Below are 114687 nucleotides of genomic sequence, written 5' to 3'. Positions count from 1 at the left end.
CCGGCTCCGCGCCGACCGAGACGTACGCGGCGACGGTGCCGCCCGGCGGGACCAGCGCGGCGGCGTGCCCGGCCAGGGCCGCGGCCGCGGCGGCGCGCTCCGGACCGCCGAGCGCCCGCCGTTCGGCGAGCAGGCGTGACCTCAACGCCGCCTTGTCGTTGGACAACCGATCCGCAGTCACCGTTCGATTCCTCTCAGCTCTGTCCCGCGCAGTGACACGAGCCTGACATGCCCGAGGCCGCCGCATGCCCACCCCGCTCCTGCTCCAGGCCCTGGCCGCGCTCGGCGCGGCCGCCCCGGCCGCCGCCGGCGTCCTCGCGCTGCGCCGCCGCCGGGACCGGGTCGAACAGGGCGGCCGGGAGGCGGAACTTCTGGCGAAGATCGCGGAACTGGCGGAGGAACGGGACGAACTGGTGCGCACCGCCTCCTGCGACCCGCTGACCGGCGTGTGGAACTACCGCCACCTCCAGCTCACCCTGGACCGCGAGATCGAACGCGCCCGCCGGGCCGAGGCCACCGCGATCGACCCCCGCCCGCTGGCCGTGCTGCTGCTGGAGGTCGACGGCTTCGACGCGGTGGTCGCCGAGCACGGCCGGACCCGCGCCAACGCGATGCTCCGCGACCTCGCCCAGCGCCTGGCGATGGAGATCCGCGGCTGCGACACCCTGGGACGTTACGGCGGCGAGGAGTTCCTCGCCCTGCTGCCGGACACCGGCCCGGAGGGCGCCGCGCAGGTCGCCGAGCGGCTCTGCTGGTCGGTGCGCCGCCACCGGCTGACGGACCGCCACCCCGGCGAGAGCGCCGCCCCGGACGCCCGCAGCGGCCTCACCGCCGCCGTCGGCCTGGCCGTGCTGCCCCGCGACGGCGCGCACGCCGCGCTGCTGCTGCGGGCCGCCGACCGCGCCCTGGCCGCCGCCCGCGCCGCGGGCGGCGACTGCTGGCGCTCCACCGAGCAGCTCACGAACGAACCGGCCGGTCCGAACGCTTCGTCGACGCCCGGTATGGTGTCTTCCGGCCCCGGCGGGACAACCCTCACCCCGCATGCGACCACCGTCGGCCCGGGCCCGACAGGTGACAGGCCCCAATAATCGTTTCACCCCGCTCTCAGCGGAGCGAAACGCCAGCCTCAGTAAGGTCGACGCATGACGAACACGCACGCCCGCCAGCCGGTCACCAAGGCCGTCGTCCCGGCCGCCGGCCTCGGCACCAGGTTCCTCCCCGCCACCAAGGCCACGCCCAAGGAGATGCTCCCGGTCGTCGACAAGCCGGCCATCCAGTACGTCGTCGAGGAGGCCGCCGCCGCGGGCCTGTCCGACATACTGATGGTCACCGGTCGCAACAAGCGTGCTCTGGAAGACCACTTCGACCGCGCCTACGAGCTGGAGGAGCTGCTCAGCCGCAAGGGCGACCAGGAGCGGCTGCGCCGGGTGCAGGAGTCCGTGCAGCTCGCCAGCATGCACTACGTCCGCCAGGGCGACCCCAAGGGCCTCGGCCACGCCGTCTCGGTCGCCGAACAGCACGTCGCCGGGCAGCCGTTCGCCGTCCTGCTGGGCGACGACCTGATTGACCCGCGCGACCCGCTGCTGGCCCGGATGATCGAGGTCCAGCAGGAACTCGGCGGCTCCGTCGTCGCGTTGATGGAGGTCGACCCCGCGCAGATCCACCTGTACGGCTGCGCCGCCGTCAAGGCCAACGGCTTCGGCGAGGACGTCTTCCAGGTGACCGACCTGGTGGAGAAGCCCGACACCGCCGACGCCCCGTCCAACTACGCCGTCATCGGCCGCTACGTCCTCGACCCGGCGGTCTTCGACGTGCTGCGCGAGACCCCGCCCGGCCGCGGCGGCGAGATCCAGCTGACCGACGCGCTGCGCGAGCTGGCCACCCGCGACGAGACCAGCGGCGGCCCGGTGCACGGCGTGCTGTTCAAGGGCCGCCGCTACGACACCGGCGACCGCGCCGACTACCTGCGGGCGATCGTCCGGCTGGCCGCCGAGCGCGACGACCTCGGCCCCGAGTTCCGCACCTGGCTGCGGCAGTTCGTGGCCACCGAGATGCAGGGCTGACCCACCACGAAGGAGCGTGAGGCGATGACCGGGAAGCACGACCCCTGCTGCGAGGGAGCCGACTCCCCGGCCTCGCCGCGCTCGTGGAGCGTCGACGAGCACCTCGCCGACGTCCTCGCCGCGGTCGCCCCGCTGCCCCCCATCGAGCTGCAACTGCTGGACGCCCAGGGCTGCCGGCTCGCCGAGGACGTGCGGGCCGCCGACGACCTGCCGCCCTTCGACAACAGCTCGATGGACGGCTACGCGCTGCGCACCGCCGACACCGTGCGCGCCACCGGGCAGTACCCGTCGGTGCTCGCCGTGGTCGGCGACATCGCGGCCGGCGCCGCCGACCTGCCCAAGGTCGGCCCCGGCCAGGCCGCCCGGATCATGACCGGCGCCCCCGTCCCGCCCGGCGCCGAGGCCGTCGCCCCGGTCGAGTGGACCGACGGCGGCACCGGCACCGGGCTGGCCGCCGACGCGATGGGCGCGCCCGTCGCCGACGAGGAGGTCCGGGTGCTGCGCCCGGTCGCCGAGGGCGCGCACATCCGCCGCCGGGGCAGCGACGTCACCGCGGGCGACACCGTGCTGGAGGCCGGCACCGTGCTCGGCCCCACCCGGCTCGGCCTGCTCGCCGCGATCGGCCGCGGCACCGTCAAGGTCGCCCCCCGCCCCCGGGTCGTGGTGCTCTCCACCGGCAGCGAACTCGTCCAGCCCGGCGAGGCCACCGGACCGGGCCGGATCCACGACTCCAACTCCTTCACCCTGACCGCCGCCGCGATCGCCGCCGGCGCCGTCGCCTACCGGGTCGGCGGTGTCCCCGACGAGGCCGCCACGCTGCGCGCCGTGCTGGAGGACCAGCTCGGCCGGGCCGACCTGATCGTCACCAGCGGCGGCGTCTCGGTCGGCGCGTACGACGTGGTCAAGGAGGTGTTCGCGGACTACGGCGGCGTCGACTTCCGCAGGCTGCGGATGCAGCCCGGCAAGCCGCAGGGCTTCGGCCGGATCGGCGCGGGCGCCGGGGTGCCGCTGCTCGCCCTGCCCGGCAACCCGGTCAGCGCGTACATCTCCTTCGAGCTGTTCGTCCGCCCGGTGATCCGCACCATGCTCGGCGCCCCCGACGTGCACCGCCCCGTGGTGCGCGCCGCGACCACCGCCGCGCTGCGCTCCCCGGCCGGGCGGCGGCAGTTCCTACGCGGCCGGCACCACCCGGCGGACGGCACCGTCAGCCCGGTCGGCGGCGAGGGATCGCACCTGGTCGGGGCGCTGGCGAAGGCCGACTGCCTGATCGCCGTGCCCGAGGACACGACCGCGCTGCCCGCCGGGAGCGCCGTCGATGTGGTCCTTCTCACGGACTGACCGGGGCGGGGTTGTACGGTAGCGCGAGATTCGCACCGTGCCACTGGAGCCACTCGTGACCGACACACCCCCCGGCGACCGCCTCACCCACGTCGACCGCACCGGCGCCGCCCGGATGGTCGACGTCTCCGAGAAGGCCGCCACCACCCGCGTCGCGGTGGCGGCCGGCCGGGTCCGGATCGCCCCCAGGGTGGTGGAACTGCTGCGCGGCGAGGGCGTCCCCAAGGGCGACGCCCTCGCGGTGGCCCGGATCGCCGGGATCATGGGCGCCAAGAAGACGCCCGAACTGATCCCGCTCTGCCACCCGATCGCGCTCACCGGCACCACCGTCGACCTGGCCGTCACCGACACCGCCGTCGAGATCACCGCCACCGTCCGCACCGCCGACCGCACCGGCGTCGAGATGGAGGCCCTCACCGCCGTCGCCACCGCCGCGCTCACCGTCATCGACATGGTCAAGGCGGTCGACAAGGCCGCCGCCATCGAGGACGTCCGGGTGCTCAGCAAGACCGGCGGCAAGAGCGGCGACTGGTTCAGGGGGGAGGAGCAGTGAGGGCGCTCGCCGTCACCGTCTCCAACCGGGCCTCGGCCGGCGTGTACGAGGACCGGGGCGGCCCGCTGCTGGTCGCCGGACTGCGCGCGATGGGCTTCGAGACCGACGGCCCGCAGGTCGTCCCGGACGGCGAACCGGTCGAGGCGGCGCTGCGCGCGGCCGTCGCCGCCGGGTACGACGTGGTGCTCACCACCGGCGGCACCGGCATCTCCCCGCAGGACCTCACGCCCGAGATGACCGCCCGGGTGATCGACCGGCAGATCCCCGGCATCTCCGAGGCGATCCGCGCCCACGGCCGGGCCGCCGTCCCCACCGCCGCTCTCTCCCGCGGCCTGGCCGGCCTGGCCGGACGCACCCTGGTGGTCAACCTGCCCGGCTCCACCGGCGGCGTCCGCGACGGCCTGGCCGTGCTCGCCCCGCTGCTGCCGCACGCCGTCGACCAGTTGGCCGGCGGCGACCACCCGCGGCCCGCGGGCGGTGCGCACTGAACGCGCCCTGGCCGGTCGAACTGGCCGAGGGGGACCTCGTGCTGCGGCCCATCCGCCGCCGCGACCAGGCCGAGTGGCAGGAGGTCAGCCGCCGCAACCGGGACTGGCTGCGCCGCTGGGAGGCCACCGTCCCGCCCGCCCCGCCCGGCCGCGCCCCGCTGCCCCGCCCCACCTACCGGCAGATGGTCCGCTACCTGCGGGCCGAGGCCGCGGCCGGCCGGATGCTGCCCTTCGTGGTGCTCCACCGGGGGCGCCTGGTCGGCCAGTTGACGGTCGGCGGGATCACCTGGGGCTCGATGTGCTCCGCCAACGTCGGCTACTGGGTGGACGAGGCGGTGGCCGGTCGCGGCATCATGCCCACCGCCGTCGCGCTCGCCGTCGACCACTGCTTCCGCGACCTGGGCCTGCACCGGGTCGAGGTGTGCATCCGCCCGGAGAACCGGCCCAGCCGCCGGGTGGTGGAGAAACTCGGCTTCCGCGCGGAGGGAATGCGCCCCCGCTACCTGCACATCGACGGCGACTGGCGCGACCACCTGGTGTACGCGCTCACCGCCGACGAGGCCACCGACGGGCTGCTGCGGCGCTGGCAGGAACTCAGGAACCGGCCGCCGCAAGAGAATTGAATGTGTGTTCGAATGTAGATATCGATATGGCATCGGGGTCGTGTCGACCCGTCACAAATACCGGCAAAATAGTCTGAGAATCAGCTTGATCACACGACACGCCGCGCCAAATTGCTGCAGTGCCTTCGCCCGCGCCCGTACCGTGTGAAACGTGAGCAGTAGCGGCCTTATCTACGCGGTCATCGTAGGGGCCTGGGCTGCCTATCTGGTGCCGATGTGGCTCCGCAGGCAGGACGAGCTCAACGAGTCGCGTCCGACGGAACGCTTCAGTACCGCGATCCGCCTGCTGGCCGGTCGATCGGCCATGGAGCGGCGCGCGGCCCGAGCCCTCGGCGACCAGACCGCCGACCAGCAGCACCCCGCCGGGGAGGACCCGGACGGGGCCCTCGCCGACCCCGCGCCCGCCGTGGCGCCCGACCCCGCCGACGTGCCCACCCGGGCCGCCGCCGCCGAGCCGGCCGCCGAACCGGCCGTTCAGGCCGCCGCCGAGCCGGTGGCCGGGCCCGCGGCCGCCGCCGAGGGCCGGGGCGAGCGTGAACGCGAGCGGGAGTGGGAGCGTGAACGCGAGCGGGAGCTCGGCGACCGGCGCTCCGCCGAGCGGCGGGCCCGGCTGCTCGCCCGGCGGCGGCGGATGGTCACCATGCTCTTCCTGGCCTTCGCGCTGGGCGCCGTGGTCGCCGCCGTGACCGGCTTCGCCTTCCTCTGGGTGCCCGCCGTCCCCGGCGTCCTGCTCACCCTCTACATCGGCCACCTGCGCCGCCTGGAACGGCAGCGCTACGAGGTCAAGTTCGACCGGACCCGGGCCGCGCAGGCCGCCGAGCGGCTGCGCGAGCGCGAACGCGAGCGGGCCGCCCGACCGGCCGCCGAGCCGGCCGCGACCCGCCCGGCGCCCGCCCCCGAGCCGACCGTCGCCACGGACCCGAGCACCACCCGGGCCACCGTGCTGGCCGAGGCCACCGAGCACGAGGAGTGGGCCGACGGCGTCCGCTCCCGGGCCGCCGCCGGGCCGGACTCCTGGGAGCCCGTCCCCGTCCCCCTCCCCACCTACGTCACCGCCCCCGTGGCCCCCCGCACCACCCGCGGGCTCGACCTCTCGGCCCCCAACACCTGGGACTCCGGCCGCCCCGCCACCCCGCTGTTCGACCAGTACGGCGCCGAGCCGGCCCAGCCCCCCGCCGCCGCGGACTGGTCGACCCGCCCCCGCGCCGCCAACGAGTAACCGCCCCGCCCCGCCCCGCCCCGGCCGCAACCCCCCCACCTGCGCCGGGGCGTTCGCGTTCCCCGGCGCCCCCGCCGCCGGACCGCTCCGACCATGGTCACGGGCACCTCCGCGGAGGTGATAGAGTTCTTTCTTGTTGGGGCTGTGGCGCAGTCCGGTAGCGCACCTCGTTCGCATCGAGGGGGTCAGGGGTTCGAATCCCCTCAGCTCCACCCGACAAAGGCCCTCCCGGGTAATCCGGGAGGGCCTTTGAGTATGTCCGGGGCCGGTTCGGCGGCATGGCGGTGCGTCAGTGCCGCGGGAAAAGCGGCGGCGGCCGGGGCGGGCGGGTGCGGCAGGTTCCGGAGGAGAGGGCCTAGTCCTCGATCCGGGAGCCGGACAGCAGCAGTCCGTCGGGGCCGCAGACCTCGATGCGCAGGCCGAACTCCGAGCGCAGGGCGGCGGCCTGCTCCGTGGTGGCCAGCAGGTAGTGGTCGTCGTCGTAGCGCTGCGGGCTCACCAGGCGGTGGAAGACCCGGGGGTCGTCGCCGCCCGGGGCCAGGTCCTGGATGCCCGTCTCGATGGCGCCCAGGTCGAGGTAGTCGTCCGACTCCTGCTGGATGTCCCAGCACTTCGCCACCCCGTTGACCTTGAAGTGCAGGTCCCGCCCCTCCTCGGGCTCGCCGACCAGGTCCACCTCGGTGACGGTGACCGCCCCGCCGGACAGCCGCTGGGCCTCCCGGAAGATGGCGCGGTAGCCGTACTCCGCGAAGTCGACGTCCTCGCTGTGCGCCTGGACGACCGCCTCGCAGAGGATCGTCACCGAGATCAGGCCCTGGGCCAGCCGCTTCGGCGGCAGCTCCGGCCAGTCGGCGGCGCAGTCGATCGCCCGGTCCGCCGACTCCCTGGTGGTGAGACCGAACTGGTGCAGCCGCTCGGCCAGGCGCTGGCAGGTGTTCATCCCCGTGTGCTTCCGCATGCCGACGATCCTGACAGACCGTCATGACACCCGGGGCCCGCAGGGGCGCGGGCTCAGGGCTTGAAGGCGGTCAGGTGCAGGACGGTGGTGCCGCCGTCCTGGGTACTGACGACGGTGCCGGCCGGGGCGGGGCCGAAGGTGTGGACCTGGTGGGAGAGGCCCGGGGGGAAAGCCCAGTCGACGTGGTCGCGGCGGCGCAGGACGGCGGTGTCGTGCAGGGCGGTGTCGGGGCCGGCGGGGGCCGCGGTGGCGTGCAGGGCGGTGAGGTAGGCGGCGGCGGTCGCGGCGGGGACGGCGAAGCGGAGGAAGAGGACGTCGGGGCCGCTCTCCGAGTTGTCGTCGCTGTAGTAGCGGACCCCGGTGGCGTCCGGGGGCAGGGTGACGCCGTAGTAGCGCAGCAGGGTGGGCAGGTTGCGCGGGCCGCCGAGGTTGGCGCAGTCGTACTGCCGGTAGGCGCGGGCGTCGTGCGGGTGCAGCGGCCAGCAGCCGCCCCAGGCGCGGCGCGCGCCGAGCAGGCCGCCGCCGAGGACGAGCAACACCACCAGCACCCAGGTCAGCGGCCTGCGGTGCCAGGCGCGGACAGCGGACATCCCTACCCCCCGGTGTTCCGTCCGCCGCTTCGTCCGTCGTCGTCGGGCCCGGGCGGGCGGCAGTTCCCCGGGATCATAGTCGGCGCCGGTGCCGGGGCGGGGGACGGCTGCCGGGCCCGCAGCAGCAGCCGCAGCCGGGGCGCCAGCAGCGGCCGCAGCAGCCGGGCCACCGGCCGGGTGGACAGCAGCAGGGCCAGCGCGCAGGCGGCGGCAGTCAGCACGGCCTGCCCGGCCGCCGAGCCGAGGAACGCCGTCCGGTAGCCGCCCGCCCGGACCAGCGCCAGCTGGGCGAACGGGTGCAGCAGGAACGCCGCCGTCCCGGTCGCGCCCAGCCCGTCGTACCAGCGGGCCCGGACCGGCACCAGGGCCAGGAAGCAGGCGCCCAGCACCGCGCCCGCCAGGTTGACCGCCGCCGACAGCACCAGCCAGCGCGGCAGCCCCGCGTGCAGCCCCGCCGCGCCCGCGCTCCGGTAGAACCAGGCCGCGTCCAGCCGCGGCACCAGCCAGTACGCGAGCAGCGCCGCCGCCCCGAACACCGGCGCCGCCGCCGCCCGCAGCCACCGGTGGCCGCGCAGCGCCAGCACCCGGCGGCGGTCCAGGACCAGCCCCGCGACGAAGAACGGCAGCAGCTGCAGCGTCCGCCCGATCGACAGCTGCGGCGTCAGCGGCAGCGCCCCCGCCAGCAGCGAGACGGCGACCGCGGTGGCCAGCGGCGCCCGCAGCCGGTGCCAGAGCGGGGCGCTCAGCCGCCACAGGAACAGCGACAGCAGGAACCAGGTCACCCAGACCGGGGTGATCAGGTCCGGCGCGAACGGGGCCCCGGCCAGCCGGGCCGAGTACCAGCCCAGCAGGGTGGTCCACAGCAGGTACGGGGCCAGCACGCCGCCCAGCAGCCGGTCGAGCTGCTCCGGGCGGGCCGCGAACGAGCGCGAGAACCAGCCGGAGAGGAACACGAACACCGGCATGTGGAAGGCGTACACCAGCAGGTAGGCGGCGTGCAGCATCCGGTGGCCGGGCATCCGCGCCAGCGGCTCCCAGAAGTGCCCGCACACCACCAGCACCGTCGCCAGCAGCCTCGCGCGGTCGAAGAACGGGTCGCGGGCGGTGGCGGGGCCCGCGGCGGCCGCGGGGGCGGGGCGGGCGGCCCGGGAGTCGGTGAGCACGGGTCTCTCTCCCCCCCGGTCGGAGCGCTGGCGGACCGCACGACTCTACGGGACCGGGCCGCGGCGGCCGGCGGGCCCCGGTCAGCGGCGGAGGTAGGCGAGGACGGCCAGCACGCGGCGGTTGGAGTCGGGGGTGTGGTCGATCCGGAGCTTGGCGAAGATCGCGGCCGTGTGCTTGGCGACCGCGCTCTCGCCGATGTGCAGCTCGGCCATGATCGCGGCGTTGGAGCGGCCCCCGGCCATCAGGCGCAGCACGTCGAGTTCGCGCGCGCTGAGGTCGGCGGTGGTGCCGCGGGCGGTGGAGCGGGCCATCAGGCGGGCGATCACCTGCGGGTCCATCACGGTGCCGCCCGCGGCCACGGTGCGGACCGCGTCGACGAACTGGGCGGTGCGGGTGACCCGGTCCTTGAGCAGGTAGCCGACCGCGCCGCGCCCGTCGGCGAGCAGCTCCTGGGCGTACAGCTGCTCCACGTACTGGGAGAGCACCAGCACCGGCAGCCCCGGCCGCTCCCGGCGGACGGTCAGTGCGGCCTGCAGGCCCTCGTCGGTGTAAGTGGGCGGCAGCCGGATGTCGACCACGGCCACGTCCGGCGCCGACTCCCGAAGGGCGCGCAGGAGTCCGGGGCCGTTGTCGACCGCGGCGGCGACCTCGAAGCCGTGGTCGGTCAGGGTGCGGGCGAGGCCGTCGCGGAGGAGGAAGAGGTCTTCGGCGAGGACGACGCGCACGGGATCTCCAGGGTCGCGGTGGTCGGGCCGCCCGGCGGGCTGTCCAGGGCGAGGGTGCCGTCGAGGGCGGCCAGCCGGCGGCGGACGCCGGTGAGCCCGCTGCCGCGGTCGGGGTCGGCGCCACCGCGGCCGTCGTCGCGCACGACCGCCCGCAACCGGCCGTCGGCGCAGCGGAGTTCGACGTCCACCCGGCGGCCGCCGGAGTGCTTGCCCGCGTTGGCGAGCAGCTCGGCGACGGCGAAGTAGGCGGCGCCCTCGACCGGGGCGGGCAGCCGGCCGGGCAGGTCGGCGGTGACCTCGACGTCCAGGAAGGAGTCCAGGGCGAGCGAGCGGACGGCGTCGGCCAGGCCGCGGTCGGCGAGCACCGGCGGCAGGACGCCGTGCACCAGGTCGCGCAGCTCCTGCAGGGCCCGTTCGGAGGTGGCCCGGACCTCGCCGAGCAGGCGGCGGGCGGTGGCCGGGTCGGCGTCGAGCAGCTGCTCGGCGCGGTCCAGGGTCAGCCCGAGCGCGACCAGGCGGGCCTGCGCGCCGTCGTGCAGGTCCCGTTCGATCCGGCGCAGTTCGGCCGCCTGGACGTCGAGGACCTCGGCCCGGCTGTCGGTCAGCTGGTCGATCCGCCGCTCCAGCCGGGCCTGCGCCGGGCCGTCCAGCAGCCGGGTCGTCCAGGCCGCGTACCGGGCCAGCACGGGCGGGGCGAGCCACAGGCCGGCGGCGGCGAAGCCCAGGCCGAGCAGGGCCGCGGCGAGCGCGCCGACGGCCGAGTCGACCGGGACGAAGGCGTACCAGTTGCCCGGGCCGAGCAGCTGCCACAGGAACGGCTGCACCAGCGCACCGGCCAGGCCGTAGCCGACCAGGGCGGGCGGGACGGCCACCAGCAGGCAGCTGCTCCACGGGGCCAGCCAGGACCAGGCCAGTTCGCGGCGGAAGCCGGGCGCGCCGAGCAGCGCCACCACGCCCGCGGGCAGCGGTTCGGGGGCGGCGGGCGCGCGGCCCGTCCAGCGGGCGAGCAGCGCGCGCTCGCGGTCGGCGCCGCGGCGCAGCAGCCGGGCGGCGGGCGGCAGCAGCGGCAGGCCGAGGCCGACCGGCAGCAGGGTCAGCGCGCCGCCCGCGGCCAGGCCGCGCAGGGACGTCACCAGGGCGCGCCACGAGGCCAGGTGGCAGCGGCCGAGGGCGAGCAGGGCGGCCCGGACCCGGACGGACTGCGGTCGCATCGTCATATCAGCGCGATGCTATCCGGGTGCCCCGCGCGCTCCGCGGGCCCGGCCCGACGGGCCGTCAGCACCCAGGGCAGCGCCACCAGGACGCAGGCCGCGCCGAACAGCAGCACCGGGCCGGTCGCCCCCGACTCCTGGTCCAGGAACAGCAGCAGGCCCAGGTTCACCAGCGCGTGGAAGGCACCCGCGACCGGCAGCCGCCACCGGCCCACCCGCTCCCAGGCGAAGCCCAGCAGCACCGACATCGCCACCGTCGCCGCCAGGAACCCCGCCGCGTACGCGGGGGACCGGGTGAACACCCCGACGTGCCAGCACCCCCAGGCCAGGCCGACCGCCACCGACGAGGCCCACGGCCCGAACCGCTCCCGCAGCAGCGGCTGCAGCAGGCACCGCCAACCGACCTCCTCCCCGCAGGCGCCCAGCAGTTGGGCCGCCGCGACCACCCCGAACGGCGCGGCCAGCGACCCCGGGTCGCGCACCGCCACCGGCACGCCGCACAGCGCCGCCCCGGCCACCGCGACCGCCGTGACCGCCACCGCGGACAGCAGCACCGCGAGCCCGGCCGGGCCCGCCCCGCGCCCGCCGTGCCCGGCCAGCAGCCGCCGCACCTGCCCCGGCCGCCACGCGGCGACCACCACCACCCCCAACGCGGGCCCGAACTGCGTCAGTTGCAGCACCTCCTCGGGCAGCCCCGTCGAGGGCTGCACCGCCCCCAGCGCCCCCGCCGCCACGAACGCCACCACCAGGAACAGCCCGCCCGGCCCGACCCACTTCCCGCGCACCGCACTCCACCCCTCGCTCGGAATCCCCTCCCCCCGACGATCCCGCGCGCGCCGCCCCGATCCACTGCACCCACCTGCCCGACGGGGGTGCAGCTACCTGCACCCCCGGGAGTCCTGACGGCCGCTCAGTCGTCCTCGAAGGGCTCCTCGCTGAACCGGAACCAAGCCCGGGGCGGGTCGATGTGCAGCAGGAACTCGGCGACCGGGCCGTCGGGGGAGTGCAGGGCGTAGTCCCGTTCGACGGCGGCGTAGGCGCGGTCGAACTCCCCCCACTCCTCCTCCCGGACCAGGCGGAGCGTCTCGGCGAACCGCGGCGCGGCCTCCGCCCAGCCCGGGCCCGGGGCGAACTCGCCCCGCAGCTAGGGAAAGTCCGCCTCGTCGATCCGGATCTCGCCGACCGGCTCGGTGCCGCGCAGCAGGCGCCAGGTCTCTTCGGTGAACAGGGTCATCCGGTCAGTCTCCCGCAGGGGTCGGACACCGGCCGGTGTCAGGCGGGCGCGCCGGTACTTCACTCGTACGAGTGGATTCGGGAATCCGGGCGGCCCAGCGGGGTACCGGTGACCGCGGGCCCGTGGGCTCGTTAGGCAGCGTGCCGATCTTCGTCGACGACACACCAATCCAGACGCACACCTAGGGGCGGGACCCAGTGGCTCAGCCGTTCGAACTGCCGGACTTCTACGTGCCGTACCCGGCCCGGATCAACCCGCACTACGAGGGGGCGCGGGTCCACACCAAGGAGTGGGCGCGGGGCTTCGGCATGCTGGAGGGGTCGGGCGTCTGGGAGGAGCACGACCTCGACTCGCACGACTACGCGTTGCTCTGCTCCTACACCCACCCCGACTGCGGCAGCGAGGCGTTGAACCTCGTCACGGACTGGTACACCTGGGTGTTCTTCTTCGACGACCACTTCCTGGAGATCTTCAAGCGGACCCTCGACCGCGAGGGCGGCAAGGCGTACCTGGACCGGCTGCCCGCGTTCATGCCGATGGACCTCGCGGACGGCTACCCGGAGGCCACCAACCCGGTCGAGGCCGGCCTGGCCGACCTGTGGCAGCGCACCGTCCCGCACATGTCGCCGCACTGGCGGGCCCGGTTCGCCGAGTCGACCAGGAACCTGCTGAACGAGTCGCTCTGGGAGCTGTCGAACATCAACGAGGGCCGGGTCTCCAACCCGGTCGAGTACATCGAGATGCGCCGCAAGGTCGGCGGCGCGCCCTGGTCCGCCGGGCTGATCGAGTACGCGGCGGACGCCGAGGTGCCCGAGCCGGTGGCGCACTCCCGGCCGCTGCGGGTCCTGCGGGACGCCTTCTCGGACGGCGTGCACCTGCGCAACGACCTGTTCTCGTACGAGCGCGAGATCGGCGAGGAGGGCGAACTGTCCAACGGCGTCCTGGTGCTGGAGACCTTCCTCGGCTGCTCCACCCAGCAGGCCGCGGACGCCGTCAACGACCTGCTCACCTCCCGGCTCCAGCAGTTCGAGAACACCGCGCTCACCGAACTGGGCCCGCTGTGCGCCGAGCACGCGCTGAGCCCGGCCGAGGTCGCCCGGGTGGTGGCCTACGTCAAGGGGATGCAGGACTGGCAGTCCGGCGGCCACGAGTGGCACCTGCGCTCCAGCCGCTACATGAACGGCGGCGGCGCGGCCGCGCCCGCCCGCGGCCCCCGGGGCCTGGGCACCTCCGCCGCCAACCTCCGGCTCGCGGCGGGCGTCCGCGGCCTGCGCAGCTTCACCCACACCCCGCACCGCCGGACCGGCCCGGTGCCGCTGCCCGACTTCCCGATGCCCTACCCCCTCACGCTCAACCCGCACCTGGACGGCTCCCGCGAGTACGCGGTCCGCTGGGCCCGCGAGTTCGGCCTGCTCGACCCGGAGCCCGGCGTCCCCGGCTCCGACGTCTGGGACGAACGCAAGCTCCGCGACTACGACTTCGCGCTGTGCGCCGCGGGCATCGACCCCGACGCCACCCCCGCCGAGCTCGACCTCTCCTCCGCCTGGCTGACCTGGGGCACCTACGCCGACGACTACTACCCCGCTGTCTTCGGCCGCCCCCGCGACCTGCTCGGCGCGAAGGCCGCCAACGAGCGGCTGCACGCGCTGATGACGCTCGACGGCAGCCTCCCGTTCGCGCCGCGCAACGCCCTGGAGTCCGGCCTCGCCGACCTCTGGCAGCGCACCGCCGCGCCGTTCGAGCAGGGCGCCCGGGCCGAGTTCCGCAAGGCGGTGGGGGACATGCTCGACAGCTGGCTCTGGGAGCTCGCCAACACCGCCCAGAACCGCATCCCCGACCCGGTCGACTACATCGAGATGCGCCGCGCCACCTTCGGCTCCGACCTGACGATGGGCCTGGCCCGGCTCGGCCGCGGCGGGGTGATCCCCGAGGAGGTCTGCGCGAGCGGCACCCTGCGGGCGATCGAGAACTCCGCCGCGGACTACGGCTGCCTGGTCAACGACCTGCACTCGTACCGCAAGGAGGTCGAGTACGAGGGCGAGTTCCACAACCTGGTCCGGGTGGTGGAGAACTTCTTCTCCTGCGAGCCCTCCGTCGCCGTCGACATCGTGGCCGACCTGACGGCCTCCCGGCTCGACCAGTTCGCGCACGTGGTCAAGAACGAACTCCCGCTGCTCAAGCAGGACTTCGCCCTCGAAGGCGAGGCCGAGCAGGCCCTCGACGGGTACGTCCGGGAGCTGGAGGACTGGATGGCCGCCGTCCTCAACTGGCACCAGCGGTGCGACCGCTACACCGACGAGGTGCTGCGCCGGCACTTCGCCCCGAAGACGGCTGTCCCGGCGGAGCTGGGCACCTCGGCGATGCGGATCCTGCAGGCGATCGGCCGCTGAGGCGCGCGGGGCACGGCGCGCGGAGCGCGGAGCGCGGGGCACGGAAGCAGGGGCGCGGTTCCCCGCGCCCCTGCTCGTGCACCCGGCCCGTGCCGCTACTGCCAGTTGCCGTTCTGCTGCGGCTGCACCGGCGGCGCCTGGTGCGGGACCGGGGCCGGGCGGTGCGGGTGGTGGTGGCCGCGCGGGTGCCGGGTGAGGGTGTAGCCGAGGACGCCGGCGAGGGCGGCCAGCACCCCGCCCGCAACGGTCCACCACCAGCGGGTGTTCCAGCCGGAGAAGAGGTCCGAGTACCAGTGGGACTCTTCCGCGGCGGGCGCGGCCGCGTACGTCGCGCTCGCGCTCGGCGCCGGGGTGGCCGCCGCGGCGGCGGCCGTCGCGCCGGCGTTCACCGGCGGCACCAGCGGGGCCTTCAGCGAGCCGCCCTCGGGCTGGGCGTCGTCCGCGCCGCCCTTGGCGGCGACGTGCACGTGGACGGTGGCGGCCAGGCCGAGGTCGGTCTGCGGGATGTCCGTGGTGGACAGCCGGACGTAGTACGTGCCGGGCAGCGGGTCGCCGGACCACGGCTCGGCCCAGGAGCGGATCTGCCGCAGCGTGCAGCTCAGCTGCAGGGTGGCGGCGCTCTGCTCGCCGGCGCCCTCCTGCGGGCCCGCGGTGCAGGACTGCCGGCGGCGCAGGCCGTCGAACAGCTCCAGCGACCAGGTCTGCGGGCCGTGCCGGTCCGCGGCGTCCGGCAGGGTGACCTTGACCTGGACGGTCGGGGTCTGGCCCTCGGCGGCCGGGAACGCCCAGTACAGGTAGTCGCCGGTGGAGACCGGGACGTCCGCGTCCTGGCCGGCGGCCAGCGTGGTCGCGGTCAGGAAGCTGGTGCCGACCGAGTTGAGCACCGGCTTGGCGGTGCCGGACGCCGAGGCGGACGGCGAGGCCGAGGCGGACGGGGACGCGGCCGAGGCCGTCGCCGGGGCCAGCAGCAGCAGGCCGGTGAACGCGGCGGCCGAGGCCGCGGCGGTGAGGAGCTTGCGCATGGTCAGTTCTCCCGCCAGACGGCGATCCGCCAGCGTGCCAGCCAGCCGAAGATCAGACCGGCGAGCAGGCCGGCCAGGGTCAGGACGCCGAGCAGGATCCAGCCGCGGCCCAGGCCCATCGCGGGGCCGTCCGGGGCCGGGGAGGCCGCGGCGACGTCCACCGTCAGCTCCAGCGGCAGGCCCGGGTCGGCCTGCACGCCCGCCTGCGCGGCGAACGAGTTGCTGACCACCAGGCAGACCGTCCGGACGTCCGCGGCGGAGCCGGCGCCCTTCGACGGGGAGGCCGAGGCGGAGGACGAGTCGTCCTCGGCGGCGGACCAGCGCACGCCGGTCGAGGCGACGTCGGTGCGGCCCGAACCGGCGTCGCTGCCGCGCACCAGCTCCTGGCCGCCGCTGTCGGTGGCCTGCAGCAGCACCCCGTAGTCCCGGGCGACCGCCCGGTCCGGGGTGACGCTGACCGAGGCGCGCAGCTCCTCGCCCGCCTTCACCGGCACCCGGTACACCCGGTGCTCGGAGAACTTCTCCCGGTCGGTGTACACGCCGGGCGTCAGGATCGGGGCGTCCGCGCACTTCTCGGAGCCGGCCACCTTGGCGGGCGCGATGGTGTGGGTGTCCTGGGCGCGGTTGACCAGCTGCTTGACGCGCTTGGTCAGCTGCTCCTGGGTGCGGACGTCGGTGAAGGTGCCGCCGGTGGCGTTGGCGATGCAGATCAGCTGCTGGCGGGTCTTGTCGTCGTGCGCCAGGCCCAGCGTGTCGACCACCAGGTGGATGCCCTGGCTGGCCAGTTCGCGCGCCACGTCGCACGGGTCGGGCGGGGCGCAGGTGTCCTCGCCGTCGGTGATCAGCACGATCCGGCGGGTGGTCGGCCCGGTGCCCAGGTCCTGGGCGGCGGCGCGCAGCGCGATGCCGATCGGGGTCCAGCCGGTGGGGCGGACGGTGGCGACGGCCGTCTTGGCCTCCACCTTGTTCGTCCTCCCGACCGGGTAGAGCTGCTGGGTGTCCTTGCAGCCCTCCTTCTGGTCGTTGCCCGGGTAGGTCGCGCCCAGGGTGCGGATGCCGAACTCGGTCTCGTCCGGCAGCGCGTCGATGACCTCCTTGATCGACTGCTGGGCGACCTCCATCCGGCTCTTGCCCTGGATGTCCATGGTGCGCATCGACCCGGATCCGTCCAGGACCAGGTCGACCTTGGGCGCCTCGGTCGCGGCGGGCGGTGCCCCGGGCTCGTCGGCGTACGCGGGGAAGCTGCCCAGCGAGGTGCCCACGACTATCGTCAGGGCCCCGAGCAGGGCGGCCGCGCGGGCCGTCCGTCGTGGTGTGGTGGTGGTGATCACCCGCCGCATCCTAGGGACCGTCAGTTCGAATCACCCAACGCGGGTGGTGGGCGGCCGCCTACCCTGAACGGACGGACGGAGCAGGCGAGGAGAGCGCATGACGGTGCGTCTGGCCGGGGTGGGGAAGCGCTACGGGCGCGGCGGGCCGTGGATCCTGCAGGGTGTCGACCTGGTGCTGGAGCCGGGCGGGATCGTCCGGGTCGAGGGGGCCAACGGCAGTGGGAAGTCGACCCTGTTGAAGGTCCTGGCGGGCATCGAGCGGGCCGAGCGGGGCACGGTGCACGCCCCCGGCAGCCGGGCCTACGTGCCCGAACGCTTCCCGCCCGCGCTGCCGTTCGACGCCCGCGACTACCTGTGCCACCTCGCCCGGGTCCGCGGCCTGAGCGCCGACCGGGGGCGGCGGCGCGCCGACCACTGGCTGGAGCGCTTCGGCATCACCGGGTACGCGGGCACCCCGATCGGCCGACTCTCCAAGGGCACCTGCCAGAAGGTCGCGGTCGCCCAGGCCCTGCTCGCCGAGGCGGGCCTGCTGCTGCTGGACGAGGCGTGGACCGGCCTCGACCGGGCCGCCCGCGGCGAACTCGACGCCGCCGCCACCGAACGGGCCGCCGCCGGCGGGCTGGTGGTGTTCGTCGACCACGACCCGGCCCGGCTGGCCGGCCTCACCACCGCCGGGCATCTCGTCAGCAACGGCGCCCTGCACACGATCCCGCCCGTCCGGGCCGACGAGGACGGCCCCCGCGCGGTGGTGGTGGTCCGCGCCGAGCGCCTCCCCGAACACCTCCCCGGGAACCCCGGGCGCAAGCCGCTCGCGGACGGCACCGTCCGCCTCGACGTGGCCGCCGCCCACTCCGACACGCTGCTGCGCCGACTGCTCAACTCGACGCCGCCGGTGCACGTCCACAGCGTGGCCGGGCCCGAGCACCCCGAAGGAGTCCGGCCGTGACGCTGCGCGTGCTGACCCGCTACCACCTGGAACTGCTGGTGCGCTCGCAGCGCTGGCTGGCCCCGGGCCTGGCGTACCTGGTGGTGCTGGGCCTCGGCCTGTCGGGCGGGGACGACGCCTCCTCGGCGGCCGCCTTCTCGGCCGGGCTGCTGGTGCCGGTGACCGGCTGGCTGGTGCGCGGCGCGGTGGGCGCCGAACCGGCCCAGTCGCGGGCCTGCCTGGTGGCGGCGGCGGGCTGGGCCCGGGTGCACCTGTCGGCGCTGCTCGCGGCGGCCCTCGCGGGCCTGGCGCTGGGGGCGCTCGGGCTGCTGGCGGTGCTGGTGCTGGGCAGCGGGGTGTCGGGCCCGGCGGTGGCCGGGGGCGGGCTGGCGACGCTGGTGTGCGCGCTGTCGGGCGCGGCGGTGGGCGCGGTGTGCAACCGGCCGGTGGTGGCGGGGGCGTACGCGGTGCCGCTGGGGCTGGGCGGGGTGGTGGCGGTGCTGCTGGTGCCCGGGTCCCCGGCGAACGCGGTGGTGCGGGCGCTGGTGCTGGGCGCCCGGCAGCAGGGGCCGGGCCTGCCGTGGTGGACGCTGCCGGCCGCGGCGGCGCTGGCGGCCGGGTGCTGCTGGGCGGCGGTGGCCGCCGCGGTGCGGCGCGGCGACTGAGCGGCCCCGCGCCGGGCGGCCGGAAACGGACACACCGGGTCGGATCGGGTCGAACGCGGCAGCCGGTGGCTAGGGTGCTGGGGGACGTGCCCAACGCCTGTCGGAAGGAAGCCCGCCGTGAGCAACCTGTTCGCGATCGCCTACCCGGATGTCCCCACCGCGCAGAAGGTCCGTGACGAGCTGGTCGGCCTGCAGAAGCAGAAGCTGATCGACCTCGAGGACGTCGTGGTGGTCGAGCGCCGCGAGGACGGGAAGATCAAGCTGCACCAGGCCATGTCCAACACCGGCATGGGCGCGGCCTCCGGCGCCCTGTGGGGCGGCGTGATCGGCCTGCTGTTCTTCATGCCGTTCCTGGGCGCCGCGATCGGCGGCGCGACCGGCGCGGCGGTCGGCGCCTCCACCGACACCGGCGTGGACGACAACTTCATGCGCCAGGTCGGCGAGAAGCTGGAGCCCGGCAAGGCCGCGGTGTTCGCCCTGGTCCGCTCGGCGACGCAGGACAAGGTGATCCCGGCGGTCGCCCAGTTCGGTGGCGAGCTGATCCAGACCTCGCTCAGCCACGACGAGGAGGAGCACCTCCGGGAGATCGCCAAGGCGGCGTACCCGGCCTCGACGCTCTGACGCATCCACGGACTCCCTCCGGCGGGGTGCCGGGCGCGCGACGCCCGGCACCCCGCCGTCCGTGCCCCTTCGAGCTGGCGAGGACGGCTGGTGGTGGCGACTGACTCCGCGGCCCGGGCGGCCCGGGTGCCCCGCGCGCGGCGGGCCGGGACGGGGCGCTGGACCGAACTGGTGCTGGTGCTGGCCGCGGTGGGCCTCGCGGTGTTCGGCTACGTCGAGGTCGGCGTCAACCTCGACGGCAAGGCCCCGCCGGACGCCGCCCAGTACGGCGCCGCGCTCGGCGTGCTCGCCCTGCTGGCGCACGGCGCGGTGCGCTGGCGCGCCCGGTGGGCCGACCCGCTGCTGCTGCCGATCGCGGTGCTGCTCAACGGCATCGGACTGGTCGTCATCTACCGGCTCGACCGCAACCCCGGCAGCGCCGCCGCCCCCACCCAACTGCTCTGGTCCACCCTCGGGGTGGGCCTGTTCACCGCGGTGCTGCTCCTGCTGCGCGACCACCGCCGGCTCCAGCGCTACGCCTACGTCGGCGCGTTCGTCGCCCTCGTCCTGCTGGTGCTGCCGGTGTTCTTCCCACCGGTGTACGGCTCGCGGATCTGGATCACGCTGGGCCCGCTCTCCTTCCAGCCCGGCGAGTTCGCCAAGGTCCTGCTGGCGGTCTTCTTCGCCGCCTACCTGGCCGCCCACCGGGACGCGCTGGCCCTCACCGGCCGCAAGGTGCTCTGGTTCCGGCTGCCGCTGGGCCGGGTGCTCGGCCCGGTGCTGCTGATCTGGGCCGCGTTCGTCGGCGTGCTGGTGCTGGAGACCGACCTCGGCACCTCGCTGCTGTTCTTCGGCCTGTTCGTGGTGATGCTGTACGTGGCCACCGCCCGCACCGGCTGGATCGTGATCGGCCTGCTGCTGTCCGCGCTGGCCGCGGTCGGCGTCGGCTGGCTCTCCCCGCACGTGCACAGCCGGGTCACCGAGTGGCTGCACCCGCTGGCCTCGATCGAGGCCGGGCAGGGCGCCAACCAGATCGCCCAGTCGCTGTTCGCCTTCGCCTGGGGCGGCCAGCTCGGCACCGGCCTGGGCCTGGGCCACTCCGCGCTGATCGGCTTCGCCACCAAGTCCGACTTCATCCTGGCCACCGTCGGCGAGGAACTCGGCCTGACCGGCCTGTTCGCGGTCCTCCTGCTGTACGCCCTGCTGGTGGCCCGCGGCTTCAAGGCCGGCATCGCGCTGCGCGACCCGTTCGGGCGGCTGCTCGCCATCGGCCTGGCCGCGCTGGTGGCGATCCAGGTGTTCGTGGTCGCGGGCGGCGTCCTCGACCTGATCCCGCTGACCGGCATGACGCTGCCGTTCATCGCCCAGGGCGGCTCGTCCGTGGTCACCAACTGGATCATCGTGGCGCTGCTGGTGCGGATGAGCGACCTCGCCCGGCGCCCCGTCCCCGAGGAGGACGCGTGAGGCCCACCCGGCCCGAGGGCACCAACGGCGGGCCGGACGGGCTCCCCGGCATCTCCACCACCGGGCGCCGGGCCGGCACCTTCTGCGTGCTGCTGATCGTCGCCCTGGCCGTCCAGGCCACCCGGGTCCAGGTCTTCCAGAAGCACGACCTCGACCACAACAGCGCCAACCAGCGCGCCACCATCCAGCGCTACGCCCAGCCCCGCGGCAACCTGCTGGTCGCCGGACAGCCCGTCACCGGCTCCGCCCCCACCGGCGGCCGCTACGCCTACAAGCGCACCTACACCGACGGCGCGCTGTACGCCCCCGTCACCGGCTACTCCTCCCAGACCTACGGCAACACCCAGCTCGAAGGCATCCACGACGACCTGCTCTCCGGCACCGACCCCAGGCTGGCCGGCTGGGCGGTCTGGGACGCGGTCACCCGGCAGCAGCAGCCCGGCGGCGACGTGGCCACCACCATCGACCCGGCCGCCCAGCGCGCCGCCATGCAGGGCCTCGGCAACCAGAAGGGCGCCGTCGCCGCGATCGAACCCGCCACCGGCCGGATCCTCGCCCTCGCCTCCACCCCCGGCTACGACCCCGGCACCTTCGCCGGCACCTCCGCCGCCGACCAGAACGCCTGGAAGAAGCTCCAGGACGACCCCGACCAGCCGATGCTCAACCGGGCGCTGCGCCAGATCTACCCGCCCGGCTCCACCTTCAAGGTGGTCACCGCCGCCGCCGCCCTCGCGAACGGCGTGGTCACCGACATCGAGGCGCCCACCGACGCCCCCTACCCGTACGTCATGCCCGGCACCACCACCCCGCTCAACAACGACACCGGCGCCTGCGACCGGGCCGGGCTCTCGCTCGACGAGGCGATGACGCTCTCCTGCAACAGCGTGATGGGCTACCTCGGCGTGCAGACCGGCCTCGACCGGATGACCGCGATGGCGAAGAACTTCGGCTTCAACGACGCCCGGCTCGACACCCCGGTGCGCGCCGCCCGCTCCAACTTCGACACCGAGATGAACAAGTCCCAGCTGGCCCTCTCCTCGATCGGCCAGTACGACACCGCCGCCACCCCGCTGGCGATGGCCATGGTCGCCGCCGGGGCCGCCGCCGACGGCCAGGTGATGTATCCACAGCTTGTGGACAAGCTGACCAAGGCCGACGGCAGCCAGGTCCAGCTGATGCACCCGAGCCTCTACCACCAGGCGTTCGGGGCCGCGGTCGCCCAGCAGCTGCGGCAGTTGATGGTCGACGTGGTCGAGAACGGCACCGGCCGCAACGCCCGGATCCCCGGCGCCGAGGTCGGCGGCAAGACCGGCACCGCCCAGCACGGCGTCGACAACTCCGGCACCCCCTACGCCTGGTTCATCGCCTGGGCCCGCCCGGCCGGCTCCACCGCCGTCCCGCCGGTCGCCGTCGCCGTGGTCGTCGCCGACAGCCAGGCCGACGACGTCACCGGCGGCGGGCTCGCCGCGCCCATCGCCAGGTCCGTCATGCAGACCGTACTCAACCGGTAGCCGGGTCCAATCGGTGGAAAACCACCCTTTGGTACTGTCACCGGGCTGATTCCCCACCAGAAGGACACCGATGAGCACCACCCGCCTGCTGCGGCGCAAGTCCGTGGACACCCTGATCGCCGAAGCGGGCGGCACCGGAGCCGGGCACCTGCGCCGCTCCATCGGACTCTGGCAGCTCTCCGCGATCGGCATCGGCGCCACCGTCGGCACCGGCATCTTCTTCGTCCTCACCACCTCGGTGCCCGAGGCCGGCCCCGCCGTCGTGCTCTCCTTCGTGATCGCCGCCGTCACGGCCGGCCTCACCGCGCTCTGCTACGCCGAACTCGCCTCCGCCATCCCGGTCGCGGGCTCCTCCTACTCGTACGCCTACGCCACCATGGGCGAACTCGTCGCGTTCGGCGTCGGCGTCTGCCTGCTGATGGAGTACGGCGTCTCCGCCTCCGCGATCGCCGTCACCTGGGGCCAGTACCTCAACCAGTTCTCCAACCTGGCCTTCGGCCTGCACCTCCCGGCCGCGCTCACCGCCCCGCCCGGCGCGGGCGGCGTCTTCAACCTCCCCGCGGTCGTCCTGGTGCTGCTGGTCACCGTCCTGCTGATCCGCGGCGTCGGCGAGTCCGCGAAGGTCAACGCCGCCATGGTGGCGATCAAGCTGGTCATCCTGGTGCTGTTCGTCGCGGTCGGCCTGACCGGCTTCAGCGCGGGCAACTTCACCCCGTTCGCGCCCAACGGCTGGGACGGCGTCCAGACCGCCGCCTCCACCATCTTCTTCTCCTTCATCGGCCTCGACGCCGTCTCCACCGCGGGCGAGGAGGTCCGCGACCCGCGGCGCACCCTCCCGCTGGCCATCCTGATCTCGCTGGTCGTCGTCACCACGCTCTACCTCGCCGTCGCCGTCACCGCGATCGGCGCCCAGCCCTGGCAGCGGTTCGACGGCCAGGAAGCAGGGCTCGCGCAGATCCTGCAGGACGTCACCGGGCACAGCTGGCCCGCCCTGGTCTTCGCGGCCGGCGCGATCGTCTCGATCTTCTCGATCACCCTGGTGGTGATCTACGGCCAGACCCGGATCCTCTACGCGATGGGCCGCGACGGCCTGCTGCCGTCCCCCTTCACCCGGGTCTCCGCCCGCACCGGCACCCCCGTCTGGAACACCCTGGCGGTCGGCGCCGCGGTCGCCGTGCTCGCCGCGGTCTTCCCGCTCAAGCTGCTGGCCGACATGACCTCGATGGGCACCCTGGTCGCCTTCACCGCGGTCTCCCTCGGCATCATCGTGCTCCGCCGCACCCGCCCCGACCTGCCGCGCGGCTTCAAGGTCCCGCTCTACCCCGTCACCCCGCTGCTCAGCGCCGCGTTCTGCGTCTACCTCATCACCAAGCTGCACGCCGACACCTTCCTGGCCTTCGCGGTCGTCCTCGCCCTCGCCGCGGTGCTCTACTTCACCTACAGCGCCAAGCACTCCCGCCTCGCCGGCCGGGACGGCTCCGAACACCCCGAACCGCCCGAGAACCGGTCATGACCGGTCCGGCGGCGCCCCGCCGGACCCCGGCCCGCCTATCGTGTCCGCAGCACGTTCGAACACGGGAGTGAGCTTGGGCGCCACCGGACGCCGTCGATTCCTCGGACTGGCCGCGGGCGCCGCGGCCGGCCTCACCGCCTGCGGCCCGAGCCGCCCCGCCGGGCCCGCCCCGGCCCCCGGCAGCGGCACCGCCCCGCCGACCCCGGCCCCGAGCCCGTCCGCCACCGCCGCCGAGAACGCCCGCCCGGGCGACGCGGACTGGCGGATCGGCAACGCCGGCCCGGCCGGGACGATCGAGGGCTGGGCGGACCGGGTCAGCGCCCTGCCCGGCGAACAGGTCGGCCTGCACGTCTCCACCACCGCCCCCGGCTTCACCGTCACCGCCTACCGGATGGGCTGGTACGGCGGCGCGCGGGCCCGCAGGGTCTGGACGTCCGGGCCGCTGCCGGGCGGCAAGCAGGCACCGTTCACCGTCGACAGGACCACCCGCGCGGTCAGCACCGCCTGGCCCCGCACCACCACCGTCGACACCACCGGCTGGCCCGAGGGCTGCTACCTGCTGCGCCTGGACGCCGACGGCGGCGCCGGACAGCAGTACGTCCCGCTGACGGTGCGCTCGCGCACCACCGCCGGGACGACCGTCGTGGTCAACGCCGTCGCCACCTGGCAGGCGTACAACGAGTGGGGCGGCTACAACCTGTACAACGGCCCCACCGGCGGCCTGCCCACCCGCTCGCTGCAGGTCACCTTCGACCGGCCCTACCGGTACGACGACGGGGCCGGGCTGTTCCTGGTCTACGAGGCCCCGCTGATCGCGCTCGCCGAGCGGCTCGGCATCCCGCTCTCCTACACCACCGGCATCGACCTGGCCGCCGACCCCGAACTGCTGCACGGCGCCAGGGCGGTGCTCTCGCTCGGCCACGACGAGTACTGGTCCCCGGAACAGCGCGCCCACGTCACCGCCGCCCGCGACGCCGGCACCCACCTGGCCTTCCTCGGCGCCAACTGCTGCTACCGGCGCGTCCGTTACGAACCCTCGCCGACCGGGCCGGACCGCACCGTGGTCTGCTGGAAGGGCGCCTGGAAGGACGACCCGGGCTACAGGGCGGGCCACCCGGCCACCACCGACTTCCGTTCCCCGCCCGGCGCCGACCCCGAGTCCTCGCTGCTCGGCGTGATCTACGACGGCTACCCGGTCGACGCCCCGTACGTGGTCACCGACCCCGGCCACTGGCTGCTGGCGGGCACCGGGGCGAAGAGCGGCGACAGCTTCCCGCACCTGGTCGGCGTCGAGTACGACCGGGTCGACCCGTCCTTCCCGACCCCGGCCGGCATCGAGACGATCGCGCACTCCCCGGTGGTCTGCGAGGGCCGGCACTCCTACGCGGACACCGCGCTCTACCGGGCGGGCAGCGGGGCGCTGGTCTTCGCCACCGGCACCATGCGCTGGGTGGAGTCCCTGGACGCGACCGGCCCGGCGGGCGGCAGCGCCGTCCACGGCATCGACGGCCGGGCCGGGGACTTCACCCGCAAGGTCACCGAGAACCTGCTGCGCAGGTTCGCCGGCACCGACCACTAGCCCGGGACGCGGAACGGCCGACCGCCGGCCGGGCCGGAACGCGGAGCAGGGGCCCCGGGGAGGGGCCCCTGCTCTTCGTCGCGGCGCTGCCTACTTGTTGCCGACCCGCAGCACCTTGGAGACCGCCGGCCCGGCCGCGGTGGCGCCGTGGCCGCCGCCCTGGACCTCGGCGGCGACCGCCAGGTTGCCGGAGTAGGCGGTGAACCAGGAGTTCGCGTCGGTGCTGTTGTCGACCTCGGCGGTGCCGGTCTTCGCGCCGGAGCCGGCCGGCAGCGCGGGCTTGACGGCGGCGGCGGTGCCGGAGCGGACGGTCTGCACCATCAGCGACTGCAGGCTGCCGAGCACCTCGGGGGAGAGGTTGCGGGCCGCCTTCTTCTGCTCCATGCCGGGCACCAGGATCGGCTGCCGGAACACCCCGGACTGCACGGTCGCGGCGACCGAGGCCATGCCGAGCGGGTTGGTGCGCACCTTGCCCTGGCCGATGAACTCGCTGGCCGCGCCCGCCATGTTGCCCTCGGTCGGGATGTCGGTGTCGAAGTTCGACAGGCCGGTCTGCCAGACCAGGCCGAGCCCGAAGACGTCCTTGGCGATGGTGGGCAGGCTGCCCGGCTTGAGGACGTCCTTGCCCTTCTCGATGAAGGAGGTGTTGCAGGAGTTCACGAACGCGTCGGTGAGCGTGTAGTCGGGGTGCGCGCCGGGCTCGTCGTTGGAGATGGACTTGCCGGTGACCATGGTGGTCTCCGGGCAGGGCATCGGCGAGGTGGGCGTCAGGCCGGCCTCCAGCAGGGCTGCCGAGGTGATCACCTTCATGGTGGAGCCGGGCGCGGTCGCGCCGGAGAAGGCCCGGTTCTGGCCGGTCGAGGGCGAGAAGGCGTAGGCCAGGATGTTGCCGCTGCTGGGCTCGACGGCCACCAGCGAGGAGGGCTTGCCGGTGGCGGCGACCTCCTGCTCGGCGGCGGCCTGCAGGTCGGCGTCGATGGTGAGCTTGAGGTTGGGGACGGGCTTGGGTTCCTTGATGGTGAACAGCTTCTCGTCCGCGCCCTTGCCGCCGGAGGCGTTCGCGGCGGAGATCACCACCCCGCTGCCCGCGTCCGCCGGGTCGCCGCCCTGCGGGGCCGCGCCCTTGAGCTTGCCGAGCAGGCCGGCGAGCGAGGCGTAGGCGGCCAGCGGCCTGCCCTTGCGGTCGGTGACGGTGGAGGGCGCGGCGTACAGCGGCTTGATCGAGATGGTCTCGTCGGCGTCCAGCTTGGGGTGGATGACGCTGGGGGCCCAGTGCACGGCGGCGGTGCCGTCGCTCATCTTGACCACGCCGAGCACGCCGTCGTAGTTCCAGGGGGTGCCGGTCTCGGCGAACTCCAGGGACGCCTTGAAGCTCTCCAGCACGCCGGTGGGCGCGGGGCTCCCGGTGGCGGAGGCCGACGCGGAGGCCGAGGACGAGGCCGGGGCGCTCGCCGACTTGGACGCGGCCGGGCTGGGCGCGGTGGTGGGGCCGCCGACGGTGAGGTGCACGGCGCTGGGCTTGACGTTCGACTGGAAGGCCTGCAGCGCGGCCTGGGCCTTGTCCGGGTCGTCGGTGAGCTTGGCGGCGGCGAACAGGTCGCCCTTGCCCCAGGCGTCCAGGAAGGCCTTGGCACCGGAGGCGGCGAGCTCCTGGCTGGGGGGCTCGGCGACCACCGTGCGCGGCTTCTTCGCCGCGGCCCCGCCCGAGCCGTCGCCGGAGACCAGGGCGTAGGCCCCGTACCCGCCGCCGACGAGCACCGCGGCTGCGATCACCGAGACGCCGATCTTCGCGCCCTTGTTCACGTCGTGTCCCCAGGGTGTGTCGTGGCCGTCGGAGTTCAGCGGCCACGACACCATAGGCAGACCTCTTCCGTGCACTCACGACACGCCGGTGGTTTGTGACAGTTCCGGTACACGTGTGCAGGTGTCGTGGCCGTCCGGCCGGGCCGGTCAGATCCAGGTGTCGAGCCACATCCGGGCCCGCCAGTCGTCCATCGGGATCGTCTGCCCGGTGTAGATCGGGTAGAAGTACAGGAAGTTCCACATGACGGCGACCACCAGCAGCCCGGCGCCGGTGCCCCCGGCGAGCCTGCGGTCGGGCGAGGCGTCGGCCCGGCCCAGCATCGCGCCGATCATCATGGTCACCGCGAGCACCAGGAACGGGACGAAGCACACCGCGTAGAACAGGAAGATCGTCCGGGCCTGGTAGTTGAACCAGGGCAGGTAGCCGGCGGCCAGCGCGCACAGGATCGCCCCGGCCCGCCAGTCGCGGCGCATCACCCAGCGGTACAGGCAGTACACCAGCGCGACGATGCCCGCCCACCACAGCAGCGGGGTGCCGATGGCGAGCACCTCGCGGGCGCACTCGGCGGTGGTGCAGCCGGACTGGCCGTTCTTCGGGGACTCGTAGAAGAAGGAGACCGGGCGGCCGAGCAGCAGCCAGCTCCACGGGTTGGACTGGTAGGTGTGCGGGCTGGTCAGGTTGACGTTGAAGTGCCAGATCTCGTGGTGGTAGTGCCACAGGCTGCGGGCCCAGTCCGGCATCCAGGTCCAGGAGCCGCCGGGGTGCTGGGCCGCCCAGTCGCGCAGGTAGCCGCCCTTGCCGGGCTCGGGGGAGGAGAGGATCCAACTGGTCCAGCCCGCCAGGTAGGTGGCGCCCGCGACCAGGCCGATGCTCAGGCCGGACCAGCAGAAGTCCCAGAGCTGGCGGACGACCAGCGGCAGGCTGCCGGGGACGCGGCGGACCGCGGCCAGCCGGCGGGCCGAGGAGTCCCAGAACGCGGCGAGCAGCACCAGGGCGAGGATCGCCGGGGCGCCGCTCCACTTGGTGCCCGTCATCAGGCCCAGGCAGACGCCCGCGGCCAGCCGGTAGGGGCGCCAGCCCAGGTGCCACCAGTCGGCGGGCAGGCCCTGCTCGATCCGCTCGGCGATCCGGGCCCGGGTCCGGTCCCGGTCGACCAGCAGCAGGCCGAACGCGGCCAGGAACCAGAACATCACCAGCAGGTCGAGGATGGCGGTGCGGCTGAGCACGAAGTGCAGGCCGTCCACCGACAGCAGCAGGCCCGCCACGCAGCCCAGCAGGGTGGAGCGGAACATCCGGCGGCCGATCCGGGCCAGCATCAGCACCGAGAGGGTGCCGAGCACCGCCACCATGAACCGCCAGCCCAGCGGGGACATCCCGTAGAGCTGCTCGCCCAGGGCGATGATCCACTTGCCGACCGGCGGGTGGACCACGAACGCGGCCTGGTGCTGCAGCGGGACGGCCGGGTTGGGCGCGGTGATCAGGCCGTTGGCGTCGTCGGGCCAGCTGCTCTCGTAGCCGAGGTGCCAGAGCGCGTACGCGTCCTTGGCGTAGTACGTCTCGTCGAAGATCAGCGCGTGCGGGCTGCCGAGGTTGGTGAAGCGCAGCACCCCGGCGAACAGCGCGACGGCGAGCGGGCCGAGCCAGCCGGCCCACCGGCACAGCCAGGACCACAGCGGGTCGGGCAGCCGGACGCCGATCCGGGCGAGCAGCGGCGAGGGCTCGACCACCGCCGGGGTGACCCCCGGCCCGTCCGGCATCCGCGGCACCAACTGCTCGGCCGCGGACGCCCGCCGGGGCGCCCGGTAGCCGGCGCCGGCCAGCGCGCGGGCCCAACGGGAGGTCGGTCCGGGCTCCGCGCGCGGCGCCGGAACGGCGGCCGGGTCGGCCGGTTCCAGCACGGTCACGCCGCCCCGCTCGGGGTGGTCCATACCACTCTCCATGTCGCCGTTCACGGGCCACATCGTAGGGGCAATGGCTGAAGTCACAAGGGGTCCCCGACCCTCGCTTCCCACCCGCGCCCCGTTCACCAGCCACGAGCCGCCCGCCGGTAGGGGAGGATGGTGCCGTGACTGGTGTTCTCGTACTGGCAGGTACCCCCATCGGCGACGTCGAGGACGCGCCGCCCCGACTGCGCGCCGAACTGACCGGCGCGGACGTCATCGCGGCCGAGGACACCCGGCGGCTGCGCCGGCTGACCCAGGCGCTGGGCGTCGCCCCGGCGGGCCGGGTGGTCTCGTACTTCGAGGGCAACGAGGTGGCCCGCACCCCCGAGCTGGTGGCCGCGCTGCAGGGCGGCGCCCGGGTGCTGCTGGTCACCGACGCCGGGATGCCCTCGGTCTCCGACCCCGGCTACCGGCTGGTGGACGCCGCCGTCGCCGCCGGGATCAAGGTGACCGCGGTGCCCGGCCCGTCCGCGGTGCTGACCGCGCTGGCGCTCTCCGCGCTGCCGGTGGACCGGTTCACCTTCGAGGGCTTCCTGCCGCGCAAGGCCGGCGACCGCTCCCGGCAGCTCGCCCAGGTCGCCGCCGAGCCGCGCACCATGGTGTTCTTCGAGGCCCCGCACCGGATCGCCGAGACGCTGGAGGCGATGGCCGCCGCGTTCGGCGCCGACCGCCCGGCCGCGGTCTGCCGGGAGCTGACCAAGACCTACGAGGAGGTCAAGCGCGGCCCGCTCGGCGAGCTGGCCGCCTGGGCCGCGGACGGCGTCCGGGGCGAGATCACCGTGGTGGTGGCCGGCGCCCCGCCGGCCGCGCCGGAGGAGGTCGGCCCGGCCGAGTTGGCCCGCCGGGTGGCCGTCCGGGAGGAGGCCGGGGAGCGCCGCAAGGAGGCGATCGCGGCGGTCGCGACCGAGCTGGGCCTGCGCAAGTCGGTGGTGTTCGACGCCGTGGTGGCCGCCAAGCACGCCCCCTGACCGGCCGTTCCGCCCCGCCCCGCCGCGCTTCCGGTCAGTTTGTATGGCAATGGCCGGAATCGCGCGTACGTTGGAATGAGCACCCCAGCGGAGGGCCAATTCGGGACCAAGACTTGGCAAGCCGGGTATCGGACGGAGCCTCCCGGGCATTCCCTGGGATGGAACAACCCGCACCCGGCCGGAAGGACCGGGCGACGGGCTCCGAGCGAAGCGAGGTGGCGCATGAGCGACACGATCGACAGCCCCCGGAACGGCGGAGCACCCAGCGGCCTCGGCACGACCAGCCGTCCCGCCCCCGTGCAGACGGTCCACGAGGCGTACTCCTTCGCCTGCCTCAACTGCGGCTACGGCTGGGAGCAGGCGTACGACATCGAGCACCACACGGCCCGGGACGGCCACACCGTCGTCGAGTACACGGCCAACGGCGTCCGGGTCCCCTCCCCGCTGCGCGAGCTGGTCTGCCCCGGCTGCGGCGGCGAACGGGTCCGGATCATGCGGGCCGGGCGGGTGGCCGGCGTGGCCGCCGTCATGGAGAAGGGCTCCGGCTACGCCCCCACCGCCGAACCCGAGGGCCCGCCGGAACCGCCCGGACTGCGGGCCCGGCGCCGCCACTGGCCGTTCGGCTCCCGCCGCACCGGCTGACCCCGCCCAGCCCCGCCCCGCCCGGGGCGGGGCCGCGCCCGACTAGGATCCCGGGCTATGGCGGCCATGGCAGAGCACCCGGGCGGCGGCGCGTACTACGTCACCACCCCGATCTACTACGTCAACGACCGGCCCCACCTGGGCCACGCGTACACCACCGTCGCGGGCGACGTGCTGACCCGCTGGCACCGCCAGCGCGGCGAGGACGTCTGGTACCTCACCGGCGCCGACGAGCACGGCCAGAAGATCCTGCGCACCGCCGAGGCCCACGGCACCACCCCGCAGGAGTGGTGCGACCGGCTGGTCGAGGAAGCCTGGAAGCCGCTCTGGGAGCACCTGCGGATCGCCAACGACGACTTCGTCCGCACCACCCAGACCCGGCACACCGACCGGGTCCAGGAGTTCGTCCAGGACCTGTACGACAAGGGCGAGATCTACCGGGGCAGCTACAGCGGCCCCTACTGCGTCGGCTGCGAGGAGTACAAGCTCCCCGGCGAACTGCTGCCCGGCGCCACCGAGGGCGAGAGGCTCTGCCCGGTCCACCGGCGCCCCGTCGAGTGGCTGGAGGAGGAGAACTACTTCTTCCGGCTCTCCGCCTACGGACCGAAGCTGCTGGAGTTCTACGCCGCCCACCCGGACTTCATCCAGCCCGCCGCCGCCCGCAACGAGGTGCTCCGCTTCGTCGAGCAGGACCTCAAGGACCTGTCGATCTCCCGCTCCACCTTCGACTGGGGCGTCCCGCTGCCCTGGGACGACCAGCACGTCCTGTACGTGTGGGTGGACGCCCTGCAGAACTACATCACCGCCGCCGGGTACGGCGCCGACCCCGAGCGCTTCGCCCGGCTCTGGCCCGCCTCCGTGCACCTGGTCGGCAAGGACATCCTGCGCTTCCACGCCGTCATCTGGCCCGCCATGCTGATGGCCGCCGGACTGCCGCTGCCCCGCCGGATCGTCGCCAACGGCTGGCTGATGGTCGGCGGCGAGAAGATGAGCAAGTCCAACCTCACCGGCATCGCCCCCACCGACCTCACCTCGCACTTCGGCGTCGACGCCTACCGCTACTACTTCCTGCGGGCCGTCCCGTTCGGCACCGACGGGTCGTTCTCCTGGGAGGACTTCACCGCCCGCTACACCTCCGAACTCGCCAACGACTTCGGCAACCTGGCCTCACGGGTCACCGCGATGATCGGCAGGTACCACGGCGGGGTGCTGCCCGCGGCCGCCGCCCGCGGCCGGGCCGAACAGGCCGTCGCGGACGCGCTGGCGAAGGCCGTCGAGGAGGCCGACCGGAGGATCGGCGAGGAACTCGACTTCGCGGGCGGCATCGCCGCGATCTTCGAGTTCATCAGGACCGTCAACGGCTACCTCACCGAGCAGGAGCCCTGGAAGCTCGCCAAGTCCCCCGCGGACGCGGACCGGCTCGCCACCGTCCTGTACACCGCCGCCGACGCGCTGCGGGCCACCGCCGTCCTGCTCAACCCCGTGATGCCGACCGCCGCGTCCGCGCTCTGGGACTCCCTCGGCGCCGGACCGGCCCTCGGCCCGCTCGCCGACCAGCGCCTCGCCGACCCCGCACGCCTGCCCGTCGGCGTCACCGTCACCAAGGGCGACCCCCTGTTCCCCCGACTCGAAGAGAAGACCACCTCCTGATGGCCGCGAAGAAGAACGACGACCGCTCCACCCCGCCGCCGCTCCCCGAGCCGCTGGCCGTCCCGGTCGCCGACTCGCACACCCACCTCGACATGCAGTCCGGCACCCCCGCCGAGGGCCTGGCCCGGGCCGCCTCGGTCGGCGTCACCACCGTCGTCCAGGTCGGCTGCGACGTCCCCGGCTCGCAGTGGGCCGCCTCGCTCGCCGAACAGTACGAACAGGTGCACGCCGCCGTCGCCCTGCACCCCAACGAAGCCCCCCGGATCTTCCTCGGCGACCCCGACGGCTGGTCCGGGCAGCGGCGGGGGCCCGGCGGGCAGGCCGCCCTCGACGCGGCCCTCGCCGAGATCGACCGCCTCGCCGCCCTCCCGCACGTCCTCGCCGTCGGCGAGACCGGACTCGACTACTTCCGCACCGGCCCCGAGGGCGCCGACCTGCAGAAGGAGTCCTTCCGCCGGCACATCGAGATCGCCAAGCGGCACGGCAAGGCCCTCGTCATCCACGACCGCGACGCCCACCAGGACGTCATCGACCTGCTCCTCGAAGAGGGCGCCCCCGAACGCACCGTCTTCCACTGCTACTCCGGCGACGCCGCCATGGCCAAGACCTGCGCCGAACACGGCTGGTACCTCTCCTTCGCCGGCCCCGTCACCTACAAGGCCAACCACCCCCTGCGCGAAGCCCTCACCGCCACCCCCCTCGACCGCGTCCTGATCGAGACCGACGCCCCCTTCCTCACCCCCCACCCCTACCGCGGCCGCCCCAACGCCCCCTACCTGATCCCGGTCACCCTGCGCGCGATGGCCGCCCATCTCGCCCTGGAGGAGGACGAGTTGGCGACGGCGATCGCGGCCAACACGGCCCGGGCCTTCGGCTACTGAGAGCGCTCGGACCGCCACCACGGCGGCGTGTGGGGCACGTGGACGAACGCGCCTCCGCAGGGACGGACCAGCGAAGACACCGGTGGCACCGCGTTCCCGTTCAGCCGGCGGGTCGGGCGCGGCGAGGACGACGCCCCCGTCGTGCACGGGTCCCGGCTCGACCGGGAGCAGGGCGTCCACCCGCCGGTCGCCGTGCACGAGGGGTCGCCGCGCACCGAGCTGCCGTTCCCCGTCGAGATCGACCTCAAGCGGCTCGTCGAGCGCCGACCCTTATCCTTGGCGGGTGAGCACCACCGAACCCACCTCCGACGGCCACCTGCTGGGAGCCGCCGACATCCGTGCGCTGGCCGAGGCGTTCGGCGTGAAGCCGACCAAGCAGCGCGGGCAGAACTTCGTCATCGACGGGAACACCGTGCGGCGGATCGTCCGGGCGGCGGAGGTGACGGGGCAGGACGCGGTGGTCGAGGTCGGGCCGGGGCTCGGGTCGCTGACGCTGGCGCTGCTGGAGGTGGCGCGGCACGTCACGGCGGTGGAGATCGACCCGGTGCTGGCGCGGCACCTGCCGGACACCGTGAAGGGCCGGATGCCCGCCAAGGCCGACGGCTTCGACCTGGTGCTCAGCGACGCGATGGACGTCACCGAGCTGCCCGGCCCCGCGCCGACCGCGCTGGTGGCCAACCTGCCGTACAACGTCGCCGTGCCGGTGCTGCTGCACATGCTGGAGACCTTCCCCAGCATCGAGCGCACCCTGGTGATGGTGCAGAGCGAGGTCGCCGACCGGCTCGCCGCCAAGCCCGGCAACAAGGTGTACGGCGTGCCCTCGGTGAAGGCCAACTGGTACGCGGACGTCAAGCGCGCCGGGGCGATCGGGCGGAACGTGTTCTGGCCCGCGCCGAACGTCGACTCCGGACTGGTCTCGCTGATCCGCCGCGACCCGCCCGCCACCACCGCCACCCGCCGCGAGGTGTTCGCCGTCGTCGACGCCGCCTTCGCCCAGCGCCGCAAGACCCTGCGGGCCGCGCTGGCGGGCTGGGCCGGGTCGCCCGCCGCCGCCGAGGAGGCGCTGCGCGGGGCCGGGATCGACCACACGCTGCGCGGCGAGATGCTCACCGTCGAGCAGTTCGCCGCGATCGCCGAGCACAAGCCCAAGGCCACAGAGGCAGCAGAGGAACACTGAACATGGTCACGGTCCGGGTCCCCGCCAAGGTCAACGTCCAGCTCGGCGTCGGCGGGGTCCGCCCCGACGGCTACCACGACCTGGCGAACGTCTTCTTCGCCGTCGCCCTCGGCGACCAGGTCACCGCCACCCCCGGCCCGGGCGTCACGCTCAGCTGCGACGGCCCCGACGCCGCCGCCGTCCCGCTCGACGACAGCAACCTGGCCGCCCGCGCCGCCCGGCTGCTCGCCGCCCACCACGGCCTCGCCGACCCCGGCGTCCACCTGCACATCGACAAGGCCATCCCGGTCGCCGGCGGCATGGCCGGCGGCAGCGCGGACGGCGCCGCCGCCCTGCTCGCCTGCGACGCCCTGTGGGGCCTGGACACCCCGCTGCCCACCCTGCTGGAACTCGCCGCCGAACTCGGCTCCGACGTCCCGTTCGCCCTGCTCGGCGGCGTCGCCCTGGGCCGCGGCCGCGGCGAACTGCTGGAACCGCTGCCGGTCTCCGGCACCTTCCACTGGGTGTTCGCGGTCGCCGACGGCGGGCTCTCCACCCCGGCCGTCTTCCGCGAGTGCGACCGCCTGCGCGAGGAGTCCGGCCTCGGCTCCTCCCTCGCCGACGTCCCGACCCCCGACGCCGACCCCGCGCTGCTCGCCGCCCTCGCCGAGGGCGACCCCGTCGCGCTGGCCGCCGCCCTCGGCAACGACCTGCAGGCCGCCGCCGTCTCGCTGCGCCCCGCCCTCGCCGACACCCTGCACGCCGGCACCGAGGCCGGCGCCCTGGCCGCCCTGGTCTCCGGCTCCGGCCCCACCTGCGCCTTCCTCGCCAAGGACGCCGACGCCGCCGCCCACCTCGCCACCGCCCTGCGCACCTCCGGCACCTGCCGCACCGCGCACGCCACCCACGGCCCGGTCCCGGGCGCGCAGGTGGTCAGCGCACCCAGGCCTTGAGCGGTTCGGTGTCCAGGGTGATCCCGACCGGGTCGGGCAGGACCGCAGGCTTGCCGAAGGGCCGTCGCACCAGGCTGACGTACCGGCCGTCCTCGGGCTCGCTGTGGACCAGCACCTCGCAGCTGTCCCGGTCGACCAGCAGGTAGACCGGAATGCCGGTCTCGGCGTAGGCCCGGGGCTTCTCGTCCCGGTCACCGCGGTCGGTGTCGCTGTCGTACGAGGTCACCTCGACCACCATGACGACCCTGTCGGCATCGACCCACTCGCCCTGGCCGGCGAGGCTGCCCTCCGGGGCGAGCACGCCGTCCGGCTTGGCGTTGCCCTTGCGGTAGGTCTCCACCCGCAGCCCGCATTCGGGGTACAGCCACAGGTCGGGGCGCTGCTGCATGCACTGCTTCATCACCCAGCGGATGATCTCCATGTGGTCGCCGTCGGGCACCGCCTTGACTCCGATCCGCCCGTGGACGAACTCCATCCGGACACCCTCGCGCTCGGCCGCCTGGGCGATGCGCTCGAACTCCTCGGTCAGCATCTGCGGCCGGTTCTCCACTGCCGTCATCACAACCTTCGGCTCACCGTCGTGGTCCTGGCACGGTACCGCGCGGCAGTGACGGGAAGGGAGACGACGGGCGCCCGCCACCCGTGCGCGGTGGTGCGCCACCTCCGCGCACGTCGTCGCGGGTGGTCAAGACCTCTGCTTGACCTGGAGCGCGCTCCGGGTTCCAGACTCTTGATCGCGGCCCGCACCGGGCGGGCCGCGGAAACGAGGGGAACCCGGATGCGCAAGCGCACCATCGGAACCGACCCGCGCACCCGTCGCGAGGTCAGCGTGCTCAGCCTCGGCGCGATGCTGTTCGGCACGCTCACCGACGAGGCCACCTCCTTCGCCGTGCTGGACCGCTACGTCGAGGCGGGCGGCACCTTCGTCGACACCTCCAACAACTACGCGTACTGGCAGGACGGCGGCCAGGGCGGCATCAGCGAGAACGTGCTCGGCCGGTGGCGGGCCAGCCGCGGGATCACCGACGAGGTGGTGATCGCCACCAAGCTCGGCGCCCGTCCGAAGGCCCCCGGCACCGGGTTCGTCGAGAACGGCGAGGGCCTGTCCGCCGAGGTGATCCGGGCCTCGTCCGAGGCCAGCCGCAAGCGCCTGGGCGTCGAGAAGCTCGACCTGCTGTACGCGCACATCGAGGACACCAAGGTGCCGCTCGCCGAGACGGTGCACGCCTTCGGCGAGCTGGTGCAGGAGGGGACGGTCGGGCTGCTCGGCGTCTCCAACCACTGGTCCTGGCGGGTCGAGCGGGCCCGCAACCTCGCCGCGCAGGCGGGGCTGCCCGGCTACGAGGTGCTCCAGTACGGCCACACCTACCTGCGCCGCCGAGCCGACCTGCCCGGCTTCCTCTCCGCCGACGGCGACCAGGCCGCGGTGCACGGCGACCTGATCTCCTACCTCAAGGAGAGCCCGGAGCTGACCATGGTCGCCTACTCCCCGCTGCTCGGCGGCGGCTACGTCCGCCCCGACAAGCCGCTCGGCCCGTCCTTCGACCACGCGGGCACCCCCACCCGGCTCGCCGCCCTCGGCACCGTGGCGAAGGAGACCGGCGCCACCCCCAACCAGGTCGTGCTGGCCTGGCTGCTCGGCGGCGAACTCCCGGTGATCCCGCTGGTCGGCGCGTCCTCGGTGGCCCAGCTGGACGAGAGCCTGGCGGCGCTCGACCTGGAACTGACCGCCGAGCAGCGGGCCCTGCTGGACGCCGCCCGCTGAGGCGGAGAGCACGGGCGGGCGCGGCACTAGGCTGGAGGCTCGTTCCAGCCCCTTCCTCAGGAGTGCAGCTTCGTGGCCGTCAACCTCGCCACCATCGAGTCCGTCACCAAGGTGTACGGCACCAGGGCCCTGCTGGACGGGGTGAGCCTCGGCGTCAGCGAGGGCGACCGGATCGGCGTGGTGGGCCGCAACGGCGACGGCAAGACGACGCTGATCCGGATGCTGGCGGGGCTGGAGGAGCCCGACACCGGGCGGGTCACCCACTCCGGCGGCCTGCAGATGGCGGTGCTCACCCAGCACGACTCGCTGGACCCGGAGGCCACCATCCGGCACGAGGTGATCGCCGACCGGGCCGACCACGAGTGGCTGGGCGACGCCCGGATCCGCGACATCATCCAGGGCCTGTTCGGCGGCCTCGACCTGCCGGGCTTCCCGAACGGCCTGGACACCGTGATCGGCCCGCTCTCCGGCGGCGAGCGCCGCCGCATCGCGCTCGCCAAGCTGCTGCTCGGCGAGCCGGACCTGGTCGTGCTGGACGAGCCCACCAACCACCTCGACGTCGAGGGCATCGCCTGGCTCGCCAAGCACCTGCAGAACCGCCGCTCCGCGCTGGTCTGCGTCACCCACGACCGGTGGTTCCTGGACCAGGTCTGCACCCGGATGTGGGACGTCCAGCGCGGCGAGGTCCGCGAGTACGAGGGCGGCTACTCGGACTACGTGTTCGCCCGCGCCGAGCGCTCCCGGATCGAGGCCACCGAGGAGCAGAAGCGGCAGAACCTGGCCCGCAAGGAGCTGGCCTGGCTGCGCCGCGGCGCCCCGGCCCGCACCTCCAAGCCGCGCTACCGGATCGAGGCCGCGAACGCGCTGATCGCGGACGTGCCGGAGCCGCGCGACAAGTCCGAGCTGATGAAGTTCGCCAACGCCCGCCTCGGCCGCACCGTCTTCGACCTGGAGGACGTGACGGTCAAGGCCGGCGACAAGCTGCTCCTGGAGCGCCTGACCTGGCAGCTCGGCCCGGGCGACCGGATCGGCCTGCTCGGCGTCAACGGCGCGGGCAAGACCTCGCTGCTGCGCGCCATGCAGGCCGCGTACGCCACCGAGGGCGACGTGCAGCCGGCCGGCGGCGTGATCAAGGTCGGCAAGACCGTCCGGCTCGCGTACCTCTCCCAGGAGGTCGCCGAGCTGGACCCGGCCACCCGGGTGCTGCAGGCCGTCGAGCAGGTCCGCGGCCGGGTCGACCTCGGCAAGGGCCGGGAGATGAGCGCCGGGCAGCTGTGCGAGCAGTTCGGCTTCGGCAAGGACAAGCAGTGGACGCCGGTCGGCGACCTCTCCGGCGGCGAGCGCCGCCGCCTGCAACTGCTGCGGCTGCTGATGGACGAGCCGAACGTGCTGTTCCTCGACGAGCCCACCAACGACCTCGACATCGAGACCCTCAACCAGCTGGAGGACGTGCTCGACGGCTGGCCCGGCTCGATGGTCGTGATCAGCCACGACCGGTTCTTCATCGAGCGCACCACCGACACCGCGTACGCCCTGCTCGGCGACCGCCGGATGCGGATGCTGCCCGGCGGCGTCGACGAGTACCTGGAGCGCCGCACCGCGATGGCCGAGGCCGCCGCCCAGGCCGCCGCCGCCCGGGTCCCGGCCGCCGCGGAGTCCACCGGCCTGTCGGCGGGCGACCTGCGCGCCGCCAAGAAGGAACTGCAGAAGATCGAGCGGCAGATCGCCAAGCTGGACGAGCAGGAGTCCAAGCTGCACGCCCAACTCGCCGAGAACGCCGCCGACTTCTCCAAGGTCGCCGAGCTGGACGCGAAGCTGCGCAAGGTCCGCGAGGACAAGGAGGAGCTGGAGATGTCCTGGCTGGAACTGGCCGAGCAGGTCTGACGCCGCCGCACCGTCGCGCCCGAGGCACCGTCACGCGGCGCCGTCACGCCGCCAGCAGCTGGTCGAGCTCGTCCGCGGCCCGGGCCAGCGCGCTGCGCTCCGGGTCGTGCGGGCCGGTCGGGCGGTCGGTCCGGCCGGTCGGCGGGCGGTGGGTGCGGGCGGCGTCGGTGATCCGTTCCAGCGAGTGCAGGACCCGGGCGATCACCTCCGGTTCGGGCTGCCGGCCGCCGTAGCGCAGCTGGGCGGCGTACGCGGCGACCGCGCCGGAGAGCCGCTCCAGCGCGGCGGTGGTCGGCAGCCACAGCTCGGCGAGCCGGCCGGCCGGCGGGGGCTCGGCCAGGCCGAGGGCGACCTGCTGCCGGGCGTCGGCCAGCGCCCGGTACGCGGTGCGGCGCAGCCACACCTCGGCGACCGGCTCGGTGCGCCCGGCGACCACCGCGGCCAGGTAGCGGCGCAGCGCGGCCGCGGCGGTGACGACGCTCGGCTCGATCCGGTGCGGAGGCCGGTCGGGCCACAGCAGGTAGCCGAAGACCAGCACGATGCCGCTGGCCAGCGCGGTGTCCAGGACCCGCGGCCAGAACTCGGCGGCCCCGCTCTCCCCGCCCAGCTGCACCAGCAGCAGCGCGACCGGCGTCATCACGACGGTGTTCAGCCCGTAGTGCGCGGCCGTCGAGTACGGCAGCAGCGCCACGCACAGCGAGATGACCAGGCTCAGCACCCAGGGGTCGGTGGTCAGGGCCAGCAGCACCGCGGTGACCGCGATGCCCAGTACGGTGCCCAGCGCCCGGCTGACCGCCCGCTGGAACACCGAGCCGAGGTCCGGCTTCAGGACGAACGCCACCGTCATCGGCACCCAGTAACTGCGGTCCAGCGGCAGCAGGTTGACCGCGGCCTCGGCGACCGCCACGCACAGCGCCACCCGCAGCCCGTAGCGCACCGAGCCCCCGGACAGCAGCCGCACCCGCAGCCGCCACGGGTCGGGCGGCGGCGGGGCGGCGGTGTCCAGCGGGGCCCAGCGGCCCGCGACGGTGTCGGCGGCGGCCCGCAGCGCGGTGTCGAACGCCGTCCGGGACGGGGTGTCCGGCCGCCACTGGGGATAGTCCGGCTCGGGGCCGCCGGTGATCTGCGCGGCCAGCCGGGCGGGCAGCCCCGCGACCTCCGGCGGCACCGGGCGCCAGGCCCACAGCAGCCCGGCCGCCGCCTCGGTGGCGCCCAGCGCGGCCTCGTACGAGCGGCGCAGCCAGCGCAGCCGCGCCGACTCGGGCCGGCCGGGGCGGGGCGGCGGCAGCAGGTCCTGCAGCTGGTTGAGCCGGCCGGTGAGCAGGCGGCGGGCCGCCGCGCCGTCCGGGGTGCCGAGGGCGGCGAGCAGGCCGCCGAGCGCCAGGTAGACGTCCGCCAGCGCCCGGGTCCGCGGATCGGTGCGGACGTCGGTGCGGTAGCGCACCCCCATCAGCAGGACCAGCGCCGCCCCGCACGGCATCATCGCGGGCGCCGCCCACCACGGGTGCGGCAGCGCCATCCCGCCGCCCAGCGAGGCCGACACCAGCAGCAGCATCCCGGCCGCCGACCCACGCGGCCCGGTCGCGGACAGCGCCCCGCCCGCGAAGCCCAGCAGGGTCAGCGCCAGCCCGATCTCCGGCCCGCCCGCCCCCCGGTACTGCAGCTCCGCCCCGATCAGCATCCCGCCGGTCGACGCGGCCAGCGCCAGCGCGATCCGCGGCGCCCGCAGCCGCAGCGGCTCCACCCGGTCGTTCATCGTGGCGTGCATCGCCCCCAGCGCCGCGAACACGCCCAGCGCCATCCGGTCGCACAGCAGCCCCAGCAGCAGCGGCACCGCCATCCCCACCGCGGCCCGCACCATCAGCACCCGCGGCACCGCCGGCCGGCTCGGCCGCAGGGCCCGCGCCCACCACGCGGAGGGGTCGCCGGAAGCACGGCTGCGGCCGGGGGCTGACACAGGATCACGCGCCTTCGCTGCACGGGAGTTCGCGGCTGCTGGGCGACATTGCACGGCAGATCGGGTCTTCTCGGGCAGTTTAGCCCTCCGACCTGGGGGAAGCGGATTTCCCAACCGGTCGGCGGAGCATGTAGTGTTTTCCTCGTCGCAAGGGGAGCCGCGAGGCGCCCGGAGCAACAAGCCCCTATAGCTCAGTCGGTAGAGCGTCTCCATGGTAAGGAGAAGGTCTGCGGTTCGATTCCGCATGGGGGCTCAGATCGGGAAGGCCCCGCCGGGAGGCGGGGCCTTTCGCGTTGTCCGAGGTCCTGCGCGTCGTCCGGGGCCGGCGGCGGAGGGCCTCTGGCGGGCCGGGCGATTGTGCGCTGTGATGGTGCGTCTGTCGGGCCCGGGAGGGGGAGGCGCGGATGAGCGCACGGCTCGTGGTGGCGGACGACCACCGGCTGATGGCCGAGGCGCTGGGGGCGGCCCTGCAGCAGCGCGGGCACCGGGTGCTGGGGATCGGGTCGCCGTGCGGGGCGGTGCTGGAACTGGTGGCGGGGCGGCGGCCGGAGGTGTGCCTGCTGGGGACGGCGGGCGGGCCGGAGGACCCGTTCGAGCCGCTGCGGCGGCTGCGGCGGGAGCGGCCGGAGATCGCGGTGGTGGTGCTGGGCCCGCTGGGGGCGCCGGGGCGGGTCGCGGCGGCGTTCGCGGCGGGGGCGGCCGGGTACGTCCGCAGCGACGAGCGGATCGAGGTGGTGGACCGGGCGATCACCCGGGTGCGGGCGGGGGAGGTGGCGGTGGGGGTCGACGTGCTGCGGGCCGCGTTCGAGCACCTGCTGTGGCCGGTGGCGGCGCCGGACGACGAGGCGCTGCGGCTGCTGCGGCTGCTGACCCGGCGGGAGGTCCAGGTGCTGGCCCGGATCGCGGACGGCGAGGACACCGCGGCGATCGCCGCCGCGATGCGGATCGCCCCGTCCACCGCCCGCACCCACGTCCAGCGGGTGCTGACCAAGCTGGGGGCGCGGTCCCGGCTGGAGGCCGCGGCGCTGGCCGCCCGCACCGGGCTGCTGGACCAACTGGCCTGAGGGCCGGGCCCGGTGGCGGCGGGGGCCGGTCCGGGGGCGGCGCGGACGGGGCCGGCGGTTCAGACGGGTGCCCTATGCTCCGGACCAGGAACACCCGAAATGTCGCGGAGGTCTGAGGGCATGAGCAAGTACCTGGTCACGGGCGGAGCCGGCTACGTGGGGAGCGTGGTGGCGGCGCACCTGTTGGAGGCGGGTCACGCGGTGACGGTGCTGGACGACCTGTCGACCGGGTTCGCGCAGGGTGTTCCGGCGGGTGCGGAGTTCGTGCGGGGGCGGATCCAGGAGGCGGGTGAGGTGCTGGACTCCTCCTTCGACGGGGTGCTGCACTTCGCGGCGTCCTCGCAGGTGGGTGAGTCGGTGGCGGATCCGGAGAAGTACTGGCGCAACAACGTGGCGGGTTCGCTGGAGCTGGTGTCGGCGATGCGCAAGGCGGGGGTGGGCACGCTGGTGTTCTCCTCGACGGCGGCGGTGTACGGGGAGCCGGAGCGGGTGCCGATCGAGGAAAGCGCGCGGACGTCCCCGACGAACACCTACGGGGCCACGAAGCTGGCGGTGGACCACCTGATCACCTCGGAGGCGGCCGCGCACGGGCTGGCGGCGGTGAGCCTGCGGTACTTCAACGTGGCGGGGGCGTACGGGCGTTACGGGGAGCGGCACGAGCCGGAGTCGCACCTGATCCCGCTGGTCTTCCAGGCGGCGCTGGGGCAGCGTCCGGACATCGCGGTGTTCGGCGAGGACTACCCGACGCCGGACGGCACCTGCATCCGCGACTACATCCACATCGCGGACCTGGCCGAGGCGCACCTGCTGGCGCTGGACGCGGCGAAGCCGGGCGGGCACCTGATCTGCAACCTGGGCAACGGGACCGGCTTCTCGGTGCGCGAGGTGATCGAGTCGGTCAAGCGCGTCACCGGCCGGGAGATCCCGGTGCGCGTCGCCGACCGCCGCCCCGGCGACCCGGCCGTCCTGGTCGCCGCCGCAGACCGCGCCCGCGAGGCCCTCGGCTGGACCCCCAAGCGCCCCGAACTCGACCGGATCGTCGCCGACGCCTGGGAGTTCACCCTCGCCCACCGCGCCTGACCTGCCCGCTCCCCGGACCGGCCACCACCCCCGAAGACCCTGTGTACAGGAACTTCACCAAACCCCCACGCCGCGGCGGCGCGCGCCCGTAGGCTGAGTGAGGCACCGGTGGGGGTCGGGCCACGAGCAGGGGGGCAAGGACGATGGGGCGTATGCGCGTCCTGGTGGTCGACGGCCACCGGATCTTCGCCGAGGCGCTCGCCACGGCACTGGCCGCCGAACCCGACGTGGACGTCGGGGCGGCGGGCAGCGCGGCGGCGGCCGAACGGGCACTGGAGCGGGCGGTGGCCGAACACCGCCCGTACGACGTGGTGCTGGTCGACGTCGACCTGGGCGCCGCCCCGCCGCCGACCCGCGCCCAGGCGGCCCCGGCCGGGCCCCGGCTCACCCCCGCGTTACCGCAACAGCGGCCCGCACCTGTGCAGTTGACGCCGCCTCAGGAGGCCCGCCCGCTGAGCGACGGGATCGCCCTGGTGGCCCGGGTCCGGCGGACCCACCCGGAGCTGCGGGCCGTCCTGCTGGCCGCCGCCGACGACCCGCAGCGCGCCGCCCGCGCCCTCCAGGCCGGGGCCAACGGCTGGGTGGCGCGCGGGAGTTCGCTCGGCGCGCTGATGACGGTGGTGCGCGGCGTGCGCCGCGACGAGACCCACCTGCCGCCCGCGCTGCTCACCGGCGTGGTCCGCGAGCTGACCTCGGCCCGCCGGGACCGCTCGGAGAGCGAGCGCCTGGTCGCCGCGCTCACCCCCCGCGAGGAGGAGGTGCTGCGCTGCATGGTCGCCGGGCTCGGCCGGCAGGCCGTCGCCGAGCGGCTGTTCCTCTCCCCGCACACCGTCCGCACCCACATGCAGAACGTCCTGGGCAAGCTGGGGGTGCACTCCACGCTCGCGGCGGTCGCGGTCGCCCGCCGGGCCGGGATCGCGCCCTCCGAACCGCCCGTCCCCGTCCCCCCGCCGACCGTCGCCGCCGTCCCGGGCCCCGGCGCGGGCTGAGCGCGCACCGGCGCGGGCCGACCGGGCCCCGCCTCCCCGCACGTTCCACTCCGTGATTCAGGGAAACCGGAGGTCAGATGTTGCCGCACCGCACTGCCGCACGCCCGTACGGGGACCGGACCCGCCTGCCGGACGGTCCCGCCGGACTGCGCACCCTGGTCGTCGGAGCCGGCTCCGCCGGTACCGCCCTGGTCCGCGACCTGGGCCGGACCCCGGAGTTCGGCCTCGACCCGGTCGGCGTGCTGGACGACGACCCCGGCAAGGCCGGCCGGAACGTCTCCGGCGTCCCCGTGCTGGGCCCGCTCGCCGACCTCACCGCGCTGGCCCTCGGCCACGGCGCCCAGGTCGTCGTGCTCGCCATCCCGGGCCTGCCGCACCAGCGGGTGCGCGCCCTGGCCACCGCCGCGGCCGCCGCCGGCGCGGCCGTCCGCTACCTGCCGTCCTTCCTGGCCGCGCTGCGCCGCGAGGTGGTCGGCTCCGACCTGCGCACCCTGGACGTCAACCGGCTGATCGGCCGGCACGAGGTGCACGTGGTCTCCCCGGACGTCCGCACCGTGATCGAGGGCCGCCGGGTGCTGGTCACCGGCGCGGGCGGCTCGATCGGCAGCGAACTGTGCCGCCAGGTCCAGGCGTTCGGGCCGGCCGCGCTCTACATGCTCGACCACGACGAGTCCAACCTGCACCGCCTGCAGCTCGACATCTGGGGCGAGGCGCTGCTCACCGACGAGTCCCTGGTGATCGCCGACATCCGGGACCGCCCCCGGATCCAGCAGATCTTCCGCGACCTGCGCCCCGACGTGGTCTTCCACGCCGCCGCGCACAAGCACCTGCCGCTGCTGGAGCGCCACCCCAGCGAGGCGGTCAAGTCCAACGTGCTGGGCACCGACCACCTGGTGGAGGCGGCGCTGGCCACCGGCGTCGAACGCTTCGTGCTGATCTCCACCGACAAGGCCGCCGACCCGACCTCGGTGCTCGGCGCGAGCAAGCGGCTGGCCGAGCTGATCGTCCAGGCCAACGCCCGGGACGCCCGCAACCTCGGCACCGGCGTCTTCGCCGCCGTCCGCTTCGGCAACGTGCTGGGCTCGCGCGGCTCGCTGCTGTCGGTGCTGGAGGAGCAGCTGCGCAGCGGCGGCCCGGTGACGGTCACCCACCCCGACGTCACCCGTTTCTTCATGACCATCGAGGAGGCGGTCGGCCTGGTGCTGGAGGCCGGGCGGATGGCCGAGGGCGGCGAGGTGTTCGTCCTCGACATGGGCGAGCCGGTGCGGATCGTCGACCTGGTGCACAACTTCGCCGAGCAGGTCCAGCTCGGCGCCGACGAGGTGGAGATCCGCTACACCGGCCTGCGGGCCGGCGAGAAGCTCAACGAGGCGCTGTTCTCCGACACCGAGGAGCGCCTGCCCACCGCCCACCCGCGGATCTTCGCCACCACCACCGACCGGGCCGCCGCCCCCGAGGACCTGGCCGGCGGCCTCACCGGCCTCTACGCCGCCGCCACCACCAACACCGACCCCGAGGTCCGCACCCGGCTGGCGGCCCTGCTCCCCGGCTACCAGAGCGCGCACGCCAAGGCCCCGGCCCTGGCCACCCCGTACCCGGACGGCTTCTGAGGCGGGCCGCTCAGCTGCTGCGGTCGAAGGGGGTGACCAGGCTGCGCAGCAGGGCGGCGAGTTCGGCCTGCTGGGCGGGGGCGAGCCGGGCGAGGATCTCGCGCTCGTGGGTGAGCAGGCCGGCCAGCGCCTGGTCGGCCTGGTCGCGTCCGGCCTCGGTGAGGCGGACCAGGACGCCGCGGCGGTCGTCCGGGTCGGGGAGGCGGACGACCAGGCCCTTGGCGGTGAGGCGGTCGATCCGGTTGGTCATGGTGCCGGAGGTGACCAGGGTCTGGGTGAGCAGCTGGCCGGGGGAGAGCTGGTAGGGGGAGCCGGCCCGGCGCAGCGCGGTGAGGACGTCGAACTCCCAGGGTTCGAGGCCGTGCTCGGCGAAGGCGGTGCGGCGGGCGCGGTCCAGGTGGCGGGCGAGGCGGCTCACCCGACTGAGGACCTCAAGCGGTTCCACGTCGAGGTCGGGGCGCTCTCGGCGCCATGCTGCGACCAGGCGGTCGACCTCGTCCTCCATGTCGATCAGTGTATCGGGGGGTGTGTCGATGTGAAGTCTCTTGACATCAAGAGATAACAAAGGAAGTCTCGGCGGCAACAGAGATATCTTGACGTCGAGATACTTTCGGGAGCCGCGCCATGCCCGCCCACTGGGACGCCGACCAGTACCTGCGCTACGCCGACCTGCGCAACCGCCCGTTCGCCGACCTGCTCGCCCGCGTCCCCGACCTGCCGCCCCGCCCCACCGTGCTGGACCTCGGCTGCGGCCCCGGCAACTCCACCGCCGCACTGCGCCGCCGCTGGCCCGACGCCCGGCTGCTCGGCCTGGACACCTCGCCCGAACTGCTCGCCCAGGCCCGCGGCGCGGACGGCGAACCCACCGCCGAGTACCGCGAGCAGGACGTCACGGCGTACGACCCGGCCCCCGAGCGGCCCGACCTGATCGCCTCCAACGCCGCCCTGCACTGGATGGACACCGACACCGCCGACCACCTGGAACTGCTGCCCCGCTGGGCGGCCGCGCTGCGCCCCGGCGGGGTGATCGCCTTCCAACTGCCCGGCAACTTCGCCGCCCCCAGCCACACCCTGCTCGCCGAACTGCGCCGCACCCCGCGCTGGCGCGACCGGCTGGCCACCGCCCGCCCGGACGCCTCCTGCCACGCACCGGACCGCTACGCGCGGACCCTGCTGGCGGCGGGCTGCACCGCGGACGTCTGGGAGAGCACGTACACGATGGTGCTGCCGGGGTCCGACCCGGTGCTGGAGTGGGTCAAGGGCTCCGCCCTGCGCCCGGTGCTGGACCTGCTGCCGGAGGCGGAGGAGCGGGCGGAGTTCCTGGCCGAGTACGGGGCGCTGCTGCGCGAGGCGTACCCGGCCGGCGGGCACGGCACGCTGTTCCCGTTCCGCCGGGTCTTCGCCGTCGCCGTCAAGCGCTGACGGGGCGCCGCCGGGGTCTTCGCCGTCGCCGTGCCGGGCCGACGGGGCGTCACTTCGCGCCGGGCAGCGCCGGGTGGCGGCCCAGCACCACCACGCCGACCACGATCGCGGCCAGCCCGGCGCTCTGCCAGGCCAGCGCCCCGGGGGTGACCCGCAGCCGGTCGCCGAGGAAGCCGACCGCGCAGGCGATCCCGGCCAGCGGCTGGGCGGCGGTCAGCGCGGGCAGCGACATCCGCAGCGGCGCCGCCTCGAACGCGGACTGCACCAGCAGCAGCCCGACCACGCCCAGGCCGAGCACCGTGTACGGCGGCCAGGAGAGCAGCGCGGCCGCCGCCCCGTCCCGGTCGATCCGGTCGAAGGTGGTGCGGGTGAGCGCGTCCTGCAGGCCGTAGAGCAGTCCGGCGGCCAGCGCCAGCAGCGTCGCCTCCTCGAACAGCGGCAGCCGGCGGGCCACCGCGACCAGCAGCAGGGCCAGCCCGGAGACGACCCCGAACACCAGCCAGTAGCGCAGCGGCCCGGCGGCCGGGCCGCCACCGCCGGGCTGCCCGGCGGCGATGAACGCGGTCACGCCGAGCGCGATCAGGGCCACCCCGACCCAGCCGGAGCGGCCCAGCCGGGTGCCGGTGATCCGGCCGGCCAGCAGCATCGCCCAGACCAGGTTGGTGGCCAGCAGCGGCTCGACCAGCGCCACTTCGCCCTGGCTGAGGGCGAGCGCGGAGAGCACCTGGCCGCCGATCATGAAGGCGATGCCGAGCAGCCAGTCGGGCATCCGCATCAGGTCGAGCAGCAGCCGCCAGCGCAGCAGGTCGCCGCTGGGCGCGCGCTGGGCGGCGTGCTGCTGCAGGACGAATCCGGCGCCCAGGCAGCAGGCCGCGCCGAGGGCCAGCAGGAAGACCGCCACGGGTGCTCCTGTCGCGGAGGCGGCCCGGGATCCCGATACGGCCCCGGGCCGGTCGTCAGTTCTTGCGGTCGCCCACCAGCTTGGGGTGCCGCTCCAGGCCCTCCAGGCCGTGCCAGGCGAGGTTGACCAGGTGGGCGGCGACCTCCGCCTTGGCGGGCTTGCGCACTTCCAGCCACCACTGGCCGGTCAGCGCCACCATGCCGACCAGCATCTGCGAGTACATCGGCGCCAGCCGGGCGTCGAAGCCCCGGGACTTGAACTCCAGGCCCAGGATGTCCTCGACCTGAGTGGCGATGTCGCCGATCAGCGAGGCGAACGAGCCGGTGGACTGGGCCACCGGCGAGTCCCGGACCAGGATCTTGAAACCGTCGGTGGAGGTGTCGATGTAGTCCATCAGCGCGAACGCGGCCTGTTCCAGCAGCTCGCGGGAGTGCCCGCCGGTGAGCGCGCCGGTGACCATGTCGAGCAGCAGCTGCATCTCGCGGTCGACCACCACCGCGTACAGGCCCTCCTTGCCGCCGAAGTGCTCGTACACGACGGGCTTGGAGACCCCGGCGCGCTCGGCGATCTCCTCGACGGAGGTGCCGTCGTAGCCGCGTTCGGCGAAGACCGCCCGGCCGATCTCCAGCAGCTGCTCGCGGCGCTGCTTGCCGGTCATCCGCACCCGGCCGGCCGTCTTGCCCCCGCTGCGGCGCGAGGGCTGCCGATGGCCGGCGCTGTCTCCGTTGGTCCCGTTCACCCCCCCATCATGCTGCAGGCGCTGACTCATGCGGCGCGGCGGGCGGCGATCCGCTCCGCGCCGGGCCAGCGGACGTCGTGCGCCCAGCCCGCCCGCTCGAACCAGCGGATGACCCGGGCGGAGGAGTCGACCTGGCCGCGCAGCACGCCGTGCCGGGCCGAGGTGGGGTCGGCGTGGTGCAGGTTGTGCCAGGACTCGCCGCAGGAGAGCACCGCCAGCCACCACACGTTGCCGGACCGGTCGCGGGACCTGAAGGGGCGCGAACCCACCGCGTGGCAGATCGAGTTGATCGACCAGGTGACGTGGTGCAGCAGCGCGACCCGGACCAGCGAGCCCCAGAAGAAGGCGGTCAGCGCGCCCTGCCAGCTCCAGGTGGCCAGGCCGCCGACCAGCGCGGGCAGGCCGAGCGAGATCAGCGTCCACAGCCAGAACAGCCGGGAGATGCGCCTTATGGCCGGGTCGCGGACCAGGTCGGGCGCGTAGGTGAGCTGCGAGGTCTGCTCCTCGTCGAACATCCAGCCCATGTGCGCCCACCACAGGCCCTTGAGCAGCGCGGGCAGGCTCTCGCCGTAGCGCCACGGCGAGTGCGGGTCACCGTCCTTGTCGGAGTACCTGTGGTGCTTGCGGTGGTCGGCGACCCAGCGCACCAGCGGGCCCTCGACGGCCAGCGAGCCCAGCACCGCCAGGCCCAGCCGCAGCGGGCGGTTGGCCTTGAACGCGCCGTGGGTGAAGTAGCGGTGGTAGCCGACGGTGATGCCGTGGCAGGTGAGGAAGTACATGCCGACGGCGAGTCCGGCGTCCAGCCAGGACAGGCCCCGGCCCCAGGCCACCGGGACGGCGGCGAGCAGGGCCAGGAACGGCACCGCGATGAACAGGACCAGGGTGGCGCGCTCCAGCGCGCCCTGTTTCTCGCCGCCCCTGGTGGCGGACAGTGCGGTGGCGGTCTGTTCGTCCTCGGCGGCGCGCGGCGGCGCCTGCCCGGCCTGGATGGTCATGGCGCTTCCCGGGGGAGAGAGGGGTCCGGCGGAATACCTACGTGTCCGTAACTTACGGCATCGTAAGTACCGGGCCGGGGAGGGCGGAAGGCCCGTGCGCGGACGTGTCGCACTGTTCGCCCGGCGGATTCCGCCCCGTCGACGGGGCGCCTTCGCGGAAGGTGGTGGAGCTACGGGCCGTCAGCCCTTAGGCTGTGCTGGGCGCGCAGCGCGCCCTTTCCGCCGTGGTGTAATGGCAGCACAGGGCCCTTTGGAGGCCTTTGTCTGGGTTCGAATCCTAGCGGCGGAGCCCCTTCCGGCCCGGCAGCGTCCCGGCCCGACCGTTTCGGACGGTTTCCGTTCGTTTTCTCTCGGTATTGTTCGGTGCGCCCTCAACCCGCATCGACCGAGGAGTCTCCCCGCGTGAGTGCCAACCAGCCCGCCGCCGTGATCGTGCTCGCCGCCGGGGGCGGTACCCGAATGAAGTCCAAGGCGCTGCCGAAGGTGCTGCACGAGATCTGCGGGCGCTCCCTGGTGGGCCACGCGGTCTCCGCCGCCCGGGAACTGACGCCCGGTCAGCTCGTCGTGGTCACCGGCCACCTGCGCGAGCTGGTCCACGCGCACCTGGCCGAGCACTACCCGGCCGCCCGCCCGGTCGTCCAGACCGAGCAGAACGGCACCGGCCACGCCGTGCGCACCGCGCTGGAGGCGCTGGCCGCCGACGGCGTGCAGCTGGACGGCACCGTGCTGGTCACCACCGGCGACGCCCCGCTGCTCACCGGCGCCACCCTGCGGGCGCTGGCCGCCGCGCACGCCGGGCAGGGCAACGGCGTCACCGTGCTGACCGCCGAGGTCCCCGACGCCACCGGCTACGGCCGGATCCTGCGCGGCCCGGACGGCGCGGTCTCCGCGATCGTCGAGCACAAGGACGCCACCGCCGAGCAGCTGGCCGTCAACGAGATCAACTCCGGGGTGTTCGCCTTCGACGCCAAGCTGCTGGCGCTCGCGCTCTCGCTCGTCGGCACCGACAACGTGCAGGGCGAGGAGTACCTGACCGACACCCTGGAGATCCTCCGCCGCGAGGGCCACCGGGTCGGCGCGGTGGTCGCCGCCGACCACCGGGAGATCGTCGGCATCAACGACCGGGTGCAGCTGGCCGCGGCCCGCCGGCTGCTCAACGACCGGCTGCTGGAGGACGCCATGCGGGCCGGCGTCACCGTGGTCGACCCGGCCTCCACCTGGCTCGACGTCCAGGTGACCTACGAGCCGGACGCGCTGGTGCACCCCAACACCCAGCTGCGCGGCGCCAGCCACCTCGGCGAGGGCTGCGAGGTCGGCCCGAACAGCACGCTCACCGACACCGCGGTCGGCGCGGGCGCCCGTGTGAGCAACACCACGGCCGAGCGCGCCGAGATCGGGCCGGAGACCTCGGTCGGCCCGTACGCGTACCTGCGGCCGGGCACCCGGCTGGCCCGGAAGGCGAAGGTCGGCACCTACGTCGAGATCAAGAACTCGGAGCTCGGCGAGGGGGCGAAGGTCCCGCACCTGTCGTACATCGGGGACGCCACCATCGGCGAGGGCACCAACGTGGGTGCGGCGTCGGTCACAGTCAACTACGACGGGGTGAACAAGCACCGGACGGTCATCGGGGCCCACTGCCGCACGGGTTCCGACAACATGTTCATCGCCCCGGTGACGGTCGGTGACGGCTCCTACACGGCGGCCGGCTCGGTGATCACCAACGACGTCCCGGCCGGTTCGCTGGCCGTCGCGCGGGCCCAGCAGCGCAACATCGCGGGCTGGGTTGAGCGGAAGCGGCCCGGTTCGGCCTCCGCCCGGGCGGCCGCGGAGGCCAACGGGACGGAGTAGTCGGACGGGGCGGCCGGGGATCTTGAGGAGTGGTCCCCGGCCGTCGGACCGGTGGCGGGGCGCGTAACCTGAAGTACACACGTGCGCCATCGGGCCTGTTCGGCCGTGCCTCGGCGTACTCACCCAGAGTGGCAATACATCGAGGAGACGGTGCAGTGAGCGGGATCACGACCTCCGGTGAGAAGAAGCTCAAACTCTTTTCCGGCCGTGCCCACCACGGACTTGCCGAGGAGGTCGCCCGCGAGCTGGGCACCGAACTCGTCCCGACCAAGGCCCTGGACTTCGCCAACGGCGAGATCTACGTCCGCTTCCTGGAGTCCGCCCGCGGCGCGGACTGCTTCGTGATCCAGAGCCACACGGCTCCGATCAACCAGTGGATCATGGAGCAGCTGATCATGATCGACGCGCTCAAGCGCGCGTCGGCCCGCAGCATCACCGCGATCCTCCCGTTCTACGGCTACGCCCGGCAGGACAAGAAGCACCTCGGCCGCGAGCCCATCTCGGCCCGCCTGGTCGCCGACCTGCTGCGCCAGGCCGGCGCCGACCGGCTGATGGCCGTGGACCTGCACACCGCGCAGATCCAGGGCTTCTTCGACGGCCCGGTGGACCACCTGTTCGCGCTGCCGATGCTCGCCGACTACGTCGGCAACCGGGTCCCCGACCGCTCCAAGCTGACCATCGTCTCCCCGGACGCCGGGCGCGTGAAGGTCGCCGACCAGTGGTGCGACCGCCTCGGCGCCCCGCTGGCGATCATCCACAAGCGCCGCGACATGTCCCAGGCCAACACCATCCTGTCCGCCGAGGTGGTCGGTGACGTCAAGGACCGGGTCTGCGTCCTGGTCGACGACATGATCGACACCGCCGGCACCATCTGCGCCGCCGCCGACGCGCTCTTCGACGCCGGCGCCGCCGACGTCATCGTGGCCGCCACCCACGGCGTGCTCTCCGGCCCCGCCGCGGACCGGCTGAAGAACTCCCGGGTCAGCGAGTTCGTGTTCACCAACACCCTGCCGACCCCGGCCCAGCTCCAGCTGGACAAGATCACCACGCTGTCGATCGCCCCGTCGATCGCCGCCGCGGTGCGCGAGGTGTTCGAGGACGGATCGGTCACCAGCCTCTTCGAGGGCGTGCACTGACCCCTCGTCAGCCCCTTCCCCGGCCCCCGGCTCCGCACGGAGCCGGGGGCCGATTTCACGTCCGCGCCACCGCCCGGTTAGTCTTGGGAGACTGCTCGGCGAGGGATGCCCACTTCGGTGCTCCGTGATCGACGCGCGAGAACGATGCGCCTTGATCGAACCGCCGAGCGTCCCCCCAACACTTGAGGGTGTGGCCCGGCGGTTCTGTCGTTCCTGCACCCCTTCGCTTCACGAGGAGTGCAGTCGTGTCCGAGATCCGCATCGCCGCCGAGTCCCGCACCGAGTTCGGCAAGGGTGCCGCCCGTCGTGCCCGTCGCGCCGGCTTCGTCCCCGGTGTCGTCTACGGCCACGGCCACGCCCCGGTGCACCTGAACCTGCCCGGCCACGACCTGATGATGGCGCTCAAGACCCCGAACGCCCTGCTGGTCGTCCCGATCGAGGGCAAGGACGAGTACGTGCTGCCGAAGGCCGTGCAGCGCGAGGCCATCAAGCGCTCCATCGAGCACGTCGACCTGCTGCTGGTCAAGCGCGGCGAGAAGGTCACCGTCGAGATCCCGGTCCACACCGAGGGCGAGCTGGCCCCCGGCGGCAACCTGATCGAGAACGTGCTCAACGCCCTCCCGATCGAGGCCGAGGCCACCCACCTGCCCGAGTCGGTCACCGTCTCGGTCGAGGGCCTGGAGGCCGGCGCCGCCATCACCGCCGGCGACATCACCCTGCCGTCCGGCGTCACCCTGGCCGTCGAGGCCGACGCCGTCGTGCTGCAGGTCATCGGCGCCCAGGCCCCCGAGGCCACCGAGGAGGCTGCCGACGAGGCCGCCGCCGACGAGGCCGTCGAGGCCTGATCACCCCGCTTCGCTGCCCCGGCCGTCCCGCCCCGTGCGCGGACGGCCGGGGCAGCGGCGTGTCCGGGATGATGTGACGGTACGGAGAACACCCGCGTGAGGAGCGGCATGAGCGAGTACGACGGCCCCTGGCTGGTGGTGGGCCTCGGCAACCCCGGCAAGGAGTACGCCCGCAACCGGCACAACATCGGCTTCATGGTGGTCGAGCTGCTGGCCCGGCGGATGGGGGCGAAGTTCAAGGCCCACAAGAGCCGCGCCCAGGTCGCCGAGGGGCGGCTGGCCGGGAAGCGGGTCGTGCTGGCCGAGCCGATGAGCTTCATGAACCTCTCGGGCGGGCCGGTCACCGCGCTGCGCGACTTCTACAAGGTGCCCACCCCGGCGATCGTCGCCGTCCACGACGAACTGGACCTCGACTACGCGGCGCTGCGGCTGAAGACCGGCGGCGGCGACAACGGCCACAACGGCCTCAAGTCGATCACCAAGTCGCTCGGCCCCGACTACCACCGGGTCCGCTGCGGGATCGGCCGCCCGCCGGGCCGGATGGAGGTCGCCGACTTCGTGCTCAAGGACTTCTCCTCCACCGAGCGCAAGGACCTCGACTGGTTCGTCGACCGGGCCGCCGACGCCGTCGAGGCGCTGCTGGCGGACGGCCTGGAGCGGGCCCAGCAGAACTACAACTCCTGACCTCCGCACCCCCGTTGACACCCGGTGCTGGCGGCACCGGATTCGACCACCCTCCGTACACAACGTTCATGCAACGCTTGCCCGGTGGAAGCTGACCGGGGGTCAGAAACGCCGTGCGATCGGATACCGTCGGATTCGGTGCAGCAAGGATTGAAGTGCCGTCTATGGGGGTATCGACCGTGATCCGGTCACAGCGCGTGGGCAAGGTCGTCGGGGGCACCGTCCTGTGCCTGGCCGCCGGGGGGTGGGCCGTCGGGCCCGCCGCCGCGGCCGAGCCCACCACCGTCCCGGAGCCCGCCGCGGCCCGGATCGCCCCGCCGCCCGGCTCGGTCGGCTCGGCCGGCCTGTACGCGGTCGGCGGCGGCCTGGTGGTGGTGGCCGGCGGGGCCGCGGCCTGGCTGCGCAAGCGCAAGAAGGCCTGAACGGCGGGCACGGCGAACGGCGGCGGCCCGCCCCCTCGGTGGACGAGGGGGCGGGCCGCCGTTGCGTTGCGGGGGGCGGGTCAGCCGGTGTTGCGCAGGCCCGCCGCGATGCCGTTCACGGTGAGCAGCAGCGCCCGGGCCCGCAGCGGGTCCTCGGGACGGCCGGCCGCGACCTCCTCGCGCTGCCGGCGCAGCAGCGCGACCTGCAGGTAGGAGATCGGGTCGAGGTAGGCGTCGCGCACGGTGAAGGTCTGCTTGAGGACCTCGTCGTGCTCCAGCAGCTCCGACTCGCCGGTCAGCCGCAGCACCTCGCGCAGGGTCAGGTCGTGCTCGGCGACGATCTGGTCGAAGACGTGGTGCAGCTCGGCCGGGACCAGCTGCTCGACGTAGTGGCGGGCGATCCGCAGGTCCGTCTTGGCCAGCGTCATGGCGACGTTGGACAGGAAGTTGCGGAAGAAGTGCCAGTTGCCGTGCATCTCGTCCAGCACGTCGCCCAGACCGGCCGCGCGGGCCGCCGCCAGGCCGGAGCCCACGCCGTACCAGCCGGGCACGATCTGCCGGGACTGCGTCCAGCCGAACACCCACGGGATGGCCCGCAGGCCGTCCAGACCCGCGCCGCTGTCGGGACGGCGGGACGGGCGGGAGCCCAGGTGCAGCGAGGCCAGCTGGTCGACCGGGGTGGCGGCGAAGAAGTACTTCGGCAGGTCCTCCTGCTCGACCAGGGCCCGGTAGGAGGTGTGCGCGGCGGCCGAGACCCGGTCCATCGCGGCGTCCCAGCGGGCCAGCTCCTCGGGGGCCTGGCGGGGCGCGGTGTGCAGCGCGGACGCGGCCAGCGTGGCGGAGAGGGTCAGCTCCAGGTTCTCCCGGGCCAGCGAGGGCAGCAGGTACTTGTCGCTGATCACCTCGCCCTGCTCGGTGACCTTGATCTCGCCCTCCAGGGTGCCCCAGGGCTGGGCCAGGATCGCCTCGTGCGAGGGGCCGCCGCCGCGGCCGACGGTGCCGCCGCGGCCGTGGAAGAGCCGCAGCCGGATGCCGTAGCGGTGCGCGACGTCGCGCAGCCGGCGCTGGGCGCGGTGGATCTCCCACTGCGAGGTGGTGATGCCGCCGAACTTCGAGGAGTCCGAGTAGCCGAGCATGACCTCCTGGATGTCGCCGCGCAGCGACACCAGCAGCCGGTAGGAGGGGTCGGAGAGCATCTCGTCCAGGATCCGGTCGGCCTCCTGGAGCTCGTCGGTGGTCTCCAGCAGCGGCACGATGCCGATCTTGGCGATGCCCGCGTGCAGGTCGATCAGCCCGGCCTCGCGGGCCAGCACGGCGGCCGCGAACACGTCGTCCGCGCCCTGGCACATCGAGATGATGTACGACTCGACGATCTCGTCGCCGAACCGCTCGAAGCCCTCGCGGATGGTGGTGAACACGCCCAGCGTCTTGGCGCCCGCGGCGTCCAGCGGCGCCGGGGTCGGGGCCAGCGGGCGGCGCGAGCGCATCTCCTTGGACAGCAGGCGCTGGCGGTACTCGCGCGGCATGTCGGTGTAGCGCCACGCCTCCTCGCCGAGCCGGTCGAAGAGCTGGCCCAGCGCGTGGTGGTGCGCCTCGGCGTGCTCGCGCACGTCCATGGTGGCCAGCTGCAGGCCGAACGCCTCGATGGTGCGGATCGCCCGGGCCAGGCGGCCGTCGGCGATCAGGCCGCCGCGGTGGGCCCGCAGCGAGTCCTGGATCAGGCGCAGGTCGGCCAGCAGGTCGCGGGTGCCGACGTAGTCCCGGCCCGGGGTGGGCGCGGTGCCGGCGGCCAGCCGGTCGCGGGTGTTCTCCAGCTTGATCCGGATGCAGGTGGCCTTCAGCCGGTACGGCTCCTCGGCGTTCATCCGCTTGTAGCGCGGGCTGAGCTCCGGCAGGTGCGCCAGGTCGGCGTCCAGCGAGGCCAGCAGCTCCTCGGAGGCCCCGGCCAGGCGGACCGAGGTGGAGAGCGCGGCGCGCAGGTCGTCGATCGCCTCCAGGGCGTCCTTGATGCCGTACTCGTGCTGCAGGTTGAGCACGTCCCAGGTGACCCGCGGGGTGACGTTCGGGTTGCCGTCGCGGTCGCCGCCGATCCAGGTGCCGAAGGTCAGCGGGCGCACGCCCTCGGGCAGCTCCAGGCCGACCCGGGCCAGCTCCTCGTGCAGCTCCTCCAGCACCTCCGGGACGGCGTCGCGGTACAGCTCGTCCAGGTAGTAGACGGCGTTGCGGGCCTCGTCGGTGGGCTCCGGGCGGGCGATCCGCAGCTCGTCGGTCTGCCAGAGCAGGTCGATCACCTCGGCGAGGCGGCGGTCGGCCTGGCGGCGGGCCGAGGTCTGCCGGGCGCTGTCGGCCCGGCCGGTGGCGGCCTGCTCGCGGTGGATGCGCTCCAGCAGTTCGCCGACCCGGCGCAGCTTGTTCAGCACCGAGCGGCGGGCCGCCTCGGTCGGGTGCGCGGTGAACACCGGGCGCACCGCGAGGTTGGCCAGGGTGTCCTCCAGGTGCTTCGGGTCCGCCTCCTTCAGCTGGTCCACGGTCTGCGACAGCAGCGAGCCCTCCCGGGCCCGGCGGTCGGCGAACTCCCGGCCGCGGTGCACCTGCTCGGTGACGTTCGCCAGGTGGAAGTAGGTGGAGAAGGCCCGCACCAGCTTCGCGGCGGTGTCCAGGTCGATCTCCGCCAGCAGCTGCGCCGTCGCCTCGCCGTCGGTGCGGCTCAGCAGGCGCACCTGCTCGACCAGGCCCAGCAGTTCGGGGCCCTCCTGGCGGACCAGGGTCTCCCCGAGCAGATCGCCGAGGCGGCGGATGTCCGCACGCAGCGCGGCGTTGTCGTCCGCGTCGGCGATCACGGAAGGGTTGTCCGCCGGAGTGGGGACCGGAGCGGTCACGGCTGTCTCCCTGTGGTGGTGGGGTTTCGGCAACGGCTCTGACATCACCGCGGTGCGGGTGACGGGTGGCGGACCGCGCTGTCCGACGGGCAACAGCATAGGTGGCACGGGGTGCCAGAACGGAGAGGTGGCCGGATGGCGGACAGTTGCCCCGGCGCCGCCGGCCCGCCGTCGGCACTGCGTATGGTGGCGGCATGAGTGAGAAGCCGTCGGGGGACGGCCCGTGGTGGTGGGCGCGGCGGCGCGGCGCGGCGCTGGACGTGGCACTGGCCGCGGTGTCGGCGGCGGAGTGCGCCGCGGGGGCGTACGGACTGGTCCGGGACCGGCTCGACTGGGGGCTGCCCGCGACCGTGGTGTGCGTGGTGCTGGGGGCGCTCGCGGGGGCGTCGCTGGTGGTGCGGCGGCGCTGGCCGGTGGTGCCGGTGGTGGTGGCGCTGGTGTTCGTGCCGGGCTTCTTCGGCGTGGTGCTGCTGGTGGTGTCGCTGTACACGCTGGCGGCGACCTGGGAGTGGCCCTCGCGGCGGGCCCGGGTGCTGGTGCTGTCGGCGGTGGCGATGGTCGAGACCTTCGGCATGGTGCTGTTCGCCACCACCGCGCCCAGCAAGGCGCCGCCCGCCGAACCGCTGCCGCCCACCTGGGTGTTCGTGGTGATCTCGGCGTTCGTCGCGGTCGGCATGGCGGTGGCCCCGATGGTCACCGGCCTGTACGTGGGGGCCCGGCGGCGCCTGGTGGAGTCGCTCAAGGACCGGGCGCAGGGCCTGGAGGGGGAGTTGAGCCTGCTGGCCGACCAGGCCCGCGAGCGGGCCTGGCGGGCCCGGGTCGAGGAGCGCACCAGGATCGCTCGGGAGATGCACGACGTGGTCGCGCACCGGGTCAGCCTGATGGTGGTGCACGCCGCCGCGGTGGAGCGGATCGTCCCCAAGGACCCGGCCAGGGCGCAGCAGTCGGCGCGGCTGATCGGCGAGACCGGCCGGCAGGCGCTGGACGAGCTGCGGGAGATCCTCGGCGTGCTGCGGATGACCGAGCCGCAGGAGCAGGTGGAGGCCCCGGTGGGCGGCCTGGCCGAACTGCCGGAGCTGGTCGAGCAGTCCCGGGTGGCGGGCATGGCGGTGACCCTGACGGTCAGCGGCGAGCGCCTGGAGTACGTCGCGGAGGCCGAGCAGACCGCGTACCGGGTGGTGCAGGAGGGCCTGACCAACGCGCACAAGTACGCGGGCGGGGCGCGGGTCGCGGTGCTGCTGGCGTACGTGCCGAACGGGGTGCGGGTGTCGGTGGTGAACGAGTGCCCGGGCGGGGTGGCGCCGGTGGCGCTGCCGAGCGGCGGCAACGGGCTGGTCGGGATGCGCGAGCGGGTGGTGGCGCTCGGCGGGGCCTTCCACGCCGGGCGGGAGGACGGCGGCGGGTTCCGGGTCGAGGCGGTGCTGCCGTCCCGGCTGCGGCGCCCGACCGCGCCGGCCTGACGGCCCGTCGGGCCGGGGCGCGGTCCGGCCCGGTGCCGGCGGTCAGTCCTGGGCGGTGCGCAGCCGGTGCGGGGCGCGGCCCAGCACCAGGGTGCCGATCGCCCGGTCGACGCTGTCGCCCAGGAACCACTCGCCGGTGTGGTCGAGGCTGTAGACCCGGCCCTGCTCGTCGATGGCCAGCAGGGCCTGCCCGTACAGCTCCTCGCCGAGCGGGGCGAGCCGGGTGTCCAGGGCCCGGCCGAGGTCGGTCAGGGTGCGCGGGGCGTGCAGGCCGCAGCGCGGGTCGAGCAGGAACGGGGTGCGGGCCAGGGTGTCGCCCGGGCCCGGGACGTCGAAGGCCAGGCCGCCGAACTCGGCCCAGGCCTCGATCGCGGCCGGGAACACCGCGTGCTGCGGCTCCAGCGGGCCGCCGTACGCGACCAGGGCGTCGGCCCACAGTTCGGCCTGCCGGATCTCCCAGCGGCCGGGGTGCCAGCCGGCCTGCTTCAGGGCGGCTGCCACGTCGGCCGGGAAGCGGGGCTGGGTGCGGACGGTGCCGGCGTTCAGGGTGTGCTCCACGGGCTCGGGGACGGGGGGACGGGGGCGCTCGGTGGCGCGGGCTCAGCGGCCGGGCGGGCCGACCGCGACGCTGGCCACGTTCAGGTGGTCCAGCAGCGGGCCGCAGGAGCGGCACGGCGGCGCGTGCGTGCCGTGCGCCGGGTCCCCCTCCTCGCGGATCCGCAGCGTGGTCATCCGGGCCCCCTTGAGCGCCTTGCGGGCCTCCTGCACGGTCATCGGCTTGCGCGCGGCCCGCTTCGAGCGCGACGCGTCCACCTGCCCCAGGTACTGGGAGAGCAGCGCCGCCTCCGGGCAGCGGCCGACGAAGCGCTCGCGCTTCTCCACCGGCAGCCCCGCCAGGAACTCGCCGACCAGCGGGTGCAGCACCGGCGCGAGCTCCGACTTGTCCCCGGCCAGGGTGTGCACCGTGCCGCCGCGCAGCGACAGCGCCGCCGCGACCGCGGGCAGCAGGCTGTCGCGCTGGTGGCGCAACACGGGCGGCGGGCCCGACTGGTCCATGGCTGCTCCTCGGCGTCGTACGCGGCACGGCTCCGCCGCTGCCGGTGGCCGGCCGGCGGACGGTGGATCACGCAGGGTAGCGGGACCCACGGACAGTGAATCCTCACCCCAGAGCATCCAGCCTGCCAAACCGATCCGGCGCACGCCGCGCCGGGGTGCGGACACGGGGCGCGCGGAGGTGTACGGAGGGCCGAACTGCCGCCGCCCGCGCCCCGGGTGGCCGCCACCGGTTTTGCCGATTGTGCCCCGACGGGCCGGGCCGGGCCGGTACGGTTCGAGCGACGCGGCGGCAAGGGGGGTCTTGCGATGGGGTCGAACGTCGTGGCGCACGAGGCGCCCGGGGAACACGTGCCCACACCGGGCAGCACCGAACGGAAACCCGACCGGCGGATCGGCCTGGCCGTGGTCGGCGCCGGCTACTGGGGCCCGAACCTGGTCCGCAACGCCCAGCAGACCGCCGCCCTGCGGCTGCACTGGCTCTGCGACCTCGACGAACAGCGCTCCCGCACGGTCCTCGGCGAGTACTCCACCGTCGCCTCCACCACCTCGTACGAGCAGGTGCTCGCCGACGAGCGGGTCCGGGCGGTGGCCATCGCCACCCCGGCCGGCGCCCACCACGCGCTGGCCCGGGCCGCCCTGGAGGCCGGCAAGCACGTCCTGGTCGAGAAGCCGATCACCACCACCGTCGCCGAGGCCGCCGACCTGGTCGCCCTCGCCGAGGAGCGCGGCCTGGTCCTGATGTGCGACCACACCTTCTGCTACACGCCGGTGGTGCGCCGGATCCGCGAACTCGTGCACGGCGGCGAGATCGGCGACGTCCAGTTCTTCGACTCGGTGCGGATCAACCTCGGACTGGTCCAGCCCGACGTCGACGTGCTGTGGGACCTCGCCCCGCACGACCTGTCCATCCTCGACTTCGTCCTCCCGCCGGACGTCGAACCCGTCGGCGTCAGCGCCCAGGCCGCCGACCCGATCGGCGCCGGCCGGGCCTGCGTCGCCTACCTGACGCTGCACCTGTCCAACGGCGCGCTCGCCCACTGCCACGTCAACTGGCTCTCCCCGACCAAGGTCCGCACCACGCTGATCGGCGGCTCCCGCCGCACCCTGGTCTGGGACGACCTCAACCCGCAGGCCCGGCTGGCGATCCACGACCGCGGCGTCGACCTCACCCCGCCCGACGAACTCACCGACGCCATCCGGCACCGCGCCCTGATCTCCTACCGGGTCGGCGACGTGGTCGCCCCCGCCCTGGTCGAACAGGAGGCGCTGCGCAACGTGATGGCCGAGTTCGCCGCCGCCATCACCGAGGGCCGCGCCCCGCTCACCGACGGCCGGGCCGGACTGCGCGTGCTGCGCCTGCTGCACGCCGCCTCCCGCAGCCTCGAACTCGGCGGCGCGACCGTCCCGGTGGACGCCGGCACCGGCACCGCCGACGACACCGCGCTGCTCACCCGCCGACTCCCCGCCCAGCAGAAGGCCGCCGCCCGATGAACGCCGCCGTCCCGCTCGAAGGCTCCCGCTGCCTGGTCACCGGCGGCGCCGGCACCATCGGCTCCGCCGTCGTCGACCAGCTGGTCGAGTCCGGCGCCCGCGAGGTCGTCGTCCTCGACAACTTCGTCCGCGGCCGGGCCGCCAACCTGGACCGCGCGCGGGAACTCGCCGCCCCCGGACAGCTGAAGGTCGTCGACGGCGACATCCGCGACCGGGCCCTGCTGCGCGAACTGCTCGCGCCCGGCACCGACGCGCTGTTCCACCTCGCCGCGATCCGGATCACCCAGTGCGCCGCCGAACCCCGGCTCGCCCTGGAGGTCATGGTCGACGGCACCTTCGACGTGGTCGAGGCCGCCGCGGAGACCGGCGTGCGCAAGGTGATCGCCTCCTCCACCGCCTCGGTGTACGGCCTCGCCGACACCTTCCCGACGCCCGAGACCCAGCACCCCTACCGCAACGACACCCTGTACGGCGCCGCCAAGGTCTTCAACGAGGGCCTGCTGCGCAGCTTCCACGCCATGCACGGCCTCGACTACGTCGCCCTGCGGTACTTCAACGTGTACGGCCCCCGGATGGACGTGCACGGCCGCTACACCGAGGTGTTCATCCGCTGGATGGAGCGGATCGCCGCCGGACAGCCCCCGCTGATCTTCGGCGACGGCGCCCAGACCATGGACTTCGTCTACACCGAGGACATCGCCCGGGCCAACCTGATGGCCGCCGCCGCCCCCGTCACCGACCGGGTCTACAACATCGCCTCCGGCACCGAGGTCTCGCTGCGCGGCCTCGCCGACGCGCTGCTCGCCGCCATGGACTCCGACCTCGACGTCGAGCACGGCCCGGCCCGGGACACCGCCGGCGGCGTGGTCCGGCGGCTGGCCGACGTCTCCGCCGCCGAACGCGACCTCGGCTGGAAGCCCGAACTCGGCCTCGACGAGGGGCTGCGCAGACTCGTCGCCTGGTGGCGCGCGCAGGCCTAGGCCCGCAGCGCGCACGGGAGGTGCAGGGGCGCGGGCGACCGCGCGGATCGAAGGCCCCCGCCGGCCGGGACGCGCCGCGGCGGGGACGGGGAGCCGTACGCGGGCGCGACCGCGGCCGTGCGTGAACCGAAGGAGCCCACCGCCATGTCCACCATTCCCGTCATGATCCCCTGGCTCGGCGAGGAGGAGGCCGAGGCCGCCGCCGCGGCCGTCCGCTCCGGCTGGGTCGCCCAGGGCCCCCGGGTGGCCGCCTTCGAACGGGCCTTCGCCGAACACCTCGGCGTGCCGCACGCCGTCGCGGTCTCCTCCTGCACCACCGCCCTGCACCTGGCGATGATCGGCGCCGGCGTCGGCCCCGGCGACGAGGTCGTCGTCCCCTCGCTCTCCTTCATCGCCACCGCCAACGCCGTCACCTACGTCGGCGCCACCCCGGTCTTCGCGGACGTCGACCCGGCCACCGGCAACCTCACCCCCGACACCGTCGCCCCGCTGCTCACCGACCGCACCCGGGCCGTCGTCGCCGTCGACCAGGGCGGCGTCCCGGTCGACCTGGACGCGATCGCGGCACTGGTCGAACCGCGCGGCGTCACCGTGGTCCAGGACGCCGCCTGCGCCGCCGGCTCCGTCTACCGCGGCCGCCCGGCCGGCGCGGGCGCCGAACTCGCCGCGTACTCCTTCCACCCGCGCAAGCTCCTCACCACCGGCGAGGGCGGCATGGTCACCTGCCGCGACGGCGAACTCGCCGCCCGGCTGCGGCGGCTGCGCGAGCACGGCATGAGCGTCTCGGCCGCCGACCGGCACGCCGGGGCGGGCGGCGCGGGCGCCGTCGAGACCTACGACGAGATCGGCTACAACCACCGGATGACCGACGTCCAGGCCGCGATCGGCCTGGTCCAGCTCGGCAAGCTCCCCGCGATGACCGCCCGCCGGCGCGAACTCGCCGCCCGCTACCGGGAACTGCTCGGGGCGGACCTGGCCGCCGGGCTGGTCGGCGACCCGGCGCACGGCAGCACCAACTTCCAGTCGCTGTGGCTGCTGCTCCCCGCCGGCGCCCCCGACCGCGGCGAGGTCCTCGCCCGGCTCGCCGCGGACGGCGTCTCCGCGCGGCGCGGCATCATGGCCGCGCACCTGGAGGCCCCGTACAAGGGCACCGCCCGGGTGCCGCTCCCGGTGACCGAGACGCTCACGGCGCGGACGCTGATCCTGCCGCTGTACCACTCGCTCACGCACGGGCAGCAGGAGCACGTCGTCGCGGCGCTCAAGGCCGCGCTGGGGCGTTAGACCCCGGGGGCGCGCCCACGTGGAGCTTCCCCCCTCGCCGCGATCTTTCCGTCGTCCGTCTTCCGCTTCGCGCAGTTCCCCGCGCCCCTGGTTGCACGCTTCCGCGCAGGTGACCCGCGCCCCTGGTCCGAGAGGTTCCCGTGACGAACAGCATCCCCCTGGTCGACCTGCACGCCGCGCACGCCGAGATCGCCGAGGAGGTCCGGGCGGGCTTCGACGCGGTGCTGGCGAGCGGGGCCTACGTGAAGGGCCCCGAGGTGGCCGCGTTCGAGCGGGAGTACGCGGCGTTCTCCGGGGCCGGGCACGCGGTGGGGACGGCGAACGGCACCGATGCGCTCGAAATGGCGCTGCGGGCCCTGGAGTTGGCGCCGGGCGGCGGGGTGGTGCTGCCCGCGAACACCTTCGTGGCGACCGCCGAGGCGGTGGTCCGGGCCGGGCTGCGGCCGGTCCTGGTGGACGTGGACGAGGAGCACCTGCTGATCGACGTCGCGCAGGCCGCCGACCGGGTGCCGACGTCCGTCGCGCTGCTGCCCGTCCACCTGAACGGCCAACTCGCCCCGATGGAACACCTGCTGGAGGCCGCCGACGGGCTGCCGGTGGTCGAGGACGGCGCCCAGTCGCAGGGCGCCACCCGGCACGGGCGGCCGTCCGGCAGCTGGGGGCGGATCTCGGCGACCAGCTTCTACCCGGGCAAGAACCTCGGCGCGTACGGCGACGCCGGCGCGGTGGTCACCGACGACGCCGCCCTCGCGGAGGCGGTGCGGCTGCTCGGCGACCACGGCTCGGCCCGCAAGTACGTCCACGAGCGGTTCGGCTTCAACTCCCGGATGGACGCCCTGCAGGCCGTCGTGCTGCGCGCCAAGCTCCGCCGCCTGCCCGCCTGGAACGAGGCCCGCCGGGCCGCCGCCGAACGCTACGACAAGCTGCTCGGCGGCCTGGACGGGATCACCCTGCCGCGCACCCTGCCCGGCAACGCGCACGTCTGGCACCTGTACGCGGTCCGGGTCGACCGCGGCCGGGACGGCGTGCTCGCCGCCCTCCAGCAGGCCGGGATCGGCGCCGGCGTGCACTACCCCGTCCCGGTCCACCTGCAGCCCGCGTTCCGGCACCTCGGGCACGGCGCGGGCGCGTTCCCGGTCACCGAGCGGGCCGCCGGGCAACTGCTCACCCTGCCGCTGTTCCCCCAGCTCACCGAGGGGCAGCAGCACCGGGTCGCCGAGGCGCTGGCCGCCGCGCTGCGCCGCCGCTGACCCGCCGCCGGCGCCCGGGCCCCGATGCCCCGCCGGGTACCCCCGTGCCCCTGAACGCGAACGGCCGTTGCCCTACGCTGGTCCCCGAGGACATCGGCTTCTGCCAGTGGGGGACCACAGATGACGACAGGTCGGCCCGGCACCGCCGCCGTGCCCAACGCGGCGTACGCGGGCCAGGTGGTGCAGTTCCCGGACCCGGTCCGGGCCCAGCGGCACCCCGGGGGCGTGCGCGTCGACGAGAACGGCTACCCGGACTTCTCGCCGTACGCGGCCGCCGCCGCCGAGGTCGCCGACCCGCCGGCCGGCTTCGGCGTCGACGAACTGCGCCTGACCGACTACGTGTCGGCCAACGCCGCGCTCTACACCCAGGGCCACGAACTCTGGGCCGACCTGGACAGCGCCGTCGCCACCCCGCCCGGCTGGACCTGGCACCACGTGGTCGGCCGGGCCGCCCCCGGCTGGCGGCGGATGGAACTCGTCCCGGTCGAGGTCAAGGCCCTGCTGCGGCACCACGGCGGCCTGGCCCGCTCCACCGCCGACCACACCCGGCGCGGCACCCGCCCGCTCCAGGACCGCCGCCCCGCGCACTTCTCGCTCGCCAAGGACGGCGGCGACCCGGTCGCCGTCACCGAGGACCTGGTCCAGCGCGCCGAGCAGCGCCTCGGCCACCCGCTGCCGACCGCCTACCGGGACTTCCTGAAGCTCACCGGCGGCCGCGGCCCGGCCGGCGTCGCCCTCGACGTGGACCTCGGCCTGCTGGTCGACCAGCCGTTCCTCACCCTCAGCGAGGAGTACGGCACCCACGACCTGGTGTACGCCAACAAGTGCCTGCGCGACCACCTCACCAAGGACCACCTCGCCGTCGCCTACCTGCAGGGCGGCCTGCTGACCGTCAAGGTCCGCGGCGAGGGCACCGGCTCGGTCGCCTTCCTGCCCTACGACGACGCCCGCGACGACGGCTCCGACGAACCCGTCGAGCAGCGCGTGCAGCGCCTCCTGCTGCCCTGCGGCGACAGCTTCGACGCGTTCCTGCTGCGCCTCGCCGGCGGGCCCGCGGAGCTGGAGACCGTCGCCGAACTCATGGTGGACGGCGGCTTCGCCCGCGCCGTCCCGGTGAACTGAACGAACGACAGGGGTGGGACGAGACGTGGTGACCACGTACGCGCAGGCACAGGAGACCGCCGAGGACTGGATCAACGCCGGGGTGCCGCGCTCGCAGCACCGCGAGGTGAAGGTCCGCGAGTTCGACCTCGGCTACGTCTGCTGGGCCGTCGACGGCAGCGAGCACACCGGCGGCCCCGGCACCTCGCTGCGCCTGGTGATCGCCCGCGACAGCGGCGCCAGCACGCTCTGGCCGCCGCTGCCGGTCAACGAGGTGGTCCGGCAGTTCGAGGAGCTGTACGGCACCGGGGGCGCCCCCAACCCGGCCGGCGCGGCCAAGCCGGTGCGCGGCGCCGTCGAGGCGACCTCCTTCCTGCTCAGCCCCCCGCAGTGGCTGCAGGAGGCCGGGGCCGCCGCGATCGCCGCCGAGGCCGACCGGCTCGGCGCGCCCGCGGCCCCGGCTGCTCCGGCGGCCCCCGCCGTGCCGGCCCCGCCCGCCGCGCCGACCCCGCCGTCCCCGCCGTCCGCGCCGTCCGCGCCGTCCGTGCCGCAGCCTGTCCAGCAGGCCGCGCCGGTCGCGGAGTCCGGCGAGGAGGGCCCCAGCTACTTCACCGGTGCGCCCGCCCCCGGGGCGCCCGTCCCGCCGCCGCCCGGCTCCGAGGCCGCCACCGTGCTCGCCCCCGGCCGGCCTGACGCGCCCGTCCCGCCCGGCGCCACCCCGCCGTTCCCGGTCGGCGGCCCCGGCACCCCGGCACCCGCCGCCCCCGTGCCGCCCGCCGCCCCGGTGCCGCCGGGCCCGCCCGCGAACGCGGTCAACTACGCGGCGACCATGCTCGCCACCGACGGCCCGCCCGGCCTGATGGGCCTGCCCGGCGCCCCCAGCCCCGGCGCCCCGCTGCCCGGCGGCGCCGCCCCGCTCGGCCGCGGCGGCCCCGGCGCCCCGCCGCCGCCCCCGCCGAACGACCTGCTGCCCTCCAGCGGCGGCCCCGCCCAGCACACCGGCGGCCGCAGCGGCCCGGGCGCGCCCCCGCCGCCCCCGCCGAACGACCTGCTGCCCTCCAGCGGCGGCCCCGCCCAGCACACCGGCGGCCGCGGCGGCCCCGGCGCCCCGCCGCCGCCCGCCCCCGACGCGCTGCGCGCCGGGGGCGCCCCGGCGGCCCCGGCCGCGCCCGCCGCCCCGGCCGCCCCCGAGGCCGCCGCGGTCGCCTACCAGGCCACCCAGCTGGCCCCGGCGATCGAGCTGCCGCCGGGCGCGACCCCGCCGTTCCCGCTGCCCGGCCAGCAGCCCCCGCCGTTCCCCGGGGCGCCGCAGGGCGCGCCGCCGTTCCAGGCACCCCCGCCGCCGCCGTTCCCGGGCGGGCCGCAGGGCCACGGCTTCCCGCCCGGCGCCCCCGGCCCGGTGCCGCCGCCGGCCGCGCCCGTGCCGCCGCCGTCCGGCGCGCCCACGGTCGGCCCCGGCACCACCGCCGTGGTCAACTACCGGGGCCCGGACGGCTCCGAGCTGAGCCTGGTGATGACCTCCGAGCTGGGCACCCCGCACCCGGAGTGGCGGGCCCTCCAGGAGCTGCGCCGCCTCGGCGTGCCCGCCGACCAGGTGCTGGAGGTGCACACCGAACTGGAGCTGTGCGACCTGCCCGGCGGCTACTGCGCCCGGATGGTCAAGGCGTCCTGGCCGAACGCCCGGATCAGCCACACCGCCCCGTACGGCCGCGACACCGCCGCCCGGCAGGCCGGCATGAACGTGCTGCAGGAGCACGTCGAGCAGCTGCACCAGCTGGTGTCGGCCCCGCACCGGGCGCGCACCGTCCGGGTGCCGCTGCCCCCGCCCGGCACCGTCCCGCAGCTGCCGCCCCCGCCGCCGCAGCAGCTCGCGGCGGAGCTCGGCGCGATGTTCGGCCCCTCGATGTTCCGGTTCGAGCAGCGCGCGGTGGCCCGCCAGGGCGTGCCGGAGGCGGTCGCCCAGACCCTGATGTGGGTCGGCCTGCCGCGCGAGTTCGCGCCGTTCTTCTGGGCCCAGGCCCAGGAGGGCCGCCCCATCCCGACACTGGCCGAGCTCGCCGCCGAACGCGGCCTGCCGCCCGGCCCGGACTTCGGCGGCTACCTGGTGCTCGGCAACGACTACGGCCGCCAGCTGTGCGTCCAGTACGGCACCGCCGCGGTGGTCGCCGTCGACCTCGAGAACCCGGCCGAGCCGCCGCGCTTCGTCAACTCCGGGGTCCCCGAGTTCGTCGCCTGCCTGTCGGTGCTGGCCCGGATGTGGCACCTGCGGCACGGCCTCACCCACGAGCAGGCGGCCCGCTGGACCACCGACCTCCAGGCCCAGCTGCTGGCCGCCGACCCGGCCGCCGTGCACACCCCCGAGAGCTGGTGGGCGGTCCTGGTCGAGCAGCTCTGGGACGGGCTGCTGTGACCGGGCCTCGCGCGGCCGGTTCGCCCGGCCGCGCGAGGACGCCCTGTTTGGTTTGCGTTCGTATCTGCGCAAAATAGGTCAATGGGACGGTTCACCCGTCCCGCCAGAACCACGCACCCGGCGGGGCCGCGCAGCCCGCGAGCACGAGGAGAACAGCCGAAATGAGCGACGCCGTGTCCCAGTACGGCTTCACCCCGTCCCGGCGCGGCTACGCGCCCGACCAGGTCGACGCGGCGGTCACCGCGCTCAGCCGCGAACGCGACGAGGCATGGGAGCGGCTCAGCGTCCTCGGCGGCGGCCTGCGCGAGATGGAGAAGCGCCTCGCCGACATCAAGCAGGCCGCCGAGGACGCCCCCGACCCCGACTTCGCCGAACTCAGCGACCAGGCCGCCGCCCTGCTCGGCATCGCCCTCAACGAGGCCGACGCCGTCCACGCCAAGGCCAAGCGCTCCGGCGAGGACGCCCGGGACGCCGCCCACGAGGCCGGCGAGGCCGCCGCCCAGGCCGCGAAGGAGTTCGCCGCCAAGCTCCGCGAGGAGACCGACCAGTTCGTCCGCCGCACCGACGAGCGCAGCCGCGCCGAAGCCGAGCGCCTGCGCGCCGAGGCCGACGCCGAGGCCCGCGCCCTGGTGCACGCCGCGACCGGCCACGCCGCCCGGGTCCGGGTCTCCGCCGCGAACGCCTCCGAGCAGTCCGAGGCCACCCTCGCCGAGCGCCGCCGCAAGGCCGACGAGGACTTCGCCGCCGCCGAGACCGCCGCCGACGCCGCCGTGGCCAAGGTCACCGCCGCGGCCGACGCCCGGGTCAAGGAGGCCGAGCAGCACCGCGAGGCGATGCTCGAGGAGGCCCGCCGCCTCGACACCGACGCCCAGGCCAAGGCCGACGCGGCCCTCGCCGCGGCCCGGGAGAAGGCCGACCGGATCAAGGCCGCCAGCGACCGCGAGCAGGCCGACTTCACCAAGCGCCTCGACAAGGTCCAGACCCACCTCGACCACATCAAGGGCACCCTCGCCTCGCTCACCGGCGCCGCCGTCGGCGCCATCGAGGACCCCGAGGACGCGGCGCAGGCCGTCGAGGCCAAGAAGGCCGACCTCGGCAAGCCCCCGGTCACCGACCAGCCCACCGCCGTCCTCGGCCCGGTCAAGCCCAAGGCGGACCCGCGCCAGTCGTACACCGCCCCCGAGCCCGCCGAGCCCCCGGCCCCGCCGGTCAAGCCCGCGAGCTTCGCCAAGGACCCGCTGCCCCCGAAGCCCGCGACCGCCCCGGCCGCGCCCGAGGCCGCACCCGCGCCCGAGGCGAAGCCCGAACCGGAGGCCAAGGCCGAGGCGCGGATCGTCCCCAAGATCGTCATCGTCGACGACGGCATCGACCACGACACCCGCCCCAACCGCAACCGCATCCAGCGCAAGGGCTGAACCCGGCCGCCGGGAACGCCCCGGGCCCCGTCCGGCCGCCGGGCGGGGCCTACAGCACCTCGACGGCTGTGCCCGTGAGGCGGCGGCGGCAGTCGAGGACGTAGCGGGCGTGGGCGGTGACGGCGGTGTAGTCGAACTCGTCGTGGTCGGCGAGGAGGAGGACGGCGTCGGCGGCGGCGAGCTCTTCGGGGGTGGCCTCGACGCGGTGGACGGTGGCCAGCGGGCCGCCCTCGTGGGCGGGGGTGCGCTGGCCGGGGACGTGGGGTTCGGCGACGTGGACGCCCGCGACGACGTGCGGGTCGGCGGCGCGGACCTCGGCGCCCTGGCGGGTGAGGAGTTCGACGATCCGGGCCGCCGGGGTCTCCCGGGCGTCGCCGGTGTTGGCCTTGTAGGCGAGGCCGAGGACCAGCACGCGCGAGCCGTTGACGCTGCGGCGGCGCTGGTTGAGGGCCTCGGTGAGCCGGCGCACCACGTAGTCGGGCATGTGGCTGTTGACGTCGTTGGCGAGCTCGACGAACCGGAAGGACTGCCCGAGTGCGCGCTCCACCCGCCAGGACAGGTAGGAGGGGTCGATCGGCAGGCAGTGGCCGCCGACCCCCGGGCCGGGGGTGAAGCGGAGGAAGCCGAAGGGCTTGGTGGAGGCCGCGTCGATGGCCTCCCAGACGTCGATGCCGAGGTCGTGGGCGAACATCGCCAGCTCGTTGACCAGGGCGATGTTCACGTGCCGGAAGGTGTTCTCCAGCAGCTTGGTCAGTTCGGCCTCCTTGCAGGAGGAGACCGGGACGGTCCGCTCGACCAGCTGCCCGTAGAAGCCGGCGACGGCGGCCAGGCCCTCGGGGGTGGTGCCGGAGACCACCTTGGGGGTGTTCTCCAGCTTCCACACCGGGTTGCCGGGGTCGATCCGCTCGGGGCTGTAGCCGAGGTGGAAGTCGGTACCGGCCCGCAGCCCCGACCCGGCCTCCAGCAGCGGGGCGAGCAGTTCCTCGGTGGTGCCCGGGTAGGTGGTGGACTCCAGCACCACCGTCGCGCCCGGCCGCAGGTGCCGGCCCAGCAGCTTCGCCGACGCCTCGATGTAGGACAGGTCGGGGACGCCGTCGCGCAGCGGCGTCGGCACGGTGATCACCGCGACGTCGAAGCCCGCGACGTCGGCGGGCGTCGCGGAGGGCAGGTACGCCCCGGTGTCGAGCAGCGGGCGCAGCCGCTCCCCGGGGATGTCCTCGACGTAGGACTCGCCGACCGCGAGCCGCTTGATCCGGCGTTCGTCCACGTCGTACCCGACGACCCGGTGGCCCACCTCGGCGGCGCGCACCGCGAGTGGGAGTCCGACATAGCCCTGACCTGCGATGACCACGCGCATGACGAAGCAAACCCCCTGGAAACGGCCGGTGTCCCCACACCTTCTTCACACGAGGGTACGGAGCGCCGCCCGCCGCGCGGGCGGCTTCGCCGGAAGTGGTGCGGGCGGGGCGGGCGGGGCCGGACGACAGGACGCCGAGAGCCGCGGCGCCCGCCCGGGAGCGGACGCCGCGAGTCCCGGCGTGAGTGGCACGGGCGCCCCCACCCAGGGTCGCCCGGCCTTCGCACTCCCGACCCCCATCGAGGTGCGATCGCGCTTCCGCAGCCATCCCCCACGGTTGGATGCGGCCCGCGCTGACATCCATGGTGCGCGCCGACCATGGACGCGCAGTGACAGCAACATGTCGGCCGCATGATCTCTGGACAAGCCGTGCCGGATACCGGTGAGTCGGCTCGGAAGGCCCGGCGGGGCCGCCGCACCGCGTGCCGGGCGGCGGTGCGGCGTAGGCTGGACACCCCCCGGGGCGCACCGCGTTCCGGGCTGTCGCGCTGCCCGGCCGTCCGCTGTGCCGGGCCACTCCCCGTCGTGGAGAAACTGACGTATGAGCCTGTCCGGACTGCTCGATGTCGTCGTACGGGACGCCGCCCTCGCCGAGGCGATCGAGGCGGCGGCCACGGGGCACAGGCAGCACCTCGACCTGGTCGGCCCGCCCGCCGCCCGGCCGTTCGCCGTCGCCGCGCTGGCCCGTTCGCTGGCCGCCCGGGGCGGTGAGCGCGGCCGGCCGGTGCTGGCCGTGACCGCCACCGGCCGGGAGGCGGAGGACCTCGCGGCGTCGCTGCGCTCGCTGCTGCCGCCCGACGCGGTGGCGGAGTTCCCGGCGTGGGAGACGCTGCCGCACGAGCGGCTCTCCCCGCGCTCGGACACCGTCGGCCGCCGCCTCGCCGTGCTGCGCCGGATCGTCCACCCGCGGGCGGACGACCCGGCGGCCGGGCCGGTGCAGGTGGTGGTGGCGCCGGTGCGCAGCGTGCTGCAGCCGCAGGTGAAGGGGCTGGCCGAGCTGGAGCCGGTGGCGCTGCGCCGCGGTGAGCAGCACGACCTGGGGGAGGTGGCCCGCGGGCTGGCCGCGGCCGCCTACGCCCGGGTCGAACTGGTTGAGAAGCGCGGCGAGTTCGCGGTGCGCGGCGGCATCCTGGACGTCTTCCCGCCGACCGAGGAGCACCCGCTGCGGGTCGAGTTCTGGGGCGACGAGGTCGAGGAGATCCGCTACTTCAAGGTCGCCGACCAGCGCTCGCTGGAGATCGCCGAGCACGGCCTGTGGGCGCCGCCCTGCCGGGAGCTGCTGCTGACCGACCAGGTGCGCGCGCGGGCGGCCGAACTGGCCGCCGAGCACCCCGAGTTGGGCGAGATCCTGGACAAGATCGCGCAGGGCATCGCGGTCGAGGGCATGGAGTCGCTGGCCCCGGTGCTGGTGGACGACATGGAGCTGCTGCTGGACGTGCTGCCGGCCGGCTCGGTCGCCGTGGTGTGCGACCCGGAGCGGGTCCGCACCCGGGCCGCCGACCTGGTGGCCACCAGCCAGGAGTTCCTGGCCGCGTCCTGGGTGGCCGCGGCGGCCGGCGCCGACCGCCCGATCGACCTGGAGGCGATCGACGTCTCGGCCGCCTCGCTGTGGTCGCTGGCGGACGTCCGCGAGCACGCCGCCGGGATCGGCCTGCCCTGGTGGTCGGTCAGCCCGTTCGCCACCAGCGACTCCACCGTGAGCGACATCCTGGAGTTCGACGCCGACACGCTCACCCTGGGCATGCGCGCCGTCGAGGCGTACCGCGGCGACACCGCGCGGGCGATCGCCGACGCCAAGGACCGCCTGGCCGCCGACTGGCGGGTGGTGATGGTGACCGAGGGCCACGGCCCGGCGTCCCGGCTGGCCGAGGTGCTCGGCAACGAGGGCATCGCGGCCCGGCTGGTCGCCGACCTCGCCGAGGCCCCGACCCGGGACGTGGTGTACGTGTCCTGCGGTTCGATCGAGCACGGTTTCGTGGACGACGAGCTGAAGCTGACCGTCATCACCGAGACCGACCTGTCCGGCCAGAAGTCGTCCACCAAGGACATGCGCCGGATGCCGTCGCGCCGCCGCAACGCGATCGACCCGCTGGCGCTGGCGGCCGGCGACTACGTGGTGCACGAGCAGCACGGCGTCGGCCGGTACGTGGAGATGCTGCAGCGCACCGTGCAGGGCGCCACCCGCGAGTACCTGGTGCTGGAGTACGCGCCCGCCAAGCGCGGCCACCCCGGCGACCGGCTGTTCGTGCCCACCGACCAGCTCGACCAGGTCACCAAGTACGTGGGCGGCGAGGCTCCGACGCTGCACCGCCTCGGCGGCGCGGACTGGGCGAAGACCAAGCAGCGGGCCAAGAAGGCGGTCAAGGAGATCGCCGCCGACCTGATCAAGCTGTACTCGGCCCGGATGGCGGCCCCCGGCCACGCCTTCGGCCCGGACACCCCGTGGCAGCGCGAACTGGAGGACGCCTTCCCGTACGCGGAGACGCCCGACCAGCTGACCACCATCGGCGAGGTCAAGGCCGACATGGAGAAGTCCGTCCCGATGGACCGGCTGATCTGCGGCGACGTCGGCTACGGCAAGACCGAGATCGCCGTGCGGGCGGCCTTCAAGGCCGTTCAGGACGGCAAGCAGGTGGCGGTGCTGGTGCCGACCACGCTGCTGGTGCAGCAGCACTTCTCGACCTTCGCCGAGCGGTACGCCAACTTCCCGGTCAGCGTGAAGGCGCTGTCCCGGTTCCAGACCGACACCGAGGCGAAGGCCGTCCTGGAGGGCCTGTTCGAGGGCTCGGTGGACGTGGTGATCGGCACCCACCGGCTGTTCTCCTCGGAGACCAGGTTCAAGGACCTCGGCCTGGTGATCGTCGACGAGGAGCAGCGCTTCGGCGTCGAGCACAAGGAGCAGCTGAAGAAGCTGCGGGCCAACGTGGACGTGCTGACCATGTCCGCGACGCCGATCCCGCGCACCCTGGAGATGGCGGTCACCGGCATCCGCGAGATGTCCACCATCACCACCCCGCCGGAGGAGCGGCACCCGGTGCTGACCTTCGTCGGCCCGTACGACGAGAAGCAGATCTCGGCCGCGATCCGGCGCGAACTCCTGCGCGAGGGCCAGGTGTTCTACATCCACAACCGGGTCGAGTCGATCGACAAGGCGGCCGCCCGGCTGAAGGACCTGGTGCCGGAGGCCCGGGTGGCGACCGCGCACGGGCAGATGGGGGAGACCCAGCTGGAGAAGGTCGTGGTCGACTTCTGGGAGAAGGAGTTCGACGTCCTGGTCTCCACCACCATCGTGGAGTCCGGCATCGACATCTCCAACGCCAACACCCTGATCGTCGAGCGCGGCGACACCTTCGGCCTGTCCCAGCTGCACCAGCTGCGCGGCCGGGTCGGCCGCGGCCGCGAGCGCGGCTACGCGTACATGCTGTACCCGCCGGAGAAGCCGCTCACCGAGACCGCGCACGAGCGCCTGGCCACCATCGCCCAGCACACCGAGATGGGCGCGGGCATGTACGTGGCGATGAAGGACCTGGAGATCCGCGGCGCCGGCAACCTGCTCGGCGGCGAGCAGTCCGGGCACATCGCGGGCGTCGGCTTCGACCTCTACATGCGGATGGTCGGCGAGGCGGTCGCCGAGTTCCGCGAGTCGCTGGACGGCGGCGGGGAGCCGGAGGAGGAGCCGCTGGAGGTGAAGATCGAGCTGCCGGTGGACGCGCACGTCCCGCACGACTACGCGCCGGGCGAGCGGCTGCGGCTGCAGGCGTACCGCTCGATCGCGGCGGTCAACTCGGAGGCCGACATCGCGCAGGTCCGCGAGGAGCTGACCGACCGCTACGGCAAGCTGCCCGAGCCGGTGGAGAACCTGCTGCTGGTGGCGGGCCTGCGGTTGTTCGCCCGGCGCTGCGGCATCGGCGACATCACCCTGCAGGGCACCTTCGTCCGGTTCGGGCCGGTCGAGCTGCGGGAGTCGCAGGAGCTGCGGCTGAACCGGATCTACCCGCGCACCCAGGTCAAGTCCGCGGCCCGGCAGCTGCTGGTGCCGCGGCCCGGCAGCGGCGGCCGGATCGGCGGGAAGCCGCTGGTCGGGCGGGAGCTGCTGTCCTGGTGCGCCGAGTTCCTGAGCACCATGTTCGAGGACCTCAAGCGGTAGCGGGACGGCCGCCCGAGCGGCGGCGGAACGGCCGCGCACCCGTCGACGGGGGCGCCGGAGGGCGGCAGGACGGCGCCCCCCGGCGCCCCCGTCCGCGTTCCGGCGCCCCCGACTCGTCCGCCGAGGCCCCCGGCGCCCGGGGTCAGGCGAGCTTCCACTGGCCCGACTGCTGGGCGAAGCCGCTGTCCAGGGCGAACTGCACCTTGTCGAGCTTGGCGTCGGCCGGCACCTCGAAGGTGATGCAGCCCAGCGCGCTCTCGCCCGGGGCGATCGACAGCGGGACGGGGAACTCCGGGCCGGCCACGGTCTCGGCGATGGTCGCCTCGTAGTTCTGGCCCTGGGCGTCGATCAGCTTCGCGCTGTTGTGCGGGGCGTCGGAGTAGGCGGCGCTGCCGGTCGCCTTGATCCGGAACTGGGCGGTGACGTAGCGCTTCCCGGCGGCGGGTTCGGTGTACTCGTCCGCGCCCTTCGGGTTGTCGACCACCTTCACCAGCGTGACGTCCGCGCTGTTGCTCTTCTCGGTGCCCTTGAGGGCGATCGTGTCACCGGTCTTCGCCGCCGCGTTCTTCGGCGCGTCCGCGGCCGGGGCGGAGCTCCCCCCGCCGGCGGCCGGGGCCGCGGCGGGGCTCTTGGGGGAGGTGGACACGCTGCTGTCGGTCGGGCCGCAGGCGGTGGTCGCGGCGGCGAGCAGGGCGGCGCCGAGCAGGACGGCGGCGGTGCGGCGGGTGCGGAGGCGGACGGACATGGCGGGTTCCCCCCAGGGAGGTCTGCGGTGGGCCGGTGGTTCCGGCGTGGCACCACTGAACCACTCTGGTGTGAACAGTGTCAATCGCGATTCGCGAAACGTCTCCGTTCACGTGTGAACGGTTGGGGGGATGGCGGGGTTGCTATGCTGCGGGGCCACGCCCGAGCGACGGGTGCTGACCGCCGAGCACCGACCGCCGACCACCGACCGCAGACCGCCGGCCGCCGAGCGCTGCCGCGAAGGAGACCTCCGATGCCGGACCGCCCCGAGGTGACGGCCGCCGAGATCGCCCGGCTCGCCGGAGTCGGCCGGGCCGCGGTCTCCAACTGGCGCCGCCGCCACCCCGACTTCCCGAAACCTTCCGGCGGCACCGAGGCCAGCCCCGCCTTCCGCCTCGACCAGGTCGAACAGTGGCTCCGCGCCCAGGGCAAACTCGCCGAACTCCCGCTGCTGGAACGGGTCTGGCGGCAACTGGAGACCCTCCGCGACCCCGACGGCCCCGCCGCCGCCCCGCTGGTCACCGCCGGCGCCGTCCTGCTGCTGCTGCACCGCGACCCGGCCGCCCGCACCGACCTCGCCACCCAGCCCGACACCCGGCTCGCCACCGCCCTGCCCAAGGCGCTGCGCCGCACCGCCGCCGCCGCTCTCGGCCCGGACGCCCCCGCCACCCTCGCCCTGCCGCTGATCGCCGGCGCCACCCACCTCGACCTGGCCCGGCTGCTCGCCGACCTCACCGCCGACACCGCACCCGCCACCGCCTACGGCCACCTGCTCACCCGCTACGCCGAGGCCAACCCCCGGCTCTCCCCGCCCATCCCGGCCGACACCGCCGCCCTGCTCGCCGCCCTCGCCCGGCCCGACGGCCCGGCCCCCGGCGGCGGGGAGACCGGCCGGACGGTGCTCGACCCGGCCTGCGGCACCGGCGGCGTGCTGCTGGCCGCCGCCCCCGCCGCCCGCCTCGGCCAGGAGTCCGACCCCGCGCTGGCCGGCGTCGCCCTGCTCCGCCTCGCGCTGGCCGCCCCCGCCGACGCCCCCGGCCCGCTGCCGCTGGACGTCCGCCCCGGCGACGCGCTGCGCGCCGACGCCTTCGCCGGGCACGCCGCCGACGCGGTGCTCTGCCGCCCCCCGTACAACGAACGCGACTGGGGCCACGACCAGTTGCAGTACGACTCGCGCTGGCCCGGCCGGCTCGTCCCGCCGCGCGGCGAGTCCGAACTCGCCTGGGTTCTGCACTGCCTGGCGCACACCCGCCCCGGCGGCACCGCCGTGCTGCTGCTCCCGCCGACCGTCGCCTCCCGCCGGGCCGGCCGCCGGGTGCGGGCCGAACTCGTCCGCTCCGGCGCCCTGCGCGCCGTGGTCGCGCTGCCGGCCGGCGCCGCCCCGCCGTACGGGGTGCCGCTGCACGTGTGGGTGCTGCGCGGGCCGCAGCCCGGCGACGAGTTCCGGCACGTCCTGCTGCTGGACGCCGCCACCGGCGCCGACGAGGACCGGGCCGCGCTGCCCGCCGCCGTCCTGGCCGCCTGGCGGGAGTTCGACACCGCGGCCCGCACCGGCGCCCCGCTGCCCGCCGACCGGCCCGGCCGCTCCCGGGCCGTCCCCGCGCTCGACCTGCTCGACGACGAGACCGACCTCACCCCCGCCCGCCACCTGCCCGCCGCCCCCGCCGCGGCCGCCCCCGACCTGCTCACCGCCCTGCGCGGACGGCTGAGCGCCGAACTCGCCCGGCTCGCCGACCTCGACACCGCGCTGCCCGCCGTCGCCCCCGCCACCGCCGCCGAACCGCCGCAGGTCAGCATCGGCGAACTCGCCCGCTCCGGCGCCCTCCAGGTGCACTCCTCCGGCCAGGGCGCCCCCGCCCGGCCCGGCGGCCGCACCCCGCTGCTCACCGACCAGGACCTGCAGAACGGCACCCCGCCGAGCGCCGCCACCGACGCCGCCGACGCCATGACGGCCCGTCAGGGCGACGTCCTGGTCCCGGTGCTGGGCGGCGAGGGCGCACGGGCCGTGCACCCCGGCAGCCCCTGGGACGGCGCCGCCCTCGGCCCCCGGCTGCACCTGCTGCGCCCCGACCCCGACCTGCTCGACCCCGACTTCCTGGCCGGCCAGCTGCGCGCCACCGGCGCCGGACGCCGGGCCAGCAGCTACGCCTCCACCACCAGCCGCCTCGACATCCGCCGGGTCGAACTGCCCCGGCTGCCGATCGAGCGCCAGCGCCGCCTGGGCGAGGCGTTCCGGCGGATCGCCGGGTACGAGGACGCGCTCGCCGCCGCCACCGCCGAGGCCCGCGCACTGACCAGGGCGCTCACCGACACCCTCGCCTCCGGCACCGCCGAACCGGCCTGACGGACCGTCGGCGGCCCGGACCGCCGCCCGGGCGCCCTCCGGCCGGTCGGCAACGGGAACGCAACGGGCTCCCGGCACGCCGACCCGTGACGGTACCGTGTGCGCAGCACGTCCCGCCGTCGCCGAGGAGCCACCATGCCCGCCCGCGCCGTCCCGTACCGGAAAGGGCTGACGGCGCTGCTCGCGCTGATACCGGTGCTGAGCCTCGGCCTGCTCGGCATGGTGCCGTCGACGGTGCTCGCCGTCGACCGGCGGCGCCGGGCCGACATCGTCGGCGCGGCCGTCATCGGCCTGATGGAGGTGGGCCTGTTCGTCGCGGCCGCGCTGACCCCCGAGGGCGAGCCGATCGACAACCTCACCACCGGGCTGCTCCTGTTCCCGCTCTTCCTCGGCACCCCCGTGCACTTCCTGCTGATGAACCGGCGCGACCAGTGGCCCGCCGGCGCCGCCCCGGCCCCCGCCCCGTACGGCTACGCCTACCCGCCGGTCGCCTACCCGCCGCAGCCCGGGCCGGCGATGCCGCCCGGGCCGACGGCGAAGTCCGGCCCGACGGTGCGGCCCGCGCAGCCGTACGCGGCCACCGAGCCCCACCCGGCCAACCCGTACGCGACCCCGTACCCGCCCGCCGCGCCGACCGCGCAGCCCGCCCCCGCCGTTCCCGCACCCGCCGCGCCGACCGGCGCCGCCGAACTGCGCGAACTCGGCGAACTGCTGCGCCGGCAGGCCGGGAACGGGCAGCCGTGAGCCGGGTCGTCGGCGGGCGCTACCTGCTCGACGAGAAGATCGGGCACGGCGGGATGGGCCAGGTCTGGGCCGCCCGCGACCAGCGGCTGGAACGCCGGGTCGCGGTGAAGCTGCTGCGCACCGACGCGCTGCCGAACCCCGCCGGGCGCGGCGACAGCCAGGCCGACCTACTGCGCCGCCGCTTCCTGCGCGAGTGCCGGATCGGCGCCGGGCTCGACCACCCCGGACTGGTCACCGTCTACGACGCGGGCACCGACGGGGAGGAGCTGTACCTGGTGATGCAGTGCGTCCCCGGCCTCAGCCTGGCCGACCTGGTCGCCGAGGAGGGCCCGCTGCCGGTCGAACGGGCCGTCGCCGTCGCCGGGCAGCTGTGCGCCGCGCTGGCCGCCGTGCACCGTGCGCAGGTGGTCCACCGCGACCTCAAGCCCAGCAACGTGATGATCCGGCCCGACGGCCGGGCGATCCTGCTCGACCTCGGCATCGCCACCGCCCTCGACCCCGGCGCCACCCGCCTCACCCTCACCGGCAGCCCGATCGGCAGCCCCGCCTACATGGCCCCCGAACAGGCCATGGCCGCCCTCGCCGACCGCCGCAGCGACCTGTACGCGCTCGGCTGCATGCTGCACGAGATGCTGGCCGGCGACCCGCCGTTCCCCGCCCCCACCGCGCTCGCCGTGCTGCGCCGCCAGGTCGACGACCCGCCCGTCCCGCTGCGCCGGCTGCGCGCCGAGGTGCCCGCCGCACTGGAGGCGCTGGTCCTGCGGCTGCTCGCCAAGCGCCCCGAGGAACGGCCCGCCGACGCCGCCGAGGTGCACGCCGTCCTGCTGCCGATGCTGCCCGCCCCCACCGGCCGGATCCGCACCCGGCTGCCCGCCGTCCCCGACCCCGGCGACCCCTACCGCTACCCCCACCACCCGCAGCCCACCCCGCTGCTCGTCCCGCCCCCGGCCCCGCCGACACCCCCGCCCGCCGCCCCGCCGCTGCCGCCCGCGCCGCCCGCCCGCCCCGGGACGGAGACCCTCGGCGCGGCCTGCGCCCGGCTCTCCGACCTGGTCGACGCGGGCCGGCACACCGAGGTGCTCGAACTGTCCGCCCGCCTGCTGCCCCGGGCCGCCGCCGAACAGGGCGAGGGCGCGCCGCTGGTCCGCACCGTCCGCGCCATCCGGGCCCGCACCCTGCTCGCCGGGCAGCGCTGGGCCGAAGCCCTCCCCGAACTGCGCCAGCTCACCGCCACCGCCGCCCCCGGCGACCCCGCCGTCCTCGACCACCGCCGGCACACCGCCCGCTGCCTCGAACACCTCGGCCGCCCCGACGAGGCGCTCGCCGAGTACCGCGCCGTGCTGGCCGCCCTCCCGCCCGACTCCCCGCACACCGTCGAGGTCCGCGAACGCACCGGCCTGCTCCTCGCCGCCACCGGCCACCCCGAGACCGGCTGGCACGGCCTGCTCGAACTCCTGCTGGAGACCGAACGCCTGCACGGCCCGCACCACCCCGACGTCCGCCGCCTGCGCACCCACCTCGAACACCTCGGCCGCCACCGCACCACGACCGACAACCCCTACGCGACCTGACGCCACACCGGTCGCGGCCCTCCGGCGCGCCGGAGGGCCGCGGGGGTCTGGCACCCGGGGGCGGGGCTCAATATTGTTCGTCCCAGCCGTACGCAGAGCACCACCGGACCGCGCTCCACCGCCCAGGAGGCCCCAGTGATCCGCACCAGCTCCCCCCGCCGACCGCTCGCCGCCCTCGGCGCCGTGGTCGCCGCCGCCGCGCTCACCGCCTGCGGCGGCGCACCGGCGCACCAGGGGGCCGCCGCCGTGGTCGGCGGCGACCGGATCAGCATCGCCCAGGTCGACGCCCGGGTCGCCGCGGTGCGGGCGGGCGCGGCGCAGAGCGGGACCGCCGCCGAGGAGCAGCCCGGCCTGGCCCGGCACGCCGTCTCCGACCTGGTGCTCGGCAAGGTCGTCGCCCGCGCCCTGACCGACCGTCGACTGGACGTCAGCCAGAGCGAGATCGACCGGGCCCGGGCCGCTGACGCCAAGACCGTCGGCAGCGAGGCCAAGCTCGCCGAGCTGCTGCGCGCCAAGCAGGGCGTCCCGGCCGGCGACATCGACGCCTTCTACCGCCAGCAGATCGGCCTGATGAAGCTGGCCGGCGGCCAGGACCCGAGCGGCGCCGACGGGGACGCCGCGATCCGCAAGGCGCTGGTCGACGCCGGCACCGCGCTGCACATCGAGGTCAACCCGCGCTACGGCAGCTGGGACACCGCCCGGATCGGCCTCGCCGACAGCACCGAGGACTGGCTGCCGAAGACCGTCCGGACGTCCTGACCGCTGCGGCCCGTTCAGTGCGCCCGGACCGCCGCGCCCCCCGCCGCCGCCGGGGCGCGGTGCCGGGCGTCGTGGGCCAGCAGCGCCAGCTGGACCCGGTTGGTGGCACCGGTCTTGGCCCGGATCCGGCGCAGGTAGGTGTCGACCGTGTGCGGGCTGAGCTGGAGCCGGCGGGCGATCGCCGAGTAGGTGGCGCCGTGGGTGAGCAGTTCCAGGACCTGGTGCTCGCGCCGGCTGAGGCCGTCGGTGAGGTCCGGGGCGGGGAGGGGCGGAACGGTCGACATCTGCGGTCCCTTCGTCGGGGCGGGTCGGCGGGGGAGCGGCGCGGCTCAGCTCAGCGGCTTGCACAGCGGCAGGTCGCAGCCGCCCCAGGAGGTGTCGCCGTCGGAGGCCACCGCGGTGACCGGGGCGGCCGAAGCGGCCGAGGCCAGCACGGGCGCGGCACCGAGCAGGGCGGCGAGCAGACCGGCGAACGCGACAGCGCGAGCGAACCGCTTCATGGCAGGGTCCTCCTGGGGTGTGGAAGGGGGGATCTCTCGGCGGTCCGGTTTCCGATCGGAGCACCGGCGCCTGGGAACCAGCATGGCCACCCGCCCGCGTCCGAACCATTGTCCGGACGCCTCACCAACTGCACTGGCAGCAAGATGACCTGGGGACAGAAATGGACCTAATACCCCGAACCCCCGCACCGGGAGCCGATTTCGTCCCCGACCCGGCCGACGTCGCGGCCTACTCCTGGGTGCAGGAGCACGGCCGGCTCGACCCGGCCGCCCTCGCCGGGCACCTCGAACGCCAGGGGCTGGACCCGTCCGGCGCCGCCACCGCGCTGCGCCGCCTCGCCGACTGGCGGCTGATCCACCCCGACCCGGCCGACCCCGCCCGCGGCCACGCACTGCCCCCGCAGAGCGCGATCGCCGCACTGGCCGCCCCGGTCGAGGCCGAGATCCAGCGCAGCCGGGCCGAACTCGCCCACCGCCAGGCCCTGGTGTCCGCGTTCCTGCCGCACCACCGGCAGGCCGACCGGGGCGCCGTGGACGGCACCGGCGCGATCGAGGTGATCGCCGACCTCCCCGGCGTCCAGGCCGCCCTCGAACGGGCCTCCGCGGCCTGCCGCAGCGAGGTGCTCACCATCCAGCCCGGCGGCAGCTCCCGGGTCCCCGCCGCGATGGAGGAGGGCCTGCGCCGGGACCGCGCCCTGCTGGGCCGCGGCGTGCGGATCCGCACCCTCTACCACCACACCGCGCGCTTCCACGGCCCCAGCCAGGCCTACGTCGAGGCCGCCACCGCGCTCGGCGCCGAGTACCGCACCGCGCACGAGCTGTTCGGCCGGCTGATCGCCTTCGACCGCGAACTCGTCTTCCTGCCGCTCAGCGACGGCTCCCCGGGCGCCCTGGTGGTCCGTCAGGAAGCCCTGCTGGCCTACCTCTGCGACATCTTCGAGCAGGCCTGGACGCTGGCCCGCCCGTTCGCGGCCGCCGCCGAGGACGGCCTCGAACAGGTCTCCCAGGAACTCGACCGGACCATCGTCCGGATGCTCGCCGCCGGGCTCAAGGACGAGGCGATCGCCCGCCGCCTCGGCATGTCGCTGCGCACCGCCCGCCGCCACATCGCCGACATCATGGACGAGTTGGGCGCCGAGAGCCGCTTCCAGGCCGGGGTCGCCGCGGCCCGGGCCGGCCTGCTCGACGACTGAACCGCCGCCGGGCCGCCGTCGCATTGCCGCCCCGCCGTGTCACGCGGTCCCGGGACCTGGCCCCCGGGACCGCTTTCCCGTGACTGTCCGCTGACCGCGCCGCGCCGCACCATTGTTCCCAGCGGGGCACACCGGGCCCCACCGGGACGGCGGAACGGAGGCGAACGCGATGCAGTGGGGACAGGAAGAGGCCAGGCCGGCCGACCCGGCCCGCGAGGTCGCCGCCTTCCTCCACCGCCGGCTCGGCAGCGGCCCGGCCCTACTGTGGACCGAGGGCGACCCCCCGGACGGCGAACCGTCCGGTGCCGCCCCGGCGCACCGGGCGGCCCGCTGGGCCGACACCCTGCGCCGGCTCCTGGGCCGGGCCGTGGAACCCGCGGGTGAACTCACCCCGGGCGAGGGCAGCGCCCTGCTGCTCTTCCAGCACCACGGCGCCTGCCAGGTCCGGCCCACCCCGGGAAGCGACCAGGGCCTGCGCCTGCGCCCCGGCCAGTGGCTGCTGCTGCCCCCCGGCTGCGGCTGCCACCTCAAGTGCCGCCCCGGCGCCGAACCGCTGGCGCTGCGCATCCCGACCGCCTGACCGCACCACCCTCCCGGGTCCGCGCCGGGGCGACGACTGCCCCGAGCCGCCCGAAACATCCCTTTCACCCCTTCCTCTCTCGAATGGAGTTCCGTCATGGGCATCACCACCTCTGAGTCGACCTCGAAGTTCGCCGCGCTGGCCCGTCAGGCCGCGCTGTCGGTGGCGGTGGCCGCCGCGGTGGGCGGTGCGGTGTTCGCGCCGGCCGCCGCCGCGCAGGCCGCCGAGGCCGGGACCGTCACCGCCGCCGGCCACGTGACCCCGGACGGCTGCGCCGACTGCTACCCGGACGTCATCTGACCACCGGCCGTCCCGCTCCACCCCCTCTCGTTCCCCCCTTCCTCTCTCGAATGGAGTTCCGTCATGGGCATCACCACCTCTGAGTCGACCTCGAAGTTCGCCGCGCTGGCCCGTCAGGCCGCGCTGTCGGTGGCGGTGGCCGCCGCGGTGGGCGGTGCGGTGTTCGCGCCGGCCGCCGCCGCGCAGGCCGCCGAGGCCGGGACCGTCACCGCCGCGGGCCACGTCACCCCGGACGGCTGCGCCGACTGCTACCCGGACGTCATCTGACCACCGCTCCACCTCCCGGGGCCGCCGGCGGCCACCACGCCGCCGGCGCCCCGAGCGCCCCGCACCACCCACCCCCGTACCGGAGAGGAACCACGGCCATGGACTGGCTGGCACGCTGCGTCGACGACCCCGAGACCTTCCTGCGCACGCACTGGCGCCAGGGCCCGGCCCTGCTCCGCCCCGCCGACCCGCCCACCGAACTGCTCACCGTCCAGGGCCTGTTCGACATCATCGACGAGGGCACCCTGCGCAACCCGTACGCCGGCCTGTTCACCGCCGACGGCACCGTCTCCGAGGCCGACTACTGCCGGCCGCGGATCATCGCCGGCCGCACCCTGGACGGCTGCCTCGACCCGGAGCGGGTCCGCGCCCTGATCCGCGACCGCGACGCCACCCTGCAACTGCGCTACCTCAACCACTGGCACCCGGGCGTCCGCGCCCTGACCGCCGGCCTGTCCGAGGGCCTGGGCCGGCTCACCGAAGCGTTCCTGTTCTACTCGCAGCCCGGCCGGCACGGCCCCGTGCACCGCGACGAGGGCGACATCCTGGTCATCCAGCTCAGCGGCACCAAGCACTGGCAGGTGTACGGCGGCCCCACCCACCCGGGCTGGCAGCCCGTCCGCGAGGACGACCCGGGCCCGTGCCTGCTGGAGACCGAGGTGCACCCCGGCGAGGTGCTGTACGTGCCCAACGGGTACGCCCACACCGCCCGCGCCACCGAGGCCGGCCCGTCCCTGCACCTGACCGTCGCGCTGCGCGAGGCGTGCGCCGTCCACCTGCGCACCCAGCTGCGCAGCCTGCTCTCCGAGGGCCTGGAGCTGCCCGCCCGCCCGATCGACGAGGACACCCTGCTGCGGACCGGCGCCGACCTGCTGGAGCACCTGCGGACCCGGCTGGCCACCGCCACCCCCGAGGACCTGGTCGCCGCCGCCCGGCAGGCCGCCCACAGCAGCCGCCCCACCGCCTGACCCGCCGTCACCCCACCCGCCCAGAGGGCCCGTCCGCACCACGAGGAGAACCGACCGTGACCGACACCTGGCTGAGCCGCTTCGTGGCCGACGAGGAGCAGTTCCGCACCGCGCTGTGGCGCACCGCCCCGGCCGTGCTGCGCCCCGCGCACCCGCCGGTGGACGTGCTGCCCGCCGCCGAACTCGACCGGCTGCTCGACCACGGCCTGCTGAGGGCCCCCTACCTGGGCCTGGTGCAGCGCGACACCCACCTGCCCGACGCCCGGTTCTGCCCGCCCCGGGTGGTGCTCGGCGAACTGGTCGGCGGCTACGCCGACGGCCGGGCCGTGCGCGCCCTGATCCGCGACGAGCAGGCCACCCTGCTGCTGCGCTACGTCGACCAGTGGCACGACGGGGTGCGCACCCTGTGCCGCGGCCTGGCCGCCGAACTCGGGCGCCAGGTCGAGGCGTTCTACTTCCTGACCCCGCCCGGCACCCAGGGCCGCCCGGTGCACCGGGACGACGCGGACGTGTTCGTGGTGCAGCTCTCCGGCGCCAAGCGCTGGTGGGTGCACGGCGGCCCGGCGGACGGCAACTGGGTGCCGGAGCGGGAGGACGGCGACCCGGGCGAGGTGCTGCTGGACACCGTCCTGCGGCCCGGCGAGGTGCTGTACGTGCCGCGCGGCTTCGCGCACCGGGCCCGCGCCGAGGAGGGCGCGCCGTCCACCCACCTGTCGCTGACCGTCCGGGAGGTCGCCAGCGCCAACCTGTACACCGTCGCGCAGAGCCTGCTCGCCGACAGCTGCGAGCTGCCCGGCCGCCCGCTGGACGACGCCGCGCTCACCGGGGCCGCCGCCCGGCTGCTCGACCACGCCGCGCAGCTGCTGGCCGAACTGACCCCGGCCGACCTGCTGGCCGTCACCCGGCAGGTCATGCTCCAGCCCGCGGCCTGAGCGGCCGGGGCCGGCCGCGGGCAGGTGCCGGTAGCGCCCCGCGCGGCGGGCCCGGCCCGGTAGGTTCGACCCCGTGGAGACTCCGAAGTTGACCCTGCTGACCACCACCCACCGCATCGCCCCCGGCCTGCTGTCCTGGCCCGCCTGGGAGGCCCTCCGGTCCGCCCCGAAGGTGCTGGCCGGTGTCGCGGACCACCCGCAGCTGGCCGCGTTGCGCGCCGCGGGCGTCGAGCCGCAGGTGGTCGAGCGCGGCTCGGCCCCGGCACTGGCCCGCCGGCTGCTGGCCGAGGCCCCGGCGCTCTGGCTGGAGAGCCCGGACGGCGACCCGGGGCTGACCGACGCGCTGGCCCGGATCGCGGTGGAGGAGGCCGGCGAGCACCCGGAGATCGAGGTGCTGCCGGGCTCGTACGACCTGCCGGGGGCCCGGCTGCTCGACCTGGTCGCGGTGATGGACCGGCTGCGCTCGCCCGGCGGCTGCCCCTGGGACGCCGAGCAGACCCACCGGAGCCTGGTGAAGTACCTGGTGGAGGAGGCGTTCGAGCTGGTCGAGGCGATCGAGGAGGACGACCGGGAGACGCTCCGGGAGGAGCTCGGCGACGTGCTGCTCCAGGTGTTCTTCCACTCCCGGATCGCCGAGGAGGACGCCGCGGACCCGTTCTCGATCGACGACGTCGCGGGCGACCTGGTCGACAAGCTGATGTACCGCCACCCGCACGTGTTCGGCGGCGTGAGCGTCTCCGGCTCGGCCGAGACCGAGGCCAACTGGGAGCAGCTGAAGGCCGCCGAGAAGCAGCGCGAATCGGTGCTGGACGGCGTGCCGGCCGGCCTGCCCGCGCTGGCGTACGCGGCGAAGCTGGTGTCGCGGGTGCGCCGGGCGGAGTTCACCGGCGTGCCGGACGCGCCGTACGAGCTGCCCGCCGAACTGACCGCGGAGTCGGCCGGGCAACTGCTGCTGGCGATCGCGCAGCGCGGCTACGACCGGGGCGTGGACGTGGACGCGGCGCTGCGGGCGGCGGCCCGCCGCTACCGCGCGGCGGTCCGGTCCGCGGAGGGCCTGCCCGAGGAGTAGGCCCTGTCCGGCCGATGGCGTCCATCCTGCTCTCCGCGGGGGCCGGGGCGACCGTCAACCTGATCGCCAACGGTGTCCGCGTGCCCCCGCGGCAGCGGACGCGGACAGGGCCTAGCCGGCCAGCGGGACGTCCGCGACCGGGCGGCGCTGGGCCGGGACGACCTCGCCGATGGCCTCGCCGACCAGGGTGAGCAGTTCGGCCAGCGGGTCGAGGTGGCCGGGCAGGTCGGCGAGCTGGACGATCCGCTCGCCGTCCGGGCCGGCCACCGCGAACAGGTCGATCGGGCCGAGGTGCTTGACGGCGGTGTCGACCAGCGCGGCGAGGTCCGCGGGGTGGTGGATGTCGCCGGAGACGCCGACCACCGGGCAGCCGGGGCGGTCGAGTTCGGCGGCCAGGTCCTCGGCGATGCCGGGGCGCAGGTCGGCGATGAGCAGCCCGGCGGCGCCGGCGGCGGAGAACCGGCGGGCCAGGTCGGCCCCCGAACCTCCGTCGAGCACCGCGATGACCACCACTGCACCGGCTACTCGCATGGCCTGCTCCCCTTTCCGAGGGCGAACCCGGGGCCGGCCCGCACGCCGCCCACTGTGGTTATCGGAGGATCGTAGGCTCGCCCCGACGCTCCGCAACAGGGATTACCCACCAGGTGACCAGACTCACGCGGTGGTCCTTCCAGATACGGTCAAGACATGCCAGACCAGCCCCACGCCGCCCACCCGCAACTCTTCACCTGGGAGTTCGCGGCCGATCCCTACCCGGCGTACGCCTGGCTGCGGGAGCACGCCCCGGTGCACCGCACCACCCTGCCGAGCGGGGTGGACGCCTGGCTGGTCACCCGCTACGCGGACGCCCGGCAGGCGCTGGCGGACGCCCGGCTCTCCAAGAACCCGGCGCACCACAGCGAACAGGCCCACCGCAGCGGCCGGGTGGGCATCCCCGGCGAGCGGCAGGCCGACCTGATGACCCACCTGCTGAACATCGACCCGCCCGACCACACCCGGCTGCGCCGACTGGTCTCCAAGGCGTTCACCCCGCGCCGGGTGGCCGAGTTCGAGCCGCGGGTGCAGCAGCTCACCGACCGGCTGATCGACTCCTTCGCGGCCCGCGGCGAGGCCGACCTGATCCACGAGTTCGCCTTCCCGCTCCCCATCTACGCGATCTGCGACCTGCTCGGCGTCCCGGCCGAGGACCAGGACGACCTGCGCGACTGGGCGGGCATGATGATCCGGCACACCGGCGGTAAGAGGGGAGGGGTCGGCCGCGCGGTCAAGCAGATCCGCGGGTACCTGGCCGACCTGATCCACCGCAAGCGGGCCGACCCGGGTGACGACCTGATCTCCGGCCTGATCCGGGCCAGTGACCACGGCGAGCACCTGACCGAGAACGAGGCCGCGGCGATGGCCTTCATCCTGCTCTTCGCCGGCTTCGAGACGACCATCAACCTGATCGGCAACGGCGTGTACGCGCTGCTGCGCAACCCGGACCAGCGCGCGCTGCTCCAGCGGTCGCTGGGCCGCGGCGAGTCGGCCCTGCTGGAGACCGGGATCGAGGAACTGCTGCGCTACGACGGCCCGGTGGAACTGGCGACCTGGCGGTTCGCCACCGCGCCGCTGGCCATCGGCGGGGTGGACATCCCGGTCGGCGACCCGGTGCTGGTGGTGCTGGCCGCGGCGGACCGCGACCCGGCCCGGTTCGCCGCCGAGAACACCCTCGACCTGGCCCGCCAGGACAATCCGCACCTGGGTTTCGGACACGGCATCCACTACTGCATCGGCGCCCCGCTGGCCCGGCTTGAGGGCCGGCGGGCGATCGGCAGCCTACTGACCAGGCTGCCGGACCTCCGGCTGGCGGCCGATCCGGCCGAGCTGCGCTGGCGGGGCGGGCTGATCATGCGCGGTCTGCGCGACCTCCCGGTCTCCTTCACGCCCCGCTGACGCCGTTTCAGCACCCGCGACACGCCGTACGACCGGGCCGACGACGCGCCGGGACGGGGGCGCGCGTCGCACGCCCGTCCGGGACGAACCCGGACATACCTGGATCGTTCGTGCACGTGGAGAAATCGTCCGTGATTTCGGCGTGATCATGGTGATATGAGCTTGTGATTGCTCGTCAGCTTTGCCTACTCTCCGAAATGCCCGCAGCTGCGGGCCCCGATCGCGGCACGCCGAGTCCTGTCCGCCGCGCCCTCGGGCCACCGACCAGGTACCGGACAGGAGTGGGGGAACCAGTGTGAACGCCGTGGTCCCAACGGCTTGGGGTGAAGCCGCCGGGCAGCGGGCGCAACCGCGTCCGAACCGTCCGGCGGCCGGGCCAGCCTCCCGGTCCGAACCCGACAGCTCACCTCGCAGGCGTGCGGAGAGGATGTCCCGTGCTGTTCACCAACACTGCTCGCCACCGCCGTAGTACCAAGGCCGAGAAGGTCGTCGTCGCCGCCGGCGCGGCCTCGATCGGCCTGGCACTGCCACTGCTCGCCGCCACCGGAGCGGCAGCCGCGTCCGCCGACACCTGGGACCGCGTGGCCCAGTGCGAGAGCGGCGGCAACTGGAGCACCAACACCGGAAACAGCTTCTACGGCGGCCTGCAGTTCACCTCCTCCACCTGGCGCGCCTTCGGCGGCGGCCAGTACGCGGCCCGCGCCGACCAGGCCAGCCGCTCCCAGCAGATCGCGGTGGCCGAGCGGGTGCTCGCCTCCCAGGGCCCCGGCGCCTGGCCGGTCTGCTCCAAGCGGGCCGGACTCGCCAGGGGCGGCGCCCCCGCCGACGTCTCCGCCGACACCGCCTCGCGCTCCGAGGAGCGCCCCGCCGCACCCCGCGAACCCGAGGGGAAGCCCGCCGCCCGGCCCCAGGCGGCCCCCGGGGACGACGCCCCGCAGAACGCCGCCGGCGGCTACACCGTCCAGGACGGCGACACCCTCTCCGGCATCGCCGTCGCGCAGCGGGTCTCCGGCGGCTGGGAGCGGATCTACCGGGCCAACCAGCAGCTGATCGGCGCCGACCCCGACCTGATCGTGCCCGGCCAGGTGCTCGCGCTCTGACGCCGCCGACCCGTTCCGGGTCCGGCATCCGGGACGCGAGGACCGGAGCCTGACGAGGCTCCGCCGCCGCCCTGACGAGGGCCGCGTCCCCTGACGCTCCGTCCGCTCCCGGCGCGCGCCGAGCAGTTCGCGCCACCGGGAGCGGTGGAACGGCCGTCAAACAGGTGAACTACCAGTGAGTAGCCGGGCCACACCGTGAGACGGGGCCCGGCCGGGCGTGGCCGCGGGGCGCTGTGCGGCTAGGCTCTGGTCGTAACGACCACACATCCGCTTCCGCTAGGAGATGCCTCGTGCCGTCCATTGATGTCGTCGTAGCCCGTGAGATCCTCGACTCCCGCGGCAACCCCACGGTCGAGGTCGAGGTCGGTCTCGACGACGGCAGCACCGGTCGCGCGGCCGTCCCGTCGGGTGCCTCCACCGGTGCCTTCGAGGCCCTGGAGCTCCGCGACGGCGACAAGAACCGCTACTTCGGCAAGGGCGTCGAGAAGGCCGTCCTCGCCGTGATCGAGCAGATCGGCCCCGAGCTGGTCGGCTACGACGCCACCGAGCAGCGCCTCATCGACCAGGCCATGCTGGACCTGGACGCCACCCCGGACAAGTCCTCGCTCGGCGCCAACGCCATCCTCGGCGTCTCGCTCGCCGTGGCGCACGCCGCCTCCGAGGCCAGCGACCTGCCGCTGTTCCGCTACCTGGGCGGCCCGAACGCCCACGTGCTGCCCGTCCCGATGATGAACATCCTCAACGGCGGCTCGCACGCGGACTCCAACGTCGACATCCAGGAGTTCATGATCGCCCCGATCGGCGCGGAGTCCTTCTCCGAGGCCGTCCGCTGGGGCGTCGAGGTCTACCACACCCTCAAGGGCGTGCTGAAGGAGCGCGGGCTCTCCACCGGCCTGGGCGACGAGGGCGGCTTCGCCCCGAACCTGGACTCCAACCGCGAGGCCCTGGACCTCATCACCGAGGCCATCAAGAAGGCCGGCTACACCCCGGGCAAGGACGTCGCGCTCGCCCTGGACGTCGCCGCCTCCGAGTTCTTCGAGGACGGCGCCTACCAGTTCGAGGGCAAGGCGCTCTCCTCCGCCGACCTGATCGCGTACTACGCCGAGCTGGTCGCCGACTACCCGCTGGTCTCCATCGAGGACCCGCTGGACGAGTCGGACTGGGACGGCTGGAAGGCCATCACCGACGCGATCGGCGACAAGGTCCAGCTGGTCGGCGACGACCTGTTCGTCACCAACCCGGAGCGCCTGCGCAAGGGCATCGAGACCGGCACCGCCAACGCGCTGCTGGTCAAGGTCAACCAGATCGGCTCGCTCACCGAGACCCTGGACGCCGTCGAGCTGGCCCAGCGCAACGGCTACCGCTGCATGATGTCGCACCGCTCCGGCGAGACCGAGGACGTCACCATCGCCGACCTCGCCGTCGCCACCAACTGCGGCCAGATCAAGACCGGCGCCCCGGCCCGCTCCGAGCGCGTCGCCAAGTACAACCAGCTGCTGCGCATCGAGGAGATCCTCGACGACGCCGCCGAGTACGCGGGCCGCTCCTCGTTCCCGCGGTTTCGCCCTGCGAACTGACGAGCACGGCAAGGGCTGAGCACTCCCGAGCCTGTTGTGACCGGTGCCCCGGCTCCCACCGCGTAGGGTGGGGCCGGGGCACCGGCATGCGCAGGAGGGGCGAGCAGATGGCCAAGTGGAGGATTCCCGGGTTGGCGGCGCGACCGCGCTTCACCAGCCGGGCCACCGTGCTGGTCCTCGTGCTGTGCTCGCTGGTGGCGATACTCGCCTACCCCGCCCGGCAGTACATCGCCCAGCGCGGCGAGATCGCCGACCAGCGGGCCAAGGCCGAGCACGCCCGCCAGCAGGTCGACGAGCTGCGCCGGGAGAAGGCCCGCTGGCAGGACCCGGAGTACGTCAAGGCGCAGGCCCGCGAGCGGCTGCACTACGCGCTGCCCGGCGAGACCCCGTTCGTCTCGGTCTCCCCGCCGCCCGCGCCCGGCGCCAAGCCCTCCCCGGCGGACGCCGCGGCCGGCCCGCCGAAGGCCGCCAAGCCCTGGTACGCCGCCCTCTGGGACTCGGTGGACGCCGCCGACGCCGCGGCGCCCGCGCCGCAGCCGGCCCCCTGACGACCCCTCACCCACCCCCGGACGAACAGACTCCTGACCTGATGAGCAACCAGAACCCTCCCGCGTCCGACGCCCCCGAGGTGTCCGAGCGCGACGTCGCCGCCATCGCCGCCCAGCTCGGCCGGGTCCCGCGCGGGCTGCGCGGCGTCGCCCACCGCTGCCCGTGCGGCAACCCGGACGTGGTGGAGACCGCGCCCCGGCTGCCCGACGGCACGCCGTTCCCGACGCTCTACTACCTGACCTGCCCCAAGGCCGCCTCGCTGATCGGCACCCTGGAGGCGGACGGCGTGATGAAGGAGCAGACCGCCCGGCTCGCCGAGGACCCGGAGCTCGCCGCCGCCTACCGGCGGGCGCACGAGGACTACATCGCCCGCCGGGACGCCGTCGAGGTGCTGGAGGGCTTCCCCAGCGCCGGCGGCATGCCCGACCGGGTCAAGTGCCTGCACGTGCTGGTCGGCCACTCGCTGGCCGCCGGGGAGGGCGTCAACCCGCTCGGCGACGAGGCGATCGGGATGCTGGAGCAGTGGTGGGCCAAGGGCCCGTGCGTCAGCGACGCCGAGGTCGACGCGGCCGGCGCGCGGGTCGCCCGCAACCGGGCCAAGGCCGCGGCGCAGGACCACGACGCGGTGATCGCCGCCAAGGAGGCACTGAGTGCCGAGCGGGCGGCCCGCAAGGCCGCCGCCGAGGCCGGACAGGCCGAACAGGAGGACGAGTCGTGAGCCCGACCCGGGTCGCCGCGATCGACTGCGGCACCAACTCGATCCGCCTGCTGATCGCCGACCTCGACCCCGCCACCGGCGAACTCACCGACCTGGACCGGCGGATGCTGATCGTCCGGCTCGGCCAGGACGTCGACCGCACCGGCCGGCTGCACCCCGAGGCGCTGGCCCGCACCTTCGCGGCCTGCCGCGAGTACGCCGAGGTCATCGACGCGCACGGGGTCGCCCCGGACCGGATCCGGATGGTCGCCACCTCCGCGTCCCGGGACGCCGAGAACGCCGCCGAGTTCGCCGCCGGGGTCAAGGAGATCCTGGGCGTCACGCCGAGCGTGGTCAGCGGCGACGAGGAGGCCCGGCTCTCCTTCACCGGCGCCACCCGGGAACTGCTCGGCGGCCCGCACCGCCCGCCCTACCTGGTGTTCGACCTGGGCGGCGGCTCCACCGAGTTCGTGCTCGGCGAGCGGGACGTGCAGGCCGGGTACTCGACGGACATCGGCTGCGTGCGGATGACGGAGCGCCACTTCGCGGGCGGGCAGCCCACCGAGGCGCAGATCGAGGCCGCCCGGGCCGACATCCGGGCCGCGCTGGACACCGTCGCGCAGGCCGTCCCGCTGGACTCCGGCGCCACCCTGGTCGGCCTGGCCGGCACCGTCACCACGGTGGCCGGGATCGCCCTCGAACTGCCCGGGTACGACTCCGAGCGGATCCACCACGCGGTGCTGGACGTCGCGCAGGTCCGGGAGACCGCCCAGTGGCTGCTGCACTCCTCGCACGCCGAGCGGGCCGCCGTCCCGGTCATGCACCCCGGCCGGGTGGACGTGATCGCGGCGGGCGCGCTGGTGCTGCTGGAGATCATGGAGCGCACCGGGGCCGCCGAACTGCTGGTCTCCGAGCACGACATCCTCGACGGGATCGCCTGGTCGATCGCCTGACCCGGCGACCCGGGCGGGGCCGGGCGGGGAACGGGGTCCGGAGGCCCGCGGAAGGGCCTTCCGGGCCCTCCCCGGGGCCCTTCGGGGGGCTTGCGGCGTGTCGGCCGAAGAACCTTCGTGAATTTCTTCACATGGCAATCCAGCCTTTCGACCCACCTGGGTGTCCGCTCCGTCCGAAATGTGGGACCGAAGGTGCCGCTGGCGGGTTGTTCATGGGATCGCAGGCAACCTGGCGCCCATCCCGGAGAAATCGAAACCCCGCTCGGGAACCCGTGCGGCACCGGGATCGTTGCTGCTCAGCGCGGCACTGAGTGCCGTCCCGGTCGCGGAGGGCGGTCGGCGGGCCCGGAACGGGCCTCCGGGGGTCGAAGTGCGGGCGCGTAGTGTAGCACCAGGTGTCCAGGAGCTTGTGACGGGCCTCACGAATGGCCCGTCGGGCGGGGGTGGATACTTTCGGATATGAGCACCACGGAGCGTCCTCGCATCCTCATTGTCGGCGGTGGTTACGTCGGCCTGTATGCCGCGATGCGCATCCTCAAAAAGATGCGCTACGGCGAAGCGACCGTCACGGTCGTCGACCCGCGGTCGTACATGACGTACCTGCCCTTCCTTCCCGAGGCGGCCGGCGGCAACGTCGCGCCCCGCAACCTCGTCGCACCGCTGCGCAGCGCCCTGAAGAAGGCGGAGGTGCTCACCGGTCACGTGACCGAGGTGGACCACGCCCGCAAGGTCGCCACCATCCAGCCCGCGGCCGGCGACTCCTACGAACTGCCCTTCGAGTACCTGGTCGTGGCGACCGGCTCGGTGTCCCGCACCTTCCCGATCCCGGGTCTGGCGGAGCACGGCATCGGCATGAAGACGGTCGAGGAGGCGATCAGCCTCCGCAACCACGTCATGGCGCAGCTCGACAAGGCCGAGTCCACCACGGACGAGGACGTCCGGCGCAAGGCCCTGACCTTCGTGGTCATCGGCGGTGGCTTCGCCGGCATCGAGACCGTCGCCGAGATCGAGGACATGGCGCGCGACGCCGCCAAGATCTACAAGACCGTCAGCCGTGACGACATGCGCTTCGTGGTGGTGGAGGCGGCCAACCGCATCCTCCCCGAGATGGGCCCCGACCTCGGTCTGTGGACCAAGGGCCGCCTGGAGGAGCGCAACATCGAGGTCTACATCGAGACCTCGATGGACTCCTGCGTCGACCAGCACGTGGTGCTGAAGAACGGCATGGAGTTCGACGCCTCCACCATCGTGTGGACCGCCGGCGTCAAGCCCAACCCGGTCGTCAACCGCTTCGGCCTCCCGCTCGGCCCGCGCGGCCACGTGGACACCGCGGCGACCCTCCAGGTCCAGGGCTTCGACTACGTGTGGGCGGCCGGCGACAACGCCCAGGTCCCCGACCTCGCCTCGGGCGAGGGCGCCTGGTGCCCGCCGAACGCGCAGCACGCGGTGCGCCAGGCCGCCGTCCTCGGTGACAACGTCATCTCGGGCATGCGCGGCTTCCCGCAGGCCGAGTACAAGCACAAGAACCTCGGCGCGGTGGCCGGCCTCGGCCTGCACAAGGGCGTGGCGATCCTCTTCGGCAAGGTCAAGCTGAAGGGCCGCCTGGCCTGGTGGTTCCACCGCGGCTACCACGGCGCGATGGTCCCGACCATGAACCGCAAGATCCGGGTCTTCACCGACTGGACCCTGGCGATGTTCCTCAAGCGCGAGACGGTCGGCCTCTCCGAGATGGAGAAGCCGTTCGACGCCTTCCAGGAGGCGACCGCCCCCGCGCCGAAGCCCGCCGCCGCGGCCGCGCCCGAGAAGGAACTCGCCGCCAGCAAGTAAGCAGGAAGCGACCAGACCCGACACAGGTCGGGTTCGAGTCGGAGGCCCTCCGCCCGGCAGTGCCGCCGGACCACGACCTCCGTGGTGCTCAGCCGGCCCCGCCACCGGGCGGAGTACAGCACAGCAGTTCCGAAGGCCCCCACCCTCCACCGGGTGGGGGCCTTCGGGCGTTCCCGGGCGCCGCACGCGTCCTGACGGCCCGTCAGGAGGTCTCGTCGGGCGCCGTCCGGTCGGTGAGCCGCTCGTGCCGCTGGCGGGCCGCCTGCGGCGTCCCCAGGCCGAGGCCGAAGGCGATGTCATGCCAGGTCATCCCGCGGCCGCGGGCCATGGTGAGCAACCCGGCCTCCAGCTCGTCGAGTTCGGCCCGGACCAGGGGCAGCAGGGTCAGCGCGGCCGTGATGTCGTCCCGGTCGACCTCGGGCTCGCCCTCCTCGGCCAGCGCCGCCCCGCTGAGCAGGAACGCCACCAGCCGCACCGCCTCGTGCGGGGCCAGGATCGCCGGGTTGACCTGCCGCTGCCGCTGTCCGTCCCCGGCGGCGTGCCGCTCGGCGATCCGGAACAGCGCGGCGTACACCCGTCCGGCCCGCGCGGCGGCGGGGTCGGGCGGTGCGAACGGGTCGGCGGAGGACGGGGGGCGGGGAGCGGTGTCGGCCATGGCCCCAGGATGCGCCTTGAACGCCGGACCGTCAATGACTTGTTGTGAACGTTTCGTTCAATCGTCGGGCGGCAGGGCGCCCCGGGGGCCGGTCGGGCGGGTGGGAGAGCGGTCCGCCGGGTGCGGGAGCCGGTGGCGGGGACGGGCAGGAGAGTGCCCAGAGCCGGATTCGAACCGGCACGGCCTCGCGGCCAAGCAGTTTTAAGCTGCCCGTGTCTGCGTTCCACCATCTGGGCCTGGGAGCGCGGCGAACTCAGGCACTGAGCCTAGTCGGCCGGGCGAGTGTTTCGCATATTTCCCGGCGCGGAAGTTGTCATGCTTCCATGCCATCTGACGAAGCGTCCGGCATTTCGGCCACCGGGCGGCGGTTCTCGGCCACCCCGGGCCCCGGACCGCCCCCGGCGCGGGGGTCGGGGGAGGGGTCATACCGCAGGAGGAGACGGCGGCGGAGGCCGTACGCCTGGCGGCGGTGGGGCAACCGTCCGGCGGAGCGACGTGGGCGGGGCCGGGCGGCCGTGAGGATGGAGTAGCGGTCGGAGGAGTCTTCCGGTCCGGTCGCGCCGTGCCGAACACCGACCCTCCGGACAGGAGTCCCCACCGTGAGCACCTCGACCGCGTACGCTGCCCACACCGGCCTGGCGGCGGCCCGCGCCACCGGCCTGAACAAGGTCTACGGCGAGGGCGAGACCCGCGTCGTGGCGCTCGACGACGTCTCGGTCTCCTTCGGGCGGGGCGAGTTCACCGCGATCATGGGGCCCTCCGGTTCCGGCAAGTCGACGCTGATGCACTGCATGGCCGGGCTGGACAAGGTCACCTCGGGGTCGGCCACCATCGGCGACACCGAGCTGGTCGGGCTGAAGGACAAGCAGCTGACCCGGCTGCGCCGGGACAAGATCGGCTTCATCTTCCAGGCGTTCAACCTGCTGCCCACGCTGACCGCGCTGGAGAACATCACGCTGCCGATGGACATCGCCGGCAGCAAGGTCGACCGGGCCTGGCTGGACCGGGTGGTGGAGACCGTCGGCCTGTCCGGCCGGCTCTCGCACCGCCCGGCCCAGCTCTCCGGCGGCCAGCAGCAGCGCGTCGCCTGCGCCCGGGCGCTGGCCTCCAAGCCGGAGATCATCTTCGCCGACGAGCCCACCGGCAACCTGGACTCCCGCTCCGGCGCGGAGATCCTCTCCTTCCTGCGCAACTCGGTGCGCGAACTCGGCCAGACCGTGGTGATGGTGACCCACGACCCGGTCGCCGCCTCGTACGCGGACCGGGTGGTGTTCCTGGCCGACGGCCGGATCGTCGACGAGCTGTTCGGACCGACCGCCGACACCGTCCTGGACCGGATGCGTCGCTTCGACGCCAAGGGCCGCACCAGCTGACGCCCCGTCAGCCACGTCGAACCGACCGCACCCACTCCCCAGGACTGACCCCATGTATCGCACCGCACTGCGCAACGTGCTGGCCCACAAGGGCCGCCTGCTGATGACGGTACTGGCCGTGCTGCTCGGCACCGCCTTCGTGGCCGGCACCCTGGTGTTCTCCGACACCATGGGCCAGGCCATGCGCAACAGCTACTCCACCAGCTTCTCGGACGTCTCGGTGCTGGTCTCCGCCTCCGGCGCCGACGACGGCGGCCCCACCGACGGCGACGCGCGGCCCGAGGAGCGCACCTCGCTGACCCCGGACACCGTCCAGCAGCTGGCCGCGCTGCCCGGCACCGAGCGGGCCCGCGGCGTGGTCTCCGGCTTCACCGGCGTCGCCGACAAGAACGGCAACCTGGTCGGCGAGGCCTGGAGCGCCCGCGGCGCCAACTTCGTCCCGGACGCCTCCGGTGCGGACACCCGCTACCCGATGGCCGAGGGCCGCGGCCCGCGCGCCGAGAACGAGGTCGCGCTGAACCGGCAGGCCGCCGACAAGGCCGGCTACCACGTGGGCGACACCGTCCGGGTGGCCGGCAACGGCGCCGCCCGGGACGCCGTGCTGACCGGCGTCTTCACCACCGACGACCCCAAGGTCACCTCCGGCGGCACCCTGGTGCTGATGGACACCGCCACCGCCCAGCGGGAACTGCTCGAACCGGGCCGGTTCAGCTCGGTGGTGCTGACCGCCAAGGCCGGCACCTCCGAGCAGGCGCTGCTGGAGCAGGCCCGGGCGAAGACCGGCACCGACGGCGTCGAGCTGCAGACCGGGCAGGAGCTCAAGGACGAGCAGACCAAGATGGTCGCCGCCTCGGTCGGCACCACCAAGACCATGCTGCTGGTGTTCGCCGGCATCTCGCTGTTCGTCGGCATCTTCATCATCGTCAACACCTTCACCATGCTGATCGCCCAGCGGCTCAAGGAACTGGCGCTGCTGCGGGCGGTCGGCGCCAGCCGCGGCCAGGTCACCAAGTCGGTGCTGGTGGAGGCGCTCGCCATCGGCGTGATCGCCTCGGTCGGCGGCCTGCTCGCGGGCATCGGCATCGGCGCGGGCCTGCAGTCCCTGCTGCACGCCTTCGACGAGGGCATGCCCACCGGCTCGCTGGTGGTCGCCCCGGTGACGGTGGTCGCCACCCTGGTGGTCGGCGTGGTGGTCACCGTGCTGTCGGCGCTGCTGCCGGCCGTCCGGGCCTCCCGGATCCCCCCGGTGGCGGCGATGAGCAGCGGCGAGCAGCCCAGCACCCAGCGCGGCCTGCTGATCCGCAACAGCATCGGCGTGCTGGTGGCCGGCGCCGGCCTGGGCCTGATCCTGGCCGGGGCGAACGGCAGCGGCTCGGGCGCCCAGCACCTGCTGGAGCTCGGCGCCCCGCTCACCCTGATCGGCGTGTTCGTGCTGCTGCCGCTGCTGTCGCGGCCGGTGATCGCGCTGGTCGGCCCGGTGCTGGCCAAGCTGTTCGGCACCCCCGGCAAGCTGGCCCGGCTGAACGCGGTGCGCAACCCGCGCCGCACCGCCAGCACCGCGGCCGCGCTGACCATCGGCCTGACCCTGGTCACCGCGCTGACCGTGATCGGCAGCTCGGTCACCAGCGCCGTCACCTCGATGGTCGCCGGCTCGATGAAGGCCGACTACGTGGTCGGCATGGCCAACGGCCGCGAGCTGTCCCCCGACCTGACCGGCCTGGTCGCCGGGGCGAAGGGCGTCAAGGCGGTCAGCCGGGTCGACAACGTCTGGTGGCACCTGGACGGCTCCGACCAGGCCAAGGCGATCGAGGGCTACGACGCGGACGCCTTCGACCAGTTGGTCAACCTGACCATGGCCTCCGGCTCCACCGGCGCGCTCAAGCAGGGCCAGGTGCTGGTCAACGACGAGTTCGCCGCCACCCACCACCTCTCGGTCGGCTCGACCCTGGCCGCCACCGCGGGCAAGGGCGAGGCCGTCACGCTCACCGTCGGCGGCGTCTTCGAGCGCAACGACGGCGTCTCCCCGGTGGTGGCCCCCAACCAGCTGATCGAGCGCCACGACGCCCACCCGCTGGTCCAGCAGATCCTGGTGAAGGGCACCGACGGCCCGAGCGCCGAGCTGAAGCAGTCGATCAAGGACGCCACCGGCCGCAACCCGGTGATGGAGGTCCGGACCATGAAGGACATGGTCGACGAGTTCAGCCGGATCATCTCGACCATGCTCAACCTGATGTACGGCCTGCTCGGCATGGCGGTGATCGTCGCCGTCCTCGGCGTGATCAACACGCTCGCCATGTCGGTGTTCGAGCGCAAGCGCGAGATCGGCATGCTGCGGGCGATCGGCCTGGAGCGGCGCGGCATCAAGCGGATGATCCGCCTGGAGTCCGTGGTGATCTCGGTCTTCGGCGCCTTCGTCGGCGTCCTGCTCGGCTGCTTCCTGGCCTGGGCCGCCACCCGGACCCTCGCCTCCGAACTGAAGGGACTGACCACCGTGATCCCGTACGGCAGTGTGCTGCTCTTCCTCGGCCTCGCCGCCCTGGTCGGCATGGTCGCCGCCCTCTGGCCGGCCCGCCGGGCCTCCCGGCTGGACATCCTGACCAGCATCAAGACCGACTGACCCGCCGTCAGCAAGGCGCCCGGAAGGCGTCCGGAAGCCGCCCGTCCCCTCCGCGGGGACGGGCGGCTTCCGCGTGCCGGGAGGTCAGCGGGTCTCGATGACGACCTTCTCGATCACCACGTCCTGCACCGGGCGGTCGTTGCGCCCGGTCTCCACGCCGACGATCGCGTCCACGACCTTCTGGCTGGCCGGGTCGGTGACCTCGCCGAAGATGCTGTGCTTGCCGGTCAGCCAGGTGGTCGGGCCGACCGTGATGAAGAACTGCGAACCGTTGGTGCCCGGGCCCGCGTTGGCCATCGCCAGCAGGTACGGCCTGGTGAAGGCCAGGTCCGGGTGGAACTCGTCGGCGAACTTGTAGCCCGGGCCGCCGGTGCCGTTGCCCAGCGGGTCGCCGCCCTGGATCATGAAGCCCTCGATGACCCGGTGGAAGACCGTGCCGTCGTACAGCGGTTCGGTGCTCTTCTGCCCGGTGTTCGGGTCGATCCACTCCCGCGCACCCGTCGCCAGCTCCACGAAGTTCTTGACCGTCTTGGGGGCGTGGTTCGGCAGCAGCCGGACCACGATGTCGCCCTTGTTGGTCTTCAGCGTGGCGTACAGCTCCTCGGCCATCGGGGCCGCCTTTCTGGGTAAGCGTCAGTTGCGCCCCCCACCCTGCCCGCTCGGCGGCCCCCCGCGCAGGCGACACGGGATCATCCTCACGACCGACGCGGAATACTTTGCCAAACCATTACTCTTGTCTCCTGTGTGGGTGGTGCCGTGCCGCCCCGGAGGGAATGTGATGAGAAGCAGGAACCCGGTCTTCTCGCGGGAGGGGTCCTTCACCCGCGACGACCAGTACGCGGGATTCGGCACGCAGACGGCCACCCAGCCCGCCGGGCAGGCGTACGGCTCCCCGTACGCGGGCAGCCCGTACGCCGGCCAGCAGCCGCCGCTGACGGACGACCGGCTCGCCGCGATGTACGGCGCGCCGTCCGCGGGCCCGGCCCGGACCGGCCGGATGACCATGGACGACGTGGTGGCCCGGACGGCCATGACGCTGCTCACCCTGGTCGCCTTCGGCGCGCTGGCCTGGTTCACCGTGCCGGTCGACAACTTCGCGCCGGCCATCGGCGCCGCGCTGGTCGCCATGGTCATCGGCCTGGTGGTGAGCTTCAAGCGCAGCGTCAACCCGGGGCTGATCCTGGCCTACGCGGCGCTGGAGGGCTTCTTCCTCGGCGCGATCAGCATGGCCCTGGAGACCTTCCTGCCGGGCATCGCCATCCAGGCCGTGCTGGGCACCGCCGCGGTGTTCGCGGCCACGCTGATCGCCTACAAGAGCGGCCGGATCCGGGTCACCCCCCGGTACACCCGGATCGGCCTCACGATCGCCATGGGCTTCGTGCTGCTGATGCTGGTCAACATGGTCGCCGTGCTGTTCGGCGCCGACTTCGGCCTGCGCTCCGGCCCGCTGGGCATCGTGGTCGGCCTGATCGGCATCGCGCTCGGCGCCTTCTTCCTCACCCTCGACTACGCCGAGATCGAGGAGGGCATCCGGCAGGGCGCCCCCGAGAAGGAGGCCTGGCGGGCCGCCTTCGGCCTGACCCTCTCGCTGGTCTGGATCTACCTGGAGATGCTGCGCCTGATCGCCATCCTGCGCGGCGACGACTGACCGCGCCCCGGCGCACCCGCGGCGGGCCCCGGAGGAACGATCCTCCGGGGCCCGCCGCGGCCGTTGCGGGGCCCGGCAGGCCCTACGCTCGGGGGCATGTCCGAGCACCTCCCCGCCGCCGCCGCGCGGCTGACCGACGCCGTCGACCGGCTCGCCGACCGCTTCCGGGCGATGCCGCAGAGCCGCCTGCTGAACGCCGTCCCCGGCCACCCGTCCCGGGCCGCCGCCGGGCTCGCGCTGGCCCGCCGGCTGGCCGACCGGGCCCGCGCGCTGGAGGGCCTGCCCGCGCTGGAGGTGCCCGACAGCGGGGCGTTCGCGGTCGGCGACCAACTCGCCGTCACCGGGCACGACCTGGCGCTCGCCGCGGGCGACGGCCACCCGCAGGAGCTGGCCGCCGCGCTGGCCGACGTCGAGCACACCGACCGGCTCACCGCCTGACGCGCCCCCTGACGGGCCGTCAGAACGCCGACGGGGCGCCGGAGCGGCACGGGCAACCCCTTGCCGTGCGCTCCGGCGCCCCGTCGCGGGCGTGCGGGCGGCCTCAGATCGAGGCGACCACCCGGTCGGCGAGCACGTAGACCGTCTCGTCGTCGGTGGAGAAGGTCAGCGAGTACGAGCCGGAGAACCGGGACCCGCCCAGCAGCCGGACGTCCTCGCCGGCCCGGACGGCGTCGATCAGCCGGTAGGCGGCCTCCCGGTCGCCGGGGGCGACGCACAGCGTGGTGCCGTCGGCGAAGGCGTACACGTCCAGGGTGCCCAGCGGGCCGGGGCGGACGTCGGTCAGTCCGATCCGCTCCTCGGCGAGCGCGGCCAGCCGGTCGTCGGTCCACTCGCGGGACGGGGTCGGGCTGGGCACGAAGTCGGGGTGCGAGGGGTGGCGGCGCGGGTCGGGCGCGGTCGCGGTCGCGGGCTCCGCCTCGGCGTCCAGCAGCCCGGCCTCCAGACCGGTGGCCAGCAGGTCGGCCTCCCGGCGGGCCTGCACGTCGCCGTTGTCACCGGGGGCCGGGAAGCCGCCGCCCTGCGCGGGGTGGGCGGGGTGCGCGGGATGGGCGGGGTGCGCGGGGTGGCCGCCGAGGGCGCCGCCGGCCGGGCCGCCGTCCGCCGGGCCGTCCTTGATCAGGTCCTCCAGCGCGTGCCGCAGCGCATCGCCGAACTCCGGGTCCATCACGCCGTTGTTGTCGGCGGCCTCCTGCGGCCCGGTCGGGCGCGGGAAGAAGATCGGCCAGTCCTCGCCGATGGTGGTGAACGGGGTGTCGAACAGCGGGGAGTCCTCGGCGGCGCGCGCCTCCTGCTCGGCCCAGAACGCCCGGGCCTCGGTGATCTCCCGCTCCCGGTCGGCGGCCAGGGCCTCGGCGACGGCGCGGCGTATCAGCGCCTCGTCCGCCTGCGGGGCTGGCTGCCGGGCGTCCAACTTCCGTGCCAGCGTGCGGAGGTGGAGCAGGACGGCGGTGGTCAGGACGATCAGTACCAGCAGCAGGGAGAGGAAGACGGCGCTCACGGAACGTACTCCCAACGAGGAGCGGAACGGGGTTACGTCTCCACACTGCCGTATCGACGGCCGTTACTGCAGTGGCTGATGTCGGATTTGTTGTGGACTTTCCTACTTGTCCTCAAATTGTTAGGTAATACCTTTCTACGCTGCGGAGTTGATCCAATCCGGTGCGTCGACAATTCGGCCCCGGAGGGCCGAAAAACGGGCCGGATCGCACCCTCGGTGTGATCCGGCCCTCAATCACGCAGCGTCACTCCGAATGGATGAGACGCGCGTCACTCCGCTCAGCTCAGGCGCTCGATGACCATGGCCATGCCCTGTCCGCCGCCGACGCACATGGTTTCCAGGCCGAACTGCTTGTCGTGCCACTGGAGGGAGTTGATCAGGGTGGTGGTGATGCGGGCGCCGGTCATGCCGAAGGGGTGGCCGACGGCGATGGCGCCGCCGTTGACGTTCAGCCGGTCGGGGTCGATGCCGAGGTCCCGGTAGGAGGGGATGACCTGGGCGGCGAAGGCTTCGTTGATCTCGACCAGGTCGATGTCGCCGATCGTCAGTCCGGCCCGGCGCAGGGCCTGCCGGGAGGCTTCGACGGGGCCGTGGCCCATGATCTCGGGGGAGAGGGCGGAGACGCCGGTGGAGACGATGCGGGCGAGCGGGGTGATGCCGAGTTCGCGGGCCTTGGTGTCGGACATGATGACCAGGGCGGCGGCGCCGTCGTTGAGCGGGCAGCAGTTACCGGCCGTCACGGTGCCGTCGGGGCGGAAGACGGGCTTGAGTCCGGAGACGGCTTCGAGGGTCACGCCGGCGCGGGGGCCGTCGTCGGTGCTGACGGTGGTGCCGTCGGGGAGGGTGACGGGGGTGATCTCGCGCTGCCAGAAGCCGGCCTTGATCGCGGCTTCGGCGAGGTTCTGCGAGCGGACGCCGAACTCGTCCTGCTCGGCCCGGGTGATGCCCTTCAGCGCGGCGAGGTTCTCCGCGGTCTGGCCCATGGCGATGTACGCGTCCGGCAGCAGCCCGTCCTCGCGCGGGTCGTGCCACGTACCGCCACCCGTCTCCGCGCGGTGCTTGGTGCGCGCCTGCGCCTCGTCGAACAGCGGGTTCGTGGTGCCCGGCATGCCGTCCGAGGTGCCGTTGACCGAGCGCGAGACGGTCTCGACGCCCGCCGAGAGGAAGACGTCGCCCTCGCCCGCCCTGATCGCGTGCAGCGCCATCCGGGTCGTCTGCAGCGACGAGGAGCAGTAGCGGGTGACGGTCGCGCCCGGCAGGTAGTCCATGCCCATCTGCACGGCCACGATCCGGGCCAGGTTGTGGCCCTGCTCGCCGCCCGGCAGGCCGCAGCCCAGCATCAGGTCGTCGATCTGCCGCGGGTCCAGCTCCGGGACCTTGGCGAGCGCGGCGCCGATGATCTGCGCGGTCAGGTCGTCCGGGCGGACGTCCTTCAGCGAGCCCTTGAACGCCCGGCCGATCGGCGAACGGGCGGCGCTGACGATGACGGCTTCGGGCATGGCGGGCTCCTCGCTGAGTGACCTCGGGACGCGATCCGGCGGATCTCCCGGGAAAGTTACCGCTTGGTAGCTCCGGCGTCATCCGCCTCCGGATGTGAGTTCGCCGACGCGTCCCCCCGCGGCGGGCGGTCGGCGTCCGACCCGACCGCACCAACCTCCTCCCCGCCCGGCAGGGCCAGCCGGAAGCGCTGCTTCAACGTCGCCCACCGCCAGGTGCCGTTCGCCGGACCGGCCGCCGACACCTCGGTGCCCGACCGCCCGGCCGCCGCCGCGGCCGCCACCGCCACCGGCAGCACCGCCTGCGGCTCCACCGCACCGCCCGCCTCCGGCGACTCCTGCGGCCACAGCTCCAACGCCGCGCACAGCGAAGGCAGCAGCGCCATCGACGCCGTCGCGTAACCCTGCGCCGACGGGTGGTAGCGGTCCGCGGCGAACAGCTCCGGGCGGGTGGCGAACTCCGGCCCCAGCAGCGAACCCAGCGAGACCGTCCGCCCGCCCGCCTCCACCACCGCGATGGTCTGCGCCGCCGCGAGCTGCCGGCTCAACCGCCGCGCCACCCAGCGCAACGGCGGCCGGACCGGCTTGATGGTGCCCAGGTCCGGACAGGTGCCCACCACCACGTGGCACCCCGCCGAGACCAACGCGCCCACCGCCTCGCCCAGTTCGCGCACGCTGCGGGCCGCCGGGGCGTGCCGGGTCACGTCGTTCGCACCGATCATCACCACCGCGACGTCCGGCCGCTGCGGCAGCGCCGACTCCAACTGCCGGGCCAGATCCGACGAACGGGCCCCCGTCCGCGCCGCGTTCACCAGCCGCACCCGGCGCTCCGCGACCGAGGCCAGGCCCGACGCCAACAGCGCACCCGGCGTCTCCTGCGGGCGCTGCACCCCCAGCCCCGCCGCCGTCGAATCGCCCAGGAACGCCAGCAGCAGGGGCGGCCGGGAGTCCTCCGGGTCGGCGAAGGCCTCGCCGTACACCCCGTCCGCGAACGGCGGATCGCCGTCCAGCACCCCGATCGCCCGGATCGCCATCCGGCTCTCGGTCAGCAGCACCCCCGCCAGCCCCACCCCCAGCAGCCCCAGCCCACCGCCCCCGTAGGCCGCCGCCGTGGCGATCCGTCGCGCCACCCGGGCCCTCGACGCCTGCGAGCCGGTCATGGCCCACCCCCTCCTCCGCTCCGCACACCGGTACCCCACTGCTACCCCCCGACCGCCCCGCCCTACCGGCCCACCCCCGCAGAACCACCCGCCCGCCGGACCCCGGCCGCCCCGGGCGTGCGGCGGCGCCCGCCGGCGGCGCGACCGGCGGGATCGGCGGGGCGGCGGGGCGGGCTGGCGGTGCGGGGGTGGGGCGGGCCCTAGGCTGGGGGTTTCGGGAAGTCAGTGATGCCATCGACCGGGAGGACCCCCGTGCGGTACCACAATTCGATCATCGAGCTCGTCGGCGACACCCCGTTGGTGAAGCTCAACAAGGTCGCCGAGGGGATCAGCGCCACCGTGCTGGCGAAGGTCGAGTACTTCAATCCGGGCGGTTCGGTGAAGGACCGGATCGCCATGCGGATGATCGAGGCGGCGGAGGCTTCCGGGGCGCTCAAGCCCGGCGGCACCATCGTCGAGCCCACCAGCGGGAACACCGGGGTGGGGCTGGCGATCGTGGCCCAGCAGAAGGGCTACAAGTGCATCTTCGTCTGCCCGGACAAGGTGTCCACGGACAAGATCAACACCCTGCGGGCGTACGGCGCGGAGGTCGTGGTCTGCCCGACCGCGGTCGCGCCGGAGCACCCGGACTCGTACTACAACGTCTCGGACCGGCTGGTCCGGGAGACCCCGAACGCGTGGAAGCCGGACCAGTACTCCAACCCGGAGAACCCGGCCTCGCACTACCACTCCACCGGCCCGGAGCTGTGGGAGCAGACCGAGGGGCGGATCACCCACTTCGTGGCGGGCGTCGGCACCGGCGGGACGATCTCCGGCACCGGCAACTACCTCAAGGAGGTCTCCGGCGGGAAGGTGCAGGTCGTCGGCGCCGACCCGGAGGGCTCGGTGTACTCGGGCGGCACCGGGCGGCCGTACCTGGTGGAGGGCGTCGGCGAGGACTTCTGGCCGACCGCGTACGACCGGCAGGTCGCGGACCGGATCGTCGCGGTCTCCGACAAGGACTCGTTCCAGATGACCCGCCGCCTCGCCAAGGAGGAGGGCCTGCTGGTCGGCGGCTCCTGCGGGATGGCCGTGGTGGCGGCGCTGGAGGTGGCTCGCGAGCTGGGGCCGGACGACGTCGTGGTGGTGCTGCTGCCGGACGGCGGCCGCGGCTACCTGTCGAAGATCTTCAACGACGACTGGATGGCCGACTACGGCTTCCTGCCGACCGCCACCGACGAGGCGCACATCGGCGAGGTGCTGGCCCGCAAGGACGCCATCGAGCACGAGGGCATCCCGCAGTTCGTGCACATGCACCCGGGCGAGACGGTCGCCGAGGCGGTCCGGGTGCTGCGGGACTTCGGCGTCTCGCAGATGCCGGTGGTCTCCGCGGGCGCCGGGCACCCGGACATCATGGCCGGCGAGGTGGTCGGCTCGGTGGTCGAACGGGAGCTGCTGGAGGGCCTGTTCAGCGGCCGGATCCAGCTGACCGACACCCTCGACGGGGTGATGTCGAAGCCGCTGCCGGTGGTCGGCTCCGGCGAGTCGGTGACCAACCTGATGGCGGTGCTGGAGAAGGCCGACGCGGTGGTGGTGCTGGTCGAGGGCAAGCCGCAGGGCATCGTGACCCGGCAGGACCTGCTGGCCTTCCTGACCGCCCGGGCCGGCCACTGACGCCCGCTCAGCCGGCCGCGCCCGCCGCCCGGGTGGGATCCCGGGCCCCGGAACAGTTGGTACTCGGACGTCACAACTGCGCATCACCGGGTTAACACGGGCACGGCATCTTTGAAGCACGGCAAGAACGCCGGAAGCGGTGGCAGCGGAAGGACGGGAGCGGCTCCCCGTCCCCGCGGCCGCCAGGGACACGACCGGTCGGCCTGACCCGGCCCACTGTGTCCGGACCGCGGGAGGCGCCGTCGTCCCGCCCCTGTCACCAGGGTGCGGCGGCTCCCGCGGCACGAGATCGCGCCGCGAGGCGCGGCTCCGCGAGCTCCCGGGTGGGGGAGTCCGAGCGGAGGAGGAAGGGCCGGTCCGGGTTCGCCCGGGCCGGCCCTTCCTCGTGCCCGCGGCCGTTCGGGCTCCGTTCCGCCGCCGTTCACCGTCCGCCCGGGGCCCCGGTCCCGGCTCCGCCCCGGTCCCGTTTCCGGAAGGCTGTGCGAGGCCCTAGGCTCGCTGACATGACCAGCACCGACCTGCCCGAGCAGGACGCCCCGCGCTACGTTCGCCTCACCATCGAGCTGATCGCCGAGATCACCGACGAGGGGGCCCTCAAGGCCGCCGCGCTCACCCAGGTCGCCGAGGACGAGTACCTGGAGGACGACGAGCGGGCCCAGGCCGTCGAGGCGATCGAGGTGGACCCCACCGGTTCGCTCGCCCACTTCGTCGACCCGGTGGCCCTGCTCGGCGACGTCCCCGGCGTGGAGCTCGCCTCCGCGACCTGGGAGTCCGCCAGCACCGACTACGACCCCGACGACGAGAGCTGGGACGAGTACGAGGTGCAGTGACACCCGTCCCGCCGCGTTCCACCCCGTGCGAGAGCCCGGTCCGGTATCCCCGGATCGGGCTTTTGTCCGTTCTGCCCATCCCTTGGGTACTCTCGTACGATCTGCACATAAATGCGTGATCTTGGACCGAGGAGCATGGACGTGACCGCACCGGAGAAGCAGGACCGGCCGCGCGGCGGCAACTGGAGCCGGCGCGGCGTGCTCTCCGGGCTGCTGGGGGCCCCCGTGCTGCTGGTCGCGGCCTGTTCGGGCGGCGGCGGGAAGTCCGGGGCGGCGGGTGCTTCCGGCTCGGCTCCGGCCGGGGGCGGGGCGGTCACGGAGAGCCCGTCCACCAGCCCGAAGGCCTCGGTGGCGCAGATCACCGTCAAGCCCGCGGACGGCGCCACCGCCGCGCCGTTCACCGAGCCGGTCACCGTCACCGTGCTGGACGGCACCCTGACCTCGGTGACCGTCACGGACGGGGCGGGCCGGGCGATAGCGGGGCAGCTCGCCGCGGACGGTGCGAGCTGGACCTCCACCGCCAAGCTGTCCAGCGGCAGCACGTACACCGTCGCGGCCGCCGCGGTGGACAAGGACCAGCGCCCGGCCGACGCCAACGCGAGCTTCTCGACCGCCTCCCCGGCCAACACCTTCGTCGGCTACTTCACCCCCGAGGACGGCTCCACCGTCGGCGTCGGCATGCCGGTGTCGATCAACTTCAACAAGTCGATCACCGACCGGAAGGCCGTCCAGCAGGCGATCACCGTGGTCGCCGACCCGCCGGTGGAGATCGTCGGCCACTGGTTCGACTCCACCCGGCTCGACTTCCGCCCGCAGGAGTACTGGGCGAAGGGCACCAAGGTCACCCTCAAGCTGCGGCTCAAGGACGTCGCCGGAGCCAGGGGCGTGTACGGGACGCAGTCCAAGGACGTCACCTTCACCGTCGGCCGCAGCCAGGTCTCCACCGCCGACCTGAAGGCCGACACCCTCACCGTGCGCACCGACGGCCAGGTCACCGCCACCTACCCGGTGATCGGCGGCGCGCCCGAACACCGCACCTGGGGCGGCAAGTTGGTGATCTCGGAGAAGTACCAGCAGACCCGGATGAACTCCAGCACCGTCGGCCTGGGCAGCGAGTACGACATCCCGGACGTGCCGCACGCCCAGCGGCTGACCACCTCGGGCACCTTCATCCACGGCAACTACTGGTCGCCCGCCTCGCAGTTCGGCAACGACAACACCAGCCACGGCTGCATCGCGCTGCAGGACGTCCAGGGCGGCAACGACCCGAGCACCGACGCGGCCGCCTTCTACGCGAGCTCGATGATCGGCGACGTGGTCGAGGTGGTCAATTCCGGCGACCGCACGGTGAATCCCGGAAACGGCCTGAACGGCTGGAACATGGCCTGGGCGGACTGGGTGGCCGGGAGCGCGGTCTGACGCGTCCGCGCGGGAACGGGGTTCGGGCACGGACGGTGGGGGCCGGCGGACGGTGGGGGCCGTCTGAGAATGTCCTCATCGAATGGTAAAAATATTCGCGTGCGGGGGGACGCATCATCGTGCTGAGCTTGCCTCCGCGGCAGGGCCGACCGGGCCCGAACCGTCTCCAGTAGCAGGAGTCAAGCCATCAACACCGTCATCCGCCGCCGCACCGTCCGCGCGGGCATAGCCGTCACCACCGGAGCCGTCCTGCTCGGCGGCGGGCTCGCCGCCTGCGGCACCGTCGAGCAGCTGAGCGCCGGACAGAAGCTGGGCAAGGCGTTCGACAAGCTCGGCGACGCCAGGACCGTCACGGTCGACCTCTCGCTCGACGCCACCTCCTCCCAGCTGGTCGAGTTCGGCAAGGCGACCGGCGACCCGATCGAGAAGCAGGCCGCCGACCTGCTCTCCGACCTGAAGCTGTCCGTGTCGGTCGGCTACGACAAGCCGCTCAAGGACGTCAAGGGCGCCAAGGGCGGCTGCGACACCGCGGGCACCGGGACCGACGGCCTCCAGGGCGCCTCGGTCGGCTACGCGCTGAACAGCAAGAAGGACGGCAAGACCTACGCCGACATCCGGCTGATCGGCAAGAAGGCCTACCTCAAGGTCGACGTCCGCGGCATCGCGCAGCTCGCGGGCGAGGACAGCTCGGAGTTCGAGTCGGCCCTCGACCAGCTGCCGCCCGCGGCCGCCCCGCTCAAGGACCTGGTCGGCGGCAAGTGGATCTCGGTGGACACCGAGAAGTTCGAGGAGTTCTCCCGGCAGATGTCCGGCTCCGCCGGCAAGGGAGCCACCCCGAAGGCCGCCCCCAGCCTCGACCCGTCCGTGCTCAACGGCTTCTGCAACTCGCTCACCGAGGCCCTCTCCGACAACGTCACGCTCGACGACCTGGGCAAGAGCGGCGACGCGGACGACGTGATCCGGGTCTCCGCGCCCGCCCGCCCGCTGGTCGAGGCGCTGTACAAGTCGGTCACCGGCGTCGCCAAGGGCATCCCCGGCTACCCGAAGCTCCCGGCCAAGGGCGACTTCAGCGACGTGCCGGACCGCAAGCTCTCCGCCGACGTGCAGCTCAAGGACGGCCGCCCGCAGGCGATCACCTTCGACATCGCCCAGTTCGCCGACACGTCGGACTGGTCGACGCACCTCCCGCTGCGGATCGGCATCTCCACCGACGGCGCCGCGCAGAGCGCCCCCGCCGGCGCCACCGAACTCGACCTGAACGGACTCCAGGAGGCGTTCTCCTCGATGTCCGGCGGAGACCTCGGGGACGGCGCCACCGGCACCGGCTTCGACCAGGGCTCCGCCGCCCCGCTCACCGAGTCGCAGTACGCCGAACTCCAGCGGCTCGGCATCGACCGGGACACCGCCGAGTCGATGAACCACAGCGGATTCGCCTTCGACGAGATCAAGGGCCTCGCCCCCCAGCTGACCTGACCCGCCGTCAGCAGCTCCGCACCATCCCGGCCCGCCGCGAGGAACACCCCCGCGGCGGGCCGCGGCGCAGCGCGACGTCCAAAAGCCGCCGGACCGCGGCCCCGCCCCCCGCGCAGGCTGGAGGCATGCACACCACCACCACCGGCACCGCGGCCGGGATCGAGACCAGGGCCGTGCCCGCCCCCGTCCTGGACGCGCTGCGCCGCACCGACGACGCCGGGCGGGCCCGGACCGCCACCGTCACCGAAGAGGGCGGCGAACCGCTGCGCTGCTGCCTGACCAGGGCCCGGCCCGGCGAGCGGATCACCCTGCTGTCCTACGCGCCGCTGCTGCGCTGGGCCGCCGAGACCGGCTGCGACCCCGGGCCGTACCTGGAGACCGGACCGGTCTTCGTGCACGCCGAACCGTGCGCCGGCCACCCCGGCGGCTGGCCGGAGGGCTTCCACGGCGGCCCCCGGGTGCTGCGCGCCTACTCGGCGGACGGCCGGATCCTCGGCGGCCGGCTCGGCGGGCCCGGCGAACTCCCGTCCCTCGCCGCCGAACTGCTGGCCGACCCGGCGACCGCCGTGCTGCACGTGCGGGCCGTCGAGTTCGGCTGCTTCCTGCACGAAGTCCGGCGCGCGTAGCCGTCGTTCAGGCGCGCGGCCTGGCGTAGTCGGCGTAGCCCTGCCAGTCGAGCATCACGCAGGGCACGTCGCCGAGCACCCAGGCGTCGTGGCCGGGCGGGCAGAGCATGAAGTCGCCCGCGCCGAACTCCGCCGCCTCGCCGTCGTCCATCTCCACCCGGATCCGGCCGGAGATCACGTACCCGGTGTGCGAGGCCCGGCAGCTGTCGGTCCCGGCGATCGGCTTCACGTGCTCCGACCAGCGCCAGCCCGGCTCGAACACCGCCCGGCCGACGCCGCCGGCCGCCAGGTTCACCAGCGCCAGCTGTCCCTTGCCGCCCTCGAACGGGCGGACCTCCTCCGGCTCGTCGAGACTCATCCGCACCAACCCGGCCATCACCGTTCACCTCCGGCCGAGAACGTCCCGCGCTCCGCCGCCGGAGCGCGGCCCATTCCTCCATCCTCGGCACCCGGCGGTCCGGGCGCGACGCGGGACGGTCACCCCGGCCGCCGGACCGCCCCGTCCCGCGTCGCACGCCGTGAAGCCCACCCGTCGCACTAGGCTCAACGGCATGACCGAGCACCAGCTTTCCCACGGCTTCGAGACCCTCGCCATCCACGCGGGCCAGGAAGCGGACCCCCGGACCGGGGCAGTCGTGACGCCGATCTACCAGGTGTCCACCTACAAGCAGGACGGCGTCGGCGGACTGCGCGAGGGCTACGAGTACAGCCGCTCCGCGAACCCGACCCGCACCGCGCTGGAGGAGTGCCTGGCCGCGATCGAGGGCGGCGCGCGCGGCCTCGCCTTCGCCTCCGGGCTGGCCGCCGAGGACACCCTGCTGCGCACCCTGCTCAAGCCCGGCGACCACATCGTCATCCCGAACGACGCCTACGGCGGCACCTTCCGGCTGTTCGCGAAGGTGCTGACCCGCTGGGGCGTCGAGTTCTCCGTCGCCGACACCCACCACCCCGAGAAGGTGCGCGAGGCGATCCGTCCGACCACCCGCGCGGTGTGGGTGGAGACCCCCTCCAACCCGCTGCTCGGCATCACCGACCTCGCCGCGGTCGCCGAGATCGCGCACGCCGCCGGCGCGAAGCTGGTGGTCGACAACACCTTCGCCAGCCCCTACCTGCAGCAGCCGATCTCGTTCGGCGCGGACGTCGTGGTGCACTCCACCACCAAGTACATGGGCGGGCACTCCGACGTGGTCGGCGGCGCCCTGGTGGTGGCCGACCCGGGCCTGGCCGAGGAGGTCGCCTACCACCAGAACGCGATGGGCGCGGTGGCCGGGCCGTTCGACGCCTGGCTGGTGCTGCGCGGCATCAAGACGCTCGGCGTCCGGATGGACCGGCACTCGGAGAACGCCGAGAAGGTCGCCGAACTGCTCGCGGGCCACCCGAAGGTGACGCAGGTGCTCTACCCCGGGCTGCCGACCCACGCCGGGCACGACGTCGCCGCCAAGCAGATGAAGGCGTTCGGCGGCATGGTGTCGTTCCGGGTCGCGGGCGGCGAGCAGGCCGCCGTCGAGGTCTGCAACCGGGCGCAGCTGTTCACCCTGGGCGAGTCGCTGGGCGGCGTGGAGTCGCTGATCGAGCACCCCGGCCGGATGACCCACGCCTCCGCGGCCGGCTCCCCGCTGGAGGTGCCCGCCGACCTGGTGCGGATCTCGGTCGGCATCGAGTCCGCCGCCGACCTGCTGGCCGACCTGGAGCAGGCCCTCGGCTGACGGGCCGTCAGGGCCCGGCAGCGGTTCAACGGCGGCCCAGCAGGCCGTCGTTGAACCGGGCCAGCAGCGCGCAGAACACGGCCCGCTCGCGGGCCGTCCAGCCCGCCGTCAGCTCGCCGATCAACTCCCGCCGCCGACGCCGTACCTGGGCCAGCCGGCCGGCCCCCAGCGGGGTCAGTGCCAGCTGCACCGCCCGCCGGTCCGCCGGGTACGGCAGCCGCGTCACCAGCCGCTCCCGCAGCAGCGGCGCGGCCTGCCGGGTCACCGTCGAGGAGTCCACCCCGAGCGCCGCCGCCAGCGTCTTCACCTTGGCCGGGCCGGTGGCGGCGAGCTGCTCCAGCAGCAGGAACGAGGCCCGGTCCAGCTCCCCGGCGACACTGATCCGCCGGGCGAACACCGCGACCTGGTAGGGGAGTTGACCGTCCGGGTCCGGACAGTCGGGGTCGGAGGGCTGATCGGGCGCAGACTGGCTCATCGCGGCTCACGGGGGGTGCGGGCGACTCGTGACCAGCAGCGTACGCGCGCCGGACGGACACCGGAACCACGCGCGTCCCGGGGCTTCGTCCGGGGATCCCCGCCGCACGGGCCCTACGCTG

At 74.4% G+C, this 114687-nt stretch carries 101 protein-coding genes, 4 tRNA genes, 1 pseudogene and 1 riboswitch (1 of these 107 running past the window's edge); of the genes and pseudogenes, 73 read left to right on the top strand and 33 right to left on the bottom strand.

What is annotated here, in order from left to right:
- Positions 1-181: the beginning of a 5-formyltetrahydrofolate cyclo-ligase gene (locus EDD39_RS03055; RefSeq protein WP_244256581.1), read on the bottom strand. 413 nt of this gene lie to the left of the window's left edge; the window shows 181 of its 594 coding nt (coding positions 1-181); it begins with the start codon at positions 179-181; its stop codon lies beyond the left edge, outside the window.
- Positions 182-245: 64 nt separating this feature from the next.
- Here EDD39_RS03055 and EDD39_RS03050 point away from each other — a divergent pair, with 64 nt between their 5' ends.
- The 8 genes from EDD39_RS03050 to EDD39_RS03015 all read left to right on the top strand — a co-directional run bounded on the left by EDD39_RS03050 (position 246) and on the right by EDD39_RS03015 (position 6496).
- Positions 246-1088, top strand: a complete 843-nt coding sequence (locus tag EDD39_RS03050; protein ID WP_123553253.1) for a GGDEF domain-containing protein — start codon at positions 246-248, stop codon at positions 1086-1088.
- A gap of 54 nt (positions 1089-1142) precedes the next feature.
- A complete protein-coding gene (galU, locus tag EDD39_RS03045; protein WP_123553252.1) occupies positions 1143-2063 on the top strand; it encodes a UTP--glucose-1-phosphate uridylyltransferase GalU in 921 nt (306 codons plus the stop codon).
- A gap of 24 nt (positions 2064-2087) precedes the next feature.
- Positions 2088-3401, top strand: a complete 1314-nt coding sequence (glp, locus tag EDD39_RS03040) for a molybdotransferase-like divisome protein Glp (RefSeq protein WP_123553251.1) — start codon at positions 2088-2090, stop codon at positions 3399-3401.
- Positions 3402-3516: 115 nt separating this feature from the next.
- A complete protein-coding gene (moaC, locus tag EDD39_RS03035) occupies positions 3517-3954 on the top strand; it encodes a cyclic pyranopterin monophosphate synthase MoaC (RefSeq protein WP_167519745.1) in 438 nt (145 codons plus the stop codon).
- Positions 3951-4442 carry a MogA/MoaB family molybdenum cofactor biosynthesis protein gene (locus EDD39_RS03030; RefSeq protein WP_123553249.1) on the top strand — a complete coding sequence of 164 codons (492 nt, stop codon included), beginning with the start codon at positions 3951-3953 and terminating at the stop codon, positions 4440-4442. The genes moaC and EDD39_RS03030 overlap by 4 nt, the downstream gene beginning before the upstream one ends.
- Positions 4439-5065 carry a GNAT family N-acetyltransferase gene (locus tag EDD39_RS03025; protein ID WP_123553248.1) on the top strand — a complete coding sequence of 209 codons (627 nt, stop codon included), beginning with the start codon at positions 4439-4441 and terminating at the stop codon, positions 5063-5065. Before EDD39_RS03030 ends, EDD39_RS03025 begins: the two co-directional genes overlap by 4 nt.
- A 151-nt stretch (positions 5066-5216) precedes the next feature.
- On the top strand, positions 5217-6284 hold the full coding sequence (sepX, locus tag EDD39_RS03020) for a divisome protein SepX/GlpR (RefSeq protein ID WP_123553247.1): 1068 nt from the start codon (positions 5217-5219) through the stop codon (positions 6282-6284).
- Between the two features lie 138 nt (positions 6285-6422).
- Positions 6423-6496: transfer RNA gene (locus tag EDD39_RS03015), tRNA-Ala, on the top strand.
- A 143-nt stretch (positions 6497-6639) separates the two neighbouring features.
- Here the strand turns inward: EDD39_RS03015 and EDD39_RS03010 are convergent.
- From EDD39_RS03010 to EDD39_RS02985, 6 genes are all read right to left on the bottom strand, one after another.
- Positions 6640-7242: a hypothetical protein gene (locus EDD39_RS03010; RefSeq protein ID WP_123553246.1), complete on the bottom strand. Its 603-nt coding sequence runs from the start codon at positions 7240-7242 to the stop codon at positions 6640-6642.
- A gap of 53 nt (positions 7243-7295) precedes the next feature.
- A complete protein-coding gene (locus EDD39_RS03005; protein WP_123553245.1) occupies positions 7296-7832 on the bottom strand; it encodes a hypothetical protein in 537 nt (178 codons plus the stop codon).
- Positions 7833-7834: 2 nt separating this feature from the next.
- Positions 7835-8995 carry an acyltransferase family protein gene (locus EDD39_RS03000; protein WP_123553244.1) on the bottom strand — a complete coding sequence of 387 codons (1161 nt, stop codon included), beginning with the start codon at positions 8993-8995 and terminating at the stop codon, positions 7835-7837.
- Between the two features lie 81 nt (positions 8996-9076).
- Complete coding sequence (locus EDD39_RS02995) at positions 9077-9721, bottom strand: response regulator transcription factor (RefSeq protein ID WP_123553243.1); 645 nt, start codon at positions 9719-9721, stop codon at positions 9077-9079.
- Positions 9661-10938 carry a sensor histidine kinase gene (locus EDD39_RS02990; protein ID WP_123553242.1) on the bottom strand — a complete coding sequence of 426 codons (1278 nt, stop codon included), beginning with the start codon at positions 10936-10938 and terminating at the stop codon, positions 9661-9663. Before EDD39_RS02990 ends, EDD39_RS02995 begins: the two co-directional genes overlap by 61 nt.
- The gene (locus tag EDD39_RS02985; protein ID WP_244256579.1) at positions 10935-11717 is read right to left on the bottom strand and encodes a CPBP family intramembrane glutamic endopeptidase; all 783 of its coding nucleotides are present in this window, start codon (positions 11715-11717) and stop codon (positions 10935-10937) included. Before EDD39_RS02985 ends, EDD39_RS02990 begins: the two co-directional genes overlap by 4 nt.
- Positions 11718-12363: 646 nt before the next feature.
- On the opposite strand from EDD39_RS02985, the gene EDD39_RS02975 reads away from it, so the two are divergent.
- Positions 12364-14556 carry a terpene synthase family protein gene (locus tag EDD39_RS02975; protein WP_123553241.1) on the top strand — a complete coding sequence of 731 codons (2193 nt, stop codon included), beginning with the start codon at positions 12364-12366 and terminating at the stop codon, positions 14554-14556.
- Between the two features lie 95 nt (positions 14557-14651).
- Here the strand turns inward: EDD39_RS02975 and EDD39_RS02970 are convergent, their stop codons facing one another.
- Together EDD39_RS02970 and EDD39_RS02965 are read right to left on the bottom strand one after the other, a co-directional pair.
- Positions 14652-15578: a peptidase gene (locus tag EDD39_RS02970; protein WP_123553240.1), complete on the bottom strand. Its 927-nt coding sequence runs from the start codon at positions 15576-15578 to the stop codon at positions 14652-14654.
- A 2-nt stretch (positions 15579-15580) separates the two neighbouring features.
- On the bottom strand, positions 15581-16918 hold the full coding sequence (locus EDD39_RS02965) for a VWA domain-containing protein (protein WP_123553239.1): 1338 nt from the start codon (positions 16916-16918) through the stop codon (positions 15581-15583).
- An 88-nt stretch (positions 16919-17006) separates the two neighbouring features.
- On the opposite strand from EDD39_RS02965, the gene EDD39_RS02960 reads away from it, so the two are divergent.
- The 7 genes from EDD39_RS02960 (at position 17007) to EDD39_RS02930 (ending at position 25166) form a co-directional block, all read left to right on the top strand.
- Complete coding sequence (locus tag EDD39_RS02960) at positions 17007-17855, top strand: ABC transporter ATP-binding protein (protein ID WP_123553238.1); 849 nt, start codon at positions 17007-17009, stop codon at positions 17853-17855.
- Complete coding sequence (locus EDD39_RS02955; RefSeq protein WP_123553237.1) at positions 17852-18499, top strand: ABC transporter; 648 nt, start codon at positions 17852-17854, stop codon at positions 18497-18499. The genes EDD39_RS02960 and EDD39_RS02955 overlap by 4 nt, the downstream gene beginning before the upstream one ends.
- Positions 18500-18616: 117 nt before the next feature.
- Positions 18617-19120 carry a DUF1269 domain-containing protein gene (locus EDD39_RS02950; RefSeq protein WP_123553236.1) on the top strand — a complete coding sequence of 168 codons (504 nt, stop codon included), beginning with the start codon at positions 18617-18619 and terminating at the stop codon, positions 19118-19120.
- A gap of 93 nt (positions 19121-19213) precedes the next feature.
- Positions 19214-20563: an FtsW/RodA/SpoVE family cell cycle protein gene (locus EDD39_RS02945; RefSeq protein ID WP_123560082.1), complete on the top strand. Its 1350-nt coding sequence runs from the start codon at positions 19214-19216 to the stop codon at positions 20561-20563.
- Positions 20564-20613: 50 nt separating this feature from the next.
- Complete coding sequence (locus EDD39_RS02940) at positions 20614-22074, top strand: penicillin-binding transpeptidase domain-containing protein (protein WP_123560080.1); 1461 nt, start codon at positions 20614-20616, stop codon at positions 22072-22074.
- A 70-nt stretch (positions 22075-22144) separates the two neighbouring features.
- A complete protein-coding gene (locus EDD39_RS02935) occupies positions 22145-23587 on the top strand; it encodes an APC family permease (protein ID WP_123553235.1) in 1443 nt (480 codons plus the stop codon).
- A gap of 67 nt (positions 23588-23654) precedes the next feature.
- On the top strand, positions 23655-25166 hold the full coding sequence (locus EDD39_RS02930; RefSeq protein WP_425269634.1) for a N,N-dimethylformamidase beta subunit family domain-containing protein: 1512 nt from the start codon (positions 23655-23657) through the stop codon (positions 25164-25166).
- A gap of 90 nt (positions 25167-25256) precedes the next feature.
- Here EDD39_RS02930 and EDD39_RS41875 read toward each other — a convergent pair whose 3' ends face one another.
- A complete protein-coding gene (locus EDD39_RS41875) occupies positions 25257-27023 on the bottom strand; it encodes a penicillin-binding transpeptidase domain-containing protein (RefSeq protein WP_123553233.1) in 1767 nt (588 codons plus the stop codon).
- 93 nt (positions 27024-27116) lie between these two features.
- Positions 27117-28898 carry a dolichyl-phosphate-mannose--protein mannosyltransferase gene (locus EDD39_RS02920; protein WP_123553232.1) on the bottom strand — a complete coding sequence of 594 codons (1782 nt, stop codon included), beginning with the start codon at positions 28896-28898 and terminating at the stop codon, positions 27117-27119.
- Between the two features lie 137 nt (positions 28899-29035).
- Here EDD39_RS02920 and rsmI point away from each other — a divergent pair, with 137 nt between their 5' ends.
- The 6 genes from rsmI (at position 29036) to EDD39_RS02890 (ending at position 35163) form a co-directional block, all read left to right on the top strand.
- A complete protein-coding gene (gene rsmI, locus EDD39_RS02915) occupies positions 29036-29881 on the top strand; it encodes a 16S rRNA (cytidine(1402)-2'-O)-methyltransferase (RefSeq protein WP_123553231.1) in 846 nt (281 codons plus the stop codon).
- Between the two features lie 222 nt (positions 29882-30103).
- A complete protein-coding gene (locus EDD39_RS02910; protein ID WP_123553230.1) occupies positions 30104-30523 on the top strand; it encodes a hypothetical protein in 420 nt (139 codons plus the stop codon).
- Between the two features lie 57 nt (positions 30524-30580).
- Positions 30581-32173, top strand: coding sequence for a methionine--tRNA ligase (gene metG / locus EDD39_RS02905; protein WP_123553229.1), 1593 nt, complete (start codon positions 30581-30583; stop codon positions 32171-32173).
- Positions 32173-33054: a TatD family hydrolase gene (locus EDD39_RS02900; RefSeq protein WP_123553228.1), complete on the top strand. Its 882-nt coding sequence runs from the start codon at positions 32173-32175 to the stop codon at positions 33052-33054. Before metG ends, EDD39_RS02900 begins: the two co-directional genes overlap by 1 nt.
- Positions 33055-33337: 283 nt before the next feature.
- Entirely contained in the window at positions 33338-34231 is an 894-nt protein-coding gene (rsmA, locus tag EDD39_RS02895) for a 16S rRNA (adenine(1518)-N(6)/adenine(1519)-N(6))-dimethyltransferase RsmA (RefSeq protein ID WP_123553227.1), read from the top strand.
- A 2-nt stretch (positions 34232-34233) separates the two neighbouring features.
- Positions 34234-35163: a 4-(cytidine 5'-diphospho)-2-C-methyl-D-erythritol kinase gene (locus tag EDD39_RS02890; protein WP_123553226.1), complete on the top strand. Its 930-nt coding sequence runs from the start codon at positions 34234-34236 to the stop codon at positions 35161-35163.
- Here the strand turns inward: EDD39_RS02890 and EDD39_RS02885 are convergent.
- Positions 35144-35722 carry a Uma2 family endonuclease gene (locus tag EDD39_RS02885; RefSeq protein WP_123553225.1) on the bottom strand — a complete coding sequence of 193 codons (579 nt, stop codon included), beginning with the start codon at positions 35720-35722 and terminating at the stop codon, positions 35144-35146. The genes EDD39_RS02890 and EDD39_RS02885 overlap by 20 nt on opposite strands.
- Positions 35723-35941: 219 nt before the next feature.
- On the opposite strand from EDD39_RS02885, the gene EDD39_RS02880 reads away from it, so the two are divergent.
- Positions 35942-36928: an aldo/keto reductase gene (locus EDD39_RS02880; protein WP_123553224.1), complete on the top strand. Its 987-nt coding sequence runs from the start codon at positions 35942-35944 to the stop codon at positions 36926-36928.
- 72 nt (positions 36929-37000) lie between these two features.
- Positions 37001-38812, top strand: a complete 1812-nt coding sequence (locus tag EDD39_RS02875; RefSeq protein ID WP_123553223.1) for an ABC-F family ATP-binding cassette domain-containing protein — start codon at positions 37001-37003, stop codon at positions 38810-38812.
- Positions 38813-38855: 43 nt separating this feature from the next.
- On the opposite strand, the gene EDD39_RS02870 is transcribed toward EDD39_RS02875, so the two are convergent.
- Positions 38856-40673, bottom strand: coding sequence for an FUSC family protein (locus tag EDD39_RS02870; RefSeq protein ID WP_279638431.1), 1818 nt, complete (start codon positions 40671-40673; stop codon positions 38856-38858).
- 276 nt (positions 40674-40949) lie between these two features.
- On the opposite strand from EDD39_RS02870, the gene EDD39_RS02865 reads away from it, so the two are divergent.
- From EDD39_RS02865 to EDD39_RS02845, 5 genes are all read left to right on the top strand, one after another.
- Positions 40950-41022, top strand: a tRNA-Thr gene (locus tag EDD39_RS02865).
- A 151-nt stretch (positions 41023-41173) separates the two neighbouring features.
- Positions 41174-41833, top strand: a complete 660-nt coding sequence (locus tag EDD39_RS02860) for a LuxR C-terminal-related transcriptional regulator (protein ID WP_123553221.1) — start codon at positions 41174-41176, stop codon at positions 41831-41833.
- Positions 41834-41953: 120 nt separating this feature from the next.
- Positions 41954-42913: a UDP-glucose 4-epimerase GalE gene (gene galE, locus EDD39_RS02855; protein WP_123553220.1), complete on the top strand. Its 960-nt coding sequence runs from the start codon at positions 41954-41956 to the stop codon at positions 42911-42913.
- A gap of 143 nt (positions 42914-43056) precedes the next feature.
- Complete coding sequence (locus EDD39_RS02850; protein WP_123553219.1) at positions 43057-43902, top strand: LuxR C-terminal-related transcriptional regulator; 846 nt, start codon at positions 43057-43059, stop codon at positions 43900-43902.
- A 77-nt stretch (positions 43903-43979) separates the two neighbouring features.
- Positions 43980-45512 (top strand): polysaccharide biosynthesis protein, encoded by a 1533-nt coding sequence (locus tag EDD39_RS02845; RefSeq protein WP_123553218.1) that lies wholly within the window; start codon positions 43980-43982, stop codon positions 45510-45512.
- Between the two features lie 10 nt (positions 45513-45522).
- On the opposite strand, the gene EDD39_RS02840 is transcribed toward EDD39_RS02845, so the two are convergent.
- Positions 45523-46017, bottom strand: coding sequence for a MarR family winged helix-turn-helix transcriptional regulator (locus EDD39_RS02840; protein WP_030464051.1), 495 nt, complete (start codon positions 46015-46017; stop codon positions 45523-45525).
- A 119-nt stretch (positions 46018-46136) separates the two neighbouring features.
- On the opposite strand from EDD39_RS02840, the gene EDD39_RS02835 reads away from it, so the two are divergent.
- A complete protein-coding gene (locus EDD39_RS02835; RefSeq protein WP_123553217.1) occupies positions 46137-46934 on the top strand; it encodes a methyltransferase domain-containing protein in 798 nt (265 codons plus the stop codon).
- Positions 46935-46983: 49 nt separating this feature from the next.
- Here the strand turns inward: EDD39_RS02835 and EDD39_RS02830 are convergent, their stop codons facing one another.
- The 3 genes from EDD39_RS02830 to EDD39_RS02820 are packed head-to-tail and all read right to left on the bottom strand — an operon-like array spanning position 46984 to position 49569.
- Complete coding sequence (locus tag EDD39_RS02830; RefSeq protein WP_030464049.1) at positions 46984-47835, bottom strand: DMT family transporter; 852 nt, start codon at positions 47833-47835, stop codon at positions 46984-46986.
- A 55-nt stretch (positions 47836-47890) separates the two neighbouring features.
- Positions 47891-48604, bottom strand: a complete 714-nt coding sequence (locus tag EDD39_RS02825) for a TetR/AcrR family transcriptional regulator (protein WP_244256578.1) — start codon at positions 48602-48604, stop codon at positions 47891-47893.
- Entirely contained in the window at positions 48601-49569 is a 969-nt protein-coding gene (locus tag EDD39_RS02820; protein ID WP_123553215.1) for an acyl-CoA desaturase, read from the bottom strand. Before EDD39_RS02820 ends, EDD39_RS02825 begins: the two co-directional genes overlap by 4 nt.
- Before the next feature lie 218 nt (positions 49570-49787).
- Between EDD39_RS02820 and EDD39_RS02815 the strand changes: the two genes are divergently transcribed.
- From EDD39_RS02815 to EDD39_RS02790, 6 genes are all read left to right on the top strand, one after another.
- A tRNA-Gln gene (locus EDD39_RS02815) sits at positions 49788-49858 on the top strand.
- Between the two features lie 113 nt (positions 49859-49971).
- Entirely contained in the window at positions 49972-51417 is a 1446-nt protein-coding gene (gene glmU, locus EDD39_RS02810) for a bifunctional UDP-N-acetylglucosamine diphosphorylase/glucosamine-1-phosphate N-acetyltransferase GlmU (protein WP_123553214.1), read from the top strand.
- 155 nt (positions 51418-51572) lie between these two features.
- Positions 51573-52553 (top strand): ribose-phosphate diphosphokinase, encoded by a 981-nt coding sequence (locus tag EDD39_RS02805; protein ID WP_123553213.1) that lies wholly within the window; start codon positions 51573-51575, stop codon positions 52551-52553.
- 245 nt (positions 52554-52798) lie between these two features.
- On the top strand, positions 52799-53398 hold the full coding sequence (locus EDD39_RS02800) for a 50S ribosomal protein L25/general stress protein Ctc (protein WP_123553212.1): 600 nt from the start codon (positions 52799-52801) through the stop codon (positions 53396-53398).
- Between the two features lie 108 nt (positions 53399-53506).
- Entirely contained in the window at positions 53507-54082 is a 576-nt protein-coding gene (gene pth / locus EDD39_RS02795; protein WP_123553211.1) for an aminoacyl-tRNA hydrolase, read from the top strand.
- A gap of 197 nt (positions 54083-54279) precedes the next feature.
- Entirely contained in the window at positions 54280-54504 is a 225-nt protein-coding gene (locus tag EDD39_RS02790; protein ID WP_123817531.1) for a hypothetical protein, read from the top strand.
- 80 nt (positions 54505-54584) lie between these two features.
- Here EDD39_RS02790 and ppc read toward each other — a convergent pair whose 3' ends face one another.
- The gene (gene ppc / locus EDD39_RS02785) at positions 54585-57383 is read right to left on the bottom strand and encodes a phosphoenolpyruvate carboxylase (protein WP_425269633.1); all 2799 of its coding nucleotides are present in this window, start codon (positions 57381-57383) and stop codon (positions 54585-54587) included.
- Between the two features lie 194 nt (positions 57384-57577).
- Between ppc and EDD39_RS02780 the strand changes: the two genes are divergently transcribed.
- Complete coding sequence (locus tag EDD39_RS02780; RefSeq protein ID WP_123553209.1) at positions 57578-58843, top strand: sensor histidine kinase; 1266 nt, start codon at positions 57578-57580, stop codon at positions 58841-58843.
- 42 nt (positions 58844-58885) lie between these two features.
- On the opposite strand, the gene EDD39_RS02775 is transcribed toward EDD39_RS02780, so the two are convergent.
- A complete protein-coding gene (locus tag EDD39_RS02775) occupies positions 58886-59401 on the bottom strand; it encodes an SUKH-3 domain-containing protein (protein WP_051829162.1) in 516 nt (171 codons plus the stop codon).
- Between the two features lie 42 nt (positions 59402-59443).
- Positions 59444-59899: a YwqJ-related putative deaminase gene (locus EDD39_RS02770; RefSeq protein WP_123553208.1), complete on the bottom strand. Its 456-nt coding sequence runs from the start codon at positions 59897-59899 to the stop codon at positions 59444-59446.
- A gap of 306 nt (positions 59900-60205) precedes the next feature.
- On the opposite strand from EDD39_RS02770, the gene EDD39_RS02765 reads away from it, so the two are divergent.
- The 7 genes from EDD39_RS02765 to EDD39_RS02735 all read left to right on the top strand — a co-directional run bounded on the left by EDD39_RS02765 (position 60206) and on the right by EDD39_RS02735 (position 69827).
- Positions 60206-61390, top strand: a complete 1185-nt coding sequence (locus EDD39_RS02765) for a Gfo/Idh/MocA family protein (protein WP_244256577.1) — start codon at positions 60206-60208, stop codon at positions 61388-61390.
- Positions 61387-62370: an NAD-dependent epimerase/dehydratase family protein gene (locus EDD39_RS02760; RefSeq protein WP_123553207.1), complete on the top strand. Its 984-nt coding sequence runs from the start codon at positions 61387-61389 to the stop codon at positions 62368-62370. Before EDD39_RS02765 ends, EDD39_RS02760 begins: the two co-directional genes overlap by 4 nt.
- Positions 62371-62514: 144 nt before the next feature.
- Positions 62515-63651 (top strand): DegT/DnrJ/EryC1/StrS family aminotransferase, encoded by a 1137-nt coding sequence (locus EDD39_RS02755; protein ID WP_123553206.1) that lies wholly within the window; start codon positions 62515-62517, stop codon positions 63649-63651.
- Between the two features lie 140 nt (positions 63652-63791).
- Positions 63792-64901 (top strand): DegT/DnrJ/EryC1/StrS family aminotransferase, encoded by a 1110-nt coding sequence (locus EDD39_RS02750; protein ID WP_123553205.1) that lies wholly within the window; start codon positions 63792-63794, stop codon positions 64899-64901.
- A 120-nt stretch (positions 64902-65021) separates the two neighbouring features.
- Entirely contained in the window at positions 65022-66023 is a 1002-nt protein-coding gene (locus EDD39_RS02745) for an HNH endonuclease (RefSeq protein ID WP_123553204.1), read from the top strand.
- Positions 66024-66051: 28 nt separating this feature from the next.
- Entirely contained in the window at positions 66052-68412 is a 2361-nt protein-coding gene (locus tag EDD39_RS02740; RefSeq protein WP_123553203.1) for an SUKH-4 family immunity protein, read from the top strand.
- A gap of 161 nt (positions 68413-68573) precedes the next feature.
- A complete protein-coding gene (locus EDD39_RS02735) occupies positions 68574-69827 on the top strand; it encodes a hypothetical protein (RefSeq protein WP_123553202.1) in 1254 nt (417 codons plus the stop codon).
- Positions 69828-69876: 49 nt separating this feature from the next.
- Here the strand turns inward: EDD39_RS02735 and EDD39_RS02730 are convergent, their stop codons facing one another.
- Entirely contained in the window at positions 69877-71184 is a 1308-nt protein-coding gene (locus tag EDD39_RS02730) for a nucleotide sugar dehydrogenase (RefSeq protein WP_123553201.1), read from the bottom strand.
- A 541-nt stretch (positions 71185-71725) separates the two neighbouring features.
- Between EDD39_RS02730 and mfd the strand changes: the two genes are divergently transcribed.
- Positions 71726-75331 carry a transcription-repair coupling factor gene (gene mfd, locus EDD39_RS02725; protein WP_123553200.1) on the top strand — a complete coding sequence of 1202 codons (3606 nt, stop codon included), beginning with the start codon at positions 71726-71728 and terminating at the stop codon, positions 75329-75331.
- A 142-nt stretch (positions 75332-75473) separates the two neighbouring features.
- Here mfd and EDD39_RS02720 read toward each other — a convergent pair whose 3' ends face one another.
- Complete coding sequence (locus tag EDD39_RS02720) at positions 75474-76076, bottom strand: DUF4352 domain-containing protein (protein ID WP_123553199.1); 603 nt, start codon at positions 76074-76076, stop codon at positions 75474-75476.
- 252 nt (positions 76077-76328) lie between these two features.
- Between EDD39_RS02720 and EDD39_RS02715 the strand changes: the two genes are divergently transcribed.
- From EDD39_RS02715 to EDD39_RS02700, 4 genes are all read left to right on the top strand, one after another.
- Positions 76329-78419 carry an N-6 DNA methylase gene (locus EDD39_RS02715; RefSeq protein ID WP_123553198.1) on the top strand — a complete coding sequence of 697 codons (2091 nt, stop codon included), beginning with the start codon at positions 76329-76331 and terminating at the stop codon, positions 78417-78419.
- 135 nt (positions 78420-78554) lie between these two features.
- Positions 78555-79163, top strand: coding sequence for a hypothetical protein (locus tag EDD39_RS02710; protein ID WP_123553197.1), 609 nt, complete (start codon positions 78555-78557; stop codon positions 79161-79163).
- A complete protein-coding gene (locus EDD39_RS02705) occupies positions 79160-80734 on the top strand; it encodes a serine/threonine-protein kinase (RefSeq protein ID WP_279633951.1) in 1575 nt (524 codons plus the stop codon). Before EDD39_RS02710 ends, EDD39_RS02705 begins: the two co-directional genes overlap by 4 nt.
- A 135-nt stretch (positions 80735-80869) precedes the next feature.
- On the top strand, positions 80870-81493 hold the full coding sequence (locus EDD39_RS02700) for a SurA N-terminal domain-containing protein (protein WP_162869921.1): 624 nt from the start codon (positions 80870-80872) through the stop codon (positions 81491-81493).
- A 14-nt stretch (positions 81494-81507) separates the two neighbouring features.
- Here the strand turns inward: EDD39_RS02700 and EDD39_RS02695 are convergent, their stop codons facing one another.
- Positions 81508-81777: a response regulator transcription factor gene (locus tag EDD39_RS02695; RefSeq protein ID WP_123553195.1), complete on the bottom strand. Its 270-nt coding sequence runs from the start codon at positions 81775-81777 to the stop codon at positions 81508-81510.
- Positions 81778-81822: 45 nt separating this feature from the next.
- The gene (locus tag EDD39_RS39220; protein ID WP_162869920.1) at positions 81823-81993 is read right to left on the bottom strand and encodes a hypothetical protein; all 171 of its coding nucleotides are present in this window, start codon (positions 81991-81993) and stop codon (positions 81823-81825) included.
- Positions 81994-82154: 161 nt separating this feature from the next.
- Between EDD39_RS39220 and EDD39_RS02690 the strand changes: the two genes are divergently transcribed.
- The 7 genes from EDD39_RS02690 (at position 82155) to EDD39_RS02660 (ending at position 87302) form a co-directional block, all read left to right on the top strand.
- On the top strand, positions 82155-83186 hold the full coding sequence (locus tag EDD39_RS02690; RefSeq protein ID WP_123553194.1) for a helix-turn-helix transcriptional regulator: 1032 nt from the start codon (positions 82155-82157) through the stop codon (positions 83184-83186).
- Positions 83187-83355: 169 nt separating this feature from the next.
- Positions 83356-83766, top strand: coding sequence for a hypothetical protein (locus EDD39_RS02685; protein WP_123553193.1), 411 nt, complete (start codon positions 83356-83358; stop codon positions 83764-83766).
- Positions 83767-83862: 96 nt separating this feature from the next.
- The gene (locus EDD39_RS02680) at positions 83863-84066 is read left to right on the top strand and encodes a hypothetical protein (protein WP_123553192.1); all 204 of its coding nucleotides are present in this window, start codon (positions 83863-83865) and stop codon (positions 84064-84066) included.
- A 63-nt stretch (positions 84067-84129) separates the two neighbouring features.
- The gene (locus EDD39_RS02675; protein WP_123553192.1) at positions 84130-84333 is read left to right on the top strand and encodes a hypothetical protein; all 204 of its coding nucleotides are present in this window, start codon (positions 84130-84132) and stop codon (positions 84331-84333) included.
- 98 nt (positions 84334-84431) lie between these two features.
- Positions 84432-85301, top strand: a complete 870-nt coding sequence (locus tag EDD39_RS02670) for a JmjC domain-containing protein (protein WP_123553191.1) — start codon at positions 84432-84434, stop codon at positions 85299-85301.
- Between the two features lie 56 nt (positions 85302-85357).
- The gene (locus EDD39_RS02665; protein ID WP_162869919.1) at positions 85358-86233 is read left to right on the top strand and encodes a JmjC domain-containing protein; all 876 of its coding nucleotides are present in this window, start codon (positions 85358-85360) and stop codon (positions 86231-86233) included.
- A gap of 73 nt (positions 86234-86306) precedes the next feature.
- Complete coding sequence (locus EDD39_RS02660) at positions 86307-87302, top strand: nucleoside triphosphate pyrophosphohydrolase (RefSeq protein ID WP_123553189.1); 996 nt, start codon at positions 86307-86309, stop codon at positions 87300-87302.
- 111 nt (positions 87303-87413) lie between these two features.
- Here EDD39_RS02660 and EDD39_RS02655 read toward each other — a convergent pair whose 3' ends face one another.
- A complete protein-coding gene (locus EDD39_RS02655; RefSeq protein WP_123553188.1) occupies positions 87414-87833 on the bottom strand; it encodes an SDR family NAD(P)-dependent oxidoreductase in 420 nt (139 codons plus the stop codon).
- Positions 87834-87989: 156 nt separating this feature from the next.
- Here EDD39_RS02655 and EDD39_RS02650 point away from each other — a divergent pair, with 156 nt between their 5' ends.
- The 7 genes and pseudogenes from EDD39_RS02650 to EDD39_RS02620 all read left to right on the top strand — a co-directional run bounded on the left by EDD39_RS02650 (position 87990) and on the right by EDD39_RS02620 (position 95937).
- A complete protein-coding gene (locus tag EDD39_RS02650) occupies positions 87990-89234 on the top strand; it encodes a cytochrome P450 family protein (RefSeq protein ID WP_123553187.1) in 1245 nt (414 codons plus the stop codon).
- A 252-nt stretch (positions 89235-89486) separates the two neighbouring features.
- Positions 89487-89665: riboswitch (cyclic di-AMP (ydaO/yuaA leader) on the top strand.
- A gap of 3 nt (positions 89666-89668) precedes the next feature.
- Positions 89669-90334 carry a LysM peptidoglycan-binding domain-containing protein gene (locus EDD39_RS41870; protein ID WP_123553186.1) on the top strand — a complete coding sequence of 222 codons (666 nt, stop codon included), beginning with the start codon at positions 89669-89671 and terminating at the stop codon, positions 90332-90334.
- A 290-nt stretch (positions 90335-90624) separates the two neighbouring features.
- Positions 90625-91911 carry a phosphopyruvate hydratase gene (gene eno / locus EDD39_RS02640; RefSeq protein ID WP_123553185.1) on the top strand — a complete coding sequence of 429 codons (1287 nt, stop codon included), beginning with the start codon at positions 90625-90627 and terminating at the stop codon, positions 91909-91911.
- Between the two features lie 107 nt (positions 91912-92018).
- Positions 92019-92459 (top strand): FtsB family cell division protein, encoded by a 441-nt coding sequence (locus EDD39_RS02635; protein WP_244256576.1) that lies wholly within the window; start codon positions 92019-92021, stop codon positions 92457-92459.
- Between the two features lie 41 nt (positions 92460-92500).
- Positions 92501-93034: pseudogene (locus EDD39_RS02630) on the top strand (DUF501 domain-containing protein); the annotation flags it as partial.
- A 140-nt stretch (positions 93035-93174) separates the two neighbouring features.
- Positions 93175-94110, top strand: coding sequence for a Ppx/GppA phosphatase family protein (locus EDD39_RS02625; RefSeq protein WP_123553182.1), 936 nt, complete (start codon positions 93175-93177; stop codon positions 94108-94110).
- 459 nt (positions 94111-94569) lie between these two features.
- Complete coding sequence (locus EDD39_RS02620; protein WP_123553181.1) at positions 94570-95937, top strand: NAD(P)/FAD-dependent oxidoreductase; 1368 nt, start codon at positions 94570-94572, stop codon at positions 95935-95937.
- 202 nt (positions 95938-96139) lie between these two features.
- Here the strand turns inward: EDD39_RS02620 and EDD39_RS02615 are convergent, their stop codons facing one another.
- On the bottom strand, positions 96140-96592 hold the full coding sequence (locus tag EDD39_RS02615; protein WP_123553180.1) for a DNA-binding protein: 453 nt from the start codon (positions 96590-96592) through the stop codon (positions 96140-96142).
- A 154-nt stretch (positions 96593-96746) separates the two neighbouring features.
- Positions 96747-96828, bottom strand: a tRNA-Leu gene (locus tag EDD39_RS39215).
- 363 nt (positions 96829-97191) lie between these two features.
- On the opposite strand from EDD39_RS39215, the gene EDD39_RS02610 reads away from it, so the two are divergent.
- Together EDD39_RS02610 and EDD39_RS02605 are read left to right on the top strand one after the other, a co-directional pair.
- Positions 97192-97965 (top strand): ABC transporter ATP-binding protein, encoded by a 774-nt coding sequence (locus tag EDD39_RS02610; protein ID WP_030462621.1) that lies wholly within the window; start codon positions 97192-97194, stop codon positions 97963-97965.
- A gap of 52 nt (positions 97966-98017) precedes the next feature.
- A complete protein-coding gene (locus EDD39_RS02605) occupies positions 98018-100582 on the top strand; it encodes an ABC transporter permease (RefSeq protein ID WP_123553179.1) in 2565 nt (854 codons plus the stop codon).
- Between the two features lie 84 nt (positions 100583-100666).
- Here EDD39_RS02605 and EDD39_RS02600 read toward each other — a convergent pair whose 3' ends face one another.
- Entirely contained in the window at positions 100667-101191 is a 525-nt protein-coding gene (locus EDD39_RS02600; RefSeq protein WP_123553178.1) for a peptidylprolyl isomerase, read from the bottom strand.
- 169 nt (positions 101192-101360) lie between these two features.
- Between EDD39_RS02600 and EDD39_RS02595 the strand changes: the two genes are divergently transcribed.
- On the top strand, positions 101361-102230 hold the full coding sequence (locus EDD39_RS02595; RefSeq protein ID WP_123553177.1) for a Bax inhibitor-1/YccA family protein: 870 nt from the start codon (positions 101361-101363) through the stop codon (positions 102228-102230).
- A gap of 96 nt (positions 102231-102326) precedes the next feature.
- Entirely contained in the window at positions 102327-102668 is a 342-nt protein-coding gene (locus EDD39_RS02590; protein WP_123553176.1) for a hypothetical protein, read from the top strand.
- 103 nt (positions 102669-102771) lie between these two features.
- Here EDD39_RS02590 and EDD39_RS02585 read toward each other — a convergent pair whose 3' ends face one another.
- The 3 genes from EDD39_RS02585 to EDD39_RS02575 all read right to left on the bottom strand — a co-directional run bounded on the left by EDD39_RS02585 (position 102772) and on the right by EDD39_RS02575 (position 106384).
- Complete coding sequence (locus EDD39_RS02585) at positions 102772-103728, bottom strand: hypothetical protein (protein ID WP_123553175.1); 957 nt, start codon at positions 103726-103728, stop codon at positions 102772-102774.
- A gap of 278 nt (positions 103729-104006) precedes the next feature.
- Positions 104007-105227 carry an acetyl-CoA C-acetyltransferase gene (locus EDD39_RS02580; RefSeq protein ID WP_123553174.1) on the bottom strand — a complete coding sequence of 407 codons (1221 nt, stop codon included), beginning with the start codon at positions 105225-105227 and terminating at the stop codon, positions 104007-104009.
- Between the two features lie 56 nt (positions 105228-105283).
- Positions 105284-106384, bottom strand: a complete 1101-nt coding sequence (locus EDD39_RS02575) for an SGNH/GDSL hydrolase family protein (protein WP_123553173.1) — start codon at positions 106382-106384, stop codon at positions 105284-105286.
- Between the two features lie 252 nt (positions 106385-106636).
- On the opposite strand from EDD39_RS02575, the gene EDD39_RS02570 reads away from it, so the two are divergent.
- The 5 genes from EDD39_RS02570 to EDD39_RS02545 all read left to right on the top strand — a co-directional run bounded on the left by EDD39_RS02570 (position 106637) and on the right by EDD39_RS02545 (position 112385).
- Entirely contained in the window at positions 106637-108037 is a 1401-nt protein-coding gene (locus EDD39_RS02570; RefSeq protein WP_123553172.1) for a cystathionine beta-synthase, read from the top strand.
- A 503-nt stretch (positions 108038-108540) separates the two neighbouring features.
- Positions 108541-108867: a hypothetical protein gene (locus EDD39_RS02565; protein ID WP_030462761.1), complete on the top strand. Its 327-nt coding sequence runs from the start codon at positions 108541-108543 to the stop codon at positions 108865-108867.
- 135 nt (positions 108868-109002) lie between these two features.
- Positions 109003-110286, top strand: a complete 1284-nt coding sequence (locus EDD39_RS02560; protein WP_030462762.1) for a L,D-transpeptidase — start codon at positions 109003-109005, stop codon at positions 110284-110286.
- Between the two features lie 465 nt (positions 110287-110751).
- Positions 110752-111759, top strand: coding sequence for a hypothetical protein (locus EDD39_RS02550; protein WP_123553170.1), 1008 nt, complete (start codon positions 110752-110754; stop codon positions 111757-111759).
- A 125-nt stretch (positions 111760-111884) separates the two neighbouring features.
- On the top strand, positions 111885-112385 hold the full coding sequence (locus tag EDD39_RS02545) for a DUF1203 domain-containing protein (RefSeq protein ID WP_123817504.1): 501 nt from the start codon (positions 111885-111887) through the stop codon (positions 112383-112385).
- A gap of 7 nt (positions 112386-112392) precedes the next feature.
- On the opposite strand, the gene EDD39_RS02540 is transcribed toward EDD39_RS02545, so the two are convergent.
- On the bottom strand, positions 112393-112761 hold the full coding sequence (locus tag EDD39_RS02540; RefSeq protein WP_123553169.1) for a cupin domain-containing protein: 369 nt from the start codon (positions 112759-112761) through the stop codon (positions 112393-112395).
- Positions 112762-112936: 175 nt separating this feature from the next.
- Between EDD39_RS02540 and EDD39_RS02535 the strand changes: the two genes are divergently transcribed.
- Positions 112937-114091 (top strand): cystathionine gamma-synthase, encoded by a 1155-nt coding sequence (locus EDD39_RS02535; RefSeq protein ID WP_030462766.1) that lies wholly within the window; start codon positions 112937-112939, stop codon positions 114089-114091.
- A 25-nt stretch (positions 114092-114116) separates the two neighbouring features.
- Here EDD39_RS02535 and EDD39_RS02530 read toward each other — a convergent pair whose 3' ends face one another.
- Positions 114117-114566: a MarR family winged helix-turn-helix transcriptional regulator gene (locus tag EDD39_RS02530; protein ID WP_030462767.1), complete on the bottom strand. Its 450-nt coding sequence runs from the start codon at positions 114564-114566 to the stop codon at positions 114117-114119.
- Between the last annotated feature and the right edge of the window lie 121 nt (positions 114567-114687).

The sequence above is a fragment of the Kitasatospora cineracea genome (genome assembly GCF_003751605.1).
Taxonomy (GTDB): domain Bacteria; phylum Actinomycetota; class Actinomycetes; order Streptomycetales; family Streptomycetaceae; genus Kitasatospora; species Kitasatospora cineracea.
This window is presented reverse-complemented; position numbering and strand designations above follow the sequence as displayed.

Excerpts from the sequence above, each read along its gene's own strand:
- EDD39_RS03050 (WP_123553253.1), top strand. The coding sequence starts at position 246 with ATGCCCACCCCGCTCCTGCTCCAGGCCCTGGCCGCGCTCGGCGCGGCC.
- galU (WP_123553252.1), top strand. The coding sequence starts at position 1,143 with ATGACGAACACGCACGCCCGCCAGCCGGTCACCAAGGCCGTCGTCCCG.
- glp (WP_123553251.1), top strand. The coding sequence starts at position 2,088 with ATGACCGGGAAGCACGACCCCTGCTGCGAGGGAGCCGACTCCCCGGCC.
- moaC (WP_167519745.1), top strand. The coding sequence starts at position 3,517 with ATGGTCGACGTCTCCGAGAAGGCCGCCACCACCCGCGTCGCGGTGGCG.
- EDD39_RS03010 (WP_123553246.1), bottom strand. The coding sequence starts at position 7,242 with ATGCGGAAGCACACGGGGATGAACACCTGCCAGCGCCTGGCCGAGCGG.
- EDD39_RS03005 (WP_123553245.1), bottom strand. The coding sequence starts at position 7,832 with ATGTCCGCTGTCCGCGCCTGGCACCGCAGGCCGCTGACCTGGGTGCTG.
- EDD39_RS02990 (WP_123553242.1), bottom strand. The coding sequence starts at position 10,938 with ATGACGATGCGACCGCAGTCCGTCCGGGTCCGGGCCGCCCTGCTCGCC.
- EDD39_RS02970 (WP_123553240.1), bottom strand. The coding sequence starts at position 15,578 with ATGCGCAAGCTCCTCACCGCCGCGGCCTCGGCCGCCGCGTTCACCGGC.
- EDD39_RS02965 (WP_123553239.1), bottom strand. The coding sequence starts at position 16,918 with ATGCGGCGGGTGATCACCACCACCACACCACGACGGACGGCCCGCGCG.
- EDD39_RS02960 (WP_123553238.1), top strand. The coding sequence starts at position 17,007 with ATGACGGTGCGTCTGGCCGGGGTGGGGAAGCGCTACGGGCGCGGCGGG.
- EDD39_RS02935 (WP_123553235.1), top strand. The coding sequence starts at position 22,145 with ATGAGCACCACCCGCCTGCTGCGGCGCAAGTCCGTGGACACCCTGATC.
- EDD39_RS41875 (WP_123553233.1), bottom strand. The coding sequence starts at position 27,023 with ATGGTGTCGTGGCCGCTGAACTCCGACGGCCACGACACACCCTGGGGA.
- EDD39_RS02920 (WP_123553232.1), bottom strand. The coding sequence starts at position 28,898 with ATGGACCACCCCGAGCGGGGCGGCGTGACCGTGCTGGAACCGGCCGAC.
- EDD39_RS02910 (WP_123553230.1), top strand. The coding sequence starts at position 30,104 with ATGAGCGACACGATCGACAGCCCCCGGAACGGCGGAGCACCCAGCGGC.
- metG (WP_123553229.1), top strand. The coding sequence starts at position 30,581 with ATGGCGGCCATGGCAGAGCACCCGGGCGGCGGCGCGTACTACGTCACC.
- EDD39_RS02900 (WP_123553228.1), top strand. The coding sequence starts at position 32,173 with ATGGCCGCGAAGAAGAACGACGACCGCTCCACCCCGCCGCCGCTCCCC.
- EDD39_RS02890 (WP_123553226.1), top strand. The coding sequence starts at position 34,234 with ATGGTCACGGTCCGGGTCCCCGCCAAGGTCAACGTCCAGCTCGGCGTC.
- EDD39_RS02885 (WP_123553225.1), bottom strand. The coding sequence starts at position 35,722 with ATGACGGCAGTGGAGAACCGGCCGCAGATGCTGACCGAGGAGTTCGAG.
- EDD39_RS02880 (WP_123553224.1), top strand. The coding sequence starts at position 35,942 with ATGCGCAAGCGCACCATCGGAACCGACCCGCGCACCCGTCGCGAGGTC.
- EDD39_RS02870 (WP_279638431.1), bottom strand. The coding sequence starts at position 40,673 with ATGGTGCGGGCCGCGGTGGGGATGGCGGTGCCGCTGCTGCTGGGGCTG.
- EDD39_RS02860 (WP_123553221.1), top strand. The coding sequence starts at position 41,174 with ATGAGCGCACGGCTCGTGGTGGCGGACGACCACCGGCTGATGGCCGAG.
- galE (WP_123553220.1), top strand. The coding sequence starts at position 41,954 with ATGAGCAAGTACCTGGTCACGGGCGGAGCCGGCTACGTGGGGAGCGTG.
- EDD39_RS02850 (WP_123553219.1), top strand. The coding sequence starts at position 43,057 with ATGGGGCGTATGCGCGTCCTGGTGGTCGACGGCCACCGGATCTTCGCC.
- EDD39_RS02845 (WP_123553218.1), top strand. The coding sequence starts at position 43,980 with ATGTTGCCGCACCGCACTGCCGCACGCCCGTACGGGGACCGGACCCGC.
- EDD39_RS02840 (WP_030464051.1), bottom strand. The coding sequence starts at position 46,017 with ATGGAGGACGAGGTCGACCGCCTGGTCGCAGCATGGCGCCGAGAGCGC.
- EDD39_RS02835 (WP_123553217.1), top strand. The coding sequence starts at position 46,137 with ATGCCCGCCCACTGGGACGCCGACCAGTACCTGCGCTACGCCGACCTG.
- EDD39_RS02825 (WP_244256578.1), bottom strand. The coding sequence starts at position 48,604 with ATGAGTCAGCGCCTGCAGCATGATGGGGGGGTGAACGGGACCAACGGA.
- EDD39_RS02820 (WP_123553215.1), bottom strand. The coding sequence starts at position 49,569 with ATGACCATCCAGGCCGGGCAGGCGCCGCCGCGCGCCGCCGAGGACGAA.
- pth (WP_123553211.1), top strand. The coding sequence starts at position 53,507 with ATGAGCGAGTACGACGGCCCCTGGCTGGTGGTGGGCCTCGGCAACCCC.
- EDD39_RS02780 (WP_123553209.1), top strand. The coding sequence starts at position 57,578 with ATGAGTGAGAAGCCGTCGGGGGACGGCCCGTGGTGGTGGGCGCGGCGG.
- EDD39_RS02770 (WP_123553208.1), bottom strand. The coding sequence starts at position 59,899 with ATGGACCAGTCGGGCCCGCCGCCCGTGTTGCGCCACCAGCGCGACAGC.
- EDD39_RS02765 (WP_244256577.1), top strand. The coding sequence starts at position 60,206 with ATGGGGTCGAACGTCGTGGCGCACGAGGCGCCCGGGGAACACGTGCCC.
- EDD39_RS02760 (WP_123553207.1), top strand. The coding sequence starts at position 61,387 with ATGAACGCCGCCGTCCCGCTCGAAGGCTCCCGCTGCCTGGTCACCGGC.
- EDD39_RS02755 (WP_123553206.1), top strand. The coding sequence starts at position 62,515 with ATGTCCACCATTCCCGTCATGATCCCCTGGCTCGGCGAGGAGGAGGCC.
- EDD39_RS02745 (WP_123553204.1), top strand. The coding sequence starts at position 65,022 with ATGACGACAGGTCGGCCCGGCACCGCCGCCGTGCCCAACGCGGCGTAC.
- EDD39_RS02735 (WP_123553202.1), top strand. The coding sequence starts at position 68,574 with ATGAGCGACGCCGTGTCCCAGTACGGCTTCACCCCGTCCCGGCGCGGC.
- EDD39_RS02730 (WP_123553201.1), bottom strand. The coding sequence starts at position 71,184 with ATGCGCGTGGTCATCGCAGGTCAGGGCTATGTCGGACTCCCACTCGCG.
- mfd (WP_123553200.1), top strand. The coding sequence starts at position 71,726 with ATGAGCCTGTCCGGACTGCTCGATGTCGTCGTACGGGACGCCGCCCTC.
- EDD39_RS02720 (WP_123553199.1), bottom strand. The coding sequence starts at position 76,076 with ATGTCCGTCCGCCTCCGCACCCGCCGCACCGCCGCCGTCCTGCTCGGC.
- EDD39_RS02715 (WP_123553198.1), top strand. The coding sequence starts at position 76,329 with ATGCCGGACCGCCCCGAGGTGACGGCCGCCGAGATCGCCCGGCTCGCC.
- EDD39_RS02710 (WP_123553197.1), top strand. The coding sequence starts at position 78,555 with ATGCCCGCCCGCGCCGTCCCGTACCGGAAAGGGCTGACGGCGCTGCTC.
- EDD39_RS02695 (WP_123553195.1), bottom strand. The coding sequence starts at position 81,777 with ATGTCGACCGTTCCGCCCCTCCCCGCCCCGGACCTCACCGACGGCCTC.
- EDD39_RS39220 (WP_162869920.1), bottom strand. The coding sequence starts at position 81,993 with ATGAAGCGGTTCGCTCGCGCTGTCGCGTTCGCCGGTCTGCTCGCCGCC.
- EDD39_RS02690 (WP_123553194.1), top strand. The coding sequence starts at position 82,155 with ATGGACCTAATACCCCGAACCCCCGCACCGGGAGCCGATTTCGTCCCC.
- EDD39_RS02685 (WP_123553193.1), top strand. The coding sequence starts at position 83,356 with ATGCAGTGGGGACAGGAAGAGGCCAGGCCGGCCGACCCGGCCCGCGAG.
- EDD39_RS02680 (WP_123553192.1), top strand. The coding sequence starts at position 83,863 with ATGGGCATCACCACCTCTGAGTCGACCTCGAAGTTCGCCGCGCTGGCC.
- EDD39_RS02675 (WP_123553192.1), top strand. The coding sequence starts at position 84,130 with ATGGGCATCACCACCTCTGAGTCGACCTCGAAGTTCGCCGCGCTGGCC.
- EDD39_RS02670 (WP_123553191.1), top strand. The coding sequence starts at position 84,432 with ATGGACTGGCTGGCACGCTGCGTCGACGACCCCGAGACCTTCCTGCGC.
- EDD39_RS02655 (WP_123553188.1), bottom strand. The coding sequence starts at position 87,833 with ATGCGAGTAGCCGGTGCAGTGGTGGTCATCGCGGTGCTCGACGGAGGT.
- EDD39_RS02650 (WP_123553187.1), top strand. The coding sequence starts at position 87,990 with ATGCCAGACCAGCCCCACGCCGCCCACCCGCAACTCTTCACCTGGGAG.
- EDD39_RS02635 (WP_244256576.1), top strand. The coding sequence starts at position 92,019 with ATGGCCAAGTGGAGGATTCCCGGGTTGGCGGCGCGACCGCGCTTCACC.
- EDD39_RS02620 (WP_123553181.1), top strand. The coding sequence starts at position 94,570 with ATGAGCACCACGGAGCGTCCTCGCATCCTCATTGTCGGCGGTGGTTAC.
- EDD39_RS02615 (WP_123553180.1), bottom strand. The coding sequence starts at position 96,592 with ATGGCCGACACCGCTCCCCGCCCCCCGTCCTCCGCCGACCCGTTCGCA.
- EDD39_RS02605 (WP_123553179.1), top strand. The coding sequence starts at position 98,018 with ATGTATCGCACCGCACTGCGCAACGTGCTGGCCCACAAGGGCCGCCTG.
- EDD39_RS02600 (WP_123553178.1), bottom strand. The coding sequence starts at position 101,191 with ATGGCCGAGGAGCTGTACGCCACGCTGAAGACCAACAAGGGCGACATC.
- EDD39_RS02595 (WP_123553177.1), top strand. The coding sequence starts at position 101,361 with ATGAGAAGCAGGAACCCGGTCTTCTCGCGGGAGGGGTCCTTCACCCGC.
- EDD39_RS02590 (WP_123553176.1), top strand. The coding sequence starts at position 102,327 with ATGTCCGAGCACCTCCCCGCCGCCGCCGCGCGGCTGACCGACGCCGTC.
- EDD39_RS02580 (WP_123553174.1), bottom strand. The coding sequence starts at position 105,227 with ATGCCCGAAGCCGTCATCGTCAGCGCCGCCCGTTCGCCGATCGGCCGG.
- EDD39_RS02575 (WP_123553173.1), bottom strand. The coding sequence starts at position 106,384 with ATGACCGGCTCGCAGGCGTCGAGGGCCCGGGTGGCGCGACGGATCGCC.
- EDD39_RS02565 (WP_030462761.1), top strand. The coding sequence starts at position 108,541 with ATGACCAGCACCGACCTGCCCGAGCAGGACGCCCCGCGCTACGTTCGC.
- EDD39_RS02560 (WP_030462762.1), top strand. The coding sequence starts at position 109,003 with ATGGACGTGACCGCACCGGAGAAGCAGGACCGGCCGCGCGGCGGCAAC.
- EDD39_RS02545 (WP_123817504.1), top strand. The coding sequence starts at position 111,885 with ATGCACACCACCACCACCGGCACCGCGGCCGGGATCGAGACCAGGGCC.
- EDD39_RS02540 (WP_123553169.1), bottom strand. The coding sequence starts at position 112,761 with ATGGCCGGGTTGGTGCGGATGAGTCTCGACGAGCCGGAGGAGGTCCGC.
- EDD39_RS02535 (WP_030462766.1), top strand. The coding sequence starts at position 112,937 with ATGACCGAGCACCAGCTTTCCCACGGCTTCGAGACCCTCGCCATCCAC.
- EDD39_RS02530 (WP_030462767.1), bottom strand. The coding sequence starts at position 114,566 with ATGAGCCAGTCTGCGCCCGATCAGCCCTCCGACCCCGACTGTCCGGAC.